The organism is Aliiroseovarius subalbicans, assembly GCF_022678625.1.
In the GTDB taxonomy this organism is placed as follows: domain Bacteria; phylum Pseudomonadota; class Alphaproteobacteria; order Rhodobacterales; family Rhodobacteraceae; genus Aliiroseovarius_A; species Aliiroseovarius_A subalbicans.
Genome location: NZ_JALBYQ010000001.1, coordinates 565091 through 678936 on the forward strand (window position 1 = coordinate 565091; position 113846 = coordinate 678936).

114 protein-coding genes and 1 tRNA gene (1 of these 115 cut by a window edge) are annotated in these 113846 nt (G+C 61.6%); 59 read left to right on the forward strand and 56 right to left on the reverse strand.

All coding sequences use genetic code 11. The features are described 5' to 3' along the window. Positions 1–32, forward strand: the end of a protein-coding gene (olsA, locus tag MN188_RS02780) for a lyso-ornithine lipid O-acyltransferase (protein WP_242105878.1). It extends 838 nt beyond the left edge of the window; only the last 32 of its 870 coding nucleotides appear in the window; its start codon lies beyond the left edge, outside the window; it ends in the stop codon at positions 30–32. Here the strand turns inward: olsA and MN188_RS02785 are convergent. Next, positions 5–898: a fatty acid desaturase gene (locus MN188_RS02785; protein ID WP_242105880.1), complete on the reverse strand. Its 894-nt coding sequence runs from the start codon at positions 896–898 to the stop codon at positions 5–7. The two genes, olsA and MN188_RS02785, sit on opposite strands and share 28 nt — an antisense overlap. A gap of 13 nt (positions 899–911) precedes the next feature. After that, positions 912–1532 (reverse strand): thiamine phosphate synthase, encoded by a 621-nt coding sequence (locus MN188_RS02790; RefSeq protein ID WP_242105882.1) that lies wholly within the window; start codon positions 1530–1532, stop codon positions 912–914. 146 nt (positions 1533–1678) lie between these two features. On the opposite strand from MN188_RS02790, the gene MN188_RS02795 reads away from it, so the two are divergent. Next, positions 1679–2422, forward strand: coding sequence for an RNA methyltransferase (locus tag MN188_RS02795; RefSeq protein WP_242105884.1), 744 nt, complete (start codon positions 1679–1681; stop codon positions 2420–2422). Between the two features lie 52 nt (positions 2423–2474). Here MN188_RS02795 and MN188_RS02800 read toward each other — a convergent pair whose 3' ends face one another. After that, positions 2475–2951, reverse strand: a complete 477-nt coding sequence (locus tag MN188_RS02800; protein ID WP_242105893.1) for a disulfide bond formation protein B — start codon at positions 2949–2951, stop codon at positions 2475–2477. After that, positions 2948–3526, reverse strand: coding sequence for a YqaA family protein (locus tag MN188_RS02805; RefSeq protein ID WP_242107348.1), 579 nt, complete (start codon positions 3524–3526; stop codon positions 2948–2950). The genes MN188_RS02800 and MN188_RS02805 overlap by 4 nt, the downstream gene beginning before the upstream one ends. Before the next feature lie 117 nt (positions 3527–3643). Between MN188_RS02805 and ypfJ the strand changes: the two genes are divergently transcribed. The 7 genes from ypfJ (at position 3644) to MN188_RS02850 (ending at position 15402) form a co-directional block, all read left to right on the forward strand. After that, on the forward strand, positions 3644–4480 hold the full coding sequence (ypfJ, locus tag MN188_RS02810) for a KPN_02809 family neutral zinc metallopeptidase (protein ID WP_242105895.1): 837 nt from the start codon (positions 3644–3646) through the stop codon (positions 4478–4480). Between the two features lie 279 nt (positions 4481–4759). Continuing rightward, positions 4760–5797 (forward strand): TRAP transporter substrate-binding protein, encoded by a 1038-nt coding sequence (locus tag MN188_RS02815; RefSeq protein ID WP_242105897.1) that lies wholly within the window; start codon positions 4760–4762, stop codon positions 5795–5797. A gap of 95 nt (positions 5798–5892) precedes the next feature. Next, a complete protein-coding gene (locus MN188_RS02820; RefSeq protein ID WP_242105898.1) occupies positions 5893–6480 on the forward strand; it encodes a TRAP transporter small permease in 588 nt (195 codons plus the stop codon). Next, complete coding sequence (locus MN188_RS02825) at positions 6477–7829, forward strand: TRAP transporter large permease (protein WP_242105900.1); 1353 nt, start codon at positions 6477–6479, stop codon at positions 7827–7829. The genes MN188_RS02820 and MN188_RS02825 overlap by 4 nt, the downstream gene beginning before the upstream one ends. A 98-nt stretch (positions 7830–7927) precedes the next feature. Then, positions 7928–8013 (forward strand) — tRNA-Leu (locus MN188_RS02830). A 998-nt stretch (positions 8014–9011) separates the two neighbouring features. Beyond that, positions 9012–14231, forward strand: coding sequence for an Ig-like domain-containing protein (locus tag MN188_RS02845; protein WP_275116073.1), 5220 nt, complete (start codon positions 9012–9014; stop codon positions 14229–14231). A gap of 523 nt (positions 14232–14754) precedes the next feature. Beyond that, entirely contained in the window at positions 14755–15402 is a 648-nt protein-coding gene (locus tag MN188_RS02850; protein ID WP_242105903.1) for a Hint domain-containing protein, read from the forward strand. Here MN188_RS02850 and MN188_RS02855 read toward each other — a convergent pair. From MN188_RS02855 to MN188_RS02915, 13 genes are all read right to left on the reverse strand, one after another. Further along, complete coding sequence (locus MN188_RS02855) at positions 15399–15977, reverse strand: nucleotidyltransferase family protein (RefSeq protein WP_242105912.1); 579 nt, start codon at positions 15975–15977, stop codon at positions 15399–15401. The two genes, MN188_RS02850 and MN188_RS02855, sit on opposite strands and share 4 nt — an antisense overlap. Further along, positions 15974–18376, reverse strand: coding sequence for a GcvT family protein (locus tag MN188_RS02860; protein WP_242105914.1), 2403 nt, complete (start codon positions 18374–18376; stop codon positions 15974–15976). Before MN188_RS02860 ends, MN188_RS02855 begins: the two co-directional genes overlap by 4 nt. Positions 18377–18496: 120 nt before the next feature. Further along, complete coding sequence (locus tag MN188_RS02865) at positions 18497–19852, reverse strand: branched-chain amino acid ABC transporter permease (RefSeq protein WP_242105916.1); 1356 nt, start codon at positions 19850–19852, stop codon at positions 18497–18499. Then, positions 19849–20859: a branched-chain amino acid ABC transporter permease gene (locus MN188_RS02870; RefSeq protein WP_242105918.1), complete on the reverse strand. Its 1011-nt coding sequence runs from the start codon at positions 20857–20859 to the stop codon at positions 19849–19851. Before MN188_RS02870 ends, MN188_RS02865 begins: the two co-directional genes overlap by 4 nt. Further along, complete coding sequence (locus tag MN188_RS02875) at positions 20859–21218, reverse strand: hypothetical protein (protein ID WP_242105920.1); 360 nt, start codon at positions 21216–21218, stop codon at positions 20859–20861. The genes MN188_RS02870 and MN188_RS02875 overlap by 1 nt, the downstream gene beginning before the upstream one ends. Further along, positions 21215–21598: a hypothetical protein gene (locus tag MN188_RS02880; RefSeq protein ID WP_242105923.1), complete on the reverse strand. Its 384-nt coding sequence runs from the start codon at positions 21596–21598 to the stop codon at positions 21215–21217. The genes MN188_RS02875 and MN188_RS02880 overlap by 4 nt, the downstream gene beginning before the upstream one ends. A 3-nt stretch (positions 21599–21601) precedes the next feature. Next, the gene (locus MN188_RS02885; RefSeq protein ID WP_242105925.1) at positions 21602–22429 is read right to left on the reverse strand and encodes an ABC transporter ATP-binding protein; all 828 of its coding nucleotides are present in this window, start codon (positions 22427–22429) and stop codon (positions 21602–21604) included. A gap of 7 nt (positions 22430–22436) precedes the next feature. Further along, positions 22437–22820 carry a hypothetical protein gene (locus tag MN188_RS02890; RefSeq protein ID WP_242105927.1) on the reverse strand — a complete coding sequence of 128 codons (384 nt, stop codon included), beginning with the start codon at positions 22818–22820 and terminating at the stop codon, positions 22437–22439. Further along, positions 22817–23599 (reverse strand): ABC transporter ATP-binding protein, encoded by a 783-nt coding sequence (locus MN188_RS02895; protein WP_242105929.1) that lies wholly within the window; start codon positions 23597–23599, stop codon positions 22817–22819. The genes MN188_RS02890 and MN188_RS02895 overlap by 4 nt, the downstream gene beginning before the upstream one ends. 93 nt (positions 23600–23692) lie before the next feature. Beyond that, positions 23693–24874: an ABC transporter substrate-binding protein gene (locus MN188_RS02900; RefSeq protein ID WP_242105931.1), complete on the reverse strand. Its 1182-nt coding sequence runs from the start codon at positions 24872–24874 to the stop codon at positions 23693–23695. A gap of 219 nt (positions 24875–25093) precedes the next feature. Beyond that, entirely contained in the window at positions 25094–25612 is a 519-nt protein-coding gene (locus MN188_RS02905; protein ID WP_242105933.1) for a GNAT family N-acetyltransferase, read from the reverse strand. After that, on the reverse strand, positions 25609–26670 hold the full coding sequence (locus MN188_RS02910; protein WP_242105935.1) for a hypothetical protein: 1062 nt from the start codon (positions 26668–26670) through the stop codon (positions 25609–25611). Before MN188_RS02910 ends, MN188_RS02905 begins: the two co-directional genes overlap by 4 nt. 2 nt (positions 26671–26672) lie before the next feature. Next, positions 26673–27671 (reverse strand): GlxA family transcriptional regulator, encoded by a 999-nt coding sequence (locus MN188_RS02915; RefSeq protein WP_242105937.1) that lies wholly within the window; start codon positions 27669–27671, stop codon positions 26673–26675. A 186-nt stretch (positions 27672–27857) separates the two neighbouring features. Here MN188_RS02915 and MN188_RS02920 point away from each other — a divergent pair, with 186 nt between their 5' ends. Continuing rightward, positions 27858–29231 carry a class II 3-deoxy-7-phosphoheptulonate synthase gene (locus tag MN188_RS02920; protein ID WP_242105939.1) on the forward strand — a complete coding sequence of 458 codons (1374 nt, stop codon included), beginning with the start codon at positions 27858–27860 and terminating at the stop codon, positions 29229–29231. An 87-nt stretch (positions 29232–29318) separates the two neighbouring features. Here the strand turns inward: MN188_RS02920 and MN188_RS02925 are convergent, their stop codons facing one another. After that, positions 29319–30020, reverse strand: a complete 702-nt coding sequence (locus MN188_RS02925; protein ID WP_242105942.1) for a PAS domain-containing protein — start codon at positions 30018–30020, stop codon at positions 29319–29321. A gap of 146 nt (positions 30021–30166) precedes the next feature. Between MN188_RS02925 and MN188_RS02930 the strand changes: the two genes are divergently transcribed. Genes MN188_RS02930 through MN188_RS02945 form a run of 4 tightly spaced genes read left to right on the forward strand, consistent with a single transcriptional unit; the run spans position 30167 to position 33451 of the window. Next, positions 30167–31057: a YicC/YloC family endoribonuclease gene (locus MN188_RS02930; protein WP_242105944.1), complete on the forward strand. Its 891-nt coding sequence runs from the start codon at positions 30167–30169 to the stop codon at positions 31055–31057. Positions 31058–31075: 18 nt separating this feature from the next. Beyond that, complete coding sequence (gene gmk, locus MN188_RS02935; RefSeq protein WP_242107351.1) at positions 31076–31720, forward strand: guanylate kinase; 645 nt, start codon at positions 31076–31078, stop codon at positions 31718–31720. Next, positions 31717–32238 carry a gamma carbonic anhydrase family protein gene (locus tag MN188_RS02940; protein ID WP_242105946.1) on the forward strand — a complete coding sequence of 174 codons (522 nt, stop codon included), beginning with the start codon at positions 31717–31719 and terminating at the stop codon, positions 32236–32238. Before gmk ends, MN188_RS02940 begins: the two co-directional genes overlap by 4 nt. Positions 32239–32278: 40 nt before the next feature. Then, positions 32279–33451, forward strand: coding sequence for a trans-sulfuration enzyme family protein (locus MN188_RS02945; RefSeq protein WP_242105948.1), 1173 nt, complete (start codon positions 32279–32281; stop codon positions 33449–33451). A 47-nt stretch (positions 33452–33498) separates the two neighbouring features. Here MN188_RS02945 and MN188_RS02950 read toward each other — a convergent pair whose 3' ends face one another. After that, positions 33499–34050: a peroxiredoxin gene (locus MN188_RS02950; protein ID WP_242105950.1), complete on the reverse strand. Its 552-nt coding sequence runs from the start codon at positions 34048–34050 to the stop codon at positions 33499–33501. A 189-nt stretch (positions 34051–34239) separates the two neighbouring features. On the opposite strand from MN188_RS02950, the gene lipA reads away from it, so the two are divergent. Beyond that, on the forward strand, positions 34240–35190 hold the full coding sequence (gene lipA / locus MN188_RS02955) for a lipoyl synthase (protein ID WP_242105952.1): 951 nt from the start codon (positions 34240–34242) through the stop codon (positions 35188–35190). Positions 35191–35224: 34 nt separating this feature from the next. On the opposite strand, the gene MN188_RS02960 is transcribed toward lipA, so the two are convergent. Together MN188_RS02960 and hpt are read right to left on the reverse strand one after the other, a co-directional pair. Next, positions 35225–35368 carry a hypothetical protein gene (locus MN188_RS02960; protein WP_242105954.1) on the reverse strand — a complete coding sequence of 48 codons (144 nt, stop codon included), beginning with the start codon at positions 35366–35368 and terminating at the stop codon, positions 35225–35227. Between the two features lie 20 nt (positions 35369–35388). Beyond that, positions 35389–35934, reverse strand: coding sequence for a hypoxanthine phosphoribosyltransferase (hpt, locus tag MN188_RS02965; RefSeq protein WP_242105956.1), 546 nt, complete (start codon positions 35932–35934; stop codon positions 35389–35391). Positions 35935–36007: 73 nt separating this feature from the next. Between hpt and MN188_RS02970 the strand changes: the two genes are divergently transcribed. After that, complete coding sequence (locus MN188_RS02970) at positions 36008–36451, forward strand: type II toxin-antitoxin system RatA family toxin (protein ID WP_242105966.1); 444 nt, start codon at positions 36008–36010, stop codon at positions 36449–36451. On the opposite strand, the gene MN188_RS02975 is transcribed toward MN188_RS02970, so the two are convergent. From MN188_RS02975 to MN188_RS02985, 3 genes are read right to left on the reverse strand one after another with little or no spacing between them, the layout of a single operon-like run. Beyond that, positions 36448–37383, reverse strand: a complete 936-nt coding sequence (locus MN188_RS02975) for a site-specific tyrosine recombinase XerD (protein WP_242105968.1) — start codon at positions 37381–37383, stop codon at positions 36448–36450. The two genes, MN188_RS02970 and MN188_RS02975, sit on opposite strands and share 4 nt — an antisense overlap. Beyond that, positions 37380–38924 carry a hypothetical protein gene (locus MN188_RS02980; RefSeq protein WP_242105971.1) on the reverse strand — a complete coding sequence of 515 codons (1545 nt, stop codon included), beginning with the start codon at positions 38922–38924 and terminating at the stop codon, positions 37380–37382. Before MN188_RS02980 ends, MN188_RS02975 begins: the two co-directional genes overlap by 4 nt. Then, a complete protein-coding gene (locus tag MN188_RS02985; RefSeq protein WP_242105973.1) occupies positions 38914–39051 on the reverse strand; it encodes a hypothetical protein in 138 nt (45 codons plus the stop codon). The genes MN188_RS02980 and MN188_RS02985 overlap by 11 nt, the downstream gene beginning before the upstream one ends. Positions 39052–39177: 126 nt before the next feature. Here MN188_RS02985 and MN188_RS02990 point away from each other — a divergent pair, with 126 nt between their 5' ends. Together MN188_RS02990 and aroB are read left to right on the forward strand one after the other, a co-directional pair. Beyond that, entirely contained in the window at positions 39178–39726 is a 549-nt protein-coding gene (locus MN188_RS02990) for a shikimate kinase (RefSeq protein WP_275116074.1), read from the forward strand. Further along, positions 39723–40835 carry a 3-dehydroquinate synthase gene (gene aroB, locus MN188_RS02995; protein WP_242107355.1) on the forward strand — a complete coding sequence of 371 codons (1113 nt, stop codon included), beginning with the start codon at positions 39723–39725 and terminating at the stop codon, positions 40833–40835. Before MN188_RS02990 ends, aroB begins: the two co-directional genes overlap by 4 nt. Before the next feature lie 21 nt (positions 40836–40856). Here aroB and MN188_RS03000 read toward each other — a convergent pair whose 3' ends face one another. Both MN188_RS03000 and ssb read right to left on the reverse strand, forming a co-directional pair. Beyond that, on the reverse strand, positions 40857–41927 hold the full coding sequence (locus tag MN188_RS03000) for a site-2 protease family protein (protein ID WP_242105975.1): 1071 nt from the start codon (positions 41925–41927) through the stop codon (positions 40857–40859). A 21-nt stretch (positions 41928–41948) separates the two neighbouring features. After that, a complete protein-coding gene (gene ssb, locus MN188_RS03005; RefSeq protein ID WP_242105977.1) occupies positions 41949–42452 on the reverse strand; it encodes a single-stranded DNA-binding protein in 504 nt (167 codons plus the stop codon). Positions 42453–42603: 151 nt separating this feature from the next. Between ssb and MN188_RS03010 the strand changes: the two genes are divergently transcribed. Next, positions 42604–43191: a lytic transglycosylase domain-containing protein gene (locus MN188_RS03010; protein WP_242105978.1), complete on the forward strand. Its 588-nt coding sequence runs from the start codon at positions 42604–42606 to the stop codon at positions 43189–43191. On the opposite strand, the gene MN188_RS03015 is transcribed toward MN188_RS03010, so the two are convergent. Together MN188_RS03015 and MN188_RS03020 are read right to left on the reverse strand one after the other, a co-directional pair. Then, a complete protein-coding gene (locus MN188_RS03015) occupies positions 43188–43541 on the reverse strand; it encodes an antibiotic biosynthesis monooxygenase family protein (protein ID WP_242105980.1) in 354 nt (117 codons plus the stop codon). The genes MN188_RS03010 and MN188_RS03015 overlap by 4 nt on opposite strands. A 49-nt stretch (positions 43542–43590) precedes the next feature. Then, on the reverse strand, positions 43591–44133 hold the full coding sequence (locus MN188_RS03020; RefSeq protein ID WP_242105982.1) for a VOC family protein: 543 nt from the start codon (positions 44131–44133) through the stop codon (positions 43591–43593). A 168-nt stretch (positions 44134–44301) separates the two neighbouring features. On the opposite strand from MN188_RS03020, the gene MN188_RS03025 reads away from it, so the two are divergent. Further along, positions 44302–44745: a hypothetical protein gene (locus MN188_RS03025; RefSeq protein WP_242105984.1), complete on the forward strand. Its 444-nt coding sequence runs from the start codon at positions 44302–44304 to the stop codon at positions 44743–44745. Positions 44746–44778: 33 nt separating this feature from the next. Here MN188_RS03025 and MN188_RS03030 read toward each other — a convergent pair whose 3' ends face one another. The 6 genes from MN188_RS03030 to miaA form a co-directional block, all read right to left on the reverse strand. Then, the gene (locus tag MN188_RS03030) at positions 44779–46866 is read right to left on the reverse strand and encodes a dipeptide ABC transporter ATP-binding protein (protein WP_242105993.1); all 2088 of its coding nucleotides are present in this window, start codon (positions 46864–46866) and stop codon (positions 44779–44781) included. 11 nt (positions 46867–46877) lie between these two features. Next, positions 46878–48074, reverse strand: a complete 1197-nt coding sequence (locus MN188_RS03035) for an ABC transporter permease (protein WP_242105995.1) — start codon at positions 48072–48074, stop codon at positions 46878–46880. Positions 48075–48086: 12 nt separating this feature from the next. Continuing rightward, positions 48087–49133, reverse strand: a complete 1047-nt coding sequence (locus tag MN188_RS03040; protein ID WP_242105997.1) for an ABC transporter permease — start codon at positions 49131–49133, stop codon at positions 48087–48089. Between the two features lie 123 nt (positions 49134–49256). Next, on the reverse strand, positions 49257–50924 hold the full coding sequence (locus tag MN188_RS03045) for an ABC transporter substrate-binding protein (RefSeq protein ID WP_242105999.1): 1668 nt from the start codon (positions 50922–50924) through the stop codon (positions 49257–49259). A gap of 239 nt (positions 50925–51163) precedes the next feature. Next, positions 51164–51970, reverse strand: a complete 807-nt coding sequence (locus MN188_RS03050) for a helix-turn-helix transcriptional regulator (protein WP_242106001.1) — start codon at positions 51968–51970, stop codon at positions 51164–51166. Positions 51971–52089: 119 nt separating this feature from the next. Beyond that, positions 52090–52974 (reverse strand): tRNA (adenosine(37)-N6)-dimethylallyltransferase MiaA, encoded by an 885-nt coding sequence (gene miaA, locus MN188_RS03055; protein ID WP_242106004.1) that lies wholly within the window; start codon positions 52972–52974, stop codon positions 52090–52092. Positions 52975–53087: 113 nt separating this feature from the next. Here miaA and pyrH point away from each other — a divergent pair, with 113 nt between their 5' ends. From pyrH to lpxB, 13 genes are all read left to right on the forward strand, one after another. Beyond that, positions 53088–53825: a UMP kinase gene (pyrH, locus tag MN188_RS03060; RefSeq protein ID WP_242106006.1), complete on the forward strand. Its 738-nt coding sequence runs from the start codon at positions 53088–53090 to the stop codon at positions 53823–53825. A gap of 27 nt (positions 53826–53852) precedes the next feature. Next, positions 53853–54419 (forward strand): ribosome recycling factor, encoded by a 567-nt coding sequence (gene frr, locus MN188_RS03065; protein WP_242106008.1) that lies wholly within the window; start codon positions 53853–53855, stop codon positions 54417–54419. Between the two features lie 32 nt (positions 54420–54451). After that, the gene (gene uppS / locus MN188_RS03070; protein ID WP_289052987.1) at positions 54452–55174 is read left to right on the forward strand and encodes a polyprenyl diphosphate synthase; all 723 of its coding nucleotides are present in this window, start codon (positions 54452–54454) and stop codon (positions 55172–55174) included. Next, the gene (locus MN188_RS03075) at positions 55171–55953 is read left to right on the forward strand and encodes a phosphatidate cytidylyltransferase (RefSeq protein WP_242106010.1); all 783 of its coding nucleotides are present in this window, start codon (positions 55171–55173) and stop codon (positions 55951–55953) included. The genes uppS and MN188_RS03075 overlap by 4 nt, the downstream gene beginning before the upstream one ends. A gap of 2 nt (positions 55954–55955) precedes the next feature. After that, entirely contained in the window at positions 55956–57125 is a 1170-nt protein-coding gene (dxr, locus tag MN188_RS03080) for a 1-deoxy-D-xylulose-5-phosphate reductoisomerase (RefSeq protein WP_242106012.1), read from the forward strand. 17 nt (positions 57126–57142) lie between these two features. Continuing rightward, entirely contained in the window at positions 57143–58474 is a 1332-nt protein-coding gene (gene rseP, locus MN188_RS03085; protein WP_242106021.1) for an RIP metalloprotease RseP, read from the forward strand. Between the two features lie 94 nt (positions 58475–58568). After that, the gene (locus MN188_RS17565; protein WP_275116075.1) at positions 58569–58700 is read left to right on the forward strand and encodes a hypothetical protein; all 132 of its coding nucleotides are present in this window, start codon (positions 58569–58571) and stop codon (positions 58698–58700) included. 169 nt (positions 58701–58869) lie between these two features. Beyond that, a complete protein-coding gene (gene bamA / locus MN188_RS03090) occupies positions 58870–61251 on the forward strand; it encodes an outer membrane protein assembly factor BamA (protein WP_242106023.1) in 2382 nt (793 codons plus the stop codon). A gap of 10 nt (positions 61252–61261) precedes the next feature. Beyond that, positions 61262–61888, forward strand: a complete 627-nt coding sequence (locus tag MN188_RS03095) for an OmpH/Skp family outer membrane protein (RefSeq protein ID WP_242106026.1) — start codon at positions 61262–61264, stop codon at positions 61886–61888. A 66-nt stretch (positions 61889–61954) separates the two neighbouring features. Then, positions 61955–62416, forward strand: coding sequence for a 3-hydroxyacyl-ACP dehydratase FabZ (gene fabZ, locus MN188_RS03100; RefSeq protein WP_242106034.1), 462 nt, complete (start codon positions 61955–61957; stop codon positions 62414–62416). Positions 62417–62419: 3 nt separating this feature from the next. Further along, a complete protein-coding gene (lpxA, locus tag MN188_RS03105) occupies positions 62420–63217 on the forward strand; it encodes an acyl-ACP--UDP-N-acetylglucosamine O-acyltransferase (protein ID WP_242106036.1) in 798 nt (265 codons plus the stop codon). Continuing rightward, positions 63217–64023, forward strand: coding sequence for an LpxI family protein (locus MN188_RS03110; RefSeq protein WP_242106038.1), 807 nt, complete (start codon positions 63217–63219; stop codon positions 64021–64023). Before lpxA ends, MN188_RS03110 begins: the two co-directional genes overlap by 1 nt. Beyond that, positions 64023–65156 carry a lipid-A-disaccharide synthase gene (gene lpxB, locus MN188_RS03115; protein WP_242106040.1) on the forward strand — a complete coding sequence of 378 codons (1134 nt, stop codon included), beginning with the start codon at positions 64023–64025 and terminating at the stop codon, positions 65154–65156. The genes MN188_RS03110 and lpxB overlap by 1 nt, the downstream gene beginning before the upstream one ends. Positions 65157–65257: 101 nt before the next feature. Here lpxB and mnmA read toward each other — a convergent pair whose 3' ends face one another. Continuing rightward, complete coding sequence (mnmA, locus tag MN188_RS03120; protein ID WP_242106042.1) at positions 65258–66400, reverse strand: tRNA 2-thiouridine(34) synthase MnmA; 1143 nt, start codon at positions 66398–66400, stop codon at positions 65258–65260. 126 nt (positions 66401–66526) lie between these two features. Between mnmA and sciP the strand changes: the two genes are divergently transcribed. From sciP to MN188_RS17570, 5 genes are all read left to right on the forward strand, one after another. After that, complete coding sequence (sciP, locus tag MN188_RS03125; protein WP_242106044.1) at positions 66527–66805, forward strand: CtrA inhibitor SciP; 279 nt, start codon at positions 66527–66529, stop codon at positions 66803–66805. 99 nt (positions 66806–66904) lie between these two features. Beyond that, complete coding sequence (gene ctrA, locus MN188_RS03130) at positions 66905–67618, forward strand: response regulator transcription factor CtrA (RefSeq protein WP_242106046.1); 714 nt, start codon at positions 66905–66907, stop codon at positions 67616–67618. A gap of 159 nt (positions 67619–67777) precedes the next feature. Beyond that, positions 67778–69907 (forward strand): NAD-dependent DNA ligase LigA, encoded by a 2130-nt coding sequence (ligA, locus tag MN188_RS03135; protein WP_242106049.1) that lies wholly within the window; start codon positions 67778–67780, stop codon positions 69905–69907. Then, positions 69904–71994, forward strand: a complete 2091-nt coding sequence (recG, locus tag MN188_RS03140) for an ATP-dependent DNA helicase RecG (protein ID WP_242106050.1) — start codon at positions 69904–69906, stop codon at positions 71992–71994. Before ligA ends, recG begins: the two co-directional genes overlap by 4 nt. A 115-nt stretch (positions 71995–72109) precedes the next feature. Next, a complete protein-coding gene (locus MN188_RS17570) occupies positions 72110–72232 on the forward strand; it encodes a hypothetical protein (protein WP_275116076.1) in 123 nt (40 codons plus the stop codon). Positions 72233–72717: 485 nt separating this feature from the next. On the opposite strand, the gene MN188_RS03145 is transcribed toward MN188_RS17570, so the two are convergent. Further along, complete coding sequence (locus tag MN188_RS03145) at positions 72718–73155, reverse strand: iron-sulfur cluster assembly scaffold protein (protein WP_242106052.1); 438 nt, start codon at positions 73153–73155, stop codon at positions 72718–72720. Between the two features lie 73 nt (positions 73156–73228). On the opposite strand from MN188_RS03145, the gene hisI reads away from it, so the two are divergent. After that, positions 73229–73588, forward strand: coding sequence for a phosphoribosyl-AMP cyclohydrolase (hisI, locus tag MN188_RS03150; RefSeq protein ID WP_242106062.1), 360 nt, complete (start codon positions 73229–73231; stop codon positions 73586–73588). Positions 73589–73610: 22 nt separating this feature from the next. On the opposite strand, the gene gluQRS is transcribed toward hisI, so the two are convergent. Continuing rightward, positions 73611–74438: a tRNA glutamyl-Q(34) synthetase GluQRS gene (gene gluQRS / locus MN188_RS03155; protein ID WP_420838960.1), complete on the reverse strand. Its 828-nt coding sequence runs from the start codon at positions 74436–74438 to the stop codon at positions 73611–73613. Next, positions 74435–75778, reverse strand: coding sequence for a methylenetetrahydrofolate--tRNA-(uracil(54)-C(5))-methyltransferase (FADH(2)-oxidizing) TrmFO (trmFO, locus tag MN188_RS03160; protein WP_242106064.1), 1344 nt, complete (start codon positions 75776–75778; stop codon positions 74435–74437). The genes gluQRS and trmFO overlap by 4 nt, the downstream gene beginning before the upstream one ends. A 138-nt stretch (positions 75779–75916) precedes the next feature. Here trmFO and MN188_RS03165 point away from each other — a divergent pair, with 138 nt between their 5' ends. Beyond that, the gene (locus tag MN188_RS03165) at positions 75917–76618 is read left to right on the forward strand and encodes a hypothetical protein (RefSeq protein ID WP_242106066.1); all 702 of its coding nucleotides are present in this window, start codon (positions 75917–75919) and stop codon (positions 76616–76618) included. A 50-nt stretch (positions 76619–76668) separates the two neighbouring features. On the opposite strand, the gene MN188_RS03170 is transcribed toward MN188_RS03165, so the two are convergent. Continuing rightward, positions 76669–77205 (reverse strand): hypothetical protein, encoded by a 537-nt coding sequence (locus tag MN188_RS03170; protein WP_242106069.1) that lies wholly within the window; start codon positions 77203–77205, stop codon positions 76669–76671. Between the two features lie 237 nt (positions 77206–77442). Next, a complete protein-coding gene (gene gyrA, locus MN188_RS03175) occupies positions 77443–80196 on the reverse strand; it encodes a DNA gyrase subunit A (RefSeq protein ID WP_242107360.1) in 2754 nt (917 codons plus the stop codon). Positions 80197–80439: 243 nt separating this feature from the next. Here gyrA and ctaA point away from each other — a divergent pair, with 243 nt between their 5' ends. Next, positions 80440–81582, forward strand: a complete 1143-nt coding sequence (gene ctaA / locus MN188_RS03180) for a heme A synthase (protein WP_242106071.1) — start codon at positions 80440–80442, stop codon at positions 81580–81582. 1 nt (position 81583) lies between these two features. Continuing rightward, the gene (locus MN188_RS03185; protein ID WP_242106072.1) at positions 81584–83062 is read left to right on the forward strand and encodes a carboxypeptidase M32; all 1479 of its coding nucleotides are present in this window, start codon (positions 81584–81586) and stop codon (positions 83060–83062) included. An 8-nt stretch (positions 83063–83070) separates the two neighbouring features. Here the strand turns inward: MN188_RS03185 and MN188_RS03190 are convergent, their stop codons facing one another. Both MN188_RS03190 and MN188_RS03195 read right to left on the reverse strand, forming a co-directional pair. Continuing rightward, positions 83071–83649 carry an exonuclease domain-containing protein gene (locus MN188_RS03190; RefSeq protein WP_242106074.1) on the reverse strand — a complete coding sequence of 193 codons (579 nt, stop codon included), beginning with the start codon at positions 83647–83649 and terminating at the stop codon, positions 83071–83073. Between the two features lie 4 nt (positions 83650–83653). Further along, positions 83654–84436, reverse strand: a complete 783-nt coding sequence (locus MN188_RS03195) for a VIT1/CCC1 transporter family protein (RefSeq protein ID WP_242106077.1) — start codon at positions 84434–84436, stop codon at positions 83654–83656. Between the two features lie 109 nt (positions 84437–84545). Between MN188_RS03195 and MN188_RS03200 the strand changes: the two genes are divergently transcribed. Next, positions 84546–85502, forward strand: a complete 957-nt coding sequence (locus MN188_RS03200; protein WP_242106079.1) for a TDT family transporter — start codon at positions 84546–84548, stop codon at positions 85500–85502. 3 nt (positions 85503–85505) lie between these two features. Here MN188_RS03200 and MN188_RS03205 read toward each other — a convergent pair whose 3' ends face one another. Then, the gene (locus MN188_RS03205) at positions 85506–85739 is read right to left on the reverse strand and encodes a hypothetical protein (protein WP_242106080.1); all 234 of its coding nucleotides are present in this window, start codon (positions 85737–85739) and stop codon (positions 85506–85508) included. Between the two features lie 7 nt (positions 85740–85746). Further along, positions 85747–86400, reverse strand: a complete 654-nt coding sequence (locus tag MN188_RS03210; protein ID WP_242106083.1) for an alpha/beta hydrolase — start codon at positions 86398–86400, stop codon at positions 85747–85749. Between the two features lie 156 nt (positions 86401–86556). On the opposite strand from MN188_RS03210, the gene iscR reads away from it, so the two are divergent. The 9 genes from iscR (at position 86557) to MN188_RS03255 (ending at position 94446) form a co-directional block, all read left to right on the forward strand. Beyond that, positions 86557–87018 (forward strand): Fe-S cluster assembly transcriptional regulator IscR, encoded by a 462-nt coding sequence (iscR, locus tag MN188_RS03215; protein WP_242106092.1) that lies wholly within the window; start codon positions 86557–86559, stop codon positions 87016–87018. A 59-nt stretch (positions 87019–87077) separates the two neighbouring features. After that, positions 87078–88118 (forward strand): cysteine desulfurase family protein, encoded by a 1041-nt coding sequence (locus tag MN188_RS03220; RefSeq protein WP_242106094.1) that lies wholly within the window; start codon positions 87078–87080, stop codon positions 88116–88118. 27 nt (positions 88119–88145) lie between these two features. Continuing rightward, a complete protein-coding gene (gene sufB, locus MN188_RS03225; protein ID WP_242106096.1) occupies positions 88146–89669 on the forward strand; it encodes a Fe-S cluster assembly protein SufB in 1524 nt (507 codons plus the stop codon). A gap of 138 nt (positions 89670–89807) precedes the next feature. After that, positions 89808–90119: a heavy metal-binding domain-containing protein gene (locus MN188_RS03230; protein WP_242106097.1), complete on the forward strand. Its 312-nt coding sequence runs from the start codon at positions 89808–89810 to the stop codon at positions 90117–90119. A gap of 10 nt (positions 90120–90129) precedes the next feature. Then, positions 90130–90885: a Fe-S cluster assembly ATPase SufC gene (gene sufC / locus MN188_RS03235; RefSeq protein ID WP_242106100.1), complete on the forward strand. Its 756-nt coding sequence runs from the start codon at positions 90130–90132 to the stop codon at positions 90883–90885. After that, positions 90885–92150, forward strand: coding sequence for a Fe-S cluster assembly protein SufD (gene sufD / locus MN188_RS03240; protein WP_242106101.1), 1266 nt, complete (start codon positions 90885–90887; stop codon positions 92148–92150). Before sufC ends, sufD begins: the two co-directional genes overlap by 1 nt. A 3-nt stretch (positions 92151–92153) precedes the next feature. Then, a complete protein-coding gene (locus MN188_RS03245) occupies positions 92154–92633 on the forward strand; it encodes a YIP1 family protein (RefSeq protein ID WP_242106104.1) in 480 nt (159 codons plus the stop codon). Further along, positions 92630–93226 carry a Yip1 family protein gene (locus MN188_RS03250; RefSeq protein ID WP_242106106.1) on the forward strand — a complete coding sequence of 199 codons (597 nt, stop codon included), beginning with the start codon at positions 92630–92632 and terminating at the stop codon, positions 93224–93226. The genes MN188_RS03245 and MN188_RS03250 overlap by 4 nt, the downstream gene beginning before the upstream one ends. Continuing rightward, positions 93226–94446 (forward strand): cysteine desulfurase, encoded by a 1221-nt coding sequence (locus tag MN188_RS03255; protein WP_242106108.1) that lies wholly within the window; start codon positions 93226–93228, stop codon positions 94444–94446. Before MN188_RS03250 ends, MN188_RS03255 begins: the two co-directional genes overlap by 1 nt. A gap of 3 nt (positions 94447–94449) precedes the next feature. Here the strand turns inward: MN188_RS03255 and MN188_RS03260 are convergent, their stop codons facing one another. The 7 genes from MN188_RS03260 to MN188_RS03290 are packed head-to-tail and all read right to left on the reverse strand — an operon-like array spanning position 94450 to position 100607. Continuing rightward, complete coding sequence (locus tag MN188_RS03260; RefSeq protein WP_242106110.1) at positions 94450–95070, reverse strand: TetR/AcrR family transcriptional regulator; 621 nt, start codon at positions 95068–95070, stop codon at positions 94450–94452. Beyond that, a complete protein-coding gene (ppk2, locus tag MN188_RS03265) occupies positions 95063–95932 on the reverse strand; it encodes a polyphosphate kinase 2 (protein WP_242106112.1) in 870 nt (289 codons plus the stop codon). Before ppk2 ends, MN188_RS03260 begins: the two co-directional genes overlap by 8 nt. 43 nt (positions 95933–95975) lie before the next feature. Continuing rightward, positions 95976–96914, reverse strand: coding sequence for an alpha/beta fold hydrolase (locus tag MN188_RS03270; protein WP_242106114.1), 939 nt, complete (start codon positions 96912–96914; stop codon positions 95976–95978). Position 96915: 1 nt separating this feature from the next. Continuing rightward, positions 96916–97854 (reverse strand): homoserine O-succinyltransferase, encoded by a 939-nt coding sequence (locus MN188_RS03275; protein ID WP_242106116.1) that lies wholly within the window; start codon positions 97852–97854, stop codon positions 96916–96918. A 42-nt stretch (positions 97855–97896) separates the two neighbouring features. Then, positions 97897–98757 (reverse strand): ATPase, encoded by an 861-nt coding sequence (locus tag MN188_RS03280; RefSeq protein ID WP_242106118.1) that lies wholly within the window; start codon positions 98755–98757, stop codon positions 97897–97899. 31 nt (positions 98758–98788) lie between these two features. Beyond that, entirely contained in the window at positions 98789–99691 is a 903-nt protein-coding gene (locus tag MN188_RS03285; protein WP_242106119.1) for a DMT family transporter, read from the reverse strand. A gap of 49 nt (positions 99692–99740) precedes the next feature. After that, entirely contained in the window at positions 99741–100607 is an 867-nt protein-coding gene (locus tag MN188_RS03290; protein WP_242106121.1) for a DMT family transporter, read from the reverse strand. A 124-nt stretch (positions 100608–100731) separates the two neighbouring features. Here MN188_RS03290 and MN188_RS03295 point away from each other — a divergent pair, with 124 nt between their 5' ends. Next, positions 100732–102336: an AMP-binding protein gene (locus MN188_RS03295; RefSeq protein WP_242106123.1), complete on the forward strand. Its 1605-nt coding sequence runs from the start codon at positions 100732–100734 to the stop codon at positions 102334–102336. A 100-nt stretch (positions 102337–102436) separates the two neighbouring features. Then, positions 102437–103390 (forward strand): heparin lyase I family protein, encoded by a 954-nt coding sequence (locus MN188_RS03300; RefSeq protein ID WP_242106125.1) that lies wholly within the window; start codon positions 102437–102439, stop codon positions 103388–103390. On the opposite strand, the gene MN188_RS03305 is transcribed toward MN188_RS03300, so the two are convergent. Both MN188_RS03305 and guaA read right to left on the reverse strand, forming a co-directional pair. After that, positions 103391–103669: a putative quinol monooxygenase gene (locus tag MN188_RS03305; protein ID WP_242106127.1), complete on the reverse strand. Its 279-nt coding sequence runs from the start codon at positions 103667–103669 to the stop codon at positions 103391–103393. Then, positions 103666–105228 (reverse strand): glutamine-hydrolyzing GMP synthase, encoded by a 1563-nt coding sequence (gene guaA / locus MN188_RS03310; protein ID WP_242106143.1) that lies wholly within the window; start codon positions 105226–105228, stop codon positions 103666–103668. The genes MN188_RS03305 and guaA overlap by 4 nt, the downstream gene beginning before the upstream one ends. A 140-nt stretch (positions 105229–105368) precedes the next feature. Between guaA and MN188_RS03315 the strand changes: the two genes are divergently transcribed. After that, complete coding sequence (locus MN188_RS03315; protein WP_242106145.1) at positions 105369–106913, forward strand: trimethylamine methyltransferase family protein; 1545 nt, start codon at positions 105369–105371, stop codon at positions 106911–106913. A gap of 27 nt (positions 106914–106940) precedes the next feature. Here the strand turns inward: MN188_RS03315 and MN188_RS03320 are convergent, their stop codons facing one another. Beyond that, positions 106941–107234 (reverse strand): DUF6477 family protein, encoded by a 294-nt coding sequence (locus tag MN188_RS03320; protein ID WP_242106148.1) that lies wholly within the window; start codon positions 107232–107234, stop codon positions 106941–106943. A gap of 314 nt (positions 107235–107548) precedes the next feature. Between MN188_RS03320 and MN188_RS03325 the strand changes: the two genes are divergently transcribed. Then, complete coding sequence (locus MN188_RS03325) at positions 107549–108616, forward strand: DUF6456 domain-containing protein (RefSeq protein WP_242106150.1); 1068 nt, start codon at positions 107549–107551, stop codon at positions 108614–108616. 33 nt (positions 108617–108649) lie between these two features. Here MN188_RS03325 and MN188_RS03330 read toward each other — a convergent pair whose 3' ends face one another. Further along, entirely contained in the window at positions 108650–109057 is a 408-nt protein-coding gene (locus tag MN188_RS03330) for a hypothetical protein (RefSeq protein ID WP_242106152.1), read from the reverse strand. Between the two features lie 389 nt (positions 109058–109446). Then, on the reverse strand, positions 109447–110295 hold the full coding sequence (bhcR, locus tag MN188_RS03335; RefSeq protein WP_242106154.1) for an HTH-type transcriptional regulator BhcR: 849 nt from the start codon (positions 110293–110295) through the stop codon (positions 109447–109449). A gap of 169 nt (positions 110296–110464) precedes the next feature. Between bhcR and bhcA the strand changes: the two genes are divergently transcribed. Genes bhcA through bhcC form a run of 3 tightly spaced genes read left to right on the forward strand, consistent with a single transcriptional unit; the run spans position 110465 to position 113798 of the window. Continuing rightward, positions 110465–111655: an L-aspartate--glyoxylate aminotransferase BhcA gene (gene bhcA / locus MN188_RS03340; RefSeq protein WP_242106156.1), complete on the forward strand. Its 1191-nt coding sequence runs from the start codon at positions 110465–110467 to the stop codon at positions 111653–111655. Next, complete coding sequence (gene bhcB / locus MN188_RS03345; RefSeq protein ID WP_242107362.1) at positions 111655–112620, forward strand: beta-hydroxyaspartate dehydratase BhcB; 966 nt, start codon at positions 111655–111657, stop codon at positions 112618–112620. Before bhcA ends, bhcB begins: the two co-directional genes overlap by 1 nt. Positions 112621–112634: 14 nt before the next feature. Next, positions 112635–113798 carry a 3-hydroxy-D-aspartate aldolase BhcC gene (gene bhcC / locus MN188_RS03350; RefSeq protein WP_242106158.1) on the forward strand — a complete coding sequence of 388 codons (1164 nt, stop codon included), beginning with the start codon at positions 112635–112637 and terminating at the stop codon, positions 113796–113798. Positions 113799–113846 lie beyond the last annotated feature (48 nt).

Below are 113846 nucleotides of genomic sequence, written 5' to 3' on the forward strand. Positions count from 1 at the left end.
GCGATCAGGGGTCGGAAAACCCGTCGGTATAGTGCCGCGCAAAGCTTGCATAACCGTCTTCGACCTCAACCAGATGGGAGCGGATCAGCGCGTGCAGATCTGACAACCGGTGAAACGGCACGTTCGGCATCGTGTGATGCTCGGCGTGCCACGGCATGTTCCAGGCCAGGAGCCGGATCAGCGGGGTGGTCAGCACGGTGCGCGTGTTGCGAAACATGTCTGGCACATGGGCACAGCGGCCATGTTCGGCCAGCAGATACAGGCGCAGCACCGGGAACCCCAGGGCCAGTGGGATCAACCAGATCGTGAGCAGAAGCGGTGTGACGGTCAGCGACAGCAGGCAAAGCATATAGGCTGTGATCAACAGCCGTGCCTCGCGCCGCAAGCGAGCATGGGCACGGGGCGGGATATGGGGGCTGGCTGGATTTCCAAACGCATTTCGCGCCAACAGCACCAGCTTGTCGCGCCAATACGACACGCAGGACAGGTGCCAGGCCATCGCGCGCCAGCTTTCGGGTTTCGCCTCACCCTGCAATTCCGGATCGCGGTCGGGATCATTGGTGAACCGGTGATGCGCCATGTGAAAGGCGCGAAACCACGCGAAGGGTTGCAGCAGGATCAGGGCGCAGGCATGGCCCACGGCTTCGTTCAACCACGCGGAGGCGAACGGGGTGCGATGGGTACATTCGTGTTGCAGCGTGAAGGTAAAGGCCAGCGCGATGCCAAGCGGGAGCATCAGAAGCGGCCAAAGCGGCACGCGTAAAGCAACCATCGTGGCAAGGGCCACGATCAGTCCGCCATGCAACACAAGCGCGCGCAGGCCGGGGCCGTTCGTGATACGGTGCAGGTTAATATTCGTCTGGGCGGGCAGGGTCTTGAGAAAGTTCTTGTGATCCATGCCCGATCCACCGTCAGCTCATTGCGGCAACCAGCGCGGCAAGGGCTGCGGCCGGGTCATCGTGGCGCCAGATCTCGTCGCCGATTGCGAAGAAGTCGGTGACCGGGGCGAATTCGCGCACTAGGTCCGCGTCCAGCGCGCCTTCGGCCACCACGGGCACCTCGATCATCTCGGACCACCATTGGAAGAGGTCGTGTTCGGCGCGAGTGCCGTCACCCAGGGGCGTGGTGCCGACCGGGCCGAAGCTGATGTAGTCCGCGCCGGCCTCACCGGCGGCCATGCCGTCATGGGACGAGGCATGGCAAAAGGCGCCGACGATGGCGTCCGCGCCAAGATCCTTGCGCACCGCACGGACCCGGCGGGCGCCATCGGACAGGTGCACCCCGTCCAGCCCCAACCGTTCCACCATCAGCGCGTGATCGGTGATCACCAGCGCGATGTCGCGGGCATGGGCCTGTTCGCGCAGCGCATCGGCCGCGCGGGCGATCCGGTCTTCGTCACTGGTGGCCAGTGCCAGGCGGATGCAGGCGATGTCGGCGCTGTCGAGCACCCGGGCCAGCGCATCGGGAAAGCTCGACAGTTCAAACTCGGGCGGGGTGACGAGGTAGAGTTGCGGCTGCTCGAGATCGGCCATTTGCGGCTCCTGTTGTCTGGTCCTGACGGCTCTATAGACCGGAAAATGCGATTTGGCCATGTGGCAGGCTGCGGGATGCGCGGGTGACTTGCCTTTTCGGTCCCGCCCAGCGTATCACCGCGCGCGACGATCAAGGAAGTGGTTTGATGAACGACACGGACCTGGGACCGGAACCGGCCATCGTGCTGGTGCGCCCGCAGATGGGCGAAAACATTGGCGCGGCGGCGCGCGCGATGCTGAATTTCGGCATGAGCCGGATGCGGATTGTCGCCCCGCGGGACGGTTGGCCCAACCCGAAGGCGGTGGCGATGGCCTCAGGCGCGGGGCGGGTGCTGGACGGCGCCGGGTTGTTTGACGATCTGGATGCGGCGGTGGGCGATTGCGACTACGTCTTTGCCACCACCGCGCGGTCGCGGGGTCTGACCAAACCTGTGCTGAGCCCGGAGCGGGCGATGCAGCAGGCCCGCGCGCTGCAGGCCGAGGGCAAGAAGGTCGCGATCCTGTTCGGGCCCGAACGCGCGGGGCTTGAAAATGACGACGTGGCGCGGGCCAACGCGATCATCTCGGTCCCGGTGAACCCGGAATTTGCGTCCCTGAACCTGGCGCAATGCGTGCTGCTTACCGCCTATGAATGGCGCCGTCACAGCAGCGATGTGGTGCCCGAGGTGATGGAAATGGCCAAGACCGACTGGGCCAAGGCGGGCGAGGTCGCAGCCCTTGCGGACCATTACGAGGCCCGGCTGGACGAGGCCGGGTTCTTCTTTCCGCCCGAGAAAGCGCCGGGGATGAAGACGACCCTGCGCAACATGTGGACGCGCATGGTGCTGACACGTTCGGACGTGCAGATCCTGCACGGCGTGCTGCGCCAATTGCTGCGGCGCAAGGACTGACGGGGCGTGATCCGGCGGGGTGCCTGCGGCACACAGGTTTGTTGATTGGCGCTTAGCGGCGCGCCGCAGCGATCCAGACGCCGACCAGCACCAGGCTGCCCACCGCGTTGAAATTCGCCATCGTCAGGTCCAGAATGTCGAGCGGAATCCAATCCGACAGGCGCCACGGGATTTCGTCGCAACGCACCAGTGGCGCGCTCAGGATCTGGTTCAGAAGGTCATCGGCCGAAACGCCGCTGACATCCCCCCCGGTGCAGGAGGCCGGCCCCGGCCACCAGTGGCGTTCAACCCCGGTGTGGTAGGCGCCCAGACCTGCCGAGATGGTCATCGTCAGCGCCCCCAACCAGGCGACTCCGCGCAGTTGTGTCAGAACGGCGATCAGACCCAGCGCGGCGGCAATTCCATGTGGCCAGCGTTGCCAGAAACACATCTGGCAGGGCACATAGCCCGCGGCCTGGAACATGAAAGCCCCCGCCAGCATCGCGGCGGCGGCCAGGGCGGCAAACAGGACAAGTCGGTTGAAGGTCATAGGAATTTCACCAGGTAAAAGCCGCCGACAAGGATGACGACGAAGGCAGTGAACACGAGCCCCAGGCGCTTTTCAATGAAATCGCGGATGGGTGCTCCGAATTGCCACAGCAGGGCTGCAACGATGAAAAAGCGCAGGCCGCGGGCAATCACCGAAGCGACCATGAAGACGCCGAAATTCAGGCTGGTGGTGCCTGACAATATGGTGATCACCTTGTAAGGGAATGGCGTGATGCCTGCGATCAGAACTGCCCAGGCGCCATAGGCGTTGTAGGTCTCGGTGAAGGTGCCGAACTGGTCGGTCTTTCCGTAGAACTCCAGCACTGGCCTGCCGACAGCCTCGAATAGTCCCCAGCCGATGTAATAACCCAGGACGCCGCCAAGAACGCTGGCCACCAGCGCGACACCGGCAATCAGGAATGCCTTGTTCGGGCGCGCGATGATCATCGGGATCATCAGGATATCGGGCGGGATCGGGAAGAACGAGCTTTCGGCGAAGGCAACGACAGCCAGCGCCCAAAGCGCATAGGGCGCCTCGGCCATCCGAATGGTCCAGTCGTAAAGCCCTTTGATCATGCGTGCCCCGTTCGTTTCGCCCGTCACACCACGGGGCGCGAGCGGGGTCAAGGGATGAACGGTTGCGGGGGCGTCCCGGCACGGTAAACTGGCCGTGAGCGACAAGGAGTATGAGTGATGAAATGGCAGGGACGGCGTGGTAGCCGCAATATCGAGGATCGACGTGGCGCAAAGGGCGCACAGATCGGTGGCGTTGGCCTTCTGATCGTGTTGGCGATCGGGTATTTCGCAGGTGTTGACGTGACGCCTTTGCTGGAAGGGCAGGGCGGCATCGCAGGAGGCGGCGGCGGTGAGATCACCGAAGCCGACAAGCAGGCGGGCGAGTTTGTGTCCGTCACGCTGGCCGATACCGAGGAGGTCTGGGCTGACATTTTCCGCCGGCAGGTGGGTGAGGTATACACCCCCGTCACGCTGGTGCTTTACAAGGGTGTGACGCAATCGGCCTGCGGCGGTGCCTCGGGTGCGACCGGGCCGTTCTTTTGCCCCGGTGACAAGAAAGTGTATCTGGACACCGAGTTTTTCACCACGATGTCGCGCCAGATGGGCGCCAAGGGCGACTTTGCCGCGGCCTATGTGGTGGCGCACGAAGTGGCGCACCATGTGCAGAACGAACTGGGCATTCTGGGCCAGGCCAACCGGATCCGGCAGCAGGTGAGCGAGGCAGAATCGAACGCGATCTCGGTACGGATCGAATTGCAGGCCGATTGTTACTCGGGCATCTGGGCACGCGCGGCGCAGGCGCGATTCGGGTCGTTGGAACGCGGCGACATTGCCGAGGCAATGAATGCAGCCAAGCAGATCGGCGACGATACGCTGCAACGCAACGCAGGCCGCACACCTATGCCGCACACCTTTACCCACGGCACGTCCGAACAACGGCAGCGTTGGTTCGCCACAGGGTTTGAAAGTGGAGACATGCGCGCCTGCGACACCTTCAGCGCCGAGCGGCTATAGGGCCGAAAAAAAAGAAACGTGGGTTTTTAACATGTTAAGGGAATTGCGCGCCGGTTCGGGAAATGAACCGTTGCGAACGCAACGACCGGACCTTAAAACCCCTGCAACGCGACAGGAACAGGAGAGGAAGGCGATTAAAACCGACCGCGCGGTCGATTTTATGTTGCCCTGACTCGAATAGCTTGTTTTTATACCACCGGACGGGTTTTGGATTTCGCATCCACCCCGACGCACGATACAAAGAACACCAGATTTCGTATTTTTTGGGAGGAGAACGAAATGAAAATGACCCTCAACTCAGTCCTGGCAGGCGCCGTCGCCCTGGGCCTCAGCGCCACGGCAGGCTTCGCGCAGGACGTGACGCTGCGCTGTCAGCACTTTCTGTCGCCGAAAGGTTCGGTGCCGCGCTACTTCATGGAGCCCTGGGCCGAGAAGATCGAAGCCGACAGCGGTGGCCGCATCAAGGTTGAGCTGTACCCGGCGATGCAGCTGGGCGGCAAACCCCCGGCGCTGTATGACCAGATCCGCGATGGCGTGATCGACTGTGGCTGGGCGCTGCCCGCCTACACGCCGGGCCGTTTCCCGGAATCGGAAGCCTTCGAACTGCCGTTCATGACCTCGATGAGCGCCGAAGCCTCGTCGAAGGCCGCCTGGGACTATACCCAGAAATACGGTGTTGAGCGCATGGGTGACGTTCACCTGATGGCGGTGCACGTGCACGGCCCCGGTGTGATCCACACCAAGGGCGACCCGCTGATGAGCGCATCCGATTTCTCGGGCCTGAAACTGCGCGGACCCTCGCGTCAGGCGAATGCGCTGCTGGAAACCCTGGGTGCGACGCCCGTGGGCATGCCGGTTCCGGCCTTCCCCGAAGCGCTGTCCAAAGGCGTTGTGGACGGCGGCGTGATTCCGTGGGAAATCGTTCCGCCGCTGAAGGTGCATGAACTGGCCGACAGCCACACCCAAATCGGTGGCGACCGCGCGCTGTACAACACCTTCTTCATCTGGGCGATGAACAAGGACACCTATGCCAGCCTGCCTGACGACCTGAAAGCCGTCATCGACGCCAACTCCGGTGTGGAAGCCTCGGGTCTGGCCGGTAAGGCAATGGATACCGGCGACACCGCTGGCGAAGAGCTGACCGCAGGCACCGACAACAAGATCCACACGATGGACGCCGGTGTCGTGGCCGAGCTGAAAGCTATTGGCGACGCGCAGACCGCTGCCTGGGCGGAAGAGATGACCTCCAAGGGCCTGGACGGCGCTGGCATGGTGGCCCTGGCCCAGGAACTGGTGGCGAAATACACCGACATGTGATCTTCTGATCATGTTCGCTCCGGGCTGCTTGCAGTGGCCCGGAGCTCTTTTTTTGCCCGCACAGGGCAGGGATCAACGGGAGTGGGGACAGACCCGTGGCAAAAATCGCACCACATGCAGAGGCCCGCGTGGGCCGGATACTTGAAAAGGTCAGCAAAGTGCTGGCCTATTTCGGGGGCACCATCCTGGCCGCCGTGGCTGGGGTCACCGTCGCCTCGATTATCGGACGGTTTTTCCTGTTCGCAGGGCTGGGACCGATCAAGGGCGACTTTGAGATGGTCGAAATGGGTTGCGCCATCGCGGTGTTTTCCTTTCTGCCCTATACCCAATTCAAACGCGGCCATGTGACGGTGGATCTGTTCGTCGATCGCCTGCCGGACCGTGCCAAGGCGGTGCTGGGCTTGATCGGTGACGTGATGCTGACGCTGGCGGCCTATATCATCCTGTGGCGGCTGTGGCTGGGGTTTGGCGAGAAATTCCCCTTTGGCTCGGACGGCTTTCGCAGCGCGCTTGGCATGGGCTACAAACCCTTCTTCGCCGAAACAACCTATGAACTCGAACTGCCGGTCTGGATCCCCTATGGCCTGTCGCTGATCGGGGCCTTCTTCTTTTTCGTCGTCGGTGTTTTCACCATCTGGCGCTCGCTCAACTGGGTCCTGAAAGGCCGGGAGGAACACGTATGACCGGTCTTGAAATCGCTCTGATCGCCTTTGGCCTGATGCTTCTGGCCATTTTCCTGCGCCTGCCGATCGGGCTGGCGATGGGTCTGACCGGCTTTTTCGGCGTCTGGTATGTTCTGGGCAATCCGAACGCACCGCTGAGCCAGCTGAAAACGCTCTCTTACGACACGTTCTCAAGCTATTCGCTGTCGATCGTGCCGCTGTTTCTGCTGATGGGACAGTTTGCCACCAAGTCCGGTATGTCGGCGGCATTGTTCGAGGCCGCGAACGACTGGCTGGGTCACCGCAAGGGCGGGGTGGCGATGGCCGCTGTTGGCGCCTGCGCGGGCTTCGGCGCGGTTTGCGGCTCATCGCTGGCGACCGCCTCGACGATGGGGCAGGTGGCCCTGCCCGAGATGCGCAAACGTGGCTACTCGGATGCGCTGTCGACCGGCGTTCTGGCCGCCGGCGGCACGCTTGGCATCCTGATCCCGCCGTCGATCATCCTGGTGATCTATGCGATCCTGACCGAACAGAACATCGTGAAGATGTTCATCGCGGCCCTGGTGCCGGGCATCTTGGCCGCTCTTGGCTATATGCTAACCGTTGCCATTTATGTCCGGATCAGGCCCGACAGTGCCACAACTGCGGATCGTGTGCCCTATGGTCATCGGTTCCTGACATTGCTGAAGATCTGGCCGGTGGTCTTGATCTTTGGTCTTGTCATGGGCGGCATCGCGGCGGACTGGAATTGGGCCAAGCCCGGCATCCAGGCGTTGTTTACCCCCACCGAAGGCGCCGCTGTGGGGGCCGTGGCAACCGGGTTCTACGGCATCGTGACCGGGGGCCTCAACTTCAAGACCTTCATGCAATCGGTGCTGGCGGCGGCGCAATCGACCGCGATGATCTTTTTCATCGTTCTGGGTGCGCAGATGTTCAACAGCTTCCTGGCGTTCACCCAGGCACCGCAGGACCTGGCTCAATGGGTTGTCAGCCAGAACATGGCGCCGCTGGTGGTGCTGTCGATCATGCTGGTCGCTTACCTGATCTTCGGCTGTGTCATGGACAGCCTGTCGATGATTTTGCTTACCATCCCGATCTTCTACCCGATCGTCGAGGTGATGGATTTCGGTCTCAGCCCCGAGGATGCGGGCATCTGGTTCGGCATCCTGGCCCTGATCGTGGTGGAAGTCGGTCTGATCACACCGCCGGTGGGGATGAACCTGTTCATCATCAACTCGATGGCGCGCGACATTCCGATGGCGCAAACCTATCGCGGCGTCGCACCCTTTGTCCTGTCGGACCTGGTGCGGGTGGTGATCCTGGTGGCCTTCCCGGGCATTACATTGTGGCTGGTCGGGGTCATGTTCTGACCCACATTCCATAGAAGACAGACGGGCCGGGTTTTCCTGGCCCGTTTTCGTTTCTGACGCGTTGACCTCGGCTTTCAAGCATCCTATTCAAGGCGCGTGCCCAAGTGGCGGAATGGTAGACGCAGGGGATTCAAAATCCCCCGCCTTCACGGGCGTGTGGGTTCGAGTCCCACCTTGGGCACCACCGCATTTCCCAATCGACGCAGCGATAGCTCTTTCCTTGGCCGGGCCGGGAAGGACAGGTTTGAAACTGCGGGAAGTTTAGTCGATTTGAGCGGAAATGATTCGGGGTTTGTTAAGCTCATTTGTGCACGTTTCGGCATCTATCACAGCGTTCCCGACCGATTGGCGCAAGAATGAACACGAATTTCGGTGCATTTTCATCCGGTTGAAACCTGATGGTTAAGAGAATGTGTTAACACCTGTCACAATTCCACTGTTGCCCTACGGGAAACAAATCGAACCTGTCTAAAAGGTTAGGTCGCTTTGTTTAACCCCTGCGGAACTTGTGTTTGATGTTCGATTTTTGAAACGAATTGGCGTGGGGGATTGCACCTTCCGGCTGAAGAGCTGCCTGTATAAGGAAACAATCCCGCCTCGCCTTCCCATAGGTCAACGGGATTGTGACAAAGAAATTAACCACTTGCGGCATGATTTGGGCACATTCCCAACACATTTCCCTTTTGCCGATCCAGAAATACGAGTAATTTTTAACAGCCCAACTGGGGGGCGATGTCTGAAGGCCACGGGGGCGGCCGCACAAGAACCACAGTAATCACTGTGGGGAGGGTGTGTCCGCATTATTGTCGTTTTTTTAACGATAGGGCACATGACGGTGCGAAACGCTGCCGAACGGAGGGGTCCGTTCTTTAGCACCGTCTCAAGGTTCCTTTCGGGGCCGGCAACTCTCCTCATTTGGATGATTGGCGTGATCAACGTGCGGCTCTTCCGTGGCCAGGCGTCGTCCGTCGATCGGGTTTTGCCGGAACTCACGACCTGTAGGGGGGGAGTGGATGACACAAGGGATGACATTCGAACAGACCGCGTTTTCGCGGGTGGTCGAGCCGTGCCCTGTGCTGCCTTCCCAGTCGCCGGTTTCATTTTTTTTGCGCAGTCGCGCGCCACGGGCATTCAGGGTCGCATGTGTACCAGCCCGAGTTTGAATGCCCATAGGAGACGGTCATGCCTACATTTCTTCTTGATTTCGAAAACCTGAACGCCGGTGATCTGGTAAACAGCCAGTACCAGGGCCAAGGTGTGACCATCAGCTCGGGCAGCAGCGCGAACCCGACCATGGTGTTCGACACCGAAAACCCCACCGGGGGGGACTGGGATCTGCAAACCGGCAACCTGGGCAATGTGCTGATCATCTCCGAAGATGGCGACAGCTCGGATCCTGACGACAATGCCAGCGGCGGCACCATGTGGTTCAGCTTTGATGAAGAAAGCACCGTCTACAATTTCAACGTGCTGGACAACGAAGAGGGCGGCTATGTCTGCCTGTATGATACCGACGGCAATTTCATCAAACAGGTCAACCTGCCCAACACGGGAAACGGCGGTCAGACCACGGTTGATATCGACACCGCCGGTGTCGGTTACATGTCCGTGACCCTGTGTGGTTCCGGCGCGATCGACAACATCTGTTATTCGACACCGATCACTCCCGAACCCGAAGGGGACGGCTATGTCGAAGGCACCGCCGGCGACGACGTGATCGACACGGCTTATACCGGCGACCCCGACGGCGACATGATTGACAACAATGACGCGATCCTGCCGGGCGAGGCACCTCAGGATGATATCGTGCTGGCAGGGGCCGGGGATGATGTTGTTCTGTCCGGCGAGGGCGACGACGACGTCTATGCTGGCTCGGGTAACGATTATGTCGATGGCGGCGCGGGCGACGACCTGATTTATGGCGATTCCTCGCTGGACGGCACCGGGGAAGTGGTGCGCGAAAGCTTCGAGTGGGACAAGGCACCGGGTTATGGCGAAGGCAATTCCGCCTCAGGCTTTACCCAGGACACCGGCAATGTGGACGTGACCTTTTCGATCATCCGCGAAACCGGCGACGCAGTCACCGAGTTTTCGACCGGGGATGAAAACATCGACGGCATCGTCGGGGATGGCGACCCGATCGACAGCAATTCCTCGCTGGAGAGCGTCACTTTTGGGCAAGGCAATGACGCCGACTATAAGCTCGAGTTTTCGCAGGATGTCAGCAACGTTTCGTTCAACATCAATGATGTGGACGGCGACGGTGTGGTCAAGGTTTTCGCCTTTGACGCCGATGGCAATCGGATCGACGTGCAGCTGGACGGCGGATCAAACGTAACTCTGCTGGACAACGACAGCCACGCGGGCGCCGAGACCATCGACAGCAACGGCGGCTATGCCTCGAATACAAGCGACGCCTATTCCACCACCGTGACCATTCCCGGTCCGGTGGCGAAGATCATCATCAAGCACGATCAAGACGATAGTGGCAATTCGGGCATCAACGTCACGGACATCTATTATGATGTGACGGTGGGTGACACCGGCCCGGCTGGCAACGATACGCTGTTGGGCGGCGAAGGCGACGACACGATCTATGGCGAAGGCGGCGATGACACGATCATCGGCGGCACCGGTGCCGACACCCTGTCGGGTGGCGACGACCAAGACACCTTCATCGGCGGCAATGCAGGCGACCATGTCGACGGCGGCGAAGGTGGCGTGGACTATGACACGTTGGATCTGTCGGGCGAGGGTCCGCTGACGATCGAATATGACGCGGGCAACCCGGAAAACGGCACCGTCACTTTCCTGGATGGCAACGGCAACCCGGCGGGCACCATGACGTTCGTGAATATCGAAAACGTCATCCTGCCGCCGAACAATGGCCCCGACGCCAATGACGACAGCGCCACGACTGATGAGGACACGGCGGTAACCATTGACGTGCTGGGCAACGATACTGACCCGGATTTCGACGACCTGACCGTGACCGAGGCCACCGCGCCCAACGGCACCGTCACGATCAACCCGGACGGCACGCTGACCTATGAGCCGGACCCGGATTTCAACGGGGAAGATACCATCACCTATACGGTGGATGACGGCAACGGCGGTACGGACACGGCCACCGTGACGGTAACCGTGACCCCGGTGAACGATGATCCGGTGGCCGAGGATGACACCGCGACGGTCGAGGAAGACGGCAGCGTGGATATCCCGGTGCTGGACAATGACAGCGATGTGGACGGCGACGACCTGACCGTGACCGAGGCCACCGCGCCCAACGGCACCGTCACGATCAACCCGGACGGCACGCTGACCTATGAGCCGGACCCGGATTTCAACGGCGAAGATACCATCACCTATACGGTGGATGACGGCAACGGCGGCACGGATACGGCCACCGTGACGGTAACCGTGACCCCGGTGAACGATGGCCCGACCGCTGAGGACGACACCGACGAGACCGACGAAGATTCGATCGTCTCGGGCGAAGTCCTGGGCAATGACAGTGACCCGGAAGGCGATGCGCTGAGCGTGAGCGAAGTCAACGGTGCGCCTGCGAATGTGGGCAGCCCGGTGGAGGGTGATGGCGGCGGCTCATTCACCCTGAACAGTGACGGCACCTATGATTTCGACCCGGATGGCGACTTCGAGGAACTGCAAGTTGGCGAAAGCGCCACGACCTCGGTCAGCTACACGATCGACGATGGCAATGGCGGCAGCGATGCCGCGACGCTGACCATCACCGTGACTGGCGTGAATGACGACCCGGTGGCCGAGGACGATTATGGCACCACGCCGTACAACACGGCCGTGATCGTCGACGTCCTGGGCAATGACACGGATGTGGAAGACGATATCCTGTCCGTTCTGGGCACGCCGACGTCGGCTGATGGCACCGTGGTTGTGAACCCGGACGGCACACTGACCTTCACCCCGACGGATGGGTTCGAAGGGGTGGCCGAGATCGAGTACACGGTGACCGATGGCAACGGTGGCACTGACACGGGCACGGCATTCATCACCGTTGAGGAAAACCCGCTGGACGGGATCGTCGAAGGCACCGCCGGCGACGACCTGATCGACCTGGCCTATACCGGTGACCCGGAAGGCGACATGGTCGATGCGCTGGATGAAATCCTGCCGGGTGAAGGTCCGAACGACGACATCATCGAAGCCTATGGCGGCGACGACACGATCTATGCCGGTGTTGGTAACGATGAGATCGACGGTGGTGCAGGCGACGACACCATCTTCGGTGAAGACGGCAATGATGAGATCGTGGACGAACAGGGGTCGGACTTTGTCGACGGCGGCGCGGGCGATGACGTGATCGACGTGGCCGGTGGCGACAGCCCCGACACCATCGCCGAGCTTCTGGCGCTTGGCAATCCGAACGGCCTGGCCGATCTGGACTACTCGCCGTACTCCGAGGTGATCCCGGTCGATGCGACCCCGAACGATGACCTGGACACGGTCTATGGTGGGGACGGCAACGACACGATCAAGACCGGCGATGACAAGGACTTCATCGACGGTGGTGCGGGCAACGACACCATCTATGCCGGTATCGACGACGATACCGTCTATGGTGGCACCGGCGACGACTACATCGAGGACGTGCAGGGCGCGGACACGATCTATGGCGGCGACGGCAATGACACCATCATTGCGGGCTTCGACACGATCTCGGACTACATTGGTGATGACCCGAACGTGCCGAACCCGGCTTACCCGTTCCCGAATGACCAGAACCAGATCGACGGCATGGATTATGTCGATGGCGGCGCGGGGGATGACATCATCCAAACCGGCGACGACCGTGACACGATCCTGGGTGGCACCGGCAATGATACCATCGATGCGGGCATCGACGATGACACCGTGGATGGTGGCGAAGGTGACGACTATATCGAAGGTGGTCACGGCTCGGATAATATCGACGGTGGTGCTGGCAATGACGTGATCTGGGGCGGCGAAGGCCCGGGCACCGATCCGCTGAACATCATCGACGCGATCGACCCGGTGCCGAACAACGGTATCGACACGATCCATGGCGGTGACGGCAACGACATCATCTATGGTCAGGACGACGACGATATCCTTTATGGCGATGCCGGACAGGACTTCATCGACGGCGGGATCGACGATGACGAAATCCACGGCGGTGACGCTGCGGACACTCTGCTAGGTGGTCAAGGCAACGATGTGATCTTCGGCGACGATGGCCGCGATATCATCGACGGTGGCGAAGGCGATGATGTTGTCGATGGCGGTCGTGGTTCGGACCAGATCTACGGTGGCGCCGGAGACGACGTCCTGGATGGTGGCACCGGTGGTGACTTCATCGACGGTGGCGAAGGTGACGATACGGTCATCGGCACGACCGGGCGGGACACCCTTCTGGGCGGCGCCGGGGATGACACCATCACCGCTGGGCTTGGCCTGGACGTGATCGACGGCGGCGACGGCGACGATACGATCGACGCAGGCGGTGACGACGACGTGGTCGAAGGTGGTGCCGGCAACGACACCATCACGGGTGGCGCCGGCATCGACACGCTGTCGGGCGGCGATGACCGTGACACGTTCCACGATGTGAACGGCGGCGACACCGTTGACGGTGGTGCGGGCGGCGACGACTGGGATGTGTTGGATCTGACCGGCTCGGCCCCGCAAGGCGGCAGCTTACACGTCACGATCACTGGCCCTGACTCGAACGGCAACGGCTCGGACGGTTTTGTCACCTACTATGACAGCAACGGCGCCGTGACCGGCACGCTCGATTTCACCGAGATCGAGGAAATCGTGCCCTGCTTTACCCCCGGCACCAAGATCGCGACCCCGAAAGGTGAGCGTCTGGTCGAGGAACTGCAGGAAGGCGACCGCATCATCACCCGCGACAACGGCATCCAGGAAATTCGCTGGGTCGGTCACAAGTCGATGGATTGGCGCGCCCTTGAGGCCAATCAGCACCTGAAACCAGTGCTGATTCAGGCAGGGTCGCTGGGCAATGGCTTGCCCGAGCGGGACATGCTGGTCAGCCCGAACCACCGCGTGCTGGTGGCCAACGACCGCACCGCGCTCTACTTCGAAGAACGTGAGGTCCTGGTCAGTGCCAAGCACCTGGTCGACAACAAGGGTGTGCACCGTGTGGACACGATGGGCACGACTTATGTGCACTTCATGTTCGACCACCATGAGGTCGTTCTGTCTGATGGCGCCTGGACCGAAAGCTTCCAACCCGGTGACTACTCGCTGAAGGGCATCGGCAATGCGCAGCGCACGGAAATCTTCGAAATGTTCCCCGAACTGGAAACGGCTGAGGGCATCGAGGACTACACTGCCGCGCGTCGCACATTGAAGGCATTTGAAGCGAAAATGCTTCTCACGTAATGCAGCGGGTCCACCGGAATTACCCGGCGGACCATTTCCCGGACATGGGGCAGGGGGCTGTTTCATGGCTGGGGACCGAACCGCGGTTGCGGGGGCGGCGCAGTTCATGTGTCTTCCCGATCGTTTCGGTAATGGAAACAACCCTGCGCATTCACGCGGGGTTGTTTTCGTTTTGGCGCTGAATGGCGCGAAAGCTCGCGACACGGATGCCAGTGCGACCGTCGCAACCCGGCTTGAATGTGGAACTGCCCGGCAAGCTGGGCCAACAAAGGGGCACGTAGAAGAGATTCCGCCTGGCCAGCCCAAGTCCCGCCTTGCTTTAGTCAAGGAGTCGAGCCTCAACCTAAAGTTAACAAATTGGCTCGAATTTAGGCAAAAACCACTGAAAATAGGTGATTTTTGCCCGAAATGGGCGACATGAAACCCTGAATTCACCCGGTATTGTTCACAGTTTTGGCACGTTTGCTTCTTAACCTGAATCCAAGAAAGACCGGAAAGGTCGAGTAGTTTTGGTTGGGCGAGCATGTTGCATTTGAAAGAAAACTGGACCGAACTTGGGGGCGAGATTGAATTCTCGTCCGAGCAGAGGGTCACAAGGACCTGCGCCTCGCAGGATGTTTGCTTTGCCCGTTCGGGACTGTCGCCTGATGCCTATGTGCAAACCGATCAGGGGCGGGTTCTGGCCAAATCCCTAAAAGCTGGCGACCAGGTTCTGACCCATGACCATGGGCTGCAAACACTTTTGTGGTCCGGCCGCACGCGTGGCACTGCGGCGTCTGCGCCTGTGCGGTTCCACGCAGGGCGCGGTAACATGATGCTGTCCCCCGGTCACATGGTTTTGGTGAAACACGGCAAGGCCGACCTTTTGTTCGGCGTTGATGAGGTCTTGTGTCAAGCCAAGGATCTTGTTCATCTGCCCGGTATTACCCCCGCGCCGCGGTCATCGCCGGCCTGGGTGCACCTGCTGTTCGGCGCGCATGAGCTGATCTGCGTCAACGATGTCTGGGTTGAAAGCTTCAGCCCCGACATGGGAGCGATTGAGGAAAGCCACCCGGAACAAGCCGATGAGATTCTCGAGGTCGCTCCCCGCCTGCGCTATGCCCAGGGGCGCGCAGCGCATCTGTTGACCCGCCCGGTGCTGGATCACCGCGAAGCGCTGCTTCTGGACTAATCCATTTCCCGCCAGGCGGCCCAGTCCTCGGGTGTGTCCAGATCACATAGCGCGTGGCGGTCGGGCAGGGGGACCAGGCGCACCCGTGCTGCCTTGTTAATCACCGCACGCGCCCCGCTGTCGCCCTCCAAAAGTTGCAGATCGTCAAAGAACATTGCCGGAAACAGAACCGGGTGGCCCGCAATCGGTCCGCTGGCCCCGCGCAAGATCGTGTCGGGGACGAAACTGTTCAAGATGAGGGCCATGTCGGCGCTGGTTGTGTCGGGCATGTCGGCCAGAACCACGAGCACGCCGTCGGTTCCTTCTGGCAGGGCAGCGATGCCGTCACGAAGGGATCCGGCCATGCCGTGGGCGGCGTTTGGGCTGGGAACCCGCTCCAGATGCAACCCCTTCAATGCGGTCTCGCGCGCGGTATCCGCCTCTGGCAAAGTCACAAAGACCGGATACCCGGTTTCCAGTGCCGCTTCGGCGCGGTCGCGCATCAGCGCCGCACCGCGCACGGGTTCCAGCAATTTGTCCGCCCCGGCCATGCGGCTGGATCGCCCGGCGGCCAGGATCAGGATCGCGAGGGTCATGCGCGCATTCGCGTCATCTCGGGGTCAAACAGGTGCTCGGAAATCACCACAGCGCGGTGCCGCTGACCCAGAATTTCGATTTCAACTTCCAGCCCGTCGGCGGCGGTGTCGCAGGGCAGAAAGCCAAGTGCGATGGATTTGCTGGCCGTATGCGAATAGCCACCCGAGGTGCAGAACCCGACCACGGTGTCGTTCAGCCAGATCGGTTCATAAGCATTTACGTCGGCGTCACTGGCGTCGACCTCAAACACCACCAACCGGCGCGTGGGCCGGTCGGCCACAGCCGCCGCCTTGCCGATGAAGTCCACGGGCTTGCCCAGCTGCAGGAACCGGTCGAGCCCGGTCTCGGCGCAGGTATAGTCGGGGCCGAATTCGCTGAGCCAGGCACCGAAAAAGCGATCGAGCCGCAGGCTCATCATCGCGCGCATGCCGAAGGGGCGCAGGCCCAGGTCCTGGCCCGCCTGCCACAGCACGTCCCACAGGGCGCGTTGCTCCATCGCGTCGACATAGATCTCATAGCCCAGATCGCCGGTATAGCTGACGCGCTGCACCAAGGCCTGGGTCAGCCCCACGTCGATGCGTCTGGCGTCGAGGAATTTGAAGGCCGCGTGGCTGACATCAGCCCGCGTCACCCGCGCCAGCAATTCGCGCGCTTTCGGCCCGGCGATCTGGAACCCGGTCAGGCGGTCCGAAATGTTTTCGACCGTCACGTCGTCCGCGGCATGGGTGTCGAACCAGCGGCTGTGAAACCCCTGCGCGCCGTAGCTGGCGGTCAGGTTGAACTCGGTCTCGGACAGGCAGGTGACGGTGAAATCACCGATGATCCGCCCCTTGGGCGACAGCATCGGGGTCAGGGAAATGCGCCCCGGCGCAGGGATGCGCCCGGCCATGATCCGGTCCAGCCAGGTGCGCGCCTTCGTGCCGGTGACCTTGTATTTTCCGAAGTTCTGCACCTCGTTGATGCCCACGCCGCCCCGCACCGCCTGCACCTCCTGCCGCGTCGCCTCAAACGCGTTGGATCGGCGAAAGCTGGGGATCTCATAGGCGTCATCGCCGGGCAGGGCGAAGTAGTTCACCACCTCCAGCCCATATTGCTGACCGAACACCGCGTTCATGTCCTTGAAGGTCTGATACATCGGCGTGGTGCGGAAGGGCCGCGCGGCGGGCAGCTCTTCGTTCGGATAGGCGACGGAAAACCGGTTCTGGTAATTCTCCACCACTTTCGGGCGGGTGTATCCGGGGGTGGTCCAGCTGCCGTAGCGGGCGACATCCATCGCGAAAACGTCGCGCTCGGGCTCGCCCTCGACCATCCATTGCGCCAGGCTCAGCCCGACGCCGCCGCCCTGGCTGAACCCCGCCATCACCGCGCAGGCGGACCAGTAGTTGCGCAGACCCGGCACCGGGCCCACCAACGGATTGCCGTCCGGCGCGAAGGTGAAGGGGCCGTGGATCACGTTTTTCACCCCGGCGGTTTCCAGCACCGGGAAGCGTTTGTAGGCAAAGGCGATACTGTCCTCGATCTTGTCGAAATCATCGCCCAGAAGCTCATGCCCGAAATCCCAGGGCGTGCCGTCCACGGCCCAGGGCTTGCAGGGTTGTTCGTAAAATCCGATGCAAAGCCCGCGCCCTTCCTGACGCAGATAGCTTTCGCCGGCCGGGTCCATCACATGGGGGTGTTCGTCGCCGCGCTCGAAGATCTCGGGGATGTCGTCGGTGACGATATACTGGTGCTCCATCGGGTGCAGGGGCAGGTACAGCCCCGCCATCGCCGCCACTTCGCGCGCCCAAAGGCCCGCTGCATTGACCAGATGCTCGGCGATGATGGTGCCCTTGTCGGTCACAACCTCCCAGCCCTCGGGATGCGGATTGGTTTCCAGCACGCGGGTGTGGGTGTGAAACGTGGCCCCGCCCAGCCGCGCGGCCTTGGCATAGGCGTGGGTGGTGCCGGAGGGGTCCAGGTGCCCGTCCAATGGGTCGTAAAGCCCGCCCAGGATGCCGTCGATATTGGTGACCGGCGCGATGCGCTTGATCTCTTCGGGGCTGACGATCTCGGTCTCGAGCCCCATGAACCGGTGCTTGGCGCGTTCGGCCTTCAGCATGTCAAAGCGTTCTTGTGTGTCCGCCAGCGTCACGCCGCCCACATGGTGCAACCCGCACGACAGGCCGGTGATCTCCTCCAGCTCTTTGTAAAGCCGAATGGTATAGCCCTGAAGCGCGGCCATGTTGGTGTCGCCGTTCAGCGTGTGAAACCCGCCCGCCGCGTGCCAGGTGGACCCCGACGTCAATTCAGAGCGTTCCAGCAGCATCACGTCAGACCAGCCCAGTTTGGTCAGGTGATAGGCGACTGAGGCGCCGACGACGCCGCCGCCGATGATGCAGACACGGGTGTGAGATTTCATGCGGACCTCCTAGCTTGTGTTCAAAGCGTGGCCCGGTCATGGGCAGGAGGCAAGGCTGAAACCGACCCCCCGTGTCGCAAATCGGGGCGCGCGCAGTCACGTGCACGCCCCGCGCGGGGGTCAGCGTTCCGGGACAAGGCCGCGTGGGCTAAACCTGAGCACAAGCAGCAGGATGATCCCCATCGAGAACAGGCGCATGTGCGCGGCGGAATCGATCAAGTGCTGTTTCAGCGCCGAGCCGTCCGCCATGCCGGACGTCACCGTCGCCATCAGCCAATTGCCGATCGGCTCGACCTGGATCCAGAAGAACCAGATCACGAAGCCGCCCAGAACGGCGCCGAAATTGTTGCCCGACCCGCCGACGATCACCATCACCCAGATCAGGAAGGTAAAGCGCAGCGGGTTATAGGTGCCCGGCGTCAGCTGCCCGTCCAGCGTGGTCATCATCGCGCCCGCCAGGCCACAGACGGCCGAGCCCAGGATGAAGATTTGCAGGTGGCGGCGGGTCACGTCCTTGCCCATCGCCTCGGCAGCGACTTCGTTGTCCCGAATGGCGCGCATCATGCGGCCCCAGGGCGATTTCAACGCCAGTTGCGACAGGACCAGCAGGACCACCAGAACGGCGGTGAACAGCAGGCCATAAGACAACTTTACCGTGATGGTCGAGGCGGTGGTGGGGTCGACGCCCCAGCTTGCCGCACGGTCGACAAAACCTGCGCTGTTTTGCAGGTCGACCTCGTAAGGAACCGGGCGGGGCAGGCCGATCACGTTCTTCACGCCGCGTGCCATCCAGTCTTCGTTTTTCAGAACCGCCAGCACGATTTCAGCGATGCCCAGCGTGGCAATCGCCAAGTAGTCTGAGCGCAGACCCAGTGCGGTCTTGCCAACGACCCAGGCCGCCGCTGCGGCCAGCAGCGCGCCGACCGGCCAGGCCAGAATGGCCATGTAGCCATGCGCCTTGTAGTTCTCGGCACCACCGGGGTTCAGGCCGCCCAGGTATCCGGTCAGCGCCGGGTTGATCGCCTCGACCGCTTCAACGCCGCCGTCAAAGACGAAGCGGTAGGTAAAGAAGCCCGCGACCAGCACGGCCAGTGTGACGACCAGACGCGCACGCCCCTTGGCCATGTTCTTTTGCACCAGGATGGCGGCGACAACCGTGGCGATGCCCAAAAGAAGCCCCGCAACGATGCGAAAGCCCCCCGCGCTCCAGGCGCCCGGGGTCGGGGGCATGGAAATCAGCACGGTGGCAAGGCCACCCAAGGCGACAAAGCCCATGATGCCCACGTTGAACAGCCCCGCATACCCCCATTGCAAGTTCACCCCCAAGGCCATGATCGCCGAGATCAGCGCCATGTTGAGAATGCCCAGCGAGGAGTTCCACGAGCCTGAGAAGACCCAGAAATCCGTCATGCCCTCCAACAGGAACAGGCAGGCGACGATGGCGAACAGAAGTGGTGTGCGCATGGACTGGCTCATACCGATTGCCCCTTGAAAAGCCCGGTGGGCTTGAACAGCAGAACGACGATCAGGATCACGAAACTGACCGCGAATTTATAGTCGGTGGACAGAAGCTGAACCAGGCTGGATGGCTCAAGGCTTTCGGGCAGCAGATAGACCGCCACCTTCTTCCAGGCATAGGTCACGGTGACTTCGCTGAACGCGATGACGAAGCCGCCGGCGATGGCGCCCAGCGGGTTGCCCAGACCGCCAACGATGGCCGAGGCGAAGATCGGCAGCAGCAGCTGGAAATAGGTGAACGGTTTGAAGCTTTTGTCCAGCCCATAGAGCACGCCCGCAATGGTCACGAGGGCCGCGACGATCAGCCAAGTATACATGACGACCCGTTCGGGATTGATGCCCGACAGCAGCGCCAGATCCTCATTGTCACTGAACGCCCGCATGGATTTGCCCGTTCGTGTGCGGTTCAGGAACCAGAACAGCGCGGCGACGACGATCACCGCAGTGATCACGGTAATGCCTTGCGAGGTTTTCAGCACCAGACCTTCTTTCAGGCCTGACCATTCCTTGAAATCCCGCGCCTTGATGATGAAACGCGCGCCGTCGGCAAAGCGTTGTTCGCCCGGCCCGATGATGAAGCGCACAAGGCCGTTCATGATGAACATCACGCCCAGCGACGCCATCACCAGCACGATCGGTTTTGCCTTTACCCGGCGATAGAAGCGATAGACCACGCGGTCGGTCGCCAGCATCATCGCCGCCATTGCCAGGATGCCGAACGGCAGCGCCAAAAGGGCGGTGGGCAATGGGCCCAGGTTGATCCCCATGGACTGGAACCACCAGGTAACCAGGATCGTTGCCATCGCGCCGAAGGCCATGCTGTCACCGTGGGCGAAGTTGGAAAAGCGCAGGATGCCATAGATCAGCGTGACGCCAAGCGCGCCCAGGGCCAATTGTGAGCCATAGGTCATCGCCGGGATCAGCACGAAATTCGATAGCGCCACGATGGCGTTCAGGAAATCCATCATTTCTCTCCTTCGCAATCGCCGTAGTAGGTCAGCTGGGCCGGACCCGCGCTGTTATGAATGGTGAGGATCCAGCTATGCGCGCCCATCGTAAGCAGCTGGTAGCCCGCATAACCCTCGATCACGGCGGTTTTCGCCATCGCACCGTCATTCACGGCGATGATGTCGCGCGTGCCGGTGAGGTCGGAGAAGGTGCCAGCCTCCAGATCGACCGTGACCTCATAGGCGCTTTCTTCGCATTCCAGCGTCTGGAAGCATTCTTGTGTGAAGGTGCAGCTGGTTTCGGCCAGCGCAGGTCCGGCGCCCATTGCGGCGATCAAGCCCAGAACTGGGGCAGTCTTTTCGAACGATCGGATCATGACCCCTCCACGCATTGACCACGATACAGCGTCTGATCACGGCCCTTGGGCGCGTCCGCATCCGGGATCGTTATGAGGTAGTTGAACTTGCCCTCCGCATCGAGCCGGAGCTGATGTTCTTCGCCATTTTCACCAAAGATCAGAACGGTTTGGCCGTTCAGTTGCAGCACCGTGCTCTCGTGCGGCGAAGCGTCATTCAGCTGCACCTGGGCCTTGCCCGTGGGCAAAAGGGTCAGCGTCAACAGACCCTCGGCGGGCTGGCAATTGTCGTTGCTGCCCTTGCAGGTTTCCGACACGGGGCAAGACGGCGCCCCGGCCAACGCTAGGCCGGGCAAAGCGGTCAGACCGGCTGCAATAGCGATTGAGGTCATAATTCGCATGGCTCAGCCCCCCAGGAAACTTGCGCGCACGTCGGGATCGGCCAGAAGCTCCTGCCCGGTGCCTGTGTGTGCATTCGCACCCTGAACAAGGACATAGCCCTTGTCGGCGATCTCAAGTGCCTGGCGCGCGTTCTGTTCGACCATCAGAACCGGGAGCCCGGTGCGGGCAACCTCGATGATCCGGTCGAAGAGTTCGTCCATCACGATCGGTGACACGCCCGCGGTGGGTTCGTCCAGCATCAGCACCTTTGGCTGGGTCATCAGCGCACGGCCCACGGCGACCTGTTGGCGCTGTCCGCCACTGAGCTCCCCTGCAGGCTGGTTGCGTTTGTCTCCCAGAATGGGAAACAGCTCATAGACCTGCTCCATCGTGTCGGTGATGTCGTCGGTGCGGATGAAGGCGCCCATTTCCAGGTTTTCCTCGACAGTCATCGAGGTGAAGATGTTCTGCGTTTGCGGCACAAAGCCCATGCCTTTGACCACGCGGGCCTGCGGGGTCAACTCGGTGATGTCCTCGCCGTCCAACTTCACATGGCCCTCACGAAGGTTCAGCATGCCAAACAAGGCTTTCATCCCGGTGGATTTGCCCGCACCGTTCGGCCCGACGATGACCGCGATTTCACCGCGATCCACTGAGATCGAGCAATTGTGCAGGATGTCCGGGCCGTTCTTGCCATAGCCGCCGGTCATCGCTTCGCCGCTCAGGAACGGGCCGCCGGGGGCAGGGCGAGCGTGGCCGCCTGCCTCAACGGGGATCGCTGTGCCCTGTCCGTGCGGGTTGACGATAGATGCGTCCTTGTTGCCACGATTGTCAAAAGGGGTGCTGCTCATGTCTGCCTCACAACGCCTGGCATTCGCCGAAAAACTGTTTAGGCGACAGGTTGGCGCCCTCGAATCCGTTGTCGCTGTGCACCGCCCAACCGCCGTCCATCAGGACCGTGGTGGTCGCGGTGCCGCCCGAGATTGGGACCTCCAACATTGTCAGGGCGCGGTCGCCCAGGATCAGGCTGAAGCGGCTGGTTGTGTTGCCGCCCAGGCGTGTAACCGTGTTTGCCTCGGTATCGACCTTAAAGCGCAAGTCCAGATCTGCGGATTCGCATTTGCTGCGATCCGGGTCACAAACCCCGTCGAACAGACATTTGAACAGGATCTCTTCGGCCTGGGCCGCGCCAGAGGCCAGCCCAAGTGCCACTGCCAATCCGGTCATGCGAAAAGCGGTCATGCGCCCACCTTGTCCTTGTTTTTCAGCCCGGTGCCCAGATAGGCCTCGATCACGTGTTCGTTCGCCTTGATTTCAGACAGGGTGCCCTCGGCCAGAACCTTGCCCTCGGCCATGCAGATGACCGGGTCGCACAGGCGATCAATGAAATCCATGTCATGTTCGATCACGACGAAGGTATAGCCGCGTTCCTTGTTCAGCCGGATGATCGCGTCGCCGATCGTGTTCAGCAGCGTGCGGTTCACGCCCGCGCCGACCTCGTCCAGGAATACGATCTTGGCGTCGACCATCATGGTGCGCCCTAGCTCCAGCAGCTTTTTCTGCCCACCTGAAACCTGTCCGGCGGGGTGGTCGGCCAGGTGGGGGATGGTGAGGAAGTCCAGAACTTCGTCGGCCTTGGCGCGCAGGGCGCGTTCTTCATCGGCGATGCGTTTGCGTCCGAACCAGGTATTCCACAGGCTTTCGCCCGATTGTGCGCCCGGCACCATCATCAGGTTCTCGCGGCAGCTCATCGAGCCGAATTCATGGGCGATCTGGAAGGTGCGCAGCAGGCCCTTATGAAACAGGTCGTGCGGCGGCAGGCCGGTGATATCCTCACCCGCCATGGTCACGCGCCCGCTGGTTGGTTTAAGAACCCCTGCGATCACATTGAAAAGAGTGGTTTTTCCCGCGCCATTCGGGCCGATAAGACCGGTGATCGAGCCTTCGTGAATGGTCATCGTCGCGCCATCGACCGCGTGGAAGCCGCCGAAATGCTTGTGAACGTCTTCAATGACGATCATCTGTCCCCCTCGCTCTACTTGATGTAGAGGCCGTATCTTATTGAAACAGCCCGGGAATAACCCGGGCTGCTCGTGTTCGGTCTGAGGTCCGGATCAGCGGTAGCCGACCGTCATCATCTTGCCGTCAGCGAACTTCACGTGACGGTAGGAGCCCGAAGCCTCGCCACCGTTGATCAGCTCAACAGCCGTGGCGCCGACATAGTCGATGTCACCACCACCAGCGAGGATTTCCAGCGCCTTGGCCAGCTCGCCGGGATAGATCATTTCACCCGGTGCGTTGGCGACCATCTCGATCTTCGAGACATAATCGGCGGGCTCAGCCGACCCGGCCGCTTGCATCGCCAGCATCAGAAGCGCTGCCGCGTCATAGCTTTCGCCGGTATAGGGCGAAGAGGCGTCGAACTTGTCGCCTACCAGCTCGGCGAAGGTCGCAGCACCGGGGCTGTCCGACCCGGGAAGCTGACCGGTCGAGCCTTCGATTTCTGCACCGAAGTTGGTTTCCAGGTTAGAGCCGATCATGCCATCAGGGAAGTGGAACATGTCGAACGCACCGGTGTCGAGCGCACCGCGTACGATACCCGCACCACCCTGGTCGACGTAGCCAGCAACCACCAGCGAGTCACCACCGGCCGAGGCCAGGGCGCCGACTTCAGCCGTATAATCGGCTTTGCCGTCTTCGTGGGCGGCAACGATGGTCACTTCACCACCAGCCGCCTCATAGGCAGCCTTGAAGCTATCGGCCAGACCCTTGCCATAGTCGTTGTTGGTATAGGTCACGGCCACCGACTTGGTGCCTTGCTCCATCAGGATGTCGGCCATCACGGCGGACTGACGCGCATCCGACGGGGCGGTGCGGAAGAACAGGCCGTTGTCCTCGGCATCGGTCAGACCGGGCGAGGTGGCGGAGGGCGAAATCATCACCATGCCGTTCGGCACGGCCACGTTGGCCAGGATCGCGCCGGTCACGCCGGAACAGTCAGAGCCCATGATGCCTTTGACACCTTCAGCGGTGATCAGGCGTTCGGCGGCGGCGGTGGCGGCTGCGGCGTCAACGCAGGTCGAGTCCGCGCGCACCGACGTCACCGACGCCCCGCCCATGAACTTGCCCGATGCGGTCACTTCGGCCATTGCCATTTCAGCGCCACCCGCCATGTGCGGGGTCAGGCTTTCGATCGGGCCGGTGAAGCCCAGGATCACGCCCAGTTTCACGTCGTCCGCAGAAGCGGCGCCGGCCATCAGGGCTGTTGCGGCCGAGGCCATAAGCAGCTTTTTCATTGTGTTCTCTCCCATTGGAACTTGTTTCCGGCCCACACCTTAGGCGGGGCGTTCAGAAATGAAAAGTCCTGACACCACGGAAAAAGCGCCTGAAAAACACATTCAAAGCGGCGAACATCTGCCGAGGAGGCGTTTTCCTCTTTCCACGAATATCCCCGCTGCTGGCGCACAGAAGCGCCGCGCAGCGGCCATGCCCAACCCAAGGCGACGCCAGAGGCGTCAACGCGGGGCGGGAGCGCGCCGTTGCAAGGCATAATAGGCGCTGTCGCACCATTCCCCGTTCACTTCGATCGTTTCCTTGGCCGCATGCGTCAGGACAAAGCCCAGCGCGTTCAGCACCCGTGCGGATCTCGTGTTGCGCGGATCGATCTCGGCCGTGATCGCATCCAGGCTGTCAAATCGCGCCCAGGCGGCGGCAATGATCGGGCGCAGCGCTTCGGCGATCAGGCCTTGGCCCCAGTGGTCCGGGTGCAGGATGTATCCCAGCTCGGCAACCCGCCACAGCCCGGCTTTGCCGATCACCACACCGTCGCGTTCGATCACGAATTCCAGCCCGGTGTCGCGGTGACTTGCGATCATGCCCTCCAGCGTCTCTTGCGTGCGCGCCATGTCCTCATGCGCCGGATGGGACCAGTACCGCATGGCGCGCGGGTCGGAAAAGATCGCGTGCAGTGCCTCAAGGTCCGACTGGATCGGCGCGCGCAGGGTCAGGCGATCCGTGATCAAAACTGCCGTCATCGCGGCACCACATAACGCGCGGTCAGAGTGATCTGACTGGTGTCATGCGGGCGTGGGGTGGCCGCGCCGGGCAAGCTCCGGATGTCTTGCTCGGTTTGCCCCCGGGGCAGGGGCACTGCATGGGACCGGGCGCGTTCAAACAGCGCCATATCACGCATGCCCCGGGGCACGTCGCCCAAGTCAAGCGTCTCCAACAAAGCGCAGGTGTCAGGCAGACAATCGACCTCAAGATACGGCGCATAGACGCTCAACCACTCGGGCAGGATCATCGCGGGGCCATTGTCCTGAAACAACGTGCCAACATGGCGCGGCGGGTCGGTCGGGGATTCCCCCGGAAGCGCGAACGGCCCGACAAACCCATCCTGCATCTGGATGGAAAACGACCCGTCCGGCGCGCCCTGTGCTGTCAGAAACGCCTTGGTTGCGGCAATGACCTCATCGTGCCAGCCAAACACCCTGTTGTCCTTGTGCATCCATTGTGCGGGCAGATCGACCCGGCGCCGATGCGTCAGGTCAGATGCTGGCTCAGGGCGGGTGATCCAGCGCGCGTCCGGATTTGCTTCGATCCCCGCGCGCCAATCCTCGATCCCGGTGCGGGGCAGGGTTTGGCTGTGCATCGCCACCGGGCGGGCCAGGGCAACAAGGGCGGACAGGTCCATGCGGCTGGGGTTGCAGAACGCCATGGCCTGGATGATCTGATCCCCTGCGACGGGCCACAGGATCTTGCCGTCCCCGTCGTTGCAATACACCGGGACATGAAGGCCAAGCAGGAAGATCTCGGCAATGCGCGGCCCGTGAAAGCCGATGACGCTGTCTTGTGCGCGGGCCGGGTCGTCGATCAGGAACCAACCCCGGTCGTGATCCTGCAGCGCGATCCGCTGCAGCGCCGGGTTGGACAGGTTCACCTTGTCCGCCAGCGCCACCTGGGGCAGGCCGGACACGTCCTCGGGCCCATAGGAAAACAGCTTTCCCAGGTCGCGCAGCAGGAAAAAGACCAACAGCAGATAGGCGATGGCAAGCGTTGCGGCCGCGATCAGAAGCCAGTGCCACCAGCGCATGGCTAGACCGACAGTCGGGTCGCCTGGCTGCCCCGTTCACGATAGGGCGTCGTGTTGTAATGCGCGCGGTAGCATTTCGAGAAATGCGACGGGCTGGCAAAGCCGCAGGCCAGCGCCACGTTGATCACGCTCATATCCGTCTGCATCAACAGGTTGCGCGCCTTTTGCAGCCGCAGCTCCATGTAATACCGCTTGGGCGAGCGGTTCAGGTAGCGGCGAAACAACCGCTCCAGCTGGCGCGTTGACATGCCCACGTCCTTGGCCAGGATCGAGGGGCTGACCGGCTCTTCGATATTGGCCTCCATTGCCTGGATCACCAGCGACAGTTTCGGGTGGCGCACGCCGATACGCGCGGGCACCGACAGGCGTTGCGTGTCCTGGTCGGTGCGGATGGTTGTATAGATCTGCTGATCGGCCACCACGTTCGCTATCTCCTCGCCGTGATCATCGGCGATCAGGTTCAGCATCAGGTCGATCGACGAAGTGCCGCCGGCGGTGGTCATCCGGTTGCCATCCACCACGAAAACCGACTTGGTCAGGTCCACCTCGTCAAACTCCTCGGCGAAACTGTCGTGGTTTTCCCAGTGGATCGTCGCGCGCTTGCCGTCCAGCAGCCCGGCCTTGGCCAGCACATAGGCCGCGGTGCACAGCCCGCCCATCTTGACCCCGCGCCGCGCCTCGCGCCTGAGCCAGGCGATCAGTTTCTTCGACGTATTGGCCTGCACATTCACGCCAGCGCACACCAGAACAATGTCGTCGCGCCGCAGCTCATCCAGATCCATGTCCAGCTTGAATTCCGGACCGGCCGAGCTTTGCACACTTCCCCCGCCTTCGCCCGCCAGCACCCATTCATAGGCCGGGCCGCTGAAATTCCGGTTGGCAATGCGCAAGGCATCCAGCGCGCCTGCAAAGCTGAGCAGCGTAAAATCGTTCACCAGGACGAACACGAAGCGGCGCGGTTTATCCGGGGCTTCGAACTCTGTTGTGACGTTGCGATTCATTTCGTTCCACCATTGGGGGCAGGGCTTCCGGGTATCCCATCAGGTTTGCCCGGCCCGTTCAAGCGAATTGGGCAGGGACACGCGCACAAGTTTGTTTGCACACGCGGCATGTTGCGCTATAGAACGCCCCTGATACCGCTAACCAGCGGTGCCGGATTGACAATGCCGCGAGCGGAGCGAGACACGATGACCGATTGGGACAAAACCACCTGGCGCACGAAACCCCGGGTGCAAATGCCGGATTATACCGACGCGCAGGCGTTGAATGCGGTTGAGGCACAACTCGCCAAGTATCCTCCGCTTGTTTTCGCTGGCGAAGCCGCCCGGCTGAAGTCCGAACTTGGCAAAGCGGCCCGCGGCGAGGCGTTCTTGCTGCAAGGCGGCGACTGTGCGGAAAGCTTTGCTGCTTTCACCGCCGACGGCATCCGCGACACGTTCAAGGTCATGCTGCAAATGGCGATGGTCCTGACCTATGGCGCCAAGGTGCCGGTGGTGAAAGTGGGTCGCATGGCCGGTCAGTTCGCCAAGCCGCGCTCGGCCAACACCGAGGTCGTGAATGGCGTTGAGCTTCCCAGCTACCGCGGGGATATCATCAATGAGCTGGAATTCACGCCCGAGGCGCGGATCCCGGACCCGAAAAAAATGTTGCAGGCCTATACCCAGGCCGCCGCGACGCTGAACCTGTTGCGGGCCTATTCGACCGGTGGTCTGGCGGACGTGCACCAGGTGCACAGCTGGACGCTTGGTTTCACCGAAGCCGACGAGGCGCAGAAGTATCGTGAAATGGCCAACCGGCTGTCCGACACGCTCGATTTCATGAAGGCCGCTGGGATCACCGCCGACAAGCTGCACAGCCTGCAAACGGTCGATTTCTACACCTCGCATGAAAGCCTTCTGCTGGAATACGAAGAGGCGCTGACGCGCAAGGACGTGACCACCGGGCAGACCGTTGCGGGCTCGGGCCATATGATCTGGATCGGCGACCGCACCCGTCAGCCCGACGGCGCGCATGTGGAATTTGCCCGCGGCGTGTCCAACCCGATTGGGTTGAAGTGCGGCCCGACGACGACGGCGGACGACCTGAAAGTGTTGATGGCGAAGCTGAACCCGGACAACGAATCCGGTCGCCTGACCCTGATCGCGCGCTTTGGCGCGGGCAGCGTGGGCGATCACCTGCCGCGTCTGATCAAGACGGTGCAGCAAGAAGGTGCCAACGTGGTCTGGACCTGCGACCCGATGCACGGCAACACGATCAAATCGGCCACCGGTTACAAGACCCGGCCCTTCGACAGCGTGCTGCGCGAGGTGCAGGAATTCTTCGGCGTGCACAAGGCCGAGGGCACGATCCCCGGCGGCGTGCATTTCGAGATGACCGGCGCGGACGTGACCGAATGCACCGGCGGCGTGCGCGCCGTCACCGATGAGGATCTCTCGGACCGCTACCACACCGCCTGCGACCCGCGCCTGAACGCGTCGCAATCGCTGGAGCTGGCGTTCCTGGTGGCCGAAGAGCTGTCGGCGCTGCGTGCCGGAACAGCCGCGCGGGCGAAAGCGGGCTAATCCCGCCGCCCGAACCACAAACCAGATGCAAAAGCCCCGGCCGCAAGGACCGGGGCTTATTTCGTCTGTCAGGCTGGTGTGGGCCGTTCAGGCCTCGTTATCCGTGACCAGACGCAGGTAGGAGGTCGACTTGGTCGACTGTGGCTGCGTCGGGGTCTCGGCCGCCTGCTGGAACCCCTTGGCCGCTTCGGCAAAGCCGGGAATGCGCTTCTCGGCGGTTTCGCGCGGGGTCAGGGGGGCTTCGTCCAGCAGGTGTTTGAATTCTGTGTCCCGCACAGTGAACCGGCGCGGGCTGCGGCCTATTTTGCCATTCGTCTGCAGCGCGCCCAGGATGCGCGTGGGCTTGCCGTCTTCACCGCGCAGCGGGGCCAAGAACAGCTGGCCGTCCATCGCGGGGCGGGTGAAGCCGGTGTCACTGCTCAGGGTCAACCGCGCGGTGGCGGGGCGGTCGAACACGGTTTCCAGCGCGCGCTGGATCGCGCGGCGGCCTTCGGGCAGGAACAATGCGGTGATCGGCATGCCGCGCACCTCCATGCCCAGAAGGTCGTTCATATGCATACCGGCCAGCCGGATGCGCGCCATACCGGGCGCGATCTTTTCCAGCACGAAGGCATATTCCAGGATGTCGGAAATGCCGCGCGGGTCGACGTCCGCGCGCGTCGGCATCACCCGCCCGTTGCGCAGGCCTTCCCAATAGGCCTCGACCTGGGCGATGGCGGGAAAGTGCTGTTCATTGCGCACGGGCGCGATCGAGATCACGTTGGAGCCCTGAAGGTATTCGATCTTCATCTTTCACTCCTTGCGGCTGCCGCCGGGGTTCCTTGTCCCTTTGGTAACCGTCTGCTAACCACTGAGATGGTATTCGTTACTGTTGTCTTAACATGCCACATCTGCCTGCGATTGGGTGTGAAATCTAAACAAATGGTTAACCTCACATGACGAACTCGATGACCGGATTTGCTGCGCTGAAGGGCCACCACGGCCCGCATGGCTGGACCTGGGACATCCGCGCGGTGAATGCGCGCGGGCTTGATGTGCGGCTCAGGGTGCCCGACTGGATCGAGGGGCTGGAAGGCGATGTGCGCAAGGCGGTGACGGGGGCTGTCACGCGGGGCAATGTCTCGGTCGCGCTGCGGGTTTTGCGCGAGAGCGACGAGGGCATTGTGGCGCTGAACCCCGCGGCGTTGGCGCGCAGCCTGGCGCTGCTGGCCGAGGTCAGCCATGCCGCCGAGGCCAAGGGGCTGGCGCTGGCGCCGCCCAGTGCCGCCGACATCACCACGATGCGCGGCGTTCTGGAAACCCGTGTGAGCGAAGACGACACCGCCCCGTTGCGCGCCGCCTTGGTCGCGCAACTGCCCGAGCTGCTGGCGTCTTTCAACGACATGCGCGCGCGCGAAGGTGCCGCACTTGAGGCAATCCTGACCGACCAGATCGACCAGATCGAAGCGCTGACGGCCCAGGCCACGGCCGCCATCGACGGGCGCGCCGAGGCCCAGGCAGAGGGGCTGCGCACGGCGCTCATGCGGGTGATGGACAACACCGACGGCGCAGATGCCGACCGGGTGGCACAGGAACTGGCGCTGATCGCGGTAAAAACCGATATTCGCGAGGAACTCGACCGCCTGCGCGCCCATGTTGCCGCCGCGCGGGGGCTTCTGACCGGGTCTGAAGCGCGCGGGCGCAAGCTCGATTTCCTGATGCAGGAGTTCAACCGCGAGGCCAACACCCTGTGTTCCAAGGCGCAGTTTGCCGAGCTGACGGGGATCGGCCTTGACCTCAAGGCGGTGATCGACCAGATGCGCGAACAAGTTCAAAACGTGGAGTAGACTGACATGGACAACCAGCTGGGATCGCGTCGCGGGCTTCTGATCATTCTGTCCTCGCCCTCGGGCGCGGGGAAATCCACTCTGGCCAAGCGGCTGATGGAATGGGATCCGACGCTGAGCTTCAGCGTCTCCGCCACCACCCGCGCGCCGCGCAAAGGTGAGGTGGACGGCAAGGATTACCATTTCGTATCCGAACCCCGGTTCAAGGAAATGGTGACCGAAGGCGAGATGCTGGAACATGCCCACGTGTTCGGCAATTTCTATGGCTCGCCCGCCGGCCCCGTGCGCCAGTCGATCGAGGCCGGGCATGACGTTCTGTTCGATGTGGATTGGCAGGGCGAGGTGCAGATCCGCAATTCCGCCATGGCGTCGCATTCGCTGTCGATCTTCATCCTGCCGCCGTCGATCACCGAGCTGCGCCGCCGCCTGACCTCGCGCGGGCAAGATGCGCCGGAGGTCATCCAGCGGCGCATGCAGAAAAGCTGGGACGAGATCAGCCATTGGGGCAGCTACGATTATGTGCTGGTCAATGACGACCTGGACAAGACCGCCGAACGGCTGATCACCATTGTCGAGGCCACCCGCCAGCGACGCAACCAACAGCCCGGGCTTCTGGCCCATGTGCGCAAGCTTCAGGCCGAGTTTGAGGAGGGATCGCAATGATCTATGAACTGGACGGCATCGCGCCCGAGGTGGATACGACCGCCTGGATCGCCCCGGATGCCAACGTGATCGGGCGCGTGGTGATGGGGGCGAAAGCCTCGGTCTGGTTCGGTTGCACCATTCGTGGGGATAACGAACAGATCACCATTGGTGCGGGCACGAATGTGCAGGAGAACTGCGTGTTCCACACCGATCTTGGGTTTCCCCTGACGCTCGGGGACAACGTGACCGTCGGTCACAAGGCAATGCTGCATGGCTGCACGGTCGGCGACGGCAGCCTGATCGGGATGGGCGCCACGGTTCTGAACGGCGCCAAGATCGGAAAGAACTGCCTGATTGGGGCAGGGGCGCTGGTGACCGAGGGCAAGGAGATCCCCGATGGGTCGCTTGTGATGGGCGCGCCGGGCAAGGTTGTGCGTCAGCTCGATGACAAGGCTGTGCAAGGTCTGCAGTGGAGCGCGAAACACTATCAGGACAATGCCGCGCGCTTCGCCTCCGGGCTGAAATCCCTCGGTTGACCCGGTTTCCTGCAGGGAAACGGACCAAAAGGATGCTATCATGACAGACGACATCACCCGCCGCCCAGCCTTCCCGCAGGGCTCCTCGCGCCCGGTGGCCACACCGATTTCTCCCTCGGTCGTGTTTTCATCTGAAAGCCCCGACGCGCTGGATGCACAATATGACGGTACCAGCCCCGGCTATACCTATGCCCGCGAAGGCCACCCGAATGCGGACGTGCTGGCGCAGAAGATCGACGCGTTGGAGGGCGTGCCCGGCGGCATCGTGACCGGCTCGGGCATGTCTGCGGTGACCGCCGCCATGCTGGGCCTTCTCAAGGCTGGCGATCATGTGGTCGGGGGGGATCAGCTCTATGGTCGCTCGATGCGGTTGATGAACCAGGATCTTCCGCGGTTTGGCATCACCACAACCCTGGCCGATCCGACCGACGCCGCTGCGATTAAGGCCGCGCTGCGCCCTGAGACTCGCATGATCCTGGTCGAACTTGTCTCGAATCCGACGCTCAGGATCGCCGATATCGAGGGCATCGCGGCCCTTGCTCAGGATCGTGGCATTCTGCTGGCCGTCGACAACACTTTCACCACGCCGCGCGCCTTCAAACCCTTTGATCATGGCGCCGATATCGTGATCCATTCGGTCACGAAACTGCTGGCAGGCCATGCAGATGTGACCTTGGGATACGTGGTGGCGCGCGACCCGGCGCTGCAACAGGCGATCACCGATTGTGCGGTGACGATGGGCTTCACCGCCAGCCCGTTTGACTGCTGGCTGGCCGAACGCGGGATGATGAGCTTCAATCTGCGCTATGATCGAGCCGAGGAAAACGCCGTGGCGCTGGCCGACCATATCGCGACCCTGCCGGGGGTGGTGCGGGTGCTCTACCCGACCCGCCCGGACCACCCGGACCACAACCGGGCGGCGCAGGTGCTGGGCGCGCGCGGCGCGAACATGGTCAGTTTCGAACTGGACGGCGGGCGGGCCGCCGCAAACGCCTTCGTGCGCGCGGTGCCGGACCTGGCCTTTGCGCCGACGCTGGGGGATATTGCCACGACGATCAGCCACCCGGCCACCTCGTCCCACCGCGCCCTCAGTCCCGAGAACCGGGCTGAGCTGGGGATGTCCGAGGGGTTTTTCCGGGTTTCGGTCGGATGCGAGGACATCGAGACCCTGAGGGCCGAGTTCGCACGGGGCATTGCCGCCGCGCGCGCATGAAAAAGGGCCACCCGAACGGGCGGCCCTGTCATGTCTTTTGACCGGAATTACTCGGCTGCGATGGCTGCGTTGTTTTCCTTCAGCCAGGCCAGAACCGTCTCGGGCGAGCTTTCGCCATAGGGGTCGTGGTCGCAATTGTCGACACGGCCGGGCTCTTCGAACCAAGCTTCGACCACACCGTCGTTGATGACGGCGGCATACCGCCAGGAGCGGACGCCAAAGCCTTCCGGATCTTTCTGGACAAGCATACCCATGTGACGGGTGAAGATGCCGGAGCCGTCCGGGATCACCTTTACGTTGTTAAGGTCCTGGCTGGCGGCCCACTTGTTCATCACATAGCTGTCGTTCACCGACATGCAGTAGATTTCGTCAATGCCCTGGGCGGCGAAATCAGCCGCGCCGTTTTCATAGCCGGGCAGCTGGTAGGTCGAGCAGGTGGGAGTGAAAGCGCCGGGCAGCGAGAACAGCACGACGCGTTTGCCGGCGAAGTAATCCGCCGTGGTCATGTCCTGCCAACGGAACGGGTTGTCACCGCCAATGCTTTCGTCGCGAACGCGCGTTTTGAAGATCACGTCGGGAATGCGGATGCCTGCGTGCATGGTGTCGATCCTTTGTAAATTTTTTTTCGAGTCCGTACGCGGAATTGCGGCGAGCTCGGCGCGTCCCTTAGGACAGTTCCAGCTTCTGGTCCATGCGATATTGTGATGCATATCGCCTTTGCGCGGAATGCAGGTTACAAAAGGGTCAACATGGCTTATGTGACGCCAAGTCAATCATCCGAGGCCCAAATGCGTGATCTGAAACTTCCCGACCAGCGCCACCCGGAAAAAGCGCACCGGCAGGACAATGCCCAGCCGAAGAAACCCAGTTGGATCAGGGTGAAAGCGCCCGGCGGCAAGGGCTATGCGGAAACGCACAAGATCATGCGCGAACACAACCTGGTCACGGTCTGTGAAGAGGCGGGCTGCCCCAATGCCGGCGAATGTTGGAGCCAGGGCCACGCGACGATGATGATCATGGGTGAGATCTGCACCCGAGGCTGCACGTTTTGCAACGTCGCCACCGGCAAGCCCAACGCGCTGGACACGTTTGAGCCGGGGCGGGTCGCCGACGCGGTGGCCAAGCTGGGGCTGAACCACGTTGTGATCACATCCGTCGACCGCGATGATGTGGCCGATGGCGGGGCGGAACACTTCGCCCAAACGATCCGCGCCGTGCGCCACCGCGCGCCGGACACGACGATTGAAATTCTGACCCCGGACTTCCTGAAGTCCACGCCAGAAGCGCTTGAAATTGTTGTGGAAGCACGGCCCGACGTGTTCAACCACAATCTGGAAACCGTGCCGGGTCTTTACCCCACGGTGCGCCCCGGTGCGCGCTATTTCCATTCGCTGCGCTTGCTTCAGCGGGTCAAGGAGCTGGACCCGACGATGTTCACCAAGTCGGGTATCATGGTCGGGTTGGGTGAAGACGGGCAATCCGTGCGCCAAGTGATGGATGACATGCGCGCGGCGGATGTGGATTTCCTGACCATCGGGCAGTATTTGCAGCCGACGCCGAAGCACCACGCGGTAGACCGCTTCGTGACGCCGGACGAATTCAAGGATTACGAAAAGGCCGCGTATGGCAAGGGGTTCCTGATGGTCTCGGCCACGCCGCTGACGCGGTCCTCTTACCATGCCGGTGACGATTTCGCTCGTCTCAGGGCGGCCCGAATGCAAAAGCTCGGAATGGCCTAGAAACGTTTTAGGTCAACGCCTTATGGCGTGATCTTCATGGACGTATACGCTGCACGGTGGCCCATTCGGGCCAGCCGATGAAACGTTCGATGCCCAGCAGAAGCAAGCACAGCCCCAACACCACGAAGAAGCGTTTGACCCGCTTTTCCGAGGGCGGATTGCGCGCCCATCGGGACATGCGCAGGAACCATCTGGGGTTCATTCTTCTTCCAGAAACCGAACCTTGCCGATGAAGGGCAGGTTGCGGTTGCGTTGGGCGAAATCGATGCCATAGCCGACGACGAATTCGTCGGGGATTTCGAACCCGGTCCAATCCGCGCGCACATCGACCTCGCGCCGGGATGGTTTGTCCAAAAGCGCGATGGTTTTCATCCGCGCCGGTCCCTTGGCCTTGATCAGCCCGATCACGTGTTTCAACGTGTATCCGGTGTCGACGATATCTTCGACCAACAGCACGTCGCGGTCATGTATTTCGCCGCGCAAGTCCTTGAGAATGCGCACTTCCCGACTGGATTCGGTCGAATTGCCATAGGAAGACGCCTCGATGAAGTCGACCTCGACCGGCAGATCAAGTTCGCGCACCAGATCGGCGATGAACACGAAAGACCCGCGCAGAAGGCCGACGACGACAAGCTTGTCGGTATCACGGAATTCGTCGTGAATCTCGTGGCACAACTCTTCGATCCGCGCCGCGATCGACTTGGCCGAGATCAGTTGGTCAATGACATATGGCCGCGTTGGCATGGCTCCCCCCTTGATTTTCCGCCCATATCCTTACACATGTCGGCGCAAGGAACGACCGGAAAGTGAACCAAAAATGCCGACCCACGGGGAAAAACGGGTTTTGCCGTACAGCAGGGCGCAGGTCTATGATCTGGTGGCTGATGTGACGCGTTACCCTGAGTTCCTGCCGTGGACCTCGGCGGCGCGTGTGCGGTCGCGGGTTCCCCAACCGGACGGGACCGAGCTTGTCGAGGCCGACCTCGTGATTTCCTTCAAGGTGTTTCGCGAACGCTTCGGCAGCCGTGTGGTTCTGACGCCGCAAAGCCGGATCGAGATGGAATACCTGGACGGCCCGTTCAAGCATATGAAATCACACTGGAAGTTCGCGGATCATCCGGATGGCTGTGCGGTCGAGTTCTTCGTGGATTTCGAGTTCAAGAACGCGATCCTGCAAAAGCTGATCGGCGTGGTTTTCAACGAAGCGATGCACCGCGTCGTGAAGGCGTTCGAGGACCGGGCACGCGCGCTTTACGGCTAGGCGTCGTCTTTGTCAGCCAGCGGATGGTGGCTGAGCACAAGGTCTTTTAGCCGTTCGTCCAGCACATGGGTATAGATCTCGGTGGTCGAGATGTCGGCATGGCCCAGCAGGGTCTGGATCGCCCGCAGATCGGCGCCATTGGCCAGAAGATGCGTCGCAAATGCGTGGCGCAGGCGGTGCGGGGTGACGGTGGAGGGCGACACACCGGCGGTGACCGCGATCTCCTTGATCAGCGTATAAAACCGATGCCGCGTGAGGTGCCCGGCGCCCGAGCGGCTGGGAAACAGGAACCGCGAGGGGGCATGACCCTCGGCCTTGGCCACGTCCTGCGCATCGTCCCGATAGCCCAGCCAGGTGGCCAGCGCTGCGCGCGCGGGCGGCGACAGCGGGACCATTCGCTCCTTTCCGCCTTTGCCGGTGACAAGCAACATGCGCGGATCGCCCCGTGCGGCGCTCGCGGGCAGCGACACAAGCTCGCTCACCCGCATCCCGGTGGCGTAAAGCAGCTCCATCAAACAAGTGTTGCGCAGCCGGTCGTCGGGGGTGCGCCCGTGACTTCGCGCGGCGGTCAACAGCGCGTCGACCTGCGCCTCTGACAGGGTCTTGGGCAGGGATTTTACCCGCCCGGGGCCCTTGATCTTCAACGACGGATTGTCCGCGCGCCAGCCTTCTTCATAGGCGAAGCGAAACAGTTGTTTCACCGCCGAGAGGCGCCGTGCGCGGGTGGATTGCGCCAGTCCCAGCGCCTCACAGGCAACCAGAAAGGCCTCGATCTCGGCGCGGCTGACCCGGTCGAAATCCTGATCCCCAAGGTGTTCGGCAAAGGCCTTCAGATCGCGGCCATAGGCCAGAAGCGTGTTTTCCGAAGCATCCAGCTCGGCGGCTTGCGCCTCAAGAAAGGTGGAGATCCACCGCGCGTGATCGGGCGTCATCCGCGCCTCTCAAGGATCAGGTATTCCAAGGCAGCGCGCCGGGCGGTGTTTTCCAGCCCCACGGCGCGAAACAGCGCCAGCGCGTCCGTCACCTCGTCCAGATCACCCTGGATGCCGTTGGTGAACATCGACATGGCGCGCAGGATCGCTTCGCCCAGCCGGTCACTGTCCAATAGGCTGCGCAGCCGAATAGGCGCCGTGGTGGCGGTAAACCCGTCCAGCACGGCCTGGGCGCGGTCGGTCGGGGCGGAGAGCCCGGACACGTCGCCACGGGCCACGCCAAGAAGCAGACGTTCCATCGGGTCGTCCGGGGTCGCGGCAGAGGCGATTTCCTCCGAGGTATCGGACAAAAGCCCCAGCCGCAGGGCAATCGCGGCGGCCTCACCGGTCAGGGATGCTTTCGCAAGGCGCGGGCCGTAAATCCGGGCGAAGGGCACCTCGACCCCAGCGCGCTCCAGTGCCTCCCAGGCCGCTGGCAGAGCGATTGCGATCGCTTCGGGGTGGCCTGTGTCCAGCGCGCGGTCCAGCGCCTGAAGTGCGGCCACGCGAGTCCAGACACCGCCCGAACCTGCCGGTTTCCGTTCAGTGTAAAGCCCCAGCAATTGGTTTTCGCTGACAGCCCCGGTCCGCGCGAGCCGTTCACCGGCCTCAATCCGGGCCTTCCAGCCAATATTGGAACGCAGGTCCGATTGGGCAAAAGCCAGCGGCAGGCGCGCAGTCGGGATCGGTTCACCGATCGCTTCGAACATGCGGAAGGTCAGCGGGGTGGGACGCGCGGGAACGGGCAGGGGCGCTTCGCCCTCGAACAAATCAGGATCCAGGAACCGGGCCAGAAGCGCATCTTCTTCGGCGCTTATGAAACCCAGCGCACGTCCGGTTTCCAGCGTCAGAACCGCGGCATTCCAGTCGCCGCCCCGCGCCAGGCAGAAAATGCGGGCGGGAAAGGTCGGCGACAGTTCAGGAGTCGCGCGCAAGGTGTCACACAGATGATTTTCGCTTCCCAAAAGCAGCGCGGTGTCAAACCAGCGGCGAAAGATTTCGGGGTTTTCCGGTCCGGCGCGTTCCAACAGCGCCTCGGCCTGGTCCAGCGCGCCAAGCTCCAACAGCTTGTCGACCCGCGCCAGGAACACCGTGTACCCGGTGCTGTCGGGGCTTTCGGCCGGATCAAGTTCGGCCAGTAGCAGGGCATAAAGCTGGGCCTGCATCGCCGGTAGCATGTCAGTGCGTTCTTCGCGGATGCGGCGCGCCAGATCATCGGGCCGTGAGGCGCCCCAAAGCGTGCGCGGTAGTCCGGTCACGGAGATAGGCAAAATGCCGACCGCGTCGGGCACCGGGCGGCCCAGGGGGGCGACGGTCACCGCCTCGACCGAGGCGCCGGTGGTCACGCCGGGTTCGTTCCCGGTGATCACGGGTGCGGGCGCCAAAACGGGCGTGGCCACGCTATCAGACAGCCAGTCGATCGCGGACATCGGGTTCGCGTCCTGTGCGGAAACCGGGCCGCAGGTCAAACCCAGAATCAAGGCGAGGGTGCTAGTTCGCATCCAGCGTCACCGTCACGCTTTGCTGGCTTTGCACCGGTGACAAGTCACCCAGAAAGGTAAAACCCGTGAGCCCAACAAGGCCCAAAAGCACCAACACAACCACCAGTTTCAGAACACGCCCCAGCATCAAATCCGCCTTTTCATTGTCTCTGCCCGCCCCAGTGGCCGTTATTGTGGTTTTTATATATGGCATTTCCCGCAATATCACGCCATTCAGTGAAGGATATTCACTTTTAGGCGAGGCGCCGCCACCTTGGCATTCCTGTTGAAAAAATCCATCGTCATGGTCGGCATGATGGGCGCGGGAAAAACGGCCGTGGGGCAGGCGCTGGCGCGCCGTCTGGGCGTTGATTTTCTGGACAGCGACGAAGAGATCGTGAAAGCCGCAAACATGTCGATCGCCGAGATTTTTACCCGTGACGGCGAAGATTTTTTTCGTGATCGCGAAAGTGAGGTGATCGGCCGGTTGCTGGAAAGCAAGCGCGCGGTGCTGTCGACCGGGGGCGGCGCTTTTCTGGCCCGGCGCAATCGAGATATAATTTCGGAGAAGGGCGTGTCGGTGCTGCTCAAGGCAGATCTGGCGCTGCTGTGGAACCGGGTGAAGCACAAGGACACCCGTCCGCTGCTGCGCACACCCGACCCACGCAAGACGCTGGGCGAGATATATGCCACTCGCGCGCCGATCTATGCCAAGGCCGACATCGCGGTCGAGTCGCGGCCGGAATACTCGATCGAACAGATGTGTGACGCGGTGGTCACGGCGTTGAAATCCCGGCCGGACGTATTGGAAGAGGTGACCTGATGGACATCGTGCATGTGCCGCTTGAGGGGCGCGAATATGACGTGAAAATCGGCCAGGGGCTGATTGCGCGGGCAGGGGCCGAGATCGCACCGCTGCTGACGCGCCCGCGCGTGGCGGTGGTGTCGGATGACAACGTGGCCGCGCATCACCTTGAAGCCTTGCGTGCGGGGCTGGCGGCGGGGGGCGTCGACATGGTGTCGCTGATCTTGCCGGCTGGTGAGGCCACCAAATCCTGGCCGCATTTCACCCGCACGGTGGAATGGCTGCTGGATCAGAAGGTTGAGCGGCGCGATATGGTCGTGGCCTTCGGTGGCGGCGTGATCGGCGACCTAGTGGGCTTTGCCGCTTCGGTTCTGCGCCGGGGCGTGCGCTTCGTACAGATCCCCACCTCGCTGCTGGCGCAGGTGGACAGTTCCGTTGGCGGCAAGACCGGGATCAACGCGCCGCAGGGCAAGAACCTGATCGGCGCGTTTCATCAACCGTCGCTGGTTCTGGCCGATATCGACGTGCTGGGCACGCTGACCGCGCGCGACTTCCTGGCCGGCTACGGCGAGGTGGTGAAATACGGCGGGCTCGGGGACGCGGCGTTCTTCGACTGGCTTGAGGTGAACGGCCCGGCGCTGGCGTCTGGTGACGCCGATCTGCGGCGCGAGGCGGTGCGCCGCTCGGTCCAGATGAAGGCCGATATCGTCGCGCGGGATGAGACCGAACAGGGCGACCGCGCGCTGTTGAACCTGGGCCATACTTTCGGTCACGCGCTGGAGGCCGCGACCGGGTATTCCGACCGCCTGTTGCACGGCGAAGGCGTGGCGATCGGCTGCGCGCTGGCCTTCGAGACGTCGGCGCGGCTGGGGCTGATGAGCCAGGAAAGCCCGTCGCGGTTCCGCGCCCATCTGGCGGCGATGGGGATGAAAAAGGATCTGGTGGACATTCCCGGTGACCTGCCGGACGCCGAGGGGCTGATCACCCTGATGGGGCAGGACAAAAAGGTGCAGGACGGCAAGCTGCGCTTTATCCTGGCGCGCGCCATTGGCGATGCCTTCGTGGCGGATGATGTCGACATGGGGGTCGTGCGCGGGGTGCTTGAGGACGCGTTGGCGGGGCGCTAAGCCCCTGGTTTGAAAGTTGGATTACCCCCGTGACCGGGCATTCGCGATCACCATCAACTCGCCCACGTTTTCGCGGGTGATATAGCCCAGAAGATACCTGTGCTCATCCACCACCGCCACGGCGGGGGCATCGTTGCCCAGGCGTTTCAGGACGTTTTCCAGCCCGTCGGTCAGGGTCGCCACCGGCACCTGCACCATCGCGTCACCGACCCGTGTGCCGGGCTGACCTTGCGCCATCGCCGCAAACAGCGCCTCGCGGGTCAGGAACCCGGCCAGTTGCCCGGCGGGGTCGAGCACGGGAAATTCGTGCTGGGTGGTGCGGATCAGGGTCGTGCCGGCGATCTGGATCGTGTCGTCAGGGCGTAGCGCCTCATACTCGGTGATCATCGCGTCCCGCGCCAGCAGTCGGCGCGCCACCGCACGCATCGCCACATCGGCACTTTCCCCACCTGCGGCCATAAAGATGAAACCGGCGATCAGGACCAGCATGAACTGGCCGGTGTAAAGGCCGAACAGCCCCATCAGAAAGGCAACCGCCTGGCCCGTACTGGCCGCGATCCTTGTGGCGTTCACCCGGTCGGTCGTGAGGCTGAGCGCCGCGCGCAGCACCCGGCCGCCGTCCATCGGGAAGGCCGGCAGCAGGTTGAACACGGCCAGGATCAGGTTCAGCCGCGCCAGCTGGCCGGGCAGGGTCTGGGCGTTGAGCACGAAGGCGTCGCTGGCCTCGGGGGCCGGGAACAGCAGCGACAGAAGCGCCCAGATCACCAGGTTCACCGCCGGTCCCGCAAGGGCCACGGCGATTTCCTGAAGCGGGTTTTCCGGCATCTTTTCCAGCCGCGCCAGCCCGCCAATGGGCAAAAGCGTGACATCCGGCGTGCGAATGCCATAGCGGCGTGCCATCAGGGCATGGCCGAATTCATGCGCCACGACGCAGGCAAACAGAAGCAGGACGAACAGAATGGTCCAAAGGGCGGCCACCAGACCGCCCTGAGCATAGGCGCTGACGCCGATAAAGGCGATCAGCAACAGAAAAGTAACATGAACGCGCAGTTGCGACCCAAACAGGCGTCCGATGGGGAAAGACCAGTTCATCCGTGCCTCCCCCGCATCAGATCAGAACGGGATTTCGTCGTCGAAACCGCCGCCGCCGCCACCAGCTGGGCCCGGGCCGCTGTCGCCGCCACCGCCGAAGCTGCTGCCGCCGCCATAGCCGCCGCCCTGGTCGCCGCCACCGTAACCGCCGCCGCCCCCGCCGCCGCCTTCACCGCGGCTGTCGAGCATCACCAGCGTGCCATTAAAACCCTGCAGCACGACCTCGGTCGAATAGCGGTCGGCGCCGGATTGGTCCTGCCATTTGCGGGTTTGCAGCTGGCCTTCGATATAGACTTTCGAGCCCTTGCGCAGGTATTGCTCTGCCACGCGCACCAGGCCCTCCTGGAAGATCGCGACCGAGTGCCACTCGGTCTTTTCACGGCGTTCGCCGGTGTTCTTGTCTTTCCAGGTCTCAGACGTGGCAATGCGCAAATTGCACACTTTGCCGCCGTTCTGAAAGCTGCGAACCTCGGGGTCGCGGCCCAGATTGCCCAGAATGATGACCTTGTTTACCGAACCCGCCATGGGTGCCTCCCGAATCTGTAAAATTGTTGCAAACCTTACATCATCCACAGCAGATGAAGGGAAGGTTAATCTGATACGCGGCTTTTTGCCCGGTCCCCTTTCCGTGGCGGGCAATTCGCCCTATATTGCGCGCATTGTCGGGGAGTGTGTGATGAAACGGGTTCTGACTGCATCGGTTCTGATCTCAAGTCTGGGGGCGCAAGCGGCCCTGGCGGAAACGCTGTTTTCCGGCTCCAACGGCTCGGCCACCTTCCGGGCGCAGACGGCGGTTCTGGATGGTCGTGCCGCGCAGCAATATGCCAATTCGGTCACTCTTCAGCCCAAGGCCGTGACGGTTCCGGGGCAGGGTGGCATTCCCGCTTATGCCGGGTCCTATCGCGGCACCTATCTGCCGGTCGCACAAGCGATGGCGCGTAAATACGGCATACCCGAGGATCTGTTCCTGCGCCTTGTGCAGCAGGAAAGCGGCTGGAACCCGCGGGCGAAAAGCCATGCGGGCGCCTTGGGTCTGGCGCAACTGATGCCCGCCACAGCACGCAAGCTGGGGGTCGATCCGATGGATCCGCACCAGAACCTGGAGGGCGGCGCACGCTACCTGCGTCAGCAATACGACCGGTTCCGGTCCTGGCGTCTGGCGCTGGCGGCCTACAACGCCGGTCCGGGGGCTGTCGAGAAATACGCAGGTGTTCCGCCCTACAAGGAAACCCGCGGCTATGTCCGGGCGATCCTGGGCAGTTAACCGCGCCCTTCAGGCCCGTCATAGGCCCGTTCGACCTTGGCCACGCGCAATGTGTAGTGTTCATACCACCGGGTTTTGCCCATTTTCTGCGCCAGAAGGTGGCTTGAGACGTCTTTCCAGCCAATCAGGGCGGCCTCGTCCACCCAGTAACTGACAGTAATGCCAAGGCCCGCGTCATCGCGTGTGCTTTCGATGCCTAGATAGCCCGGTTGTGTTTGTGCAAGCGCAACCATCCGGTCGGCCATTTCCCCGTATCCGGTCGTGTTTTCCGACAATTGCGCGGTGAAGATCACCGCGTGATAGGGCGGGTCGGGCAGGGGAGCAAAACGTGACGGGGAAAAATCAGACATGGGCGCGTCCTTTCATGAACGCGCCCAGTTTAGTCGTCCGTGAGGGGGATTAAACCCCGGAAAGCTCTTTCTTGTGCAGCCAGTCGGCGTGTTTCGGCGCCTTCTTGGTGCGCGACCATTCTTCCAGCATGTCCCATTTCACTTCGTCCATGCGGGCCAGCATCGCCTCTTCCTCGGGGTCCGGGCAGGCCAGTTCGACACGGTGGCCGTTGGGGTCGAAGAAATAGATCGAGTGGAAGATCGAATGGTCGGTGACACCCAGAACCTCGACGCCATTTTCTTCAAGGTGTTCTTTGAATTCAATGAGTTCCGCGCGGTCCTTCACCTTGAAGGCGATGTGCTGAACCCAGATCGGCGTGTTCGGATCACGGCCCATTTCAGGCTTCGTCGGCAGTTCAAAAAAGGCCAGCACGTTCCCGTTGCCCGCATCCATGAAGATATGCATGTAGGGGTCGGGTTCGTGGGTCGATGGCACGTGGTCCTCGGCGATGGCCAGCACGAAATCCATGTTCAGCATCTTCTGATACCATTCCACGGTTTCCTTGGCGTCCTTGCAGCGATAGGCGACGTGGTGGATCTGTTCGATTTTCATTAGGCGTTCCTCCGATTTGTTGTTCACCTGTTAACAGAAAATCATTGCAGGTGCAACGAAATCATGCGTGACAACGGGCCAAAGTCTTTGCACCCTCTTTCCCCGCCTTGGCCCGATTTTGGCCGTTTTGCATGCTTACCTTGGGGGCATCTTCCAAGGGCCAAGGTCATGCAGAAAACGAAATCCGAGGATCGCCTTAACAAAATCAACGCTCAGGTGCAGCCGATCGGACGCACCTATGGGGGTGGGTCCGGGTCCTGGCAAAATGGCATGAGCGCAACAGGGGTCGAGCCGCAGGTGGGTGTTGACCCCGCTGCAGGCGCGCGCAGAACCGGGCGGCAAGTCGAACGACAGGTGAATATGAAGGCAACCGTGGCGGGTGGCATATGCGGCGGGGTTGTCGGCATTGCCGTCAGGGGGCTGGCGCAAGAGGGGTCGCCTTGGGGACCGGGCAGCGGATTTGGTGACGTGATTGGCATTCCTGCGTTGACGGGTTTTGCAATGGCACCAGTGCTGGCGATTGCAGGGCTGCTGCTGAGCCAGCGCAGGCCTGCGTTGGTCAACTTCACCCTGGCCTATTTCCTGGCCGCGATCGCGACAACGATCTTCTGAAGCAAAAGGGCGGCCTGCGCCGCCCCTTTCCTGTTATTCAGCCGCGACTTTGATGACCGGTTCCATCCCGGCCAGTTCTTCGTCAGACAAGTGGCATTTGATCTGGTGCTTGCCACCCAGCGTGCGCACTGGTGGCAGCTGGGTGTCACACAGCCCACCCGCGACCTTGTCTTTCCAGCGACAGCGCGTCTGGAACGGGCAGCCCGATGGCGGGTTCATCGCCGAGGGGATGTCACCTTCCAGCACGATGTGCTTTTTCTCGATCGAGGTGTCGGCGATCGGAACCGCAGACAACAGCGCCTCGGTATAGGGGTGATAGGGCGGGGCAAAGACCTGATCGGTCGTGCCCAATTCCACCACATGGCCCAGATACATCACCATCACGCGATCAGACAGATAGCGCACGATCGACAGGTCGTGACTGATGAACAACAGCGTGGTCTTGTTCTCGCGCTGGATCTCCATCAACAGATCGGTCACGGCAGCCTGCACCGACACGTCCAGCGCCGAGACGGGTTCATCCGCCACCACGATGCGGGCGTCACCGGCAAAGGCACGCGCGATGCCCACGCGCTGTTTCTGACCACCCGACAGCTGGCGCGGCATGCGGTCTGCAAAGGCGCGCGGCAGTTTCACCAGGTCGAGCAGTTTCAGCATGCGCTGCTTGCGCTCGGTATCGTTGGCGCCGACGCCGAAGATCTCCAACGCGCGGATGATCTGGCGCCCAACCGTCATCGACGGGTTCAGCGTGTCGAACGGGTTCTGGAACACCATCTGCACCGAGGAAATTGTCTGCGTCGACCGGTTCTCGATCGGCACGTCCTGGATTTCCTCATCACCCAGGTAGATCTTGCCGTCGGTGGCGGTTTCCAGCCCCATCAGCACCTTGGCGAAGGTGGATTTGCCACAGCCGCTTTCCCCCACGATGGCCAGGGTTTCGCTTTCGCGGGCCTCGAACGACAGGGTTTCGTTGGCTTTCACCACCTTTTTGTCGCCACCACCGAACAGCGCGTTCGCCGCAACCTCATAGTATTTCTTGAGGTGGTCCATCTTCAGCACGACCTTGCCGGGCTTGGCCTTTTCGGTCTGTTCACCCAGTTCAATCGGGGCATCCCAATCAATTTCGGTAAAGCGCAGACAGCGGCTGACGTGGCGGTCATTGCCCTCGATCGGCTCCATCGGGATATATCCCTCGTCGCAGCGCCCCTCCATGTAATAGTCGCAGCGGGGGCCGAAGTTGCAGCCCGGCGGGCGTTCATGGGGCAGGGGAAAGTTGCCTGGAATGGCCACCAGCGGGCGCGCGTTCTTGTCGGCACCCGGCAGCGGGATCGAACGGAACAGCGCCTGCGTATACGGGTGGCGCATTTCATCGAACACATCTTCGATCGAGCCGCGCTCGACCGCTTCGCCCGAATACATCACGCACAACCGGTCACAGGTTTCCAGGATCAGGCCCAGGTTGTGCGAAATGAACAGCATCGAGGTGCCGTATTTCTTACCCAGATCGCGGACCAGTTCGACCACGGCGGCCTCAACCGTCACGTCCAGCGCGGTTGTGGGTTCGTCGAGGATCAGAAGCGACGGTTTCGACATCAAGGCCAGCGCGATCACGATGCGCTGTTGCTGGCCGCCCGACAGCTGGTGCGGAAAGCTGTTCAGCATCCGCTCAGGGTCGGGCAGTTTTACATCCGTGACCACCTCCAGCGCGCGGGCGTAAGCTTCTTCCTTGCTGACGCCTTCGTGGATCATCGGCACTTCCATCAGCTGCTTGCCGATCTTCATCGCGGGGTTCAGCGACGCCATCGGCTCTTGATAGATCATCGCGATTTCATTGCCGCGAATGTCGCGCAGTTCTTCCTTCGACATCTCGGCCAGGTCTCGGCCCTTGAACTTGATCGTGCCGCCAACAACGCGGCCGTTCACGCCAAGGTCCTGCATCACGCCCAGCGCCACGGTGGATTTGCCACAACCGGACTCACCCACCAGCCCCACGGCCTCGCCCGGTTGCACCGCAACCGAGAAATCCATGACCGCCGGGATTTCCCGCAGCCGGGTGAAGAAGCTGATGGACAGTTTGTCGATCTCAAGAACGGGACCGTCGTATTCGCCAAGTTTGCTCATGGTCGGTCTCCTTAATCTCGCAGGGATTCTTCACGCAGGCCATCGGCCAGCAGGTTCAGGCCCAGCACCAGCGACAGAAGCGCAAGCGCTGGCGGTAGCGCGGGGTGCGGGTAGATCGACAGAAGCTTGCGCCCGTCGTTGATCGTGGACCCCCAGTCGGGGCTTTCCGGCGGAAGGCCCAGGCCGAAGAAGCCCAAGGTCCCCAGAAGGATCGTGGTGTAACCAATGCGCAGGCAGAAATCGACGATCAGCGGCCCGCGCGCGTTTGGCAGGATTTCCCACAGCATGATGTACCAGGGGCCTTCGCCCCGGGTCTGGGCCGCGGCAACATAGTCGCGCGTCTTGATGTCCATCGCCAGGCCGCGCACGATGCGGAACACGGTGGGCGAGTTCACGAAGACGACGCTCACGAACACCACCAGGATGCCCGAGGGAATGTCGTAAAGGTCAAGCGAGGTCGGCCAGAAGTTGATCGGTGTGCCCTCGGCCGAGATCGTGGACAGATACAGCAGGCCCAACACGCCCAGCACACCCGCCAGAAGCGGCACGTTCTTGGCCGGCTGAATGCGGTAGCGCGAATTCAGCAGCACGCCCGCAAAGATCAGCGGAAAGATGAACAGGAACGCTGCCATATAATTTGGGATGCCCGAGGCAACGATTTCAGGCGTCACCAGCAGGTAGAACAGCAAGATCACCGGGAAGGCCAGGATCAGGTTGGCCAGGAAGGACAGCAGCGTGTCCAGACGCCCGCCGTAAAAACCCGCAGGCAGGCCCAGGGTGATCCCGACCATGAAGGCAAAGACCGTGGCCAGGGGGGCGATCATCATCACGATGCCGGACCCCAGAACCATGCGCGAAAACACGTCGCGCGCCAGGTTGTCGCCGCCAAACAGGTAATAGGCATATTCCCCCTCGTCAGGGGACCGCAGCGCGGTGCCCGGCACCTTGTTCTTCATGCCCGAAATCTGACCCAGCGGATCATGGGTCGCGATCATGTCGAAGAAGCCCGAAAAGACCGCGGTGAAGAACCAGAACATGACGATGGCAAAGCCGATCATGCCGATGGTTGAATCGAACAGTTTGCCATAGAGCCCCAGCTTTCGCTTGAAGCGGATCGACAGGTAAAAAGTTGCAATCAGGGCAATCCACACCGGGGTGAACTGGCTGATGACGCGAAGGGCGATTTCGCCCCAGGTAAGCGGTTCCATCGTTCAGCCCCCTTAAGAAATACGAATGCGCGGGTTCAGGTAGACATAGCCGATATCGGATATCAGCTGCGTCAGCAGAACCACGAAGACAGAGACGACCGAAACGCCGAGCAGAAGCTCGATGTCGTTGTTCGAGGCCGCCTGGACCAGGGTCCAGCCGAAGCCTTTGTAGTTGAACAGGGTCTCGACGATCACCACGCCGTTCAGAAGCCAGGGGATCTGAAGCATGATGACGGTGAAGGGTGCGATCAGCGCGTTGCGCAGGGCATGTTTCAGAACGATGTTCGGGAAACTCACACCTTTGAGACGCGCGGTCCGTATGTATTGTGCCGTCATCACCTCGGTCATCGAGGCACGGGTCATGCGCGCGATATAGCCCATGCCATACAGCGCGATGGTGATCACCGGCAGGGTGAAGTTCACCCAGGTGATGTCATCCATGGCGCTGGTCGCGGTGCCCTTGAACCACTTCAACCCGACGGCGGATGAGGCAAACAGCGCGATGAAGATCACGCCGGATACGTATTCCGGTGTCGCGGTCGAGGCGATTGAGACCGTGGACAGGGTTCGGTCCAGCTTCGACCCCTCGCGCATCCCGGCCAGCACGCCCAGGATCAGCGCGCCGGGCACCATCACCATCATCACTGCCAGCATCAGCCAGCCGGTCAGGCCCAGGCGTTTGGAGACGATGTTCCAGACCGAATCCTTGAACACGGTGGAATTGCCCCAATAGCCCTGGATCACGCCGCAGAAGGTCGGCGCGTCTTCCGGCGCCATGTTCACCGCGATGCAGCGGCCGGTGATCTTGCCGTCATCGGCTTCGTTCACATAGCCGGGCAGAACCCCCAGCCATTCGCCGTATTTCACCGGCAGCGGCTCCATATAGCCCCGTGCCCCCAGCCAGGATTGCACGGCTTCGTCGGACATGCGGAAGTTGCCCTGGGTCTTGGCCAGCTTTTCGAGGTTCGGGTAAAGGTTCGTCAGGTAAAAGACGATGAAGGTTAGGCAGAGGGCGGTGAGGATCATCACCCCCAACCGGCGCAGAATAAACAGTCCCATGGTGTCCCTGTCAGGTCATGCGGGCTCTTGTCCGGCCCGTTCTGTCAGCGGTGCGCTGGGATGCGGCACCTGTTGAATGGGCCGCGCGAGATGCCGCGCGGCCCGTTTTCTTGAGCGTCAGGCTCAGCCCTTGAGGCCCCATTTGTAGACCTGCGGCAGATAGGCGATGTGCATGTCGCAGCCCACCACGTTCTCGCTCGAGTGGCGATAGAGCGAGCGCCAGTAGGGCTGGATCGTCACGCCTTCCTCGATCAGGATCGCCTGGCATTTGCCAGCCACGGCACGGCGCGCATCCGCGTCGGCCAGGGAGTTGGCTTCGGCCAGCAGGGCGTCGAACTCGTCATTGGCAAAGCCGAACTCGTTCCACGCTTCGCCGGTGCGATAGGCCAGGCCCCAGATCTGGGTGGCCAGCGGGCGGTGGTTCCAGTTGGTCGACGAGAACGGGTATTTGGTCCAGTCGTTCCAGAAGGTCGAGCCGGGGATGATCGTGCGCTTCACGTTGAAACCCGCGTCACGCATCTGCGCGGCGACGGCATCATTGGTGTTCTTGCGCCAGTCATCGTCGATCGAGACCAGTTCGAACTCAAAATCGGCCATGCCAGATTCGTCCAGCAGCGCCTTGGCCTTGACCGGGTCATACGGCAGGCGGGTGACCGAAGCGTCATGCTCGGGGTGCACCGGACCTGCGTGGCAATTGTCGGCAACCGCGCCACGGTTGGCATAGCCAAGCTCAAGGCAGATCGCATTGTCGACAGCCATCGAGATGGCCTGACGCACGCGCTTGTCAGCGTAAGGCTTCATGCCGTCCACTTCGGCCAACTGGTTCGGGCGCACAACGATGGTGGCGCCGGACACGACTTCGGACTTCACCCAGCCCAGGCCGTCGAACACGTCGACAAAGTCACCAACGGTTTCCCAGATCGTGTCGACCTCTTCCGCTTCGGCTGCGGCCACCCAAGCGGCGGGATCGGTGCCATAGTCGATGAATTCGATCCGGTCGAGGTAGGCGCCGCCCTCGGGCAGGGCATCATGACCCCACCAGGTGTGGTCTGGGTTCTTTACGACAACGGCTTTCACGCCGACCTCAAGGCTTTCGGGCATGTAAGCGCCGGTGCCCACAGCCGTGCCCAGCATGTCATCGGGATTGTGCGAGCTGTGCACGATCGCGGCCGGGTAATCGGCCATGCCGGGAATGATGGTGATGTCGGGCTGCGGCAGGGTCAGCTTCACGGTGTGGCTGTCGACCACGGTGATGGCACCATCGCGGGCCATGCCGGAGTCTTCGTCGATCAGCGAAGCCATGCGCCCGGCCATCGAGTTGCCTTCGGCGCCCTTGTCGCACCAGCTGGCGATGTTGCGCGCGACGTCGTCAGCGGTGAAATCGTCACCGTTGTTCCATTTCACGCCCTTGCGCACGTTCAGAACGTATTCGGTGGCGTTATCGTTCGCGGTCCAGCTTTCGACAAGCATACCGCGGAACGTGCCGTCGGAATTGTATTCGATCAGGTATTCCAGCCACCCAGCGGTGAAGGCCGCGATCTGTGTCCAGTCATAGGTGCGCGGATCTTTGAGGGCGCGCACTTCCATCTGCATGCGCAGTGTGCCGCCGTCCTGGGCCATGCTTGCGGCGCGGGCCGGAGCTGCCAGGCCAAGCAGGCCATAGGCGCCGGTCGCGGTCACGCCCAGCGCGGTGGCGCGGGTCAGGAATTCACGGCGGTCAAGTTTGCCCGCCTTGCATTCCGCCGCGTACATTTCCGCAGCCGGGTGCATGATCTTGGTGTGATGCGTCATCTTCTTCTCCCTGTGACACGTTCTTTTTTTTATTGAAAGGTCAGTACATTTTCCCGTGACCACGCGTGCGCGCAGACCGGGTGCAGACCCCCTCCGAAAGACATGGGGCCCTTTTTTGTGGCAAAGGTCAATGTTTGGTTTCGCCGTTTCAGGTCACAAAAGCGACATGTGCATGGAATAAAAACGACATGTGCGGATTTTGCGAAAAGTGTCAGGAAAGCCCGACAGGCACGCGAAGATCAGGCGTTGCGGCGAAACTCGGACGGGGTGCGCCCGGTATGGTTGTGAAACGCCCGGGTGAAATAGGCCGGGCTGGCAAAGCCCAGCGATTTCGCGATGTCCTTGATCGGAAGGTGTGTTTCCGACAGCAGTCGGCGCGCCTCGTAATGCACGCGGTCGGCCAGAATGGCCGAGGCCGGGCGACCACAGGCCCTGTTGCAGACGCGGCTCAGGTGGGTCGGCGTGACTCCCAATTCGGACGCATAGTCGCGCACGGATTTTGCCGAGTGGAACTCCTGTTCGACCAGCGCGGTAAAGGCGGCCGCCAGACGACCCGAGGCATCCAGCCGGGGCTCGGCAAGGTCGGTGTCGCGGATTTCGCGTTCGATCCAGACCGACAGAAGCCCAGCGTGACACATCATCGCCGTGTCGGCCATTGGCGATCCGTTCTCCATCTCGCGTTGCAGATTCTCGATCAACCGGGACAATTCGGAATGCTTGTCGGCCTCGCGCAGGCGCAGGTGCACCGGGTCCTCGGGCAGCGACAGGTCATCCTCGACCCCGGCGGGGAAGACCACAATCGACCCGTGCACCTGGTTCGACATTTCGAACCCATGCATCGTGCCCGCGGGCAGGAAGATCGCGTTGTGCGGGCCATAGCCGGCGGTCACGCCGTTCACGGTGATCCGGCCCTGACCACGGGTGAACCACAACAGCACCGGCGCGCCATAACTGCGCATCGCTTCGGTGCGCCATCGGCCGCCCTTTCCAAGGCGGGCAAGCGGCAGGACACGGAACGGCGAAGGCAGGGGCGTCGGGCGGGTCATGTAAGGCGTAGTTCCACAGGCGGCGGTTACAACAGAGCCCTATCGGTACCCGATTATTCCCCTTCTGTCGCCCCGGAAATTTGCGCGAACACTTTGTTTCCAAGGCCCGCACGATGGTTTTATTGGTCTGGCAACGAGATTTTGTGCCAGTCGCGCATACGGGCACGAAACCATGTGCGCTGCCGTTTGGCATATTGCTGAGATGCGACAATTGCGTCACGCCGGGCGGTGTCAAGATCGACCTTGCCCTGCAGATGTGCGATCAGTTCCGGCGCACCAATGGCCTTGGCGCTGGGGGCTTTCGGGTCCCAACCGGCAAGGTTTCGCCGCACTTCCTCGATTGCGCCGTCGGCAATCATCGCATCGAACCGCCGGGCGATTCGGTCGCGCAGCCAGTCGCGGTCGGCCTCAAGCACGATTGCAGTGGTCGCAGGCAGCGGCAGCAGCGGCGGCGGCGTGTCGTCCTGCCAACTCGCCAACCCGCGCCCGGTGGTGCGCCAAACCTCCCAGGCCCGCGCCACCCGCGCCGGGTTACGTTGGTCGATCCGCGCCAGTGTCTCGGGGTCCAGCTCGTCCAACATCGCCTCGAGCCCGTTCGCTTGCAGCAACGCCTCGCCCTCGGCGCGGATTTCGGGCGGGGTCAGGGGGATCTCGGCCAGCCCTTCGGTCAGGGCGGTGAAATTCAACCCGGTGCCGCCAACGATGATCGGGCGGTCGGGCCCGTCAAGGACCGGGGCCACCTCACGCAGCCAATGGCCGACGGAATAGTCCTGATCCCCCGGCACGTGACCATACAGCAGATGCGGCGCCATTTCCTCATCGGCTTGCGACGGGCGCGCGGTCAAAAGCCGCCAGTTGGAAAACACCTGCAAGGCGTCCGCATTCACGATCACACCGCCCTTGTCGCGGGCAATCGCCAGCGCCAGCGCCGATTTGCCCGCCGCCGTGGGGCCGGCGATCAGCACCGGCTGTTTGGCCGGAATATCGCGAATGAAATCGTCCATTTGATCCTTTTTCACCGACCATTTTCGCGAAGGGGTCAATCCTGCATTGAACCCGCCGCCGGTTTCGGCCATTTTGCCCGCCAAAGAACCATGACAACGAACGAGTGGCAACCATGAGCGACCAATCCCCCGAGGCCCCGCAAACGACCTTCAAACGGGTCATGCTGAAAATCTCGGGCGAAGCGCTGATGGGCGACCAGGGCTTCGGCCTGCACCCACCCACCGTCGAACGCATCGCGCGTGAGGTGAAGACGGTGCATGACATGGGTGTCGAGATTTGCATGGTGATCGGCGGCGGCAACATCTTTCGCGGGCTTCAGGGTTCGGCGCAGGGGATGGAGCGGACCACGGCCGATTACATGGGTATGCTTGCCACCGTGATGAACGCGCTGGCCATGCAGGCGGCGCTGGAAGGGCTTGGCGTCTATACACGGGTGATTTCCGCAATCCCGATGGATCAGGTTTGCGAACCTTACATTCGCCGCCGCGCGGTGCGCCACCTTGAGAAAAAGCGCGTTTGCATCTTTGCGGCGGGCACCGGGAACCCCTATTTCACCACCGACACGGCGGCAACTTTGCGTGCGAATGAAATGACTTGCGAGGCGATCTTCAAGGGTACCAAGGTCGACGGCGTCTATGATAAGGATCCGGCCAAGCATGACGACGCGGTGCGCTTTGACACTGTCAGCTATGACGACGTGCTGCAAAAACGCCTGGGCGTGATGGACGCCAGCGCGATTGCTTTGGCACGTGACAATAACCTGCCCATCATCGTCTTTTCACTGGACGAACCAGGGGGCTTTCGGGGCATTCTGGCGGGCGAAGGCACATATACGCGGGTCAGCGGCTAGGCCGCGCCGTGAAGGAGGAAGAACAAGATGTCTGACGAAATCGAAGTTGATCTGGATGATCTGGAGCGCCGGATGGATGGCGCAATGACTGCGCTACGCAGTGAATTCGCGTCCTTGCGGACCGGGCGGGCAGCGGCCTCGATGCTGGACCCGATCATGGTGGACGCCTATGGCGCCAAGACGCCGTTGAACCAGATCGGCACCGTGAACGTGCCCGAACCGCGCATGTTGACGGTGAACATCTGGGACAAATCGATGGTGCAGGCGGCTGAAAAGGCCATTCGCGAAAGCGGGCTGGGCATCAACCCGCAGCTCAACGGCACCATCATCATGCTGCCGATCCCCGAGTTGAACGAAGAGCGCCGCAAGGAGCTGACCCGGGTTGCCGCGCAATATGCTGAAAGCGCCCGTGTGGCCGTGCGCAATGTGCGTCATCACGGCATGGATCAGCTTAAACGCGCCAAGGCCGCGGGCGGGATGAGCGACGACGACCACAAGATGTGGCATGATGAAATCCAGGAGCTGACCGACAAGCACGTGGCCCATGTGGACAAGTCGCTTGAGGCCAAGCAGGAAGAGATCATGCAGGTCTGATCGACCCGGTAGGACCAGTGGAGGGCGGCGTAGTGGCCCCAGACAGCACCAAGGGCGCCCCGCGTCATGTGGCCATCATCATGGATGGCAACGGACGGTGGGCGCAACGGCAGGGCAAGCCGCGTCTGTTCGGGCATCACGCCGGGGCGAAACGCGTGCGCGAGATCGTCGAGGCCTGCCCGGACCTGGGGGTCAAGTATCTGACAATATTCGCCTTTTCGACCGAGAACTGGAAACGCACCCAGACCGAGGTGGCCGGGCTGATGAGCCTGTTTCGCCGCTATATCACCAAAGAGGCGCGCGCGCTGCGTGACGAAGGGGTGCGGGTGCGCTTTATCGGCGATCGGGTGCGGCTGGACGCCAAGCTGATCGCGCTGATGGATGAGCTGGAAGAGATGACGTCGATGAATGATCGTGTGCATCTGACCATCGCCCTGAACTATGGCGGGCGGGACGAGGTGGCGCGGGCCACCAAACGTCTGGCGCAGGATGTGGCGGATGGTAAGCTGGACCCGGCGACAGTGGATGAAGAAACCCTGCCAAAGTATTTGGATACTTGCGTTTTACCAGACCCTGACTTGGTGATCCGCACCTCGGGCGAGGCGCGGATTTCGAACTTCCTGCTGTGGCAATCAGCATACGCGGAGTATGAATTCATCGACACGCTGTGGCCTGATTTCTCCCGCGATGTCTTTGCTGGCATCGTGAACGGGTTCGGCGGGCGCGACCGGCGCTTTGGCGCGGTGGCGACATGAGCGGCGGCGCCTCGAAATGGGCCGACCTGGGCCCACGCATGGGGTCTGCGGCGGTAATGGTCGTGATCGGCCTGTTGGCGATCTGGGTCGGCGGTGTCGTTTTTGGCGCGCTGGTGGCTTTCGTGACCGGCCTGATCGGCTGGGAAATCACCCGGATGATCGCCCCGGACCGCGATGTTCTCGCGGCCGCTTTGGGCGCGGCGATGGGGGCTGCGGTGTTTCTGGCCGGATTCCTGCCGGGCGGCATGGCGCTCCTTCTGTTGTTTTTCACCGTGATGATGGGCGCAGGCGCGTTGGGGGCCAAGCCGGACCGCGTGCGTTTTATGCTCTATGGTCTTTATGCGATGGTGGCGGGCTTTGCTCTCACCGCATTTCATGCCCAAGCCGGACTGGTGGTGATCCTGTGGCTGGTCGCATTGGTCGTGGCCACCGACATTCTAGGCTATTTCGCCGGGCGCATTCTGGGCGGGCCGAAATTCTGGCCGGCCGTCAGCCCCAAGAAGACCTGGTCGGGCACGATTGCAGGCTGGATGGGGGCTGCATTGGTCGGTCTTGCCTTCGCGCCCTGGCTGGGTGGGCATGTAATTTGGCTGTCGGTGATCCTGTCCTTTGGTTCACAGATGGGCGATGCAGCGGAAAGTGCATTGAAGCGCCACACCGGCATCAAGGACAGTTCCAACCTGATCCCCGGCCACGGCGGCGCGTTTGACCGGTTTGACGCGCTTCTGGGCGCGACCTTTTGCCTGTATCTGGCCCATCTTTGCGGCCTGTGGGGCTGAGCGTGCGACGGATTTCCATTTTCGGGGCGACCGGGTCAATCGGCGAAAGCACGCTGGATCTGATCGGGCGCGATCCTGAGGCCTATCAGGTCGTTGCGCTGACGGGCGGACACAATGTGACCCGGCTGGCCGAACAGGCGCGCGCCTTCAAGGCCGAGATTGCCGTTACCGCCCACGAAGAACACCTGCCCGACCTGCGCGACGCCTTGGCCGGGTCCGGGATCGAGGCCGCAGCCGGGGCAGGGGCCATTGACGAGGCCGCCTGCCGTCCAGTCGACTGGGCCATGTCGGCCATTGTCGGTGCTGCGGGGTTGGAGCCGGGCCTGCGCGTGTTGGAGCATCGCGGCACTCTGGCACTGGCCAACAAGGAAAGCCTGGTCACCGCCGGGCCGTTGATCATGGCCACGGCGCAGGCGCACCACGCCCGCATCCTGCCGGTGGACAGTGAACACAGCGCGGTATTCCAGGGGCTGGTTGGCGAAGACATCGACGCGGTCGAGCGCGTGATCATAACCGCCAGCGGTGGTGCGTTTCGCGATTGGCCGTTGGAGAAACTGGCTGGCGCGACCCTGGCGCAGGCCTCAAGCCACCCAAACTGGGACATGGGGCAACGGATCACCATCGATTCGGCCTCGATGTTCAACAAGGCGCTGGAGCTGATCGAAACGCGCGAGTTTTTCGGCGTCGATCCGGCGCAGATCGAGGTGCTGGTGCATCCGCAATCTCTGGTCCATGCCATTGTCGGCTTCAACGACGGTGCCATGATGGCGCATATCGGCCCACCGGACATGCGCCATGCGATCGGCTATGCACTGCATTGGCCGGACCGGCGCGACTTGCCGGTGGAGCGGCTGGACCTGGCCTCGATCGGCCAGCTTGAGTTTCGCGCGCCCGATGAGGTGCGTTACCCGGCGCTGCGGCTGGCACGCGAGGTTATGGACGCGGGCGGGCTGACCGGCGCGATCTTCAACGCGGCCAAGGAAATCGCACTGGACGGCTTCATCGCCGGGCAAGTCGGCTTCATGGATATGGCTCAGGTGGTGGAACAGGCGCTGGACCGCCTTGAGGGCGATGCAAGCCTTGCTCATGCCGCAATCACCCTTGATAACGTGCGCGCGGCGGACCAGATGGCACGCAGAACCGCAAAAGACTTGATAAACGCCGGGACCTAACCCGGCAGGAGGCAGATTTGGACTTCATCCCTTCATTCGGTGGCCTGGGCCTGACTATTTTGGCGTTTCTTGTTGCGCTGACGATCATCGTCGCAGTGCACGAATACGGCCATTATATCATCGGGCGCATTTCCGGCATCAAGGCGGACGTGTTTTCGATCGGCGTCGGCCCGGTTCTGGCCAAACGCACCGACAAACACGGCACGCAATGGCAGATCGCCGCGCTTCCGGTCGGCGGCTATGTGAAGTTCCACGGTGATGCCAATGTGGCCTCGGGCAAGGCGGACGAAGAAGAATTGGCGGAGATGGACGCAGGTGAGCGGCGCTCGACCCTGCACGGCGCGCCTTTGTGGGCGCGTGCGGCCACCGTGGCCGCCGGGCCGATTTTCAACTTCGTCCTGTCCGGGTTGATCTTCGCAGGCGTGCTGTTTTCGCAAGGGATCGCCAGCGATCCGCTGACCGTCGACGAAGTCGCGCAGATACCGGGGATCGAAGGCACGCTGGACTCGGGCGACCTGATCCTTGAAATCGACGGGCGCACCGCGCCTGCGCTGGCTGAATTTCCGACCTTCATTGCCGAATTGCCCGAACAAAGCCCGCTGAATTACCTGGTTGAGCGCAAGGGGGGCGAACACCTGGTGTCCGCGCCGCATCCGTTCCCGCCGCTGGTGGGCAGTGTCAGCCCTCAATCGGCCGCCGTTGACGCCGGTATCAAACCCGACGACCTGATTGTCACCATCGATGGCGACGCGATTGCCACGTTTGAGCAGCTGCGCCAGCGTGTGGTGAATGGTGGCGGGGCCGAACTGGTGCTGGGCCTGATCCGCGACGGGGAATCGCTTGATGTGACCCTGACCCCGCGCCGGGTCGATATTCCGCTGCCCGAGGGCGGGTTTGAAACCCGCTGGCTGATCGGCATCAACGGCGCGATGATCTTCACCCCGGCGACCCGCACGCCGGGTATGGGCGAAGCGCTGTCCTATGGTGCGACCCAGACCGTCTTTATCGTCAAATCTTCGCTGTCGGGCCTGTATCATATGGTTACAGGCGCGATCTCCAGCTGCAATTTGCGCGGGCCCATCGGCATTGCCGAAACCTCGGGGCAGGCGGCCAGCCAGGGCTTGTCCAGCTTCATTTGGTTCGTCGCGGTGCTGTCCACCGCCGTAGGACTTTTAAACCTGTTCCCGATCCCTGTGCTGGATGGTGGCCATCTGATGTTCCATGCCTATGAGGCCGTGCGGGGCAAGCCGCCCAGCGACAAGGTGCTGAACATTCTGATGACGATCGGTGTGGTGCTGGTTCTGTCGATCATGGCGCTTGGGCTGACGAATGACCTGTTCTGCCCCTGAGCGGCCTTGGTCACACAATTGCCACATTTCGGGGCATCTGTAGCCACATTCGGTCGCTACCCATGACTTGTATATGTCAACAGGGACCGTACCCATGGAACAAATTCAGCAAAGCTACCGCGGATTGTCGCTTTTGATGGACCTGAACTGGGACCGTCTGCTTTACGTTGGCACCATCGCCGGAGCGCTTGGGACCGGTGCCTTTCTTGGGACCCTGGTCGGCTGATCACACCCTTGATCCGGGCGGTGGCCCGTCTTCAACCACGTCTACAGCATTAAACCCGTTTCAACGCCGCCTTCGACTGATGTCGCTGGGGGCGTTTCGCGCTTTGACAAGGCTGTCTTGACCCATTACTCACACTAGGGACTGGGATGTCTGAGCGAAAGATTACAACATGCTGAATTTTCTGGGGCGTGATGCCGTTGCCGTTGCCGGGCAGCGGACGGGATTGAAAACCACCGCCACGCGGCTTGCCACCATCATTTTCCTTGCGGTTGCAGGGGTTTGTGCAGGGACGGTGCAACCGGCTCAGGCTCAGGCCTATAACTTCAGCAAGGTGCAGATCGAAGGCAACCAGCGCATCGAGGCGGCAACGATCCTCACCTACCTGGGATTCGGCAAAGGCGAGACCGTGTCGGCCGCGCAGCTCAATGACGCCTATCAGCGGCTTCAGGGCTCGGGCTTGTTCGAACAGGTGAACCTGGTACCACGCGGAAACCTGCTGGTCGTGCAACTGCGCGAATATCCCACCATCAACCGCGTTTCGGTTGAAGGCAACCGGCGGCTCAAGGACGACGTCTTTGCGCCGTTGCTGAAATCGCGCCCGCGCCAGGTGTACTCACCATCGCGCGCCGAGCTCGACGCGGTAACGATCACCAAGGTGTATCAGTCCGATGGCCGTCTGGCGGCCACAGTCGATCCCGTCATCATCCGCCGCTCGAACAACCGCGTCGACGTGGTGTTCGAAGTGACCGAAGGCCGCTCGGTCGAGGTTGAGCGCCTCTCGTTCACCGGTAACCGGGCGTTTTCTGACCGTCGACTGCGTCGGGTTCTGGAAACCAAGCAGGCGGGCATTTTGCGTCAATTCATCCGCGCCGACACCTATACGCCGGACCGGATCGAGTTCGACAAACAGGTTTTGCAGGATTTTTATCTGTCGCGCGGCTATGTCGATTTCCAGACCCAAGCGGTGTCGAGCGAATTCACCCGCGAGCGCAACGCGTTTTTCGTAACCTTTCAGGTCCGCGAAGGGCAGAGCTTCAAATTCGGGGACATCATCACAACCAGTGACCTGCCGGATGTGGACCCGGACGAATTTGCAGCCGTGTCCAAACTGCGTTCGGGTGTGACCTACAACCCGGCGCTGGTGGAAAACACCATCGCACGGATGGAGAGGCTGGCGCTGCAAAAGGGCTTGAACTTCATTCGTGTTGAGCCGCGCTTGGTGCGGAACGACCGCGCCCTGACTTTGGATCTTGAGCTGGTGCTCACCCGCGGGCCGCGCATCATCGTCGAACGCATCGACATCGAAGGCAACGCGACCACGCTGGACCGCGTCGTGCGCAATCAGTTCTCTACGGTGGAAGGCGATCCTTTCAACCCGCGCGCCATCCGCGAAAGCGCGGAACGCATTCGTGCGCTTGGCTTTTTTGCAAATGCTGACGTGCAGGCGCGCGAAGGTTCGGCCCCCGATCAGGTCGTGGTCGATGTGAACCTGGAAGAAAAGCCGACCGGAAGCTTCAACTTTGGCGGGGCCTACAGCCTGGAACAGGGCTTTGGCCTTAATATTGCTTTTCAGGAGCGCAACTTCCTCGGCCGAGGCCAATCCGTATCCCTGTCGCTTGTCACCGGTGAGGATTCGGCGGCCTTTTCCTTCAACTTTACCGAACCGAATTTCCTGGATCGCGATCTGCGTTTTTCGCTGGCCGCCTACTACACGGAAAGCAACACGGCGTCTGAAGGCTACAACACACGCTTGATCGGCCTGCGTCCGTCGCTGAACTTCCCGGTCAGTGACAATGGTCGCATGTCGGTGCGCGTCTTCGGTGACGGCGCCGAGATGACCTATCCCGAGGGCTATGTCCCCGGAACGATGTCTGCGTTGCTTGAGCGCGAAGTGGATCGCGGCACCCAAGTCGGTGCTGGTGTGGGCTTCGGTTACAGCTTCGATAACCGCCGCACGGGGTTGAATCCTCAAGCCGGAATCCGGTTCAGTCTTGATACCGATTTCGGAGGCCTTGGCGCCGATTACCAATATGCCAAGACCGAGGCGAGCCTGACCGGTCGGACCGTCATCTTGAACGATGCCGTGACCCTGCGAGGCACCATCGAAGGCGGCGCGCTGATGTCGCTCAATAGCGCAAGCTCACGTGCCACCGACAGGTTCTTCCTGCCGCCCAGCCAGATGCGCGGCTTCGCGGTCAACGGTGTTGGTCCGCGCGATTTGGGCACCGCTGCCGGCACTTATCCCGGCGATGCGGTCGGCGGCAATTTCTTCGCAGTTGCGCGGCTTGAGGCCGAATTCCCCCTTGGTATTCCCGAGGAATACGGCATCACCGGTGGCGTTTTCGTCGACGTTGGCTCGGTGTGGGGGTTGGATGATACCGCTGGCACCGCTGCGATCGATGACAGCGCGAAGCTGCGCTCGGTCGTCGGGGCGTCGATTTTCTGGAACACGCCGATCGGGCCGCTGCGCTTCAACTTCACCCGCGCCCTGAGCAAGGAAGACTACGACATCGAGAACAAATTCGAATTCACTATTTCGACGACGTTCTGAGGGTGCCGGTTTGCGGACCGTCCTAAGCCCCGTTTTTGCTGGTGCGCTGGCACTGGTCCTGAGCCTTTTCGGGGCCGGTGGTGCGGTGTCCCAGGACATGGGCAAAAGCGTGTCGCAGATCGTCATTGTCGACCGCGAAAGGCTGTTTTCCGGCAGTGCCTATGGGCAACGGGTTCTGGCTGAACTTGAGATCGAGCGCAGCCGTTTGGCGGCAGAAACCCGTGAGATCGAACAGGCGCTTGAGGCCGAGGAGAAAGCGCTGGCGGATGACCGCGCGACACTAGAGGCGGACGTTTTTCGTGCCAAGGCCGACGCTTTCGACGCGAAGGTGCAGGCGTTGCGGAGCGAACGTGTGGTGACCGAACAGAATTTCGTGCGCCGCAATGAGACCGCTCAACTGGCCTTTTACGACGAGATTGGGCCGCTTCTGGGGCAGCTTTTGCGAGAGATGGGCGCGGTGGTGATCCTGGACCGGCGCGTGATCCTCCTGACCACGCAGAATATCGACATCACCGATCTGGCCATTACCCGGATCAACCAGGTTCTAGGTGACGGCACCCAACCGGACGGGCAGGGCCCCGCACCTGCCGCACCTGACGCCCCTTCGACAACTGAGGCCCCCGCGACCGACAATTGATAGAGATTGTCCTGTCGGGCGGGACTTGCTAGTCAGGACAGGACAAAATCCAAGGATACCTGACGCATGACCGATGTTCCCACCTCCGCCGATATCGCCCTGATCCAAAAGTGCATTCCGCACCGCTATCCGTTCCTTCTGGTCGATCGGGTCGAGGATATCGTGCCGAATGAAAGCTGCCGTGGCATCAAGATGGTCACGATGAACGAACCGCATTTTCAGGGCCATTTTCCCGGCACGCCGATCATGCCCGGTGTCACCATTGTTGAAGCGATGGCGCAGGCCTCGGCGGTGATGGTTTCGCTGTCGATGGATCTGGTGGGCAAGGACGCGCTTGTCTATTTCATGGGCATCGAGAAGGCCAAGTTCCGCCGCAAGGTGGTGCCGGGCGACATGTTGGAACTGCATGTGACCACCCTGCGTGGCGGATCGAAAGTCTGGAAATTCAAGGGCCGCGCGATGGTCGGCGACGAGGTCGCCTGCGAAGCCGAGTTCATGGCGATGATCGACGTGCGCGGCGAGGGCTGATCCGTGGCGATTGATCCCAGCGCAGAGGTCCACTCCAGCGCGGTGGTCGAAGCGGGGGCCCAGATCGGCCCCGGCTGCAAGATCGGCGCGTTCTGCCTGATCGGTCCCAAAGTGCGGCTGGGCACGGGGGTTGAATTGAAAAGCCATGTCGTCGTGACCGGCGACACGGTTATCGGCGACGAGACGGTGATCTTTTCCTTCGCCGTGATCGGGGAAATTCCGCAGGACAAGAAGTTCGGCGGCGAAGAGACACGGCTGGAAATCGGCCAGCGCAACCGCATTCGCGAACACGTGACGATGAACCCGGGCACCGCCGGGGGCGGTGGGCTGACGAGGATCGGCGACGATGGTTTGTTCATGGCGGGCTGCCACGTGGCGCACGATGCGATCATCGGAAACCACGTCATCCTGGTGAACAATGTGGCCGTTGCCGGTCACGTCATCATCGGCGATCAGGTGATCGTTGGCGGCCTGTCAGGCATCCACCAATTCGTGCGTATCGGTCGCGGTGCCATCATCGGCGCGCTGTCTATGGTGACGGCGGATGTTCTGCCCCATGCCCTGGTTCAGGGTCCTCGGGCGGAGCTGGACGGGCTGAACCTGGTCGGGCTGAAAAGGCGCGGCGTCGATCGCGCCGACATCACCGCGATGCGGGCCGCGTTCCTGATGCTGAAGCAGGGCGACGGATCGTTTCAAGAGCGGGCGCAACGGCTGAGCGAAGAAGCCGACAGCGACTATGTACGCGAAATGGTCACCTTCATCCTGGGCGACAGTGATCGCGGCTTTCTGACCCCAAGCTGATGGAGCCGCGCACCGCCATCCTTGCCGGACACGGCCTTTTACCGCAGGAGATTGCGCAGGCGGACGATACCAGCGTGTTTGTCACCTTTGACGGCGTCGACGTGGACGTGCCCACCGGGCGCATCCATATTTCGGCCTCGTTCGAAAAACTGGGGCGGTTGTTTCGAGACCTGCGCGCCAATGCGGTCAGCGAGGTGGTCTTTGCCGGGGCCATGACGCGCCCCAAGCTGAACCCGCTGAAATTCGACGTGACCACCGCCAAGCTGGCCCCCAAGGTGCTCAAGGCGATGAAGGGCGGCGACGACGGGCTGCTGCGCGTCGTGCTGAAATTGTTCGAGGACGAAGGCTTTCGCGTCGTGGCGGCCAGCGAAGCCGCGCCTGCGTTGATGGTGGATCCGCACCTGGTCGTGGGCCGGGTGCCCAGCGAACAGGAACGCGCGGACGCTTTGCGCGCGCTTGATATCCTCATCGCGATTTCGCCCCAGGATGTGGCGCAATCCGCCGTGGTGGCGGGCGGGCAATGCCTTGGGATTGAAACGATCCAGGGCACGGACGCGATGCTTCGCTTCGTGGCGGACACGCCTGAGGGCCTGAAACGCGGGGAAAAGGGCGTGTTCGTGAAAGCGGCCAAGATCGATCAGGATCTGCGTGTCGACATGCCCACGATCGGGCCAGACACGGTGCGCAACGTGGCGGGCGCAGGGCTGGCCGGGCTGTTCATCGCGGCCGGTGGCGTCATCGTGTTAGAGCAGGAAGAGGTGTTTCGCCTGGTGCGTGAAAACAACCTGTTCCTGATTGCCCGCTGATGCGGGTCTTCGTGATTGCAGGGGAGCCATCGGGCGACCGTTTGGGTGCGGCTTTGATGGCCGGGTTGAAAGAGCTGTCCGCGGGGGTGGAGTTTGCCGGGGTCGGTGGCACCGGCATGGCGGGCGAGGGGCTTGTAAGTCAGTTTCCCATGTCCGAGCTGTCGATCATGGGCATCGCCGAAGTTGCGCCAAAGTATTTCCATCTCAAACGCCGCATTCGCGAAGTGGCCGAGGCCGCGCTGGCCTGGAAACCTGACGTGATCGTCACCATCGACAGCCCCGATTTCTGCCTGCGTGTGGCCAAGTTGGTGAAAGCGGTGTCGGACGTGAAGATCGTGCATTACGTGGCACCGTCGGTTTGGGCATGGCGTCCGGGACGGGCTAAGAAGATGGCCAAGGTGATAGACCACGTGCTGGCGCTATTGCCGTTCGAGCCGCCCTATATGGAAGCCGCCGGGATGGGGTGCGATTTCGTCGGTCACCCGGTGGTGGCCGAACCGCTGGCGCAGGCAGACGAGGCGCAGGCATTTCGCGCCGCGCACGCGGTTGGGGAGGCCCCTCTGATCCTGGCCCTGCCGGGCTCGCGCAAGGGCGAGGTGTCGCGTCTGGCCGAAACCTTTGGCACGGCCCTGCGCCAGGTTGTAGCCCAGCGCCCCGAGGCGCGCGTGGTGGTGCCGGTGGCGCAGGGCGTCACCGAACTGGTGGGGCAGGTAACAGCCGATTGGCCGGGCGCGCCGATCCTGATCGCGGCGGATGACCTGGAAGCCAAACGCGCCGCGTTTGGCGCTGCGGATGTGGCACTTGCGGCCTCTGGCACCGTGTCGCTGGAGCTTGCGGCAAATGGGACGCCGATGGTGATCGCCTATGATTTGGCCTGGATCAGCCGCCAGATTATTGCCCGTGCGGTGAAGCTCGATACGGTGACCCTGGTCAATCTGGTGTCGGAAACGCGGGTCGTGCCGGAGTTCCTGTTGGACAAGTGCCGTGCCGAGCTGATCGCGCCGGCGCTTTTAGCCCAACTGGACGACCCCAGCGCACAGCGCGCGGCGATGGAATTGACGATGGTGCGGTTGGGGCGCGGCGGTGAAGCGCCGGGCCTGCGCGCAGCCCGCGCCGTCCTGAACGTGGTGTGACGTCCTGAGTCTCATGCGCCCCCGCGCGCAGCGCGCCACCGACAGCAAAATTTTTCCAGAAAAATTTTCACCTGCGGGGCGGTGGCCTCGCTTCGCTCGGATCAGGCCCCGCGCCAGATCCAGCCGCCGCCAAACACCCGCGTGCCGTCGGGGTCATAGAACACGCAGGCCTGTCCCGGGCTGACGCCCTCTTCGGGGGTCATTAGCTCCACCTCGGCCTCAGTCGCAGACAGTGGGCGCAGAATTGCTTCGCGCGGCGGGCGGGTCGAGCGGACCTTGACCGACAGGTGCCATTCCGACAGGCTGTCGAACGCCTCGTCCCCAAGCCAGTTGATTTCACGCACCGGGATGACCCGCGTGGCCAGCATGTCTTTCGGCCCGACGATGACCTGTTTTGCGTCCACGTCCAGCCGCACCACGTACAGCGGCTCGCTCAGCCCGCCGATGCCCAGGCCCCGCCTTTGGCCGATCGTGTAGTGGATCACGCCCTCATGGGTGCCTAATACGCGACCGTCGGCATGGACGATCTCACCCGGTTCAGCAGCCCCGGGCCGCAGCTTCTCGATCACGCCCGCGTAATTGCCATCGGGCACGAAGCAGATGTCCTGACTATCGGGCTTGTCCGCCACCGATAGCCCGTATTTGTGCGCGAGCGCCCGGGTCTCGTCCTTGGTTTTCAGATGCCCCAGTGGAAAGCGCAGGTAATCCAGCTGTTCTTGCGTGGTTGAGAACAGGAAATAGCTTTGATCGCGGGTCGGGTCGGCGGCCATGTGCAGTGCGGCGCCGTGATCACCCGGAAGGCGCTGGATATAATGCCCTGTGGCCATGCAATCGGCCCCAAGATCACGTGCGGTGCCCAGCAGGTCCTTGAACTTCACCCGTTCGTTGCAGCGGATGCAGGGCACCGGCGTGGCCCCTGACAGGTAGCTTTCGGCAAATTCTTCGATCACAGCGTCCTGAAAGATGTTCTCATAATCCAGCACGTAATGGGGAAACCCCATGTCCTCGGCCACGCGGCGCGCGTCGTGAATGTCGATCCCCGCACAGCAGGCGCCTTTCTTGGCCAATGCTGCGCCGTGGTCATAGAGCTGCAGCGTGACGCCGATCACATCATAGCCTTCTTCGGCCAGCATCGCCGCCACAACGGACGAATCGACTCCGCCCGACATCGCCACGACCACGCGGGTCTCGGCGGGTGGCTTGGCAAAGCCGAGTGAGTTCAGGGGAGGGGTCGCGCCGTCCATGGTGAAAGCCTTTTCAGAGGAGTTACGGAATATAGGAAAATTCGAACTAACAACAAGGGCTGGTTTCACCACTCCTTAAGTCTGTCACGCCAGATTGTCCCGGAGTTTCGAATTCGGGGATTGCCCATGTATCTAAAGAAAGTTGATGGACCGCGCGCCGTGACGCTGCCTGATGGGGCAATCATGACCCGCGCCGACCTGCCACCGGCGACGACACGTCGGTGGGTGGCCAGCCGCAAGGCGGCGGTGGTGAAGGGTGTCACATACGGCCTTCTGACGCTGGCAGACGCGTTAAAGACCTACGCCCTGTCTGAAGAGGAGTTTTGCGAGTGGAAAACGGCAGTTGAACAACACGGTGAGGCCGCTTTGAAGGCGACGGCGTTGCAAAATTATAGACAACCTTGACGAGTATTCGCTAAAAGTTCCGCAAGCGTAACGGGTCATTAACCATTTCAATATTATGTCTTTACCAACGGACCTGATGATTAAGCGGAGATTATCCAAATGCGCATCTTGCTGGTGGAAGACGACCCGACCACATCCCGCAGCATCGAACTGATGCTGACGCATGCGAACCTGAACGTCTATTCCACGGACTTGGGCGAGGAAGGCATCGATCTTGCCAAGCTCTATGATTACGACCTGATCTTGCTGGATCTGAACCTGCCCGACATGAACGGACATGAGGTGCTGCGTCAACTGCGGCTAGCCCGGATCGAAACGCCGATCCTGATCCTGACCGGGGCGGATGACACCGAAAACAAGATCAAGGGCTTTGGGTTTGGTGCCGACGATTACATGACCAAGCCGTTCCATCGTGAAGAGCTCGTGGCGCGCATCCATGCAATTATTCGCCGCTCCAAGGGGCATTCGCAATCGATCATCAAGACCGGCAAGATCTCGGTCAACCTGGATGCCAAGACGGTTGAAGTTGACGGTCGTACCGTCCATCTGACCGGTAAGGAATACCAGATGCTCGAACTTCTGTCCTTGCGCAAAGGGACGACCTTGACCAAGGAAATGTTCCTCAATCACCTCTATGGTGGCATGGACGAACCCGAGCTGAAAATCATCGACGTGTTCATCTGCAAGCTGCGCAAGAAGCTGTCGACGGCCACGAGCGGTGACAATTACATCGAAACGGTCTGGGGTCGTGGCTATGTGCTGCGCGATCCAGAACCGGCCGAGCTGGACGCCCAGATCGCCATGGGCGCCTGATCCTAACCTCGGGTGCGTGTCACCCGGTTTCCCAAGATCCCTCCGGACCCGGTCGCAGCTTCGGCGCGGCCGGGTTTCTTTTGTCCTCCCCCGTGCACGGGTCTGGACGGGGCAAGGGCGTGGGCCTATCACTTGAAAGGTGGCTTTCAGGGGGAAGACGTGAGCGAACAGGACCTGTCCCGGATCGAGATTGAGGCGCTGAGCGACGTACAGGCAGCGGCCGAGCTTGCGCGTCTGGCCCTTCTTTTGAGGCGGGCCAACACCGCCTATCACGGTCAGGACGCGCCCGAGATTTCGGATGCGGACTACGATGCGCAGAAACAGCGCAACGCCGCGATTGAAGCGCGGTTTCCGGCCTTGAAACGTTCGGACAGCCCGACCGATCAGGTCGGTGCTCAGCCTTCCGCGGGCTTTTCTAAGGTGACCCATGCGCAACGCTTGCTGTCACTTGGCAACGCGTTCGATGACGAAGATGTTGGGGAGTTTAACACTCGCATTCGCAGTTTTCTGGGCCTCGATGCGGATGCGCCTTTGGCCTTCACCGCCGAGCCTAAAATCGACGGGCTATCGCTGTCGCTGCGCTATGAACAGGGCCATCTGGTGCAGGCGGCCACGCGGGGCGATGGCGCGGTTGGCGAAAACGTCACCGCCAATGCCCGCACTATTGCCGACATTCCTCATACCCTGACCGGTGCGCCAGACCTCTTGGAAGTTCGCGGCGAGGTTTACATGTCGCATGAAGATTTCAGCGCACTGAACAAACGGCAGGAGGAAGCGGGGGATAAACGGTTTGCCAACCCGCGCAATGCCGCGGCCGGCAGCCTTCGCCAATTGGACGCCACGATCACCAAGAACCGCCCGCTGCGCTTTTTTGCCTACGCCTGGGGCGCCGTTTCTGCCCCCCTGGCGCAAACACAGATGGGCGCGATCGACCGACTTGCGACGCTTGGGTTCCAGACCAATCCGCTGACCCGTCGCTGCGACGACACCGCCACGCTGCTCGCGCATTACCGCGACATTGAAGCCCGGCGCGCAACGTTGGGCTATGACATCGACGGCGTGGTTTACAAGGTCGATGATCTTGCGCTGCAGGCCCGATTGGGTTTTCGCTCAACAACGCCGCGGTGGGCGATCGCGCATAAGTTCCCGGCCGAGCTCGCCTGGACACGGCTTGAGGCGATCGACATTCAGGTCGGGCGTACCGGCGCGCTGTCGCCAGTCGCGCGCTTGACCCCGGTGACCGTGGGCGGCGTGGTGGTGTCGAATGCGACGCTGCACAACGAAGACTACATCCAGGGCCGCGACAGCAAGGGCGAAGAGATTCGCGACGGCAAAGACATTCGCGTGGGCGACTGGGTGCAGGTCTATCGCGCGGGCGACGTGATCCCCAAGGTGAAGGACGTGGACCTGTCGAAACGACCCAAAACGGCGCAACCCTTCGACTTTCCCACCACCTGCCCGGAATGCGGCTCGGACGCGGTGCGCGAGGAAGGCGACGCGGTGCGCCGTTGCACAGGTGGCATAATCTGCCCGGCCCAGGCGGTGGAAAAGCTGAAGCATTTCGTCAGCCGCGGCGCCTTTGACATCGACGGGCTGGGCGCCAAGCAGGTCGAGCAGTTCTATCTGGACGGCTGGATCAAGGAACCTGCCGACATCTTTCACCTGAAAGCGCGCTTCGGCCGGGGGCTGCAACAGTTGAAAAACCGCGAGGGCTGGGGCGACAAATCGGCACACAAGCTGTTTGCCGCGATTGATGCACGTCGTGCGATTGCCCTGAACCGGGTGATTTTCGGCCTGGGCCTGCGCCATGTTGGCGATAGTTCTGCGAACCTTCTGGCGCGCAGCTATGGCAGTTGGGACGGTTTTGAGGCCGCGATGACCCAGGCCCAGGTGGGCGAGGGTGAGGCGTGGGAGGCACTGATCGCGATCGATGGGGTGGGTGAGGTCATGGCCGCCTCGCTGGTAACCGCGTTTCACCAGGAGGCCGAGCGGGCGTCGATCGACCGGCTGGTTGCCGAGCTTGAAATCGAACCGGTCGAGGCGCCGAGCAGTGAAAGCCCGGTGGCCGGCAAGACCGTCGTGTTCACCGGCACATTGGAAAAGCTGACCCGCGCCGAGGCCAAGGCGCGCGCCGAGGCGCTGGGAGCCAAGGTCTCGGGCTCGGTGTCTGGCAAGACCGACCTGTTGGTGGCCGGGCCGGGGGCTGGGTCGAAGGCAAAGAAGGCCGCCGAGTTGGGGGTCGAAACCATCGACGAAGACGGGTGGTTAACCCTGATAGGGGACGCATGAGCACGCGGCCAGAAATCCTGTTCCCTTTGTTCGCGGACCTAGAAACGCTGGGTGGTGTCGGGCCGAAAAGTGCCAAAGCCTTTGAAGCGCTTGGCATCACCGCGCCGCGTGATGTGTTGTTTTCGCTGCCATATTCCGGCGTAGACCGGCAGTTTCGCGCCAGCGCGCAGGAGGTGCAGCCCCCCGATACGGTTACAGTTGAGGTTGAGGTCGGGCGCCATATGCCCGGGCGCACGCGCACCGCGCCGTATCGGGTCGAGGTGACGGATGCGCTGATCACCTTCCAGCTGGTGTTCTTCCACGCCAACGAGGCCTGGCTGAAACGCCACCTGCCGACCGGGCAGCGGCGCGTCGTGTCGGGCAAGGTCGAAATGTTCGACAACGTGCTGCAGATTGCGCATCCCGACTATATCCTGACCCCGGCCGAGGCCGACCACATTCCCGAATACGAACCGGTCTATCACCTGACCGCGGGCATCACCGGCAAGCTGATGGTGAAGGCGGTGGGTGAGGTTTTGCGCCGCATCAACCCCTTGGCCGAATGGATCGACCCGGCGCTGAAAGAGCGCGAACACTGGCCCGACTGGCACGATGCAGTGCGCGCAGGCCATGCACCGCAAGGGCCCGATGACCTGGTTTATACCAACCCGGTCCGGCGCCGCCTGGCGTATGATGAGTTCTTTGCCCATCAGTTGACCCTGGCGCTTGCGCGCGCGCAGGTGCGCCGTGGCAAGGGTCGGGTCAGCCAGGGCAGCGGCGTTTTGCAGGACAAGGTTTTGGCCTCGCTGCCCTATGCGCCGACCGGGGCGCAAGCCCGCGCGATCGAGGAAATCGCGGCGGACATGGCCAGCGGCCTGCGCATGAACCGGCTGTTGCAGGGCGACGTCGGCGCGGGCAAGACACTGGTCGCCTTCATGGCGCTTCTGGTCGCGGTCGAAGCAGGCGGGCAGGGGGTAATGATGGCCCCCACCGAAATCCTGGCGCGTCAGCACCTGGACGGATTGCGCCCCCTGGCCGAGGCGGCGGGGGTGGTGGTCGAGCTTCTGACCGGGCGCGACAAGGGGGGCGAGCGGCGCGCCAAACTTGCGGCACTGGCGGCGGGCGATATCCACATTCTGGTTGGAACCCACGCGGTGTTCCAAAAAGACGTGGAGTATCATGACCTTCGCCTTGCGGTGGTGGATGAACAGCACCGCTTTGGCGTGGCGCAGCGGATGGAGCTGGGGGCGAAGGGCACTGCCTCGGACGTGCTGGTGATGACTGCAACGCCGATCCCACGTTCTCTGGCATTGGCGCAATATGGCGACATGGATGTGAGCGTGTTGGACGAAAAACCGCCAGGGCGAAAGCCGATCCAGACCGCGACCGTGCCAACCGCGCGGGTCGACGAGGTGGTGGCGCGTTTACGCCGCGCGATGGACGAGGGGCGTCAGGCCTATTGGGTCTGTCCTCTGGTCGAGGAAAGCGAAGTCGTCGACATGGTCGCGGCCGAAGAGCGGTTCAAACACCTGCGCGCGGCCCTGGGCGAAGGCGCTGTGGGCCTGGTTCACGGCCAGATGCCGCCGGGGGAGAAAGACGCCGCGATGGCGGCCTTTCAGCGCGGCGAGACCAAGGTTCTGGTCGCGACAACCGTGATCGAGGTCGGCGTCGACGTGCCCAATGCGTCGATCATGGTGATCGAACGGGCCGAGCACTTCGGCCTGGCCCAGCTGCACCAGCTGCGCGGTCGGGTTGGGCGTGGCACCGCGGCCTCGACCTGCCTATTGATGTATCAGCCACCGCTGACCGAAGGGGGCGAGCGGCGCCTTGGCATTCTGCGCGAGACCGAGGACGGGTTCCGCATCGCCGAGGAAGACTTGGAAATGCGCGGCGCCGGAGATCTGATCGGCGTGGCGCAATCCGGCGTGCCAAGGTTCCAGATCGGCGATCTGGAACATCAGGCCGGGCTGATGGCGGTGGCGCAGAAAGACGCGCGCCTTCTTTTGCAGGAAGACCCGCGACTGGAGACCCCGCGCGGGGCCGCCGCGCGGGTTCTTCTGTGGCTGATGCGCCGGGATGAAGCGATTCGTTTGATTTCAGTGGGTTAGCGCAGACGTTCTAAAAAGTTCACGAATGTTCTCATAAAGTTCTTTACTCTTTGTTCTCAATATGGGAACAAAGGGGCAACAAAGATGAACAACGACAGAGCGCAGGAGCAAAGACATGCTGAAGGAAATCCAAGCCATTCTGACCCGATCCTCTGCCACGATCTGGCAGGACATCGCTGGCGGAACCGCCTTGATGGTTGTCCTTTTCGCCGGTCTGCACCTGCCCGGTCTGATCTGAGTTCATTCACGTTTCTGCCTGCGGAAAGATCCGGAACATCGCATCCTGTCCCCTTTGATGCACCGACGGTCACTCACTGCTCGTCACTGTCCCACCCCGGGGTTTTGCCTCATTCCAACCCGGGGTCCGGAGCCTGAATACCGCACACTTCCGCCGCCTCCCGTCCCAGGAGTGCGGCGGTTTTTTTTGTTCGGGTCACGAAACGATAGGTCAGGTGAAGCCCGCCCCAGCGGTCCCCGCACGGGCCGCGTTGATTTTCGCGTTGACGGCGAGGTTATTCACGTAGGCTGGCGCTCAAAAGGAATTCGTCTTTGGAAGCCAACACATGGTGTAGAGCTTCCGCCATCTCTGTCACTTGCTGGGTCAGGTCTTGAACCCAGAAGGCGATACCCTGTGACCGTTGCCCCAGGCGCACAAGGCTGCCGGATCAGTTGAGCCAAGGTCGCCCTTTTCGCTTTGTAAAAAGGTTTGGTGTTTTCGAATGCTTAAGTGTCGATCTGGTCGAACGCTTCAAGCGTGGCGTCCAGCGCCAGAAGGATCGACGCGTGCCGGTTCTTGAAATCGCGTGCCGGGCGCAACACTTCGTAGCTTTCGAAAGGCGTGGGCGGTGTCGCGCCATCCTGTGTCAGCATGGCATGAAGCGCCTCGCGGGCCTGCGCCAGTTCCGCCCGATTGCGCCCGATCACATGACGCCCCAGGATTGAGGCTGACGCCTGGCCCAGCGCGCAGGCCTTCACGTTTTGGGCAAACTGGGCCACCCGGCCATCTTGAACAGACAGGTCCACCGTCACGGTCGAGCCACAGAGCGGCGCGCGTTTCTTCACGCGGGCCTGGGGCGCGTCAAGCGTGCCCAGAAGCGGGATGTCAGCCGCCAGCGCGAGGATCTGTTTCGAATACAGATTGATCAGGTCACTGTCGCTCATGGTTTTCCCTTCTGGCCCTTTCGCCGCGTCTGTCCTAGGTAAGGGTTTGCACCGAAGATGAAAAGGACGCGCCATGCAATTCGACGTGACCGCGCTGAAATACGACGACAAGGGACTGATCCCGGCCATCGCGCAGGACGCGGAAACGGGCGAGGTTCTGATGATGGCCTGGATGAATGCCGAAGCCGTCACGCGCACGCTTGAGACCGGCAAGGTGACCTATTGGTCACGCTCTCGTCAGGCGTTCTGGGTGAAGGGCGAAAGCTCGGGCCATGTGCAGGCGCTGGTGGAGTTCCGGTTCGATTGTGATCGCGACTGCCTGTTGGTCACGGTGAAACAGACCGGGCCTGCCTGCCACACCAACCGGCGGTCGTGTTTCTATACGGCGGTGCGTGACGGGGAAGAGGTCGAGCTGATGGCACCCGAAGGTTAGGCCGACCCCGGTTATTCAGACGTCAGAGCCCGACCATGTGGCGGATGTCGGCGGGGGACTCGCCGCTGTCTCGGTAGGTGCGAATGGCGCGGGCGTCGTCGCGTTTGGCCAATCGCTTGCCCGCCTCATCCCGGATCAGGCGGTGATGGTGGAAGGTCGGCACGGGCAGGTCCAAAAGGCGTTGTAAAAGCACATGGATTGGCGTGGCGGGCGCCAGATCCTTGCCTCGGATCACGTCGGTGATGTTCTGTGCTGCGTCATCAACAACGACCGACAAGTGATAGGAGGTACCGATGTCTTTGCGGGCCAGCACGATATCACCGATGCTGTCGATCATCTCAGGCGCGGTCAGGGTTTGTGTCGCGCCGGTATCGTGAAAACTGAGCGGGCCAGTGATTTCCATCGCCCGGGCCATGTTCAACCGGATCGCGTCGCCGGGGTGGCGGTCAGCCATCGTGCGGCCGCGACAGGTGCCGGGATAGATCAGACCGTCGGGCCCTTGCAGCGGCGCACCTTCCTGTGGCGCCGACAGCGTCGCCTTGATGTCACCCCGTGTACAGCCACAGGGATATGTCACGCCAAGGGCTGCGAGCCGATCCAGCGCGACTGCGTATGCGCCCATCCGGTCGCTCTGACGCATCACCGGGGTGGGCCAGTCCAGCCCCAGCCAGCGCAGGTCGTCATAGATCGCGGCCTCGTATTCGTCGCGGCAGCGGGGGCGGTCGATATCTTCGATCCTGAGCAGAAACTGCCCGCCCGCCGCCTGTGCCGCGTCCCAGGCCGTGAGCGCGGAAAACGCGTGCCCCAGGTGCAAAAGCCCCGTGGGCGAGGGGGCGAAGCGGGTGATCACCCCTGTGCGTCCAGCCAGCCGGTCCAATCAGCCTTGGCGCGGTCGGTATAGGCCTTGTAACGGTCCTTGCGCCCGCGTCGGCCGCCTTTGAGCCCGTCAACCGGGCGAAACAGGCCGAAATTCACGTTCATCGGTTGGAACGTCTTGGCCTCGGCGCCGCCGGTAATGTGGTGGATCAGAGCACCGGTGGCGGTGTCCTGCGGGGCCGCGGGCAGGGGGATGCCCAGGATCTCGGCAGCAGCGAAACGCCCCGCCAACAGACCCATTGCAGCACTTTCGACATAGCCCTCAACGCCGGTCACCTGCCCGGCAAAGCGGATGTTAGGTTTCGACGCCAGGCGCATCTGGTCGTCCAGAAGAGTGGGCGAATTCATGAAGGTGTTTCGGTGGATCCCGCCCAGCCGCGCAAAGCTGGCGTTTTCCAGGCCCGGAATGGTGCGAAACACCTCGGTCTGGGCGCCGTATTTCATCTTGGTTTGGAAACCGACGATGTTGAACAGCGTGCCCAGCGCATTGTCGCGGCGCAACTGCACCACCGCATAGGCCTTGTTCTCAGGATCATGCGAATTGGTCAGGCCAATGGGTTTCATCGGGCCAAACCGCAGGGTCTCGCGCCCGCGTTCCGCCATCACCTCGATCGGAAGGCAGCCGTCGAAATAACCGGCGGTTTCGCCGTCATGAAACTCGGTCTTGTCGGCGGCCAGCAGCGCGTCGATGAACGCCTCATACTGCGGCTTTGTCATCGGGCAGTTGAGGTAGGCTTTGCGTTCAGCCTCGGTGTCGCCCTTGTCATAGCGCGACTGTGCCCAGACCACGTCCATGTCAATGCTGTCGGCATGCACGATGGGGGCGATGGCGTCGAAAAACGCCAGCCGCTCGGCACCGGTTTCGGACTGGATCGCCTGGCCAAGCGCGGGGCTGGTCAGGGGGCCGGTGGCAAAGATCCAGTGGCCGTCCTCGGGCAGGGTGCTGACCTCGCCATACTCCACCCGCACATTGGGCAGTGCGGTCAGCGCGGCGGTCACGCCTTGCGAAAACGCATCACGGTCCACGGCCAGGGCGCCGCCAGCGGGCAGGCGGTGGCGGTCGGCCATCGCCATGATCAACCCGTTCGCGGCGCGCATTTCCCAATGCAACAGACCCACGGCGTTCTGTTCGTCATCGTCCGAGCGGAACGAGTTCGAACACACCATTTCGGCCAAATCGCCGGTCTGATGCGCGAAGGTTTCGACCTGTGGGCGCATTTCGTGGATCACCACGTTCACGCCCATCTGCGCGGCCTGCCAGGCCGCCTCGGATCCAGCCAGCCCACCGCCGACGATATGCAATTCTTGTGTCATCCGGCGGGATGTAGCCCGTCGAGCCATGAATGCAAAGGGATTTGCACCAAATCAAGGCAGGGCGCGCCGGTTCGCGCTATGATTGCGTTCATGGCGGGCTTTGCCCGCACATTTGAGTTCGTCCCATAGGAGGGTGGCATGTTGAAACATTTTCTTACATCTACACTTGCAACCGGATTGATTGTCACCGCGTCGATGGCGCAGGCTTTTGAGGTGACTGGTGGGGACTTGGCCTTTTCCTATGGCACGGAACAGGGCGACCCGAGCGGGCAGTATTCGGTTCTTGGTTCGGTCGACACCGCGATCACCGATCGATTTGGGCTCCAATTTGACGGGGCAGTCTGGACATATTCAGGTGCTGGTGTCCCGACCCTTTGGGGGGTCGGTCTGCACGCGACATACGCGATGTACCCGAATTGGGATATCGGATTGTTCGTGACCCATGAAGACTGGGCGGGGCCGACCCAGACGGGTTACGGGGCCGAAGTTGCCTATCATGAAGGGCCGTTGTCTGTTGATGCCGCTATCGGACAGATCGACGAAACTTCGAGTGCCCAGTTCGCCACACTATCCGGCGAATATGCCTTCGCCGAAACCGGTCGCGGCTATTCGGTGACCGCTGGGGCGTTTTACCTGGATCAGGTGGTCGGAACGATGACACGTCTGTCTATTGGCGCGCGGTATGGCTTTGACAATGGGGCCTATGGCGAAATCGCCTATATCCATGAAGACAACCCTTTCGGCACGGATGAGGTCCTTACGGTCAACTTCGGGATCGAATTCGGGGCAGGTACCACGTTCAATTCGCGCCTGTCACCTGTCTTGATCCCAGGGAACTGATCTGCTTGCGGGCTATGCGTTCTGATTGAACCTGCGCAAGGTGGTGTGGCCTAGGCGTAGTCCATCATGCGATTGAAAAGGCCCGCCATTTCATCCGGGCTGTCGTCAAATGCGGCGTGCCCGGTTGCGTTGCTGGCAGGGCTGGGCAAAGGACGGTTCTGCGGTTTGTTTACCAGACGCAAGCGCGTCTGGGGGCATTCCTCAGGTGTCGTGTTTATCGCGGCTGGCTGTGTATAGGTCAGCAACAGTGCGCCCATCAAGGCAAGGTCGCGCCAAAACTCGTGAAACTCGAGCGTTTTGTGTGGGCCGAAACTGGCCATATAGCCCGACCAGAACACGAACAAAGCCAGCAAAAGTGCGGCACCGCGAGTCTGGCGTCCGATCAGGATAAGCCAAGCAGTGGCGAACAGGAAAGTCGACAGCGCCAACTCGGACCAACTCCACGGGATCAGCCGCGCGGCCATCGCATGCGCTGCCTCATAGGGCACAACCCCGGTTGAGGCCCCAATGAACCACGAGGCAATCAGCAGGCGAATGGCCTGGTGCCCGGATTTCGAAATCATGACGCCGTTAGACTGCTCGGTCATTTTGTTGCCCCTTGTCTTCTGCTTCCTGTGAACAGGTCAGACTTGTTAAGCCAGCGATATTTCGCCGGAAATCCTGAGGGCAGAATACGGTCAAATGGGGCTGAAATTGGGTGGCTATGGGGTGATTGTGCGGGGAACCGGGGCAATCAACCGGCTGCGTGCGGATTGTTTCGCCCCATCTGAACGACAAAGGGCGGCCACTTGGCCACCCTTTTCTTTGTGTCTTGAACGTGCAGGTCAGCTGTCGGGGCTGACCGTCTCTTCCGCATCACTCTCTGCTTCGTCGCCCTGTTCGGCGATCCGCGCCACCGACACGACGCTTTCGCCCTTGCCGGTGTTGAACACCTTCACGCCACCGGCCCCGCGTGAGCGGAAGCTGATGCCATCAACCGGACAGCGGATCGATTGGCCTTTCGAGGTGGCCAGCATGATCTGATCTTCCATCTCGATCGGGAAACAGGCGACGATCGGGCCGCCGCGCATGGTTTTCTCCATCGCAGTGACGCCTTGGCCGCCGCGCCCGCGCACCGGGTAATCGTGCGACGAGGAGATCTTGCCAATGCCACCTTCGGTGATGGTTACGATCAGATCCTCGGCGGCCTGCATCTCGGCGAACCGGTCAGCGGTGATGTCGCCCTCGATCTCGTCCTCGGCGCCTTCGTCATCCGCGCCGGCCAGTTGGCGGCGCATCTTGAGATAGGCGGACCGTTCAGAGGCTTCCGCGTCGAAATGGCGGATGACCGAGGCCGACACGACCTGATCCCCGTCATTCACCAGTTTGATGCCGCGCACACCCAGCGAGGCGCGCGAGTTGAACACGCGCACGTCAGTCACCGGGAAGCGGATCGCGCGGCCCGAAGAGGTGACCAGCATCACGTCGTCATTCTCATCGCAGATGCGCGCGTTGATCAGGCGGGTGCCTTCGTCGTCGCCTTCGAATTTCATCGCGATCTTGCCGTTGGCCTTCACATTGGTGAAATCCGACAACCGGTTGCGCCGGACTGAGCCCTTGGAGGTGGCAAAGACGATCTGCAAATCGTCCCACTCGGCCTCATCCCGGTCCACCGGCAGGATGGCGGCAATGGAAACACCCTGCGGAATCGGCAGGATCTGCAAGAGCGGCTTGCCCTTGGCGGTGCGTCCCCCCTGGGGCAGGCGCCAGGTCTTCAGCTTGTAGGCCATGCCGTCGTCGGTGAAAAACAGAAGCTGCGTGTGCGTGTTGGCCACAAAGAGCGTGGTGATCGCGTCCTCGTCCTTGGTCGCCATACCCGACAGCCCCTTGCCGCCGCGTTTCTGCGCGCGGAAATCGGCCAACGGCGTGCGCTTGGCCCAACCGCTTGCGGTGATGGTGACCACCATGTCCTCGCGCTCGATCAGGTCTTCGTCGTCCATGTCACCGGACCAGTCGACGATCTCAGTGCGGCGCGGCACGGCAAACTGATCTTTAACCTCGTTCAGCTCGTCCGAGATGATCGCCATGATCCGATCGCGCGACCGCAGGATGTCGAGGTAGTCGCGGATTTTCCCGGCCAGCTCTTGCAGCTCGTCGGTGACTTCCTTGACCCCCATCGCCGTCAGGCGCTGCAGGCGCAGCTCCAGGATCGCGCGGGCCTGGGTTTCCGACAGGTTGTAGGTCCCGTCGTCGTTCATCTTGTGGCTGGGGTCGTCGATCAGCTGGATGTATTCCGCGATGTCATGCGCGGGCCAGCGGCGGGTCATCAGTTTCTCACGCGCATCCGCTGGGTCGGCCGAGCTTCGGATCGTCGCGACGACCTCATCCACGTTCGACACGGCCACGGCCAGGCCGCACAGTACATGGCTGCGTTCACGCGCCTTTCGCAGGTCGAAGGCGGTGCGACGGGTCACAACTTCCTCACGGAAGGTGATGAAATGGCTCAGAAAATCGCGCAGGGTCAGCTGTTCGGGCCGTCCACCATTCAGCGCCAGCATGTTGCAGCCAAAATGGGTCTGCATCGGCGTGAAGCGGAACAGCTGGTTCAGCACCACTTCCGGGGTGGCGTCGCGCTTCAGCTCGACCACCACGCGCACGCCGATCCGGTCGCTTTCATCTGCGACGCCTGAGATGCCCTCGATCTTCTTTTCGCGCACCAGGTCGGCGATCTTTTCGATCATCGCGGCCTTGTTCACCTGATAAGGAATTTCATCCAGAACAATGGCATAGCGGTCCTTGCGGATCTCCTCGATCCGGGTTTTCGCCCGGATGATGACGCTGCCGCGCCCCTCGAGATACGCTTTGCGCGCGCCAGCCCGGCCCAGGATGATGCCGCCGGTGGGAAAGTCGGGGGCGGGCACGATCTCCATCAGGCGTTCGGACGACATGTCCGGTTCCGCGATCAGGGCCAGCGTTGCATCTATGACTTCGCCCAGATTATGCGGGGGGATGTTGGTGGCCATGCCAACGGCAATACCGCCGGCACCGTTGACCAGCATGTTCGGGAACCGCGCGGGCAGGACGGTGGGTTCCTTGTCCTTGCCGTCGTAATTGTCCTGAAAATCGACCGTGTCTTTTTCGATATCCGCCAACAAAGAGGCGGCGGGCTTGTCCATGCGCACTTCGGTATAGCGCATCGCCGCGGCGTTATCGCCATCCATCGAGCCGAAGTTGCCCTGACCATCCAGCAACGGCAGCGACATCGAAAACGGCTGCGCCATACGCACCAGCGCATCATAAATGGCGCTGTCGCCATGCGGGTGGTATTTCCCCATCGTATCGCCGACCGGACGGGCCGATTTGCGATAGGGTTTCTCATGCGTGTTGCCGGTTTCGGACATCGCGAAAAGGATGCGCCGGTGCACCGGTTTCAACCCGTCGCGCAGGTCCGGAATGGCACGGCTGACAATGACGCTCATCGCATAGTCGAGATAGGAGGTTTTCATCTCCTCCTCGATCGAAATCTGCGGCCCGTCATGTACTGGGCGCTCAGGCATCATTTCGTCCGTGTTCTCAGGGGGTTCTGGGGTGTCGTTCACGTTGTCCGCCATTCCTGTGCCGCGCACACTATATCTTGTTCCCGTCACCATATCATCGGGGGTGGTCATGGGGCAACCAAAAGGGGCCCCACACCCCCGTTTTCTTTCAAAGAAACCGCCCCGAAATCTTTGAAAGATTCCCTGGTGGCGCGCGTCATCCCCGGGCCATTCAAGGCTTTACGCGGCGGGCGAAGTAAAGGATGATCGCGCGCAAACAAGACGGCGAAACAGGACACCAAAACCATGGCCCAACCGCGCAGCATATTCGAGGAAGTGAGCGATGAGGCCGGCACCCGGCTAAACCTTGAAAAAGGAGCGATCGAACGCGGGGGCGGTGGCCGTGGCCGTGGCGCGATCCGGGTCTGGCTGATGATCCTGTTCGTTCTGGTCGCCGCGATGGTCGTGGTCGGCGGGTTGACCCGGCTGACAGATTCCGGTCTGTCGATCACCGAGTGGAACCTGGTGGGTGGGGCTTTGCCGCCGATGAACGCCGCCGACTGGGTGGTCGAGTTCGACAAATACCAGGCCAGTCCGGAATATCAGCTTCAGAACCGCGGCATGTCGCTTGAGGATTTCAAGGCGATCTATTGGTGGGAATGGGGCCACCGTCAGTTGGGCCGCTTCGTGGGCCTGGTCTGGGCTGTCGGGTTTCTGTTCTTCCTGGCCACCAAACGCATTCCCAACGGCTGGACCACGCGTTTGCTGGGTCTGGGCGCCCTTGGCGGCGCACAGGGGGCGATTGGCTGGTGGATGGTGTCCTCGGGCCTGACCGGTGAAATGGTGGACGTGGCGTCCTATCGCCTGGCGACCCATTTGGGCCTGGCCTTCGTCATCCTGGGGCTGATCACCTGGTACTTGTTGCTTCTGGGCCGCAACGAGGCTGCCTTGATGCAGGCCCGTCGCGGGCGTGAACGCAAGCTGTTTGGCATGTCGACCGGCTTGTTGCATCTCGCGTTCTTGCAGATCTTGCTGGGCGCCTTGGTGGCCGGGATCGACGCCGGGCGGTCCTTTGTCGACTGGCCGTGGATGGCAGGGCAGGTGTTCCCGCCTGACGCCTTCGACATCACGCCGGTCTGGCGCAACCTGTTTGAAAACGCGGGGTTGGTGCAATTCATGCACCGGATCGTCGGCTATCTTCTTTTCATTTTCGCGCTGGTCCTGTGGCGAGTGTCGCGCAAGTCGCCCAACCCGGTGACGCGCCAGGCTTTCACGCTGGTGACGGTGATGGTGGTGACCCAGGCGCTTTTGGGCATCTTTACCGTGCTTTACGCCGCGCCCCTGCACATCGCGATCACCCATCAGATCGGGGCCATCCTGGTCTGGGTTCTGACCCTGAACGCCCGCTTCGGCGCGGGCTATCCCACCGAACAATCTGTGAGGAACTGACATGGCGGCCTATGATGAACTGATCGCGTATGAGCGCGATACGCAGGCGCTGGCGCAGGTCGCAGGCCGGTTGGGCTGGGACCAGGAAACCGTGATGCCGCGCGGCGCCGCCCCACAGCGGGCCGAGGAAATGGGCGCGATCGAGCATGTGCTGCATGGGCGCCGTTCGGACCCGAAGGTGGGCGATTGGCTGGCCAAGGTCGAAGAGGCCGCGCTGGACGATGTGGGCCGCGCCAACATCCGCCACATCCGCCGCGCCTATGAACGGATGAACAAGGTGCCGGTGGCGCTGGCGGGCGAACTTGCGCGCGCCACGTCGGTGGCCCAGGGCGACTGGGCCCAGGCGCGCGCGGCCGATGATTTCGCATCTTTCCGCCCGGTGTTGGAAAACATCGTGAAGCTGAAGCGCGAAGAGGCGGCGGCGCTGTCGGATGGGGGGGATCTCTATGATGCGCTGCTGGACGATTATGAGCCCAACGCGACCGGCACCGAGCTTCAGGCGATGTTTGACGCGCTGCGCCCGCGCCTTGTGGCGCTGCGCGATGCCACGATGGGGGCGGCGCATCAGCCGCTGACGGTGACCGGCGATTTCGATGAACGCAAACAGATGAAGCTGGCCCGCGAACTGGCCCGCGCCTTCGGCTATGACATGAGCCAGGGGCGGCTGGATAAGGCGGTGCATCCCTTCAGCTCAGGCTCGGGGCTGGATGTGCGCATCACCACGCGCACTTCGGCCAGTGACCCGTTCAACTGCTTTTACTCCACCATCCATGAGGCCGGCCATGCCTGTTACGAACAGGGCATTGACCGCGCCTACCTGCTGACCCCACTGGGGCAGGGCGTGTCGATGGGGGTGCATGAAAGCCAAAGCCGGATTTATGAGAACCAGCTGGGGCGCTCGCGGGCCTTCACCGGCTGGCTGCATGATCGCATGGCCGAGGAATTCGGCGATCTTTCGGTGCCGGATCGCGATGCCTTCTATGGCGCGGTGAACAAGCTGCATCCGGGCTTCATTCGCACCGAGGCCGACGAGGTGCAGTATAACCTGCACGTGATGCTGCGGTTCGACCTCGAACGCCAAATGATTGCGGGCGACCTTGCGGTGGCGGACCTGGAAGAGGCGTGGAACGACCGCTTCCGCGCCGATTTCGGCGTCTCGGTGGATCGTGCGTCAAACGGCTGTTTGCAAGATGTGCACTGGTCGGTGGGGCTGTTTGGCTATTTCCCGACCTATTCGCTGGGCAATGTCTATGCCGGCTGCCTGAACGAGGCTTTGCAGGCCGAGATGCCGGATCTGGCGGACCATCTGGCGCGAGGCGAGGCGGCGACTCCGACGGCGTGGCTGCGCGACAAGGTGCAGGTGCATGGCGGGCTGTATGAGCCGAAAGAGGTGATCGAACGCGCGACCGGCAAGGCGGTCAGTGTCGAGCCGCTTCTGAGCTATCTTGAGGCGAAGTTCGGCGAGATCTACCGGCTGTAACGCGAGGCTTACAAGGAAAGCTTGATCTGCGCCTTGTATGGGCTCACGGCAATCTGGGCGAAGCTTTTGCCCAGCCGTTCCTCGGCCAGGACCATCACCTGTGCCGCCGCGCGGGCGTCTTCGCCTGCGTCGTGGTGACGAAATTCCAGCCCCAGCGCGTCTTTCAGGTGGCCCAACCCATGACCGCCATTGCCCTTGAACTCAGGCCAGGCGCGGCGCGCGATCTTAACGCTGTCGGTCCAGCTCAGCTCGGGCCGCGACAGATCATGCACCCGGCAGGCGGCCTCGATCGCCATCTGGTCAAAGCGGCTGTGCTGCACCAGATGATGCCGGGTCAGAAGCGGCAGAAGTGCGCCCCAAGCCTCGGCGAAACAGGGAGCGTCGACGACCGTATCTGGACCGATCCCGTGAAGCTCGACGTTGAAGGGATCGAATGACACCTGAGGGTCGACATGGGTCGAGAAGGTCTCAACGAAATTGTCCGGCCGCACGCAGCCCAGCCCGATCTGGCAGATCGACCCCGGGGCGCGGCTGGCGGTTTCGACGTCCAGCGCGATGAAACGATAGGAACCGGACGGGGCGATCACTTGTTCATCCCAGACCAGCGACAAACATGCCGGCCAGATAGGCGACGACGGCGCAGAGCCCGCCCAAAAGCACGGTTTCCGCCACCGAGCGGCCCGCCTTTTCGCCGGTCGCCGTGAACCTGAGCAGCCCGAGCGCCACCAGCGCGGCCCCGGTCGCGGCCACCGACCAGGCAAAGCGCGGCGCGCTTTCGTCCAGCACCACGAAGGGCAGCAGCGGGATCGCCCCGAAGGCGATGAAGGACAGGAAGGTCATCAACGCGCGGGCGCGCAGGTTGTGGGCGTCGGGCGCCTCCATGCCGTATTCATAGCGCAGCACCAGATCCGCCATCAGGGTCGGGCTGGTGGCCAGGTGATCGGCCGTGTGGCGGGCAATGTCGGGGGACAGGCCCTGGGTCTTCAAATGCTCGGCCATGCGGATTGCGGCGGCCTCGGGGCTGCCTGCGATCCGGTTGGTTTCCAACGCATGGCGGGCGCGAAACAGGTCGCGGTTTGATCGGCCCGACAGAAACTCGCCCAGCCCCATCGACACCGCGTCCGCTGTCAGGTTGGCCAGGCCGAAGATCAGGACTGCCAACGCGCCCAAGCCTGCGACGCCCTGCGCCTCGGCCCCGGCAAAGCCCGCAACGATGGCAAAGGTGGTGACAATGCCGTCATTGCCGCCGAACACGACCTGTTTGAGGTAATCGGTGAAGTGATGGGTGCCCGCAGCGCGCATGGTGCCTCTCGTTTTCCTGCCAAGCATAGCCTGCGTGGTGGCGAATACCAGTCGCGCGTCGTCGCGTCGCATGCGGATCGGCACTGTGGTGCCGTATCAAAGGACCAGGTGAAGTTCGCGCCATCCTCACGCCAGATTGCAGGGCGCGGGGGCGAAGAACTTTACAAACGGGTGAGTAATGGTGCCTGAGCGACCTCTTTGGCGACGAACGCCGCCGGCAGTCTTTTTTGTCTGCCTGGGGCTGTTCGGCCTTGGCCTGGGCTGGCGCAGCGCGGCCGAGGTCCTGCCGGTTCCGCACGAAATCGGCGATCTGCTTTTAGGCTTTGCGTTGGCCTTCTACTTGTATTTCCTGGTGTTCTACTTGCGCAAGATGGTCGCGCGTCCGTCGGTTCTGTTCGATGACCTGTCCAGCCCGCCCGCCCGCGCGGCGATGTCGGCGGCGGCGATGTCGATGATGCTGTTTGCCGCCGCGCTGCTTCCGTTCGGCGTGTCGGTGCCGCAGGTGTGGTGGACCGGCGTGGTGCTGCAAGTCGGAGCCAGCGCCGTGGCTTGCTGGGTGATCTGGCGCGAGCCGCAAGAAGACCGGTCTTTTACGCCGTTTCAGTTTTTAACCTTTGTCGGGCCCGTGGTCGGGCCGATTGCGGGCATCCCGCTGGGCTATGTGACCGAAAGCGCCCTTTTGACACTGGCTGCTTTGGTGCCGTTTTGCGTGATCACGATCGGCTTTGCGCTTCAGGCGCTGCGCGAACCGCCAACGTTAAAAATGCGCCCGACGTTGGCGATCTTTCTGGCCCCGACGGGGTTGTTTGCGATCTCGTTCGGGCTGTTGCAGGTCACCTGGGCTTTCACGGCGTTTTACGGTGTCGCCACGCTGACCGCCCTTGTTTTGCTGACCCGCGCCCGGTGGATGGCCGCCGGGGGCTGGTCGCCGCAATGGGCCGCGTTCACCTTTCCCTCAACAGTGTTCGTGAACCTGCAGGTGCTCGCCGTAGCCCGCGGTTTTGGCCTGCCCGCCGAACTGGGCGTGGGGCTTGGCCTTGCGGTCTCGACGCCTGTCGTGCTGTTCGTGACCTATCGTTTCGTGGGGCTTTGGGTGACCGGTGAACTGGCAGCGCAGACCGGCGCCGCGCGGGCTTAAGCCTTAGCCATCGGCTTTGGTCGTCTTATGGGCCCGGACCAGGTCACTCAAAAGGGCACGTCCGCGCGCCTCGGCGCGGCGAATGCGCACAGCGGTCAGAAACGCTTCTTCCAACGTGGTTGACGATGCGCCAATGGATTTCTTGACCTCTTCCATCAGGCTGATGTCGCCGGTCTCACGTTCGGCCTCCAGCACGTCCCTTGCCAGCGCGTCGGCCACCTGTTCCAGAAGATCCATGGCGGCCTCAGCGTGTGGTTTCGGTCAGGCGGCGGCGCACATATTCATCGACACAGGTGATCATTGTGTCCATGTGCGGCTCTTCAAAGAAGTGGCCCGAGCCTTCCACTTCGGTGTGGGTGATGGTGATGCCCTTTTGTTCGTGCAACTTGTCGACCAGGGTGTGGGTGTCGGCTGGCGGCGCGACGCGGTCGGCCGTGCCATTGATCATCAGACCAGAGGACGGGCAGGGGGCCAAGAAACTGAAATCATACATGTTCGCGGGTGGCGACACCGAGATAAATCCAGTGATTTCCGGACGGCGCATCAACAACTGCATGCCGATCCAGGCGCCAAAGGAAAATCCCGCGACCCAGCAATGTTTCGCGTTCTGGTTCATCGACTGCAGGTAGTCCAGCGCCGAGGCGGCATCAGACAGCTCGCCCACGCCCTGATCATATTCGCCCTGCGATCGCCCCACGCCGCGGAAATTGAACCGCAACACGGTAAAGCCCATGTTGTAGAATGCATAATGCAGGTTGTAGACGACCTTGTTGTTCATCGTCCCGCCGAACTGCGGATGCGGATGCAGCACGATTGCGATCGGCGCGTCCTTCTGTTTCTGCGGGTGATAGCGGCCTTCAAGACGGCCTTCGGGGCCGGGGAAAATGACTTCGGGCATCGTGTCTCGTCTCTCCTGTCGTGCCCGAATTCTTGACGAATTTTGTCGGGCACCATAATACGGTCGCGAAAGCCGGTTTGGTTTCCGGCGCTTGGCGGTTGCCCCTGACCTAAGTGTCGGAACGGCATTCGTCAATGTTTATGCGGGAGAAGGTCCATGAAGCTGTCGACCAAGGGGCGCTATGCGATGGTCGCGCTGACCGATTTGGCGATGCAATCTGACGGCGAGCTTCTGTCGCTCACCGAATTATCGAAGCGTCAGGATATTTCGCTCCCTTACCTTGAACAGTTGTTCGTGAAACTACGCCGCGCCGAACTGGTAGAAAGCGTTCGCGGGCCTGGTGGCGGCTATCGCTTGGCCAAACCGCCGTCCGAGATCCGCGTGGCGGATGTTCTGGGCGCGGTGGATGAAACAGTGTCCGCGATGCACACCGGTGCAGGCGCGTCGGGTGGTGTGTCCGGGTCGAGGGCGCAGTCGATGACGAACCGGTTGTGGGAGGGGCTGAGCGCACATGTCTATGTGTTTCTGCACCAGACCCGACTGTCTGACGTGGTTCAGAATGAACTGACGCCCTGTCCCGCTGTGCCGACGCTGTTTCATGTCGTGGACGACGACTAGCCCGCCCTGCGGCATTTTCTTGCCCTCGACAAAGATGTTTTTGGAAAGATGAAAGAGCGGTGATGCGCGGATACCTCGATTGGAATGCGACCACGCCTTTGCGGCCCGAAGCACGCGACGCGATGACGGCGGCGATGGACGTGGTGGGCAACCCGTCCAGCGTGCATGCCGAAGGGCGTGCCGCCAAAGGCCTGATCGAACGCGCCCGCGGGCAGGTGGCACGCGCGTTTGGCGCGGACGGGGCGGATGTGGTGTTCTGTTCCTCGGCCACCGAGGCCGCCGCGCTGGCGCTGGCAGGACGTGGGATAGCCTGTAGCGGTCTTGAGCATGACGCGGTGGCATCCTGGTGCGACGTGGCCTTGCAAGCGGACGCGCGCGGACAGGTGGCGGTGGGGGATCCCGGTGCCTCGGCGCTTCAGGCCGCCAACAGCGAAACCGGTATTCGGCCGGAACTGCCCGAGGGGTTGTTTCTGACCGATGCGACGCAGGTCTTTGGCAAGGTGCCCTTTGCCTTCAACTGGTGTGGGGCGACGATGGCGATCATCTCAGCCCACAAGTTGGGCGGGCCGAAGGGCATCGGTGCGCTTGTGATGAAGCGCGGCACCGAGGTGCAGGCGCGCATCACCGGGGGCGGGCAGGAGATGGGCCGCCGGTCGGGCACCGAGAACCTGATCGGCATTGTTGGTTTTGGCGCCGCAGCCGAGGCCGCCGCGCGCGATTTGGAAGGCGAAACATGGCCCAGGGTCGAGAAACTTAGAAATATTCTAGAAAAGACTCTGGCAGAATCTGCAAAAGAGACTATTTTTGTAGGGATTGATGCGAACAGGCTTCCCAACACTTCGTGTTTCGTCACGCCCGGATGGAAGGGTGAGACACAGGTGATGGTTATGGACCTCGCTGGATTTGCCATTTCGGCGGGCTCTGCGTGTTCCAGCGGCAAAGTGAAACCCTCGCGGGTGCTGCGGGCCATGGGGTTCAGTGATGCGGATGCGGCTTGTGCCGTGCGCGTGTCTTTGGGCCCGACGACGACTGAGGAAGAGGTGATGCGCTTTTGTGAAGCGTGGACCGGAGAATACAGGAAATTCCGTGCGCGCCGCTGAGCGTGGGCGGGCGGATGAGAGGTGGCAATGGCCGGTACGGATGACATGATCGCCAAGGATGGCGTCGAGGAAGAAACGGTTGCGGCCGTGAAGACCCTTGCAGGAAAGTACAAATACGGCTGGGAAACCGAGATCGAGATGGAATACGCGCCCAAGGGCGTGAACCCCGACATCGTACGCCTGATTTCCGACAAGAACGAAGAACCGGAGTGGATGACCGAATGGCGTCTGGCCGCGTTCGAGCGTTGGGAAAAGATGGTGGAGCCCAGCTGGGCGCTGCTGAATTATCCTGAGATCGATTTCCAGGATCAGTATTATTACGCCCGTCCCAAGTCGATGGAAAAGAAACCGGAGTCACTTGAAGATGTCGACCCCAAGCTGTTGGCAACATACGAAAAACTTGGCATTCCGTTGAAGGAACAAATGATCCTTGCCGGCGTCGAAGGCGCCGAGGACATTCCCGCCGAAGGCCGCAAAGTCGCGGTAGACGCGGTGTTTGACTCCGTGTCCGTAGGCACGACGTTCCAGGCCGAATTGCAGAAGGCCGGGGTTATCTTCTGTTCGATCTCGGAAGCGATCCGCGAACATCCCGAGCTGGTGAAGAAATACCTCGGCTCGGTGGTTCCGGTCAGCGACAATTATTATGCGACGCTGAATTCCGCTGTCTTCAGTGACGGATCCTTCGTCTATATCCCGCCCGGGGTGCGCTGCCCGATGGAGCTGAGCACGTATTTCCGCATCAACGCAGAGAACACCGGCCAGTTCGAACGCACGCTGATCATCGCCGACAAGGGCAGCTATGTGTCCTATCTCGAAGGTTGCACCGCGCCGCAGCGCGACGTGGCACAATTGCACGCCGCCGTGGTCGAGATCATCATCGAAGAAGACGCCGAGGTGAAGTATTCCACCGTGCAAAACTGGTTCCCCGGGGACGAAAACGGCAAAGGTGGCATCTATAACTTTGTCACCAAGCGCGCCGATTGCCGCGGTGATCGGTCCAAGGTCATGTGGACACAGGTGGAAACCGGGTCCGCGGTGACCTGGAAATACCCGTCCTGCATCCTGCGCGGCGCCGAAAGCCAGGGCGAGTTCTACTCGATCGCGATCACCAATAACTACCAGCAGGCCGATACGGGCACCAAGATGGTGCATCTGGGGCGCGATACCAAATCGCGCATCGTGTCCAAGGGGATCAGCGCGGGCAAGGCGCAGAACACCTATCGCGGGTTGGTCAGCATGCACCCGAAGGCCAAGAACAGCCGCAATTATACCCAGTGCGACAGTCTATTGATTGGTGATCAATGCGGGGCACACACGGTGCCTTACATCGAGGTCAAGAACAACTCGTCCCGGGTCGAGCATGAGGCGACCACGTCCAAGGTAGATGATGAACAGATGTTCTATTGCCGCCAGCGCGGCATGGACGAGGAAGAGGCGGTGGCGCTGATCGTCAACGGCTTCGCCAAGGAAGTGTTGCAGGCGCTGCCTATGGAGTTTGCGATGGAAGCGCAGCAGCTGGTTGCCATCTCGCTTGAGGGGTCCGTCGGGTGATTGGCGCGCTGTTCCTGTTGCCACTGGCCGCGATGGCCTGGACCGGCCGGCACCATTGGCACCACCGGGCCGAACCTGCCCGCGTGAAAGCGCGGCCGGGGCAAGGCACTTGTTATCCGCGCACGGAAAGGTAAAGCGATGATCACCACGACAACCCCGTCCATCGAGGGCAAACCGATCACCGCTTACCACGGTATCGTCACCGGTGAGGCCATTCTGGGTGCGAACATTTTCCGCGATATCTTCGCACAAGTGCGCGACATCGTCGGCGGACGCTCGGGTGCCTATGAACAGGAATTGGGCAAGGCGCGGCGCACTGCGCTTGCCGAAATGGAAGAAGAGGCGACCCGCATGGGCGCCAATGCAGTCGTGGGCGTGGACCTCGACTATGAAGTGATCAACAACATGCTGATGGTGTCTGCCTCGGGCACGGCCGTCACCGTATCGTAAGGAAGTAATCATGCTGAATATCAAAGGCTTGAAGGTCAAGCTTGAAGACGAGGACAAGCAGATCCTCAAAGGTGTGGACCTTGAGGTGCCCGCCGGTGCCGTGCACGCGATCATGGGCCCGAACGGGTCCGGCAAATCGACACTGTCCTATGTGCTGTCGGGGCGCGATGGCTATGAGGTCACCGGTGGCGAAGCAACGCTGGACGACGAAAACCTGTTGGAGTTGGAAGCCGAAGAACGCGCCGCCGCCGGCCTGTTCCTGGCCTTCCAATACCCGGTGGAAATCCCCGGTGTTGGTAACATGACCTTCCTGCGCACGGCTGTGAACGCACAGCGCAAGGCGCGCGGGCAGGATGAAATGTCGGCCACTGAATTCCTCAAGGTGATCCGCGCCAAGGCCAAGACGCTGAAGATCGACGCCGACATGTTGAAACGCCCCGTCAACGTGGGCTTTTCGGGCGGTGAAAAGAAGCGCAACGAGATCCTTCAGATGGCGATGCTGGAACCCAAGATGTGCATTCTGGACGAAACGGATTCCGGTTTGGATGTCGACGCGATGAAGCTGGTGTCCGAAGGCGTGAACGCACTGCGTGACAAAGGCCGCTCGTTCCTGGTGATCACCCACTACCAACGCCTGCTGGATCACATCAAACCGGACGTGGTGCACATCATGGCCAATGGTCGTATCGTGAAATCGGGCGGGCCGGAACTGGCGCTGGAAGTCGAACACAACGGCTATGCCGACATTCTGGCGGAGATGGCCTGATGGGGTTGCCTGACACGGATGTGACCGGGCGCAGCCTGCCGCAATCGGGCGCTTGGGCCAAAGCCGCACGCGAAGACGCGCAGGCGCGGTTGCATGCGATGGGCCTGCCGGGCCGGCGCGACGAGTATTGGAAATACACCCGCCCCGACACGCTGATCGCGGACGATCCCGCGCCAGCGGCGGTGTTCCACACCGATGAAGCACCGCTTTACGATGGGATCGATCGCGTCAAGGTCGTGTTCATTGACGGTGTGTTTGACGCCGCCGCCTCGGACCCGCTGGAACTGGCCGGGGTGGAAATCGAGCGGCTGGAAACAGCTGCGCAGACCGACATTCATTGGGCCAAGGGGCTTTATGGCACGTTGGAGACGAACGGCCAGACACCGGTCGCGCGCCCGCTGGCCGCGCTGAACACCGCGTATGCCACCGACGGCGTGTTAATCCGGGTGACCGGCAAGGCGGACAAGCCGGTGTCGCTGATCTATCGCCATGAAAACGACGCCTCGGACGCGATCCTGCACCATGTGGTCAAACTTGAGGCCGGCGCCGACCTGACCCTGTTGGAAAACGGCCCCGCAGCGGCCCGGTTCAACAAGGTGCTTGAAGTCGACGTGGCCGATGGCGCCGCGTTCCACCATGTGCGTGCACAAGGCCGCGATCATGAACGCCAGGCGGTGACGCATATCTTCGCCCGGTTGGGGCGTGAAAGCACGTTCAAAAGCTTCACCATGACGGTGAACGGCCGCCTGACCCGCAATGAATGCGTGATCGAGCTGACCGGTGATGATGCGGTGGCGCATGTCGCGGGGGCCGCGATGGGTGACGGAGAATTCCACCATGACGATACCGTCTTCATCACCCATGACGCGGTGAATTGCGAAAGCCGTCAGGTGTTCAAGAAGGTGCTGCGCAACGGTGCGACCGGCGTGTTCCAGGGCAAGATCCTGGTGAAACCGGACGCGCAAAAGACCGACGGTTACCAGAAATCGCAATCGCTTTTGCTGGACGACGATGCACAGTTCTATGCCAAGCCGGAGCTTGAGATTTACGCCGATGACGTGATCTGTTCGCACGGTTCGACCACCGGGGCGATCGATGACGAAGCGCTGTTTTATTTGCGCTCGCGCGGAGTGCCCGAGGTGCTGGCAACAGACCTTCTGGTGTTGGCCTTCCTCGCTGAAGCGATTGATGAGATCGAGGACGAAGCGATCGCCGAAGACGTGGTGTCGCGCCTGGATGCTTGGCTGCAACGGCGGCGCGACTGACCCATGTCGGTGGTGCGCGATATCCTGCGAAGCTACCGCGCCCCGCGTGAGGTGTTTCAGCGCCGGGTCGCGGGTGGCCCGCGCGAGGATCGCGCGCTGGCGGTGCTGATGGGGGGCTGCGTCGTCGTGTTCGTCGCGCAATGGCCGCGCCTGACCCGCCTGGCCTTCGAGACGGGGCAGGAACTGAACCCGCTTTTGGGTGGCGCGCTGTTTGCCTGGCTTTTCATCATGCCGCTGGTGCTTTACGCCCTTGGCACGACGATGCACCTGCTGGCCCGGGCGATGCGGGGACACGGAAGCGCCTATCGCGCGCGATTTGCGCTGTTCTGGGCGCTGCTCTGTGCCTCGCCGCTGTGGCTGTTCTGGGGGCTGACCGTGGGATTCATCGGGACCGGTCCCGCAGTGTTTCTGACTGGTTTCATCGGTTTTGCGGCCTTTCTTCTGTTCTGGTCGATCAACTTTCGCGAGGCTGAGTGGGGATGAAATTCGAATTCGGATACCTGTTCGGCATGGCGCTTCAGTCGATCCCCGAACCGCGCAAGGTGGCGCGTGACCTGTTCGCGCTGAACCTGCCGCGTGATACACTGTGGCTGATCCTCATGTTGCTGATCACCATCGGCGCCGTGCTGGGCACGCTGGCCTCGCTTGTGTTCCCGGTTGAAGACGCAATGTTCGCACCGTTCCTGTCCAACCACATCGCGCTAGCGGTGGTCGAGGGCGGGGCGATGTTTGTGATCACAAACATGCTTTATCTGGTCGGGCGGGCCTTTGGTGGCCAGGGGACTCTGGAACAGGCTCTGGTCACCGTGATCTGGCTGGAATTCGTGACCTTGGTGGTGCAGGTTGGCATCCTCGTCCTCAGCTTGTTTGCGCCCGCGCTCGCGGTGCTGCTCTGGCTTGCGGGCGGTGTGGCTTTCTTCTGGATTATCAGTCACTTCACGGCTGAAATGCATGGATTCAAATCGGTTGGCCTGGTGTTCGCCGCGCTCATCGTGATCGTCGCCGTGTTCATTTTTGTCCTTTCAATCTTCCTCGCCATCCTTGGGGTGGGCGCGGGCCAAACGGGACTTTCCTGATGTATGACGTCAGCAAGATTCGCGCTGATTTTCCGATCCTCTCGCGTGAGGTGAACGGGCAGCCGCTGTGCTATCTCGACAATGGCGCCTCGGCGCAGAAACCGCAGCCGGTAATCGACGCAGTTACGCGCGGGTATGCCGAGGAATATTCTAATGTTCACAGGGGCTTGCATTACCTTTCGAACCTTGCAACCGAGAAATACGAGGCCGTGCGCGGGACCATTGCCCGGTTCCTGAACGCGCGCTCTGAAGATGAGATCATTCTGAACTCCGGCACCACCGAAGGGATCAACATGGTCGCCTATGCCTGGGCGATGCCGCGTTTGCAGGCCGGGGATGAGATCCTTTTGACGTCGATGGAGCACCACGCCAACATCGTGCCGTGGCATTTCCTGCGCGAACGGCAAGGCGTCGTGCTGAAATGGGTCGATCCCGAGGCTGATGGATCGCTGGACCCGCAAAAGGTTCTGGACGCGATTGGGCCCAAGACCCGGTTGGTTGCAGTTACACAATGTTCCAACGTGTTAGGAACAATTGTTGATGTAAAAACCATCTGTTCGGGTGCCCGGGACAAGGGCGTTCCGGTGCTGGTCGACGGCTCTCAGGGGGCCGTTCACATGCCGGTGGACGTGCAGGATATAGGCTGTGATTTCTATGCCATTACCGGGCACAAGCTCTATGGCCCCTCTGGGTCCGGCGCGATTTATGTCCATGCGGATCGTCAGGCCGAGATGCGGCCCTTCCTGGGCGGGGGAGACATGATCCGCGATGTATCGAAGGATGTGGTCACATATGCCGACCCGCCGCTAAAATTCGAAGCCGGCACCCCGGGGATCGTTCAGACCATCGGACTGGGCGTCGCGCTGGAGTATCTGATGGATCTGGGCATGGAGAATGTCGCCGGGCATGAGGCCGCGCTGGCAGCCTATGCTTCAGAGCGGCTGCAGGGGTTGAACTGGGTGAATGTCCAGGGGCAAGCCCCTGGCAAGGCAGCGATTTTCTCGCTTACCCTGGACGGCGCCGCGCATGCGCATGACATTTCGACCATCCTGGACAAGAAGGGCATCGCGGTGCGTGCAGGCCACCATTGTGCCCAACCATTGATGGAGCATCTTGGCGTGCCCGCCACCGCGCGGGCCAGTTTCGGTCTGTACAACACGACAGATGAGGTCGACCGGCTGATCGACGGGTTGGAGCTGTGTCATCGCCTGTTGGCGTGATCCTCAGGCGTCAGGGTTGATCAGGCCCAGCCCACGCAGGTAGATGCCGATGCCGCTCTCCAGCAAGTCTTCGGGTGGAAAGGGGCTTTTCGTGCCGGGATTGCCGCGCGCGAACAGTTCAACCACACCGTGGCTCATCGCCCAGATATGTTCGCTGACCATTCGCGAGGGCGGGCGTTTCTCAGGCGGGATATGTTCCGACAATTCCGCGGCGGCGCGCTCCAGCACTCCCATCGCGCGGTTCGCCACCAACGCCAGGTCAGGCGACCGGTTCACGGAAATCCCACTTTCGAACATCGAAATGTAATGGCCGGGGTATTTGCGGGCAAAGGCAAGGTAGGCGCGGCCGGTGGCCTCGAAGCTGGCCAGCGCCGAAGGTTGCCCGGTGCCATAGGCGTATTCCATCAGGTCGGCGAAAATCTCAAAGCCCTGGCGCGCGGCTTCGGCGATCAGGTCCTCGCGCCCGGCAAAGTGGCGATAGACCGCGGCGGGGGTCACGCCAGCCTGTTTTGCCGCCTCGGAGAGGGTAAAGCCGGTCGGGCCCTTTTCCTCGATCAGGGCAAGGGCGCCGTCGACCAGCGCCTGGCGCAGATTGCCGTGATGATAGCCGCGCTTTTTAGGCATCCCAAAGATCCGGGCCGCCGCAGATTTTCGCATCTGGGGCCGTTGCGACCGACGCGTCCTTGCCGGCATAGTCGACGCCCGAGAGCACGGCGCGCAAAGCGGCGATGCGGGCGCGGCGCTTGTCGTCCGAGCGCACGATCGTCCAGGGCGTGCGGTCACGATGGGTGCGGTCGAAGTTTTCGCGGATCGCATCGGTGTAGCCGTCCCAGCGGTTCAGCCCCTCGACATCGATCCAGCTGAGCTTCCACTGTTTCAGCGGGTCTTTTTCGCGCGCAAGGAAGCGGCGCAATTGCTCGGCACGCCCGACGTTGAGCCAGAGCTTCACGAAATGGATGCCCTCGTCGGCCAGCATGTCCTCAAATTCAGGCAGCTGGCGAAAGAACGCCTCGCGCTGCCGGTCTTCGCAAAATCCGAACACCTTTTCCACCACGCCGCGATTGTACCAGGAGCGGTCGAACAGGGTGATTTCACCCGCCGTGGGCAGGTGTTGCACATAGCGTTGGAAATACCACTCACCTGCTTCGCGCTCGGTCGGTTTCGACAGGGCGACGACTTTGGCGACACGCGGGTTCAGGTTTTCGCGAAAGCGTTTGATCGTGCCGCCCTTACCGGCCGCGTCGCGGCCTTCGAAGACCACGACCACGCGTTTGCCAGTGGCCTTTACGTCGGCCTGAAGCTTCACCAGCTCCAGCTGAAGCGCCGCGATCGTCTGTTCGTATTCCTTGCGCCCCATGCGGTCGTCATAGGGATAGCTGTCGGACAGGATGTCTTTCTTTCCACCGTCCTGAATGGCGCGGCGCACCTCTTCAGGGGCCGTGTCGGTGAAGAATTTCGAAATTCCGCCGTCAAAGGGTAACGTCATCAAGCTCTCCTGCCGCAACTACGCTATGCCCTTATCAATATGGTCATTTTTCGCCTGCACGCAATGCAGCGCGGTCGATCGCGGCAATGACGTCGGGGATGTTGGTGTGGTGTGGCATATGGCCGACACCGGGCAGAAGCGTCAGCCGGGCCTGATCAAGCGCCTGCGCCAGGGGGGCGGCATGGATCTGGTGTGGCACGGTGGTATCGTGGTCGCCATGCAGAAGCTCCACCGGTACGGTGATCCGACCGTAGTGGGTCGACATTTCGGTGATCTGTGCCAAAAGCCCGCGCCGCTGCATCGCATTTGCCCGCAGGGCCGCGCGGCGCAGGGTCAGGTCGGGGCCGAAATGCTCGACATAGCCGTCGGGCGCGGGCTGCGGCGCGAATACGGCGGCAATTTCGCGTGCGACATAGGCCTCGGGCACGAAGGCGGCGATCAACGGGATGACGATCCAGCGGCCGGGTAGGGAAGAGGTCACGGTGTAGTAGGTGCCGAGCCCGGTGTTCCAGGGCATCGCCGGGGCCGAGACCGCGACCAGCGCCGAAAGCGTGTCGGGGCGTTCACTGGCCCAGGTGAGCCCTACCGCGCCGCCATAGCTTTGCCCCAGTACGATCGGGCGGTCGGCGCCCAGCCGGGCCACGGTGGCCTGGATCAGGCGGGCCTGCGTCGACAGGGTGTCCCCGTCGGGGTGCGCCTCGCTCCACCCCAGGCCGGGGCGGTCGACCAGGATCACGCGGTAGCGTTTGGCCAATGCGGGGGCCAGGTCCAGGGTGAAGTCACGCAGGTTGCCCGAGGAGCCGTGGATCATCACCAGGTCCGGCCCATCGCCCATCACGCGGGCATGCATGCGGATGCCGTCGATGTCGTGAAGCTGCCCGGTGGGCGGGTGGGTCTGTGCCGCGCGCGCCTCGCGCCGGGTGGCCAGAACATGGGTCAGCCCGGCACCGGCCAGAAGCGTCAGGGCCGCGGCGCCCAGCACCTTAACCCCGCAGGTCCGTGGTCGTCTGGCCGATCTTGTCCATGTCGAACGGCGTGGTCAGATAGATTTCACTGATCCAGTTCGAATAGAGCAGGTGCGCGTGACTGCGCCAGCGGTTTTCCGGCGGCCGCGATGGGTCATCGTCGGGGTAGTAATTCATCGGCACATTGATCGGCGCGCCTTTGGCCACGTCGCGATCATATTCGCCCTTCAGCGTCTCGCTGTCGTATTCGAAATGGTTGAAAATATAGAGCGCGCGATGCTCTGCGTCCTCGATCAGGCATGGCCCGGCGTGGTCCGACCCGATCAGCGTGCGCAGCGCGGGCACCGCGTCGATTTCGCCCTGTTTCATCTCGGTCCAGCGGCTGACCGGAATGACGAAATTGTCGGAAAATCCACGCAGATAGGGCGATGCGGGCGCCAGGTTCTTTTGCGGAAAGCAGCCGAACGCCTTGGCGTCCAACATGTGTTTCTGCACCCCGTGGAAATGGTGGATCATCGCCATCCCGCCCCAACACACGCCGAAGGTGGAATGCACGTTGGTCTGGGTCCATTCGATGATTTCAACCATCTCGTCCCAATAGGTGACGTCTTCGAAATCCAAATGCTCAATGGGCGCGCCGGTGATGATCAGACCGTCGAATTTACGGTCCTTCACGTCCTGGAACGCCTCGTAATGGGCGCCGATATGGGCCTGGCTGGTGGTTTTCGAGATATGTTCACTGGGCCGGATCAACGTCAGCTCGATCTGCAGCGGATTGGCCCCGATCAGGCGGGCAAATTGCGTCTCGGTCTCGATCTTTTTCGGCATCAGGTTCAGGATCGCGATCTTGAGCGGGCGGATGTCCTGATGTGCCGCATGGCTGTCGGACATGACCATCACGCCTTCCTGCGTCAGCACGTCGAAGGCCGGCAGGGTGGAGGGCAGTTTGATGGGCATGGGGTCGCTTTCTGTCAGGGAGTTTGGGAAAGGGGCGTGGGCTTAGCGCATCTCAAGCGCATGGGCCACCAGCGCGTCGAAATCTTCGGGCGTTTTCACTTGGGCAAGCTCATGGGCGCACAGGGTGATGCCGTGCTGTGCCATCGTCTCATAGAGCGGCTGGCGATGCGCCAGCGCACGGGCATAGGTCCAGCGGATGAAGGCATCAGGATCGACGGAATCTTCCTTTAGGTTGTGTTCGCTCAGATATTGCGCCCAGCACCGCTCAAGAAACTCGGGCTGATAGGCCATCGGTTTCGGGGCGCGGTCAAAGCGGCGGATCAGCTCTTGCGTATGGGCCTCATCGCCCTTCAGCCAGATCAGCAGGCATTCATCCGACAGCGCCTTCAGGATCGGGTCATCCAGCCCGGCGTCCGGGTCGATCCATTCGCAGATCGAGCCACCGCTGTCGCAGATGAAATGCGGATAGCCATAGATGCGCAGGGCGCGTTCGGCGAATTCGGGCGTGTCCAGAAGCGCCGCGATCTCGGCCTGTTTGAACTGCTCCTGGCGGCGGCGGTATTCCGACATCGGCAGGCCACCCTTGGCTGGATCGCCCGGCTTGCCCAGATAGGTCGAGACTGGCGTCAGGTTCTCGAACGAAATGTTCGACCCGATATAAATCGAATCCGACATGAGCAGGTCGCGCAGGAACGGGACCTTCATCGCCTCGGCCTTGAAATTGTCGACGATATGTTCGCCCATATACCGCGTGCCGATGCGGTAATCGGCGGAATAGTGGAACCAGTCGCCGTGGGCGCGCAGCATGTTGGACAGGTATGTTTTGCCCAGCCCGGACATGCCAAAGAACAGGATCTTCTTGCGCGGCGCCTGGCGCCATTCATCTGCATTCACGTATTTCATGGCCCTTTGGTAAGCGGGCCGGGCAGGGGGGTCAACGGCGGAAGCGGGACAGCAGCCGCCCGTCCAGCACGATGAGACCCAGGGCCAACACTCCAAGACCTGCAAAGGCGTTCGGCGGCAAGGTCTCGGCGCGCAGCCAGCCTCCCAGCACGATGGCCACCGGCGGGATCAAAAGCGTGACAAGCATCAGGTTGCCCGATCCTGCCTTTTTCAGAATGCTGTAATACAGCAGATAGGCCAGCGCGGTGGCAACAATCGCGTAGTAGGCAATCGCGGCCCAGGTGGTCAGGCTCAGCGCCATGGGAAGCGGGCCATCCAGCGCCCAGGCAGCGGGCAGCATGATCAGGGTCGATCCCGTCAGCATCCCCATCGCCGCGACCTGAGGCGGCAGGTGTGACAGGCGTTTCTTGGCCCAGACCCCGGCAAAGGCATAAGACAGCGTGGCCGTCACCGCAGCCAACTGCGCCAGTGAACGGGGATCGAAACGCAGCATGTTTTCAACCCCGATCGTTACCGCCACACCAAGAAAGCCGATCAGCACGCCAAGCGTCTTGCGCGCGGTCAGGCGTTCGTCAGCGAAAAAGGCGGCGGCGACCAGAACGCCGAACACGGCCGTGGTGGCGTTGAAGATCGAAACCAGGCCGCTTTCGACGTAAAGCTGGCTCCAATTGAGCAGGGTGAAGGGCAGGATATTGTTGAGCAATCCCATCACCAGAAACGCGCCCCAGGTGCGGGCGTCACGGGGAATGGGAAGGCGACGCACCAGCACATAGATCCACAAGATCACGCTGGCCCAAAGCACGCGATGCGCGACGGAATGGGCCACGCTGATGTCGTCCAGCGCGATGCGCGTGGCCAGAAAAACGCCGCCCCAGATCAGGCCCAGCAAGAACAACTCGGCCCAGGCGCGCGAGGAGATGTGAGTTTGTGTCATGCTTGAACCTGGCGTTTCGGCCCGGCCCGCGCGACCCGCTTCTTGCGTATTAGCCCCGCCGCGCTTCGGCGCGCAGGTTCACGATATTGGCGCCGATGATGATGGCTGCACCCAAGAAGACCAGCCAATCCAGCCCTTCGTCATAAAACACCATGCCGATCAGCGCGATTAGCGGCAGGCGGGTGAAGTCGATCGGAATAACAACGGTGGCGGGCGCGAGGCTCAGCGCCTTGGTCAGGCAGAAATGCGCGACCAGCCCCGCACAGCCGATCAAAAGCAGCCAGGGCGCGGTTGCGGCCGAGGGCAGGGTGACGTCGCCGTCATACCCGGCGCAGATAACGCCAAAGACAGCCTGCATAACGGTCAGCCAGAACAGGATGCAGGTGATGCTTTCCGTTCGGGTCAGGCGCCGGGTGAACACCGCCGACCCGGCAAAGCCGATGGCAGAGAGCGCGGCGGCCAGCACGCCCGGCGACAGGCTGTCCAGCCCCGGGCGTGCAACGATCAGAATACCGATGAACCCCATCACCGCAGCAAAGGCGCGGGTGCGCGTCAGACGTTCGGACAGAAAGAAGGGCGCCAGCACCGTGACCCAAAGAGGCGAGGTAAACTCAAGCGCGAATACCTGCGCCAGCGGGATCACCGTGACCGCGAAGAACCACAGGTTTTGTCCGGTGAAGTGGCTGAGATTGCGGGCAAAATGCCAGCCCATGTGGCGCCGGTTCACCTGACCCAATGTGCCCGAAAGGCGCGCAGCCACAAGCACGATCGTGATCCCGATCAGCGAGCGATAGAGCATCAGCTCAAACGTATCGAGCTCAAAACTGACCGCACGCCCCGCTACGGCCATCGCCGAGAACGAGCCGATCGCACCGATCATCCACAGTGCTGCGGTCAAGATAGGATTTCGGACCATCCGTGCATTGGTAAGGCCAACGGCGTGAATGGCAATGGCCGTTACGTCATTTTGTCCCAACCCGGGTCGCACGACTTGCCAAGCCGCCGGTGGATCGGTTCACTGCGTGTCGGGAGGACCGGGCATGATCGACAGCAACGGCAAGACGATAGACGAGGTCTTTCGCGAGGCAGCAGCGCGCTGGCCCGACGCGGATTTCGTAGTGGCACCACAGACCGCGGCCACGCCCGTGCGCAGCTTCAGCTTTCTCGACATGGCGCGCGGCGTGGATGCCTGCACCCAGGCGTTGGCGCGGGCGGGCTATGGTCGCGGGCAGCGGGTGGCGGTGCTTTTGGGCGCAACGCCCGAGCATTACGTGGTGAAACTGGCGCTGAATCGTCTGGGTCTGTCCTGCGTGCCGGTGAACCCCGATTACCGCGCGGGCGAATTGGCCTATCTGTTGGAGGACAGCAGCGCGGTGTTGGCCATCTCTGACGCGCGTCATGCTGAGGCGATGAAAGAGGGTATCGCCGCCGCGATGACCACGCCGCGTTTCGTGCTGTTCGACGATATACTGGATACCCTGCCTGCCGCGCCCTATCCGCCCAACCGCGGCGGCATCACGCCCGAGGACGAGGCGAGCCTGCTCTATACCTCAGGCACAACAGGCAAGCCCAAGGGCTGCATCCTGAGCCACGACTATGAGCTGTCGGTGGGGCAGACCTATGTTGATATTCCGGGCCTGATCTCGCTGCGCGAAGGGCAGGATCGCATCCTGAACCCGCTGCCTGCCTTTCACATCAACGCAGGCATCATGACCTTCCTGGCCGCGATGCTCACCGGCAATGCGCTGATCCAGCCGGAACGGTTTTCGGCCAAGACCTGGTGGCGCGACGTGCAGGACACGGGTGCGACGGTGTTTCACTACCTCGGCGTGGTGATCTCGGTGCTGCTGGCCGACCCCGACGCCGGGCCCGATGAAATCGGAGCCTTGCGCGCAGGTCTTGGCGCCGGGGTGGACCCGTCGCTGCATGGGGTGTTTGAAGAGAGGTTCGGCATTCCACTGGTCGAGGCCTGGGGCATGACGGAAATGTGCCGGGTGCTGTTCATCGCCGAAGAGCCGCGCCAGATCGACACCCGCGCGATGGGCCGACCGCGCGCCGACCTTGCGTGCAAGGTGATGGGCGACGACGGGCGCGAAGCGCCGCGCGGCACGCCGGGTGAGCTGTGGATCCGCCATTCCGCCGACACCCCGCGCAAGGGGTTCTTTTCCGGCTATCTGAACAAACCTGATGCGACGCGCGAGGTTTGGGAACACGGCTGGTTCCACACCGGTGACACGGTGACGATGGATGACAGCAGCATGATCTATTTCGTCGACCGCTCCAAGAACATCATCCGGCGCGCAGGTGAAAACATCGCCGCCGCCGAGGTCGAGAACGTGCTGTTCGACGACAACCGGATCGTGAACGTCGCTTGCATCGCCGTACCGGACGACATGCGGGAAGAGGAGGTGATGGCCTGCGTCGTGTTGGGCGAGGACGTGGTGCCGGATGAGGCAACTGCACGCGCGATCTTTGACCGGGCCTTCGGGCAGATGGCGTACTTCAAACCGCCCGGTTGGATCCGGTTCATGGAAGCTTTGCCGGTGACCGGCACGCAAAAGGTGGTGAAACACAAAATCTTTGCCGAAGGGGCCGACCCGCTGGAGCAGGCGTTCGATTTTCGCAGTCTGAAAAAGCGTGGGTAGGGCGTGGTGATTTCCGGCCCTCGGTTTTTCCAAACATAGGGGCTTATGTTTGCTGTGATCTTGTCCGATAGTGCAATCACTTGAAATTTGGAGACATTTCATGCGCCGTCTGGCTTTTTCCATTACCTTTGCGCTGACCGCGCTGACTGCAGACCCTTCAGGCTTTGGCCTGTTCACCGGTGCGGCTTTTGCAGCTCCGGATCAAGGCAAATCCATTCTTCGTCAGACACGGATCGAAAAGGAACTCAGGGCGAATACCAAATACGGTTATGGTCTGGTGCGAGGGAATGCCCGCGCAGGCCGAAAATCCCAACGGTTTGAATTGCGTCACGGGGATTGCGGCGGCAACAAGTATTGGGACGATTGCAGCAATGATCGCCTGCGGATCGAGCGCAAGGAAGACCCCAAGAACCGGATACAGCGCATTGGCGATCAGGTCTGGTACGGCTGGTCCTTCTTTCTTGACCCAAGCTTTCGCGACATCGGTCCCGGCAACACGCTTCTGGGGCAAATGAAGATGAAAGGCTGGCGCCTTCCGTTGTGGCAGTTCAACATGCGCGACGGAAAGGCACATATGTGGTTCGGCGAAGATGGCGGCTGCACCGTGGGACGGGTTGCCGCGATGCGGGGAACCTGGCAGGACGTTGTTATCTTTGCCGATTATGGCCTGAAGCCGACCGGGCCCAGCTTTGCCATGTACATCAACGGCAAACAGGTCTGCTCACGGCGCAAACCGCTGATCACCGCCCATATGGTGAACACGTCGGACAAGGAACTCTACCTGAAATACGGGGTATATTCGAGCTATGTGAGCCGCTGGCTGGAGCGCAACAAGACCCGCGCCGTTGCGGCACGGGCGTTCGACGACACCTATGCAACCACGACTGGCGGGCGCAAGACCTCGGCCAGCGCCAGCTCCACGCCGTTCGCCTATGACTGGGGTGTCGAGCTGCCGACGCAGATCGTCTTCTACGACGAAATGCGATATGGCCCGGCCCGCGAATTGGTCGATATTCGCCTGTTGGAAGTCGCGGGCGCAAAGCCGCTGGACTGATCAGTCGTCCAGGTCCTCGATCACATATTCACGCGGGAGGCCGGCCGTCACCTCGGCCCAGGGCGAAGTCCGTGCACGGGTCTGATGCGCGTCGAAGGCGGCGCGATTCGTGAAGCTCTCGGACACAATGAACCGGCCTGGAACGGCCGCATCAGGCGTCACCTCGAAGGTCAGGCAGCCGGGCTCGGCATGGGTCAGCGCGACATGGGCGGGCAGGGCGGCCGTAACCGCATCCAGCCGATCCTCAGGCACGTCGATGTGACCCGTTAGCCGGATCATTCCCACTCGATCGTGCCGGGCGGTTTTGAAGTGATGTCATAGGTGCAACGGTTTATGCCCTTCACCTCGTTGATGATGCGGGTGGCGGTTTCGCCCAGGAAATCATGGCTGAACGGGAAATAATCCGCCGTCATGCCGTCCACGCTGGTCACCGCGCGCAGGGCGCAGGCGTAATCATAGGTCCGACCGTCGCCCATCACGCCCACGGTGCGCACCGGAAGGATCGCGACGAAGGCCTGCCAGATGTCATCGTAAAGCCCGTGTTTGCGGATCTGGTCGATATAGATCGCGTCCGCCTCGCGCAGGATTTCCAGCTTTTCGCGGGTGATTTCACCTGGGCAGCGGATGGCCAGACCCGGCCCCGGGAAGGGGTGGCGACCGATGAACGACGCGGGCAGGCCGAGTTCGTGCCCTAGCGCGCGCACTTCGTCCTTGAACAGCTCGCGCAGCGGCTCGACCAGCTTCAGGCCCATCTTTTCGGGCAGACCGCCGACATTGTGGTGGCTTTTGATCGTGACCGACGGTCCACCGCTGAACGATACGCTTTCGATCACGTCAGGATACAGCGTGCCCTGGGCCAGAAACTCGGCATTCTCGATTGTATCGGCGTATTTCTGGAACACGTCGATGAACAGCTTGCCGATGATCTTGCGCTTGGTCTCCGGGTCACTTTGCCCGTCGAGTTCGCCAAGGAAAAGATCGCTTTCGTCCGCGTGGATCAGGGGCAGGTTGTAATGCTCGCGGAACATGCCAACGACTTCTTCGGCCTCGTTTTTGCGTAAAAGCCCGTGGTCGACAAAGACGCAGGTCAACTGCTCGCCGATCGCTTCATGCAGCAGCACGGCGGCGACCGAGGAGTCCACACCGCCGGACAGGGCGCAGATTACCTTCTTGTCGCCGACCTGTTCGCGGATCTTGCGAATCATTTCCTCGCGATAGGCGCCCATCGTCCAGTCGCCCTTGAACCCGGCAATCTTGACGAAGTTTTCATAGAGCGTCGCGCCGTTCGGGGTGTGGTGCACCTCGGGATGGAATTGCACCGCATAGAAATGTCGTTCCATGTCGGCGGTGATTGCGTAAGGCGCGTTGGGCGAGGTGCCATAGACCTCAAACCCCGGAGCAATCTCGCTCACATGGTCGCCGTGAGACATCCAGACCTGTTCGTCGCCGTCCAGGAACCAGCCGCGCATGAGATCAATGTGATCGCTTTTCTGCGTGACATAGGCGCGCCCGAATTCGGCGGTGCCGTGGCCGCTTTCGACCTTGCCGCCCAGCTGGGTCATCATCACCTGCTGGCCATAGCAGATGCCCAGGATCGGCAGGCCCATTTCAAACAGCTCTTGCGGCGCGCGCGGGCTGCCCTCACGGGTCACTGAATCAGGCCCACCCGACAGGATCACCGCCTTGGGGCCCATGTCGCGGATGAAGGCCGCGGTCACGTTCTGATAGGGGTGGATTTCGCAATAGACATTCAACTCACGCAGGCGACGCGCAATCAGCTGCGTTACCTGGCTGCCAAAGTCGATGATGAGAAGGCGGTCATGGGATGTGCTGGTCATGAGTGGGCAATACGCGGGGGCGCGGATTTGCGCAAGAGCGGGCAATGTCGTTTTTGCCCCTCAAAGGCCGCTTGCGTCGGATAGGCGCATCGGGGGCAGGCTATCAAGATAAGCGAACAGGTTTTTCGGAGGTCAGGCATATGGCAGAAGCTGAAACACGTCGCAGAGCCCGCGGGGGCGGGGGGGCCGCCCGTCGCGCGGAACGCACCGCGGTTCGAATCGAATGCGCCAAGTATATCGAGCGCAACATTCCCAACCTCGAAATCCTGAACGAAGAAGCGCTTCAGATCATCGAACACAACGCGGAAACCGTGTTGGAAGAAATCGGCGTGGCCTTTGTCGAAAACCCCGAGGCGCTGGAGCGTTGGAAGGCGGCAGGCGCCACGGTCACCGGCGAACGCGTGCGCATTCCGCGCGGGTTGGCGCGTGAACTGTGCCAGACCGCGCCCAGCCAGTTCACCCAACATGCCCGCAACCCCGAGCGCAACGTGGTGATCGGCGGCAAGAACCTGGTGCTGGCCCCGGTCTATGGTCCCCCCTTCGTGCGTGATGCTGCCGGTGGCCGCCGCTATGCCACGATGGAGGATTTCAACAATTTCGTGAAGCTGGGCTATATGTCCAAATGGCTGCACCATTCCGGCGGCACGGTGTGTGAACCCACGGACATCCCGGTGAACAAACGTCACCTGGACATGCTGATGTCGCACATGACGCTGTCGGACAAACCCTTCATGGGCTCGGTCACCGAACCGGTGCGGGCGCAGGATTCGGTTGAAATGTGTGAGATTCTGTTCGGCAAGGACTTCGTGCAGGACAACACGGTGATGACCTCGCTCATCAACATCAACTCACCGCTGACCTTCGACAGCGTGATGATGGGGGCGCTTGAGGTGTTCGCAAAGAACAACCAGGCCTCGATCATTTCGCCCTTCATCGTCGGGGGCGCGATGGCGCCGGTGTCGGTGGCGGGCACGCTGACGCAGGTGTTGGCCGAGGTTCTGGCCGGCGTGGCTTACAGCCAGTTGATCCGCAAAGGCGCCCCGGTGATTGCAGGCACGTTCGTGACCTCGATCGACATGAATTCGGGCGCGCCCACCTTCGGCACGCCGGAAGCGGCGCAGATCACCTATGGCTGCGGTCAACTGTTCCGGCGCCTGGGGCTGCCGTATCGCTCGGCGGGCTCGTTCAACGGCTCAAAACTGCCCGATGCACAGGCGGCCTATGAGACCGCGAATTCGCTCAATGCCGGGCTTCTGGCTGGTGTGAACTTCATGCTGCATTCCTGTGGCTGGCTGGAAGGCGGGCTGGTGTCATCGTACGAGAAATTCGTGATGGACGCCGATCAGCTGGGCATTCTGCACAAATTGGCTGAAGGCGTGAAAGTCGATGAAAACGCCCAGGCGATGGGCGCGATTGCCGAGGTGGGGCCGGGTGGCCATTACCTGGGCTGCGACCACACCCAGGCCAACTTCAAGGATGCGTTCTGGCGCTCGGAGCTGTTGGATTACAAGCCGTTCGAGACCTGGGAAGACGAAGGGGCCCGCGATACCATGGTGCTGGCCACAGCACGGGTTGAAAAACTCTTGGGTGACTACCAGCAACCGCAGCTGGACCCGGGCATTGCCGAAGGGCTGCGCGACTATGTTGCGGCCAAGAAAGAAAGTATGCCGGACGCCTTCATGTAAGGCGCCCGCAACCGTCTGCCCGCGTCGTCAGCCTTGCGCCTGTTTGCGCGGCAAAAACCGGGCTTCGGCGATGAGAGCGATCAGGACTTCGACATGGCGGGCGATGCTGTACGAGGCTTCGCCCGCTTTACGTGTCTCCTCCAACCGCGCCTCTTCCGCGATCAGCCCATCAACCGCGCGCGCAGGTGTCGGAGTTGCCGGCAGTTTCATCAGACGCTTCAGGTCACGATCACGGTTGTAGTCCCCTTGGCCAAACCGCGCAGCGCGGATCAAAAGGCGGGGGCGACGAAGGTTGGTGAGGATGGTGTTCACGTCTGTCATGGCAAGCTCCTTTTCTGGGTGACGAAATTCATGACACAACCTAAGCGGGTGTTGCGTTTCAAATTTCCAGCGTACGGTGCTTTTCACCATTATTGAAATTCTGGTAACAAAACTGAATTTCGTTGAAACCAGTTAACTTTACAGTAACCAATTCAACACTAAGACTTATGGATCGGGCGCAACCTAGGGTTGTGCGCAAAAAGCGGCCTTGTTTTGAAGGGACACAAAGCGGGGCCTCGAAAGGGGCAAAAATGACTCGTGACGTTTCTGGGAGAAACAGCGATGGGACTTTCCCCGCATGGATTCCCGAATCCATGCGGCTGTACCTCGAGCACGTGGAAGGCGGATTAACCATTCGCGCCCTTGCACGCGAGAAAGGCTGCCACGCCTCCACCATTCTGCGCCAGGTTCAAAAAACCGAAAAACGCCGTGACGACCCGTTGGTGGACAGCATGTTGACCGACCTTGGGCGATTGCGACGTGACCCTCAGGCAGGGGCGACTTCCAGCGACACAGCCAGGAACCAGCGCCAGATGAATGACCAAAGACCAGACGAAGAGACCCTGAAACGCGAGGCGGTTCGATTGCTGCGCACCCTGATGAAAGAGGGCGCCGTGATGGCGGTGACGCCGAATGTCGACACCGCGGTGATCGTGGTCGAGGACGCAGACGGACGCCCGGTGATCCACGACAAATGCGACCGCACGATTGCCCAGGCAATGGCGGTGAAGGAATGGATCAGCGGCAAGACCACCGGGAAAGTCGCGCGCTATCACATCGCGCCGGCGGGCCGGGTCGTGCTGAACCGTCTGCTGGCGGAGCGCGAATCGGACGCGCTTGGTTTTGCTGAGGCGCCGGCCGGGTTCACCGGGGCGACACCTGTGGCTGGTTTCTTTGGCAAGGGGCACCATGCCCGGCTGGACACCACCCGCACGCGCGGCCGCAGCGTTGGCACGGAAAGCCCGGTAAGGGTTCTGGGTCGGCGCATCGACGTGAAGACCCGCAAACCCTATCTTGACCCTGCGCTGGTGCAGGCGGCCGAACGGTTGCAACGGGATTTCGAGATGGCGCAGCTTGACGCGACCGAGGGGTTGGATTGGGACCGGCTGATGTCAAACACCGGCGGCACGAAGCGGGGAGGGGACACCAACGCCCGCCGCCTGGATGCGCGAAGCCGGTTCGAAGCAGCAATGGCGCAGGTCCAGCCCGAACTGGGCGACCTTCTGGTCCGTGTTTGTTGCCAGGAACAAGGTATGGAACAGATCGAAGCCGATCTGGAGATGCCGGCGCGGTCAGGAAAATTCATGCTGCGTGTCGCGCTGTGCTATCTGGACCGCCACTATCAGGCGCAAAGCGGCGATGATCACGACCTGATTTACTGAGGGACGAGTGAGGGCACGTGCCTGGTTCTGGCTTCAGTTCATCAACTGGGGCGAGGACGCTTCGATCTTCAGCAGGTCGAAATCAAGTCCAGGACAGCAGGCAGAAATCTCGCTCAAGATCACGGCCGGGTTCGGAACATTGCCAGACATGGCGCGATACCGCCCCTTGAAGCCGAGTGTCTTCAACAGTTGCGCAAGATCAAGGCAGTCAAATGCGCTGCTAAGAAGGGGGGAAAGAACGACATCCGGTGCGATAGCATCAAGAAGCTCACCACCGACCTCGTGAAACTCAGCGAAGGTGATTTGGCTGTCCATCGGTAGGTCAAAGCCACGCTGACGCCAAGCGCTGACTTCACCAACAGCCAGTATCACTGGCCGGGCGGGTTTGGCGACGGCAGATCTGCTGCTTAACTTGCTCATTTTTTCCAAGCTTGAACGCATGTGCCTTTGCCTCACGTTGGCCATATGGTCGGCAATACGGAGCCGAGAGGGGAAACAACACTACTTGAGCACAATTATAAGCTGAGTCTCAGGGTTTACAATTCCCCATTGTGGAGAAAATCCTTTTTCCCGCCGTTAGACGCGTTGATCATCATCAAGCGGGGGCTGGCTGACCGCAAGATGGATCGAGTAGGGTCACAGCAGCTGTGTTCCAGATGGGCCCGTATTCCAAATCTGTTTCTCGCCACAGTAAGACGTATAATCAGTATTATGTTAAACAATGGGCATTTTTAACGCTGCACTACAAACCTCGATTATTTCATGTTTACAACGTGTTCGACGACCAAACGGATCTTTAGATCCAGTAATTTTAACTGTGTCTCCTCAGATCAAAGCGAACGCCGAATTGCATTTCCTCCAATCGCTGCGGTCAACTCACTGGCTGCGGCGACGACAGCTTTGCTTAGTTCGGGGACATGGTCTTCACTAACGCGAGAAGTCGGGCCCGATACGGAAATTCCAGCAATGGCTTCGCCATAAATGTCAAAAACCGGGGCGGCAATACAGCGCATGCCGAGATTGCGTTCTTCTCCGTCTATTGCAAAGCCCCGCTGCCTTGTTTTTTCAAGGTCTGCCGCAAGGCTTTCACGCGTCGTTAGAGTGAAGTCAGTAAACCTCTCAAGCGGCGCAGCAGTCAGAACCTTCTCAATTCTCCCGTTATCCATCTGAGAAAGGAGCGCCTTTCCAATTCCAGATGCATGGAGACGTGACAACGTCCCCGGTGGGAAAAATGCTCTGATGCTCGCATGAGTTTCAACCTGGCTGACAAAAAGAGCATGGCCGTTCTGCTCGATGCCAAGATTTGCAGTCTCGCCAGTTTTCTCCATGAGACCTCTCAAAATGGGCCTTGCACGCTCGACAAGACTTGTGCGGCGAAGGAAACGAGAACCAATGATGAATGCACGGGCACCCACATGCCAGACTTGGTCAATTGCATCAAACTCGACGAGGCCCCTCCCCTCCAGCGTGACGAGAATACGATAAACTGTCGCTGGAGATTGGTTCATATCCTTTGCGAGCATTGTCAGCGTCTGACCTTGTGCTTCGCTGAGAAATTCAAAGACTTCCATTGCACGGTCGAGGGATTTGATCGTGTTCTGGGCCGTCTTGTCATGCCAATCGCGCGGTCTCCCACGTGACTTTTTGGTGGTGCTTCGCCCATTGTCTTGAATTGCCATAAGATGCATCTCATTTTATGTGAAAGCTTAATTCACGGTATGAAAAATACAACACACTGACAATACACATTTTTCTTTTAACTGGTTCACTCGGAACGCCAATTTCTAAAAAGTATCGCAGGTAGTGTTGACGATTTAGATTGAGCTCCACGATGAAAAGGAGACGACTATGAGCTTCCAGAACCCAGTTTTCATTCCTGGCCCGACCAACATGCCTGAGGCAGTGCGTCAAGCCTGCAATATGCCAACGATCGACCACCGGTCACCGACATTCGGCAATATCCTGCACCCCTGCATTGATGGGGTACGCAAAGTGCTGAAATCAGACAGTGCCTGGATCTACATCTTTCCGTCAACCGGGACTGGCGGCTGGGAAACTGCCTTGTCGAATACGCTGAACAGCGGTGACAAGGTGCTGGCAGCGCGCAACGGCATGTTCTCTCATCGTTGGATCGATATGTGCCAACGGCATGGTTTGGACGTGCAAGTTGTTGAAACACCCTGGGGACAAGGTCTGCCTGCAGACAAGTATGAAGAAATCCTAACCGCGGACAAAAACCACGAGATCAAGGTCGTTCTTGCCACACACAACGAAACCGCAACCGGTGTGAAATCCGACATCGCGGCAGTTCGTAAAGCTCTCGACGCAGCCGGACACCCTGCCCTGCTGTTCGTTGACGGTGTGAGTTCTATTGCTTCGATGGACTTTCGGTTCGACGAGTGGGGGGTCGATATAGCGGTGACGGGCAGTCAAAAGGGGTTCATGTTGCCCGCTGGTCTGGCGATCGTTGGTTTTTCTGAGAAAGCTGTTGCTGCGTCCAAGTCCGCGACTTTGCCGCGCACGTTCTTCGACATTGCGGACATGCAAAAGGGATACGACGCGAATGGATTCCCCTTCACGCCGCCAGTTGGATTGATGAACGGCTTGAAGTTGTCATTGGACATGCTGCTGGAAGAAGGTCTGGAAAACGTCTTTGCGCGTCACTACCGTATCGCCGAAGGCGTCCGTCAGGCAGTATCCGCATGGGGCCTTGAGCTTTGTGCGACCTCTCCTGAGGTGTACTCGGACACGGTCAGCGCTATCCGGACACCGGATGGGTTTAATGCAACGGATATTGTGTCACATGCGGCCGATGTCTACGGCGTGGCTTTTGGTGTGGGCCTTGGCGAGGTTGCCGGGAAAGTATTCCGCATCGGTCACCTCGGCAGCTTGACGGACGTTATGACCCTGAGTGGTCTGGGTGCCGCCGAAATGTGCATGGCGGACCTGGGCCTCAACATCAAACTCGGGTCCGGTGTTGCGGCGGCACAAGAATACTACCGCGCCAATCCGGCGGCTTCCCGGAAGAACGCCGCATGATGCTGGATGAGGAAATGTATATCCCGACCTATCAGGACATGCTTGATGCGCATGAACGCATCAAGCCGCATATACGTCGCACCCCGGTTCTCACGTCCGCCTTCCTCAATGAGTTGACCGGCGCCGAACTGTTCTTCAAATGCGAGAACGTTCAAGACCCGGGTGCTTTCAAAGTGCGTGGCGCGACGAATGCGGTGTTTGGTCTTGGTGATGATCAGGCCAAGGCGGGCGTTGCGACACACTCATCGGGCAATCACGCATCCTGCCTGAGCTATGCGGCGATGCTGCGCGGTATCCCATGCAATGTTGTGATGCCCAAGACGGCACCACAAGCCAAGAAAGACACCGTGCGCCGGTATGGTGGGGTCATCACTGAATGCGAGCCCTCCACAACATCACGCGAAGAGACATTTGCAAAAATTCAGGCCCAAACGGGTGGTGATTTTGTGCATCCCTATAATGATCCACGTGTCATTGCGGGTCAGGGCACATGTGCACGCGAGTTTATCGAACAAACCGATGGTCTGGATATTGCCATGGCCCCGATTGGCGGCGGCGGGATGATCTCGGGCATCTGTTTGACCCTCTCGAACATGGCCCCTGAAACCCAGATCATCGCCGCCGAACCTGAACAGGCTGACGACGCAATGCGCAGTTTCAAAGCTGGATACATCATCGCCGATGATGCGCCAAAGACGATTGCCGATGGCCTTTTGGTGCCATTGAAAGAGCTGACGTGGCATTTCGTGTCCAACCATGTGACCGATATTCTGACGGCGTCCGAGGAAGAAATCATCGATGCGATGAAGCTCACATGGAAGCATCTGCGGATTGTCATCGAAGCCAGCTCTTCTGTTCCGCTTGCAACCATCTTGAAGAACAAAGAGCGGTTCGCTGGTAAGCGAGTCGGCATCATCATCACCGGCGGCAATGTCGACCTCGACAAGCTGCCGTGGCTTAAGTGAAGGGAGCCCTGAATATGAACACCCACGTAAATCTCGACGATCTCGAAGTCGGTTACGACGTCCCTGCCCTGCCTGGGATGGACGAAGCAGACATTCAGACACCCTGCCTTGTGCTGGACCTCGATGCGCTTGAGCGCAACATCAAGAAGATGGGCGACTATGCGAAGGCCCATGGCATGCGTCACCGCGTGCACGGCAAGATGCACAAGTCGGTTGATGTCGCAAAGCTGCAAGAGGAGCTCGGCGGCGCTTGCGGTGTCTGCTGTCAGAAAGTGTCGGAAGCAGAAGTGTTCGCACGCGGCGGCATCAAAGACGTGATGGTTTCCAACCAAGTCACCGATCCGCAGAAAATCGATCGCCTGGCCCGGATGCCGAAACTGGGCGTGCGCGTTTTGTGCTGTGTTGATGACCCAGAGAATATCAAAGATCTGTCTGCAGCCGCCGTCAAGCATGGCACCCAAATCGAAGCCTTGGTTGAGATCGATTGTGGCGCGGGCCGCTGTGGTGTGACCTCTACGCAAGACGTCGTGAATATCGCCAAAATGATCGACGCGGCTGAGGGTCTCAAGTTTGCTGGCATCCAAGCCTATCAGGGGGCGATGCAGCACCTTGATCGCTACGAGGATCGCGCCGAAAAGACTGGCATCGCGATCAAAATGGTTGAAGACGCAATTGCGGGTCTCAAGGCCAACGGTCTGGAATCCGACATCGTTGGTGGCGGCGGAACAGGCTCCTACTATTTCGAAAGCAATTCCAATGTGTTCAACGAACTCCAGTGTGGATCTTACGCGTTCATGGACGCTGACTACGGTCGTATCCTCGACAAAGACGGTAAGCGGATCGACGATGGCGAATGGGAGAACGCATTGTTCATCCTCACGTCCGTCATGAGCCACTCCAAAGCTGACAAAGCCATTGTGGATGCAGGCCTCAAGGCACAATCCGTCGACTCAGGCTTGCCTACGATTTTCGGGCGTGACGATGTCGAATACCTCAAATGTTCCGACGAACATGGAGTGGTCGGGGATCCCAAAGGTGCGCTGAAGGTAAACGACAAGCTCAAGCTGGTTCCGGGTCACTGCGATCCGACCTGCAACGTGCACGACTGGTATGTCGGAGTTCGCGGCGGCAAGGTCGAGACTCTTTGGCCGGTCTCAGCCCGCGGGAAAGCGTTTTAAGCAAAAGGGAGCCTGGCGAGGAGGCTGGGCTAAGACGTCTATGTGCGG

Coding starts and splice junctions, on each gene's coding strand:
- MN188_RS02785 (WP_242105880.1), bottom strand. CDS start 898: ATGGATCACAAGAACTTTCTCAAGACCCTGCCCGCCCAGACGAATATT.
- MN188_RS02790 (WP_242105882.1), bottom strand. CDS start 1,532: ATGGCCGATCTCGAGCAGCCGCAACTCTACCTCGTCACCCCGCCCGAG.
- MN188_RS02795 (WP_242105884.1), top strand. CDS start 1,679: ATGAACGACACGGACCTGGGACCGGAACCGGCCATCGTGCTGGTGCGC.
- MN188_RS02800 (WP_242105893.1), bottom strand. CDS start 2,951: ATGACCTTCAACCGACTTGTCCTGTTTGCCGCCCTGGCCGCCGCCGCG.
- MN188_RS02805 (WP_242107348.1), bottom strand. CDS start 3,526: ATGATCAAAGGGCTTTACGACTGGACCATTCGGATGGCCGAGGCGCCC.
- ypfJ (WP_242105895.1), top strand. CDS start 3,644: ATGAAATGGCAGGGACGGCGTGGTAGCCGCAATATCGAGGATCGACGT.
- MN188_RS02815 (WP_242105897.1), top strand. CDS start 4,760: ATGAAAATGACCCTCAACTCAGTCCTGGCAGGCGCCGTCGCCCTGGGC.
- MN188_RS02825 (WP_242105900.1), top strand. CDS start 6,477: ATGACCGGTCTTGAAATCGCTCTGATCGCCTTTGGCCTGATGCTTCTG.
- MN188_RS02845 (WP_275116073.1), top strand. CDS start 9,012: ATGCCTACATTTCTTCTTGATTTCGAAAACCTGAACGCCGGTGATCTG.
- MN188_RS02850 (WP_242105903.1), top strand. CDS start 14,755: ATGTTGCATTTGAAAGAAAACTGGACCGAACTTGGGGGCGAGATTGAA.
- MN188_RS02855 (WP_242105912.1), bottom strand. CDS start 15,977: ATGACCCTCGCGATCCTGATCCTGGCCGCCGGGCGATCCAGCCGCATG.
- MN188_RS02860 (WP_242105914.1), bottom strand. CDS start 18,376: ATGAAATCTCACACCCGTGTCTGCATCATCGGCGGCGGCGTCGTCGGC.
- MN188_RS02865 (WP_242105916.1), bottom strand. CDS start 19,852: ATGAGCCAGTCCATGCGCACACCACTTCTGTTCGCCATCGTCGCCTGC.
- MN188_RS02870 (WP_242105918.1), bottom strand. CDS start 20,859: ATGGATTTCCTGAACGCCATCGTGGCGCTATCGAATTTCGTGCTGATC.
- MN188_RS02875 (WP_242105920.1), bottom strand. CDS start 21,218: ATGATCCGATCGTTCGAAAAGACTGCCCCAGTTCTGGGCTTGATCGCC.
- MN188_RS02880 (WP_242105923.1), bottom strand. CDS start 21,598: ATGCGAATTATGACCTCAATCGCTATTGCAGCCGGTCTGACCGCTTTG.
- MN188_RS02885 (WP_242105925.1), bottom strand. CDS start 22,429: ATGAGCAGCACCCCTTTTGACAATCGTGGCAACAAGGACGCATCTATC.
- MN188_RS02890 (WP_242105927.1), bottom strand. CDS start 22,820: ATGACCGCTTTTCGCATGACCGGATTGGCAGTGGCACTTGGGCTGGCC.
- MN188_RS02895 (WP_242105929.1), bottom strand. CDS start 23,599: ATGATCGTCATTGAAGACGTTCACAAGCATTTCGGCGGCTTCCACGCG.
- MN188_RS02900 (WP_242105931.1), bottom strand. CDS start 24,874: ATGAAAAAGCTGCTTATGGCCTCGGCCGCAACAGCCCTGATGGCCGGC.
- MN188_RS02905 (WP_242105933.1), bottom strand. CDS start 25,612: ATGACGGCAGTTTTGATCACGGATCGCCTGACCCTGCGCGCGCCGATC.
- MN188_RS02910 (WP_242105935.1), bottom strand. CDS start 26,670: ATGCGCTGGTGGCACTGGCTTCTGATCGCGGCCGCAACGCTTGCCATC.
- MN188_RS02915 (WP_242105937.1), bottom strand. CDS start 27,671: ATGAATCGCAACGTCACAACAGAGTTCGAAGCCCCGGATAAACCGCGC.
- MN188_RS02920 (WP_242105939.1), top strand. CDS start 27,858: ATGACCGATTGGGACAAAACCACCTGGCGCACGAAACCCCGGGTGCAA.
- MN188_RS02925 (WP_242105942.1), bottom strand. CDS start 30,020: ATGAAGATCGAATACCTTCAGGGCTCCAACGTGATCTCGATCGCGCCC.
- MN188_RS02930 (WP_242105944.1), top strand. CDS start 30,167: ATGACGAACTCGATGACCGGATTTGCTGCGCTGAAGGGCCACCACGGC.
- MN188_RS02940 (WP_242105946.1), top strand. CDS start 31,717: ATGATCTATGAACTGGACGGCATCGCGCCCGAGGTGGATACGACCGCC.
- MN188_RS02945 (WP_242105948.1), top strand. CDS start 32,279: ATGACAGACGACATCACCCGCCGCCCAGCCTTCCCGCAGGGCTCCTCG.
- MN188_RS02950 (WP_242105950.1), bottom strand. CDS start 34,050: ATGCACGCAGGCATCCGCATTCCCGACGTGATCTTCAAAACGCGCGTT.
- lipA (WP_242105952.1), top strand. CDS start 34,240: ATGCGTGATCTGAAACTTCCCGACCAGCGCCACCCGGAAAAAGCGCAC.
- MN188_RS02960 (WP_242105954.1), bottom strand. CDS start 35,368: ATGTCCCGATGGGCGCGCAATCCGCCCTCGGAAAAGCGGGTCAAACGC.
- hpt (WP_242105956.1), bottom strand. CDS start 35,934: ATGCCAACGCGGCCATATGTCATTGACCAACTGATCTCGGCCAAGTCG.
- MN188_RS02970 (WP_242105966.1), top strand. CDS start 36,008: ATGCCGACCCACGGGGAAAAACGGGTTTTGCCGTACAGCAGGGCGCAG.
- MN188_RS02975 (WP_242105968.1), bottom strand. CDS start 37,383: ATGACGCCCGATCACGCGCGGTGGATCTCCACCTTTCTTGAGGCGCAA.
- MN188_RS02980 (WP_242105971.1), bottom strand. CDS start 38,924: ATGCGAACTAGCACCCTCGCCTTGATTCTGGGTTTGACCTGCGGCCCG.
- MN188_RS02985 (WP_242105973.1), bottom strand. CDS start 39,051: ATGCTGGGGCGTGTTCTGAAACTGGTGGTTGTGTTGGTGCTTTTGGGC.
- MN188_RS03000 (WP_242105975.1), bottom strand. CDS start 41,927: ATGAACTGGTCTTTCCCCATCGGACGCCTGTTTGGGTCGCAACTGCGC.
- ssb (WP_242105977.1), bottom strand. CDS start 42,452: ATGGCGGGTTCGGTAAACAAGGTCATCATTCTGGGCAATCTGGGCCGC.
- MN188_RS03010 (WP_242105978.1), top strand. CDS start 42,604: ATGAAACGGGTTCTGACTGCATCGGTTCTGATCTCAAGTCTGGGGGCG.
- MN188_RS03015 (WP_242105980.1), bottom strand. CDS start 43,541: ATGTCTGATTTTTCCCCGTCACGTTTTGCTCCCCTGCCCGACCCGCCC.
- MN188_RS03020 (WP_242105982.1), bottom strand. CDS start 44,133: ATGAAAATCGAACAGATCCACCACGTCGCCTATCGCTGCAAGGACGCC.
- MN188_RS03025 (WP_242105984.1), top strand. CDS start 44,302: ATGCAGAAAACGAAATCCGAGGATCGCCTTAACAAAATCAACGCTCAG.
- MN188_RS03030 (WP_242105993.1), bottom strand. CDS start 46,866: ATGAGCAAACTTGGCGAATACGACGGTCCCGTTCTTGAGATCGACAAA.
- MN188_RS03035 (WP_242105995.1), bottom strand. CDS start 48,074: ATGGAACCGCTTACCTGGGGCGAAATCGCCCTTCGCGTCATCAGCCAG.
- MN188_RS03040 (WP_242105997.1), bottom strand. CDS start 49,133: ATGGGACTGTTTATTCTGCGCCGGTTGGGGGTGATGATCCTCACCGCC.
- MN188_RS03045 (WP_242105999.1), bottom strand. CDS start 50,924: ATGACGCATCACACCAAGATCATGCACCCGGCTGCGGAAATGTACGCG.
- MN188_RS03050 (WP_242106001.1), bottom strand. CDS start 51,970: ATGACCCGCCCGACGCCCCTGCCTTCGCCGTTCCGTGTCCTGCCGCTT.
- miaA (WP_242106004.1), bottom strand. CDS start 52,974: ATGGACGATTTCATTCGCGATATTCCGGCCAAACAGCCGGTGCTGATC.
- pyrH (WP_242106006.1), top strand. CDS start 53,088: ATGAGCGACCAATCCCCCGAGGCCCCGCAAACGACCTTCAAACGGGTC.
- frr (WP_242106008.1), top strand. CDS start 53,853: ATGTCTGACGAAATCGAAGTTGATCTGGATGATCTGGAGCGCCGGATG.
- MN188_RS03075 (WP_242106010.1), top strand. CDS start 55,171: ATGAGCGGCGGCGCCTCGAAATGGGCCGACCTGGGCCCACGCATGGGG.
- MN188_RS17565 (WP_275116075.1), top strand. CDS start 58,569: ATGGAACAAATTCAGCAAAGCTACCGCGGATTGTCGCTTTTGATGGAC.
- bamA (WP_242106023.1), top strand. CDS start 58,870: ATGCTGAATTTTCTGGGGCGTGATGCCGTTGCCGTTGCCGGGCAGCGG.
- fabZ (WP_242106034.1), top strand. CDS start 61,955: ATGACCGATGTTCCCACCTCCGCCGATATCGCCCTGATCCAAAAGTGC.
- MN188_RS03110 (WP_242106038.1), top strand. CDS start 63,217: ATGGAGCCGCGCACCGCCATCCTTGCCGGACACGGCCTTTTACCGCAG.
- lpxB (WP_242106040.1), top strand. CDS start 64,023: ATGCGGGTCTTCGTGATTGCAGGGGAGCCATCGGGCGACCGTTTGGGT.
- mnmA (WP_242106042.1), bottom strand. CDS start 66,400: ATGGACGGCGCGACCCCTCCCCTGAACTCACTCGGCTTTGCCAAGCCA.
- sciP (WP_242106044.1), top strand. CDS start 66,527: ATGTATCTAAAGAAAGTTGATGGACCGCGCGCCGTGACGCTGCCTGAT.
- ctrA (WP_242106046.1), top strand. CDS start 66,905: ATGCGCATCTTGCTGGTGGAAGACGACCCGACCACATCCCGCAGCATC.
- recG (WP_242106050.1), top strand. CDS start 69,904: ATGAGCACGCGGCCAGAAATCCTGTTCCCTTTGTTCGCGGACCTAGAA.
- MN188_RS17570 (WP_275116076.1), top strand. CDS start 72,110: ATGCTGAAGGAAATCCAAGCCATTCTGACCCGATCCTCTGCCACGATC.
- MN188_RS03145 (WP_242106052.1), bottom strand. CDS start 73,155: ATGAGCGACAGTGACCTGATCAATCTGTATTCGAAACAGATCCTCGCG.
- hisI (WP_242106062.1), top strand. CDS start 73,229: ATGCAATTCGACGTGACCGCGCTGAAATACGACGACAAGGGACTGATC.
- trmFO (WP_242106064.1), bottom strand. CDS start 75,778: ATGACACAAGAATTGCATATCGTCGGCGGTGGGCTGGCTGGATCCGAG.
- MN188_RS03165 (WP_242106066.1), top strand. CDS start 75,917: ATGTTGAAACATTTTCTTACATCTACACTTGCAACCGGATTGATTGTC.
- MN188_RS03170 (WP_242106069.1), bottom strand. CDS start 77,205: ATGACCGAGCAGTCTAACGGCGTCATGATTTCGAAATCCGGGCACCAG.
- ctaA (WP_242106071.1), top strand. CDS start 80,440: ATGGCCCAACCGCGCAGCATATTCGAGGAAGTGAGCGATGAGGCCGGC.
- MN188_RS03185 (WP_242106072.1), top strand. CDS start 81,584: ATGGCGGCCTATGATGAACTGATCGCGTATGAGCGCGATACGCAGGCG.
- MN188_RS03195 (WP_242106077.1), bottom strand. CDS start 84,436: ATGCGACGCGACGACGCGCGACTGGTATTCGCCACCACGCAGGCTATG.
- MN188_RS03205 (WP_242106080.1), bottom strand. CDS start 85,739: ATGGATCTTCTGGAACAGGTGGCCGACGCGCTGGCAAGGGACGTGCTG.
- MN188_RS03210 (WP_242106083.1), bottom strand. CDS start 86,400: ATGCCCGAAGTCATTTTCCCCGGCCCCGAAGGCCGTCTTGAAGGCCGC.
- iscR (WP_242106092.1), top strand. CDS start 86,557: ATGAAGCTGTCGACCAAGGGGCGCTATGCGATGGTCGCGCTGACCGAT.
- sufB (WP_242106096.1), top strand. CDS start 88,146: ATGGCCGGTACGGATGACATGATCGCCAAGGATGGCGTCGAGGAAGAA.
- MN188_RS03230 (WP_242106097.1), top strand. CDS start 89,808: ATGATCACCACGACAACCCCGTCCATCGAGGGCAAACCGATCACCGCT.
- sufC (WP_242106100.1), top strand. CDS start 90,130: ATGCTGAATATCAAAGGCTTGAAGGTCAAGCTTGAAGACGAGGACAAG.
- sufD (WP_242106101.1), top strand. CDS start 90,885: ATGGGGTTGCCTGACACGGATGTGACCGGGCGCAGCCTGCCGCAATCG.
- MN188_RS03245 (WP_242106104.1), top strand. CDS start 92,154: ATGTCGGTGGTGCGCGATATCCTGCGAAGCTACCGCGCCCCGCGTGAG.
- MN188_RS03250 (WP_242106106.1), top strand. CDS start 92,630: ATGAAATTCGAATTCGGATACCTGTTCGGCATGGCGCTTCAGTCGATC.
- MN188_RS03255 (WP_242106108.1), top strand. CDS start 93,226: ATGTATGACGTCAGCAAGATTCGCGCTGATTTTCCGATCCTCTCGCGT.
- MN188_RS03260 (WP_242106110.1), bottom strand. CDS start 95,070: ATGCCTAAAAAGCGCGGCTATCATCACGGCAATCTGCGCCAGGCGCTG.
- ppk2 (WP_242106112.1), bottom strand. CDS start 95,932: ATGACGTTACCCTTTGACGGCGGAATTTCGAAATTCTTCACCGACACG.
- MN188_RS03275 (WP_242106116.1), bottom strand. CDS start 97,854: ATGCCCATCAAACTGCCCTCCACCCTGCCGGCCTTCGACGTGCTGACG.
- MN188_RS03280 (WP_242106118.1), bottom strand. CDS start 98,757: ATGAAATACGTGAATGCAGATGAATGGCGCCAGGCGCCGCGCAAGAAG.
- MN188_RS03285 (WP_242106119.1), bottom strand. CDS start 99,691: ATGACACAAACTCACATCTCCTCGCGCGCCTGGGCCGAGTTGTTCTTG.
- MN188_RS03290 (WP_242106121.1), bottom strand. CDS start 100,607: ATGGTCCGAAATCCTATCTTGACCGCAGCACTGTGGATGATCGGTGCG.
- MN188_RS03295 (WP_242106123.1), top strand. CDS start 100,732: ATGATCGACAGCAACGGCAAGACGATAGACGAGGTCTTTCGCGAGGCA.
- MN188_RS03300 (WP_242106125.1), top strand. CDS start 102,437: ATGCGCCGTCTGGCTTTTTCCATTACCTTTGCGCTGACCGCGCTGACT.
- MN188_RS03305 (WP_242106127.1), bottom strand. CDS start 103,669: ATGATCCGGCTAACGGGTCACATCGACGTGCCTGAGGATCGGCTGGAT.
- guaA (WP_242106143.1), bottom strand. CDS start 105,228: ATGACCAGCACATCCCATGACCGCCTTCTCATCATCGACTTTGGCAGC.
- MN188_RS03315 (WP_242106145.1), top strand. CDS start 105,369: ATGGCAGAAGCTGAAACACGTCGCAGAGCCCGCGGGGGCGGGGGGGCC.
- MN188_RS03320 (WP_242106148.1), bottom strand. CDS start 107,234: ATGACAGACGTGAACACCATCCTCACCAACCTTCGTCGCCCCCGCCTT.
- MN188_RS03325 (WP_242106150.1), top strand. CDS start 107,549: ATGCGGCTGTACCTCGAGCACGTGGAAGGCGGATTAACCATTCGCGCC.
- MN188_RS03330 (WP_242106152.1), bottom strand. CDS start 109,057: ATGCGTTCAAGCTTGGAAAAAATGAGCAAGTTAAGCAGCAGATCTGCC.
- bhcR (WP_242106154.1), bottom strand. CDS start 110,295: ATGGCAATTCAAGACAATGGGCGAAGCACCACCAAAAAGTCACGTGGG.
- bhcA (WP_242106156.1), top strand. CDS start 110,465: ATGAGCTTCCAGAACCCAGTTTTCATTCCTGGCCCGACCAACATGCCT.
- bhcB (WP_242107362.1), top strand. CDS start 111,655: ATGCTGGATGAGGAAATGTATATCCCGACCTATCAGGACATGCTTGAT.
- bhcC (WP_242106158.1), top strand. CDS start 112,635: ATGAACACCCACGTAAATCTCGACGATCTCGAAGTCGGTTACGACGTC.